Origin of the sequence: Pelistega sp. MC2, assembly GCF_900099475.1 — a bacterium.
GTDB classification, from domain to species: Bacteria; Pseudomonadota; Gammaproteobacteria; order Burkholderiales; family Burkholderiaceae_B; genus Taylorella; species Taylorella indica.
Genome location: NZ_LT628273.1, coordinates 57,672 through 142,231 on the forward strand (window position 1 = coordinate 57,672; position 84,560 = coordinate 142,231).

91 protein-coding genes, 1 tRNA gene and 3 pseudogenes are annotated in these 84,560 nt (G+C 41.3%); 72 read left to right on the forward strand and 23 right to left on the reverse strand.

Going from position 1 to position 84,560, the window contains the following annotated elements; translation table 11 throughout:
* Positions 1–324 precede the first annotated feature (324 nt).
* From rplN to rplQ, 18 genes are all read left to right on the forward strand, one after another.
* The gene (gene rplN / locus BQ4443_RS00310; RefSeq protein WP_023949378.1) at positions 325–693 is read left to right on the forward strand and encodes a 50S ribosomal protein L14; all 369 of its coding nucleotides are present in this window, start codon (positions 325–327) and stop codon (positions 691–693) included.
* A gap of 10 nt (positions 694–703) precedes the next feature.
* Positions 704–1,024, forward strand: coding sequence for a 50S ribosomal protein L24 (gene rplX / locus BQ4443_RS00315; RefSeq protein WP_023949376.1), 321 nt, complete (start codon positions 704–706; stop codon positions 1,022–1,024).
* Between the two features lie 14 nt (positions 1,025–1,038).
* Entirely contained in the window at positions 1,039–1,578 is a 540-nt protein-coding gene (rplE, locus tag BQ4443_RS00320) for a 50S ribosomal protein L5 (RefSeq protein ID WP_023949374.1), read from the forward strand.
* Positions 1,579–1,589: 11 nt separating this feature from the next.
* On the forward strand, positions 1,590–1,895 hold the full coding sequence (gene rpsN / locus BQ4443_RS00325; protein ID WP_023949373.1) for a 30S ribosomal protein S14: 306 nt from the start codon (positions 1,590–1,592) through the stop codon (positions 1,893–1,895).
* A gap of 10 nt (positions 1,896–1,905) precedes the next feature.
* The gene (rpsH, locus tag BQ4443_RS00330) at positions 1,906–2,301 is read left to right on the forward strand and encodes a 30S ribosomal protein S8 (protein WP_071057727.1); all 396 of its coding nucleotides are present in this window, start codon (positions 1,906–1,908) and stop codon (positions 2,299–2,301) included.
* An 11-nt stretch (positions 2,302–2,312) separates the two neighbouring features.
* Entirely contained in the window at positions 2,313–2,846 is a 534-nt protein-coding gene (gene rplF / locus BQ4443_RS00335; protein WP_023949368.1) for a 50S ribosomal protein L6, read from the forward strand.
* A gap of 21 nt (positions 2,847–2,867) precedes the next feature.
* Positions 2,868–3,233, forward strand: coding sequence for a 50S ribosomal protein L18 (gene rplR, locus BQ4443_RS00340; protein ID WP_023949366.1), 366 nt, complete (start codon positions 2,868–2,870; stop codon positions 3,231–3,233).
* A gap of 14 nt (positions 3,234–3,247) precedes the next feature.
* A complete protein-coding gene (gene rpsE / locus BQ4443_RS00345; protein ID WP_023949364.1) occupies positions 3,248–3,769 on the forward strand; it encodes a 30S ribosomal protein S5 in 522 nt (173 codons plus the stop codon).
* A 4-nt stretch (positions 3,770–3,773) separates the two neighbouring features.
* Entirely contained in the window at positions 3,774–3,959 is a 186-nt protein-coding gene (gene rpmD, locus BQ4443_RS00350) for a 50S ribosomal protein L30 (RefSeq protein ID WP_023949362.1), read from the forward strand.
* A 10-nt stretch (positions 3,960–3,969) separates the two neighbouring features.
* Positions 3,970–4,410 carry a 50S ribosomal protein L15 gene (gene rplO, locus BQ4443_RS00355; RefSeq protein WP_023949361.1) on the forward strand — a complete coding sequence of 147 codons (441 nt, stop codon included), beginning with the start codon at positions 3,970–3,972 and terminating at the stop codon, positions 4,408–4,410.
* Positions 4,411–4,425: 15 nt separating this feature from the next.
* On the forward strand, positions 4,426–5,769 hold the full coding sequence (gene secY / locus BQ4443_RS00360) for a preprotein translocase subunit SecY (protein ID WP_023949359.1): 1,344 nt from the start codon (positions 4,426–4,428) through the stop codon (positions 5,767–5,769).
* Positions 5,770–5,775: 6 nt separating this feature from the next.
* On the forward strand, positions 5,776–5,994 hold the full coding sequence (gene infA, locus BQ4443_RS00365; protein WP_023949357.1) for a translation initiation factor IF-1: 219 nt from the start codon (positions 5,776–5,778) through the stop codon (positions 5,992–5,994).
* A 24-nt stretch (positions 5,995–6,018) separates the two neighbouring features.
* Complete coding sequence (gene rpmJ, locus BQ4443_RS12075) at positions 6,019–6,132, forward strand: 50S ribosomal protein L36 (RefSeq protein ID WP_081710613.1); 114 nt, start codon at positions 6,019–6,021, stop codon at positions 6,130–6,132.
* Between the two features lie 32 nt (positions 6,133–6,164).
* On the forward strand, positions 6,165–6,530 hold the full coding sequence (gene rpsM / locus BQ4443_RS00370) for a 30S ribosomal protein S13 (protein WP_023949355.1): 366 nt from the start codon (positions 6,165–6,167) through the stop codon (positions 6,528–6,530).
* A gap of 15 nt (positions 6,531–6,545) precedes the next feature.
* Positions 6,546–6,944, forward strand: a complete 399-nt coding sequence (gene rpsK, locus BQ4443_RS00375; RefSeq protein ID WP_023949353.1) for a 30S ribosomal protein S11 — start codon at positions 6,546–6,548, stop codon at positions 6,942–6,944.
* Between the two features lie 20 nt (positions 6,945–6,964).
* Positions 6,965–7,588 (forward strand): 30S ribosomal protein S4, encoded by a 624-nt coding sequence (gene rpsD / locus BQ4443_RS00380; protein WP_023949351.1) that lies wholly within the window; start codon positions 6,965–6,967, stop codon positions 7,586–7,588.
* Positions 7,589–7,838: 250 nt separating this feature from the next.
* Positions 7,839–8,822 (forward strand): DNA-directed RNA polymerase subunit alpha, encoded by a 984-nt coding sequence (rpoA, locus tag BQ4443_RS00385; protein WP_023949349.1) that lies wholly within the window; start codon positions 7,839–7,841, stop codon positions 8,820–8,822.
* Between the two features lie 178 nt (positions 8,823–9,000).
* A complete protein-coding gene (gene rplQ, locus BQ4443_RS00390) occupies positions 9,001–9,384 on the forward strand; it encodes a 50S ribosomal protein L17 (protein ID WP_023949347.1) in 384 nt (127 codons plus the stop codon).
* 184 nt (positions 9,385–9,568) lie between these two features.
* Here rplQ and BQ4443_RS00395 read toward each other — a convergent pair.
* Positions 9,569–10,231: pseudogene (locus BQ4443_RS00395) on the reverse strand (IS66 family transposase); the annotation flags it as partial.
* Here BQ4443_RS00395 and BQ4443_RS00400 point away from each other — a divergent pair.
* The gene (locus BQ4443_RS00400) at positions 10,229–11,188 is read left to right on the forward strand and encodes a DMT family transporter (RefSeq protein ID WP_071057728.1); all 960 of its coding nucleotides are present in this window, start codon (positions 10,229–10,231) and stop codon (positions 11,186–11,188) included. The pseudogene BQ4443_RS00395 and the gene BQ4443_RS00400 overlap by 3 nt on opposite strands.
* A gap of 111 nt (positions 11,189–11,299) precedes the next feature.
* Here BQ4443_RS00400 and BQ4443_RS00405 read toward each other — a convergent pair whose 3' ends face one another.
* Genes BQ4443_RS00405 through BQ4443_RS00415 form a run of 3 tightly spaced genes read right to left on the reverse strand, consistent with a single transcriptional unit; the run spans position 11,300 to position 13,787 of the window.
* Positions 11,300–11,773, reverse strand: a complete 474-nt coding sequence (locus tag BQ4443_RS00405; RefSeq protein WP_071057729.1) for a RidA family protein — start codon at positions 11,771–11,773, stop codon at positions 11,300–11,302.
* Positions 11,774–11,791: 18 nt separating this feature from the next.
* The gene (locus BQ4443_RS00410; RefSeq protein WP_071057730.1) at positions 11,792–12,184 is read right to left on the reverse strand and encodes a c-type cytochrome; all 393 of its coding nucleotides are present in this window, start codon (positions 12,182–12,184) and stop codon (positions 11,792–11,794) included.
* A 10-nt stretch (positions 12,185–12,194) separates the two neighbouring features.
* Positions 12,195–13,787, reverse strand: a complete 1,593-nt coding sequence (locus BQ4443_RS00415) for a flavin monoamine oxidase family protein (RefSeq protein WP_023952982.1) — start codon at positions 13,785–13,787, stop codon at positions 12,195–12,197.
* 332 nt (positions 13,788–14,119) lie between these two features.
* On the opposite strand from BQ4443_RS00415, the gene BQ4443_RS00420 reads away from it, so the two are divergent.
* Positions 14,120–14,722 (forward strand): 2Fe-2S iron-sulfur cluster-binding protein, encoded by a 603-nt coding sequence (locus BQ4443_RS00420; protein WP_023952984.1) that lies wholly within the window; start codon positions 14,120–14,122, stop codon positions 14,720–14,722.
* 77 nt (positions 14,723–14,799) lie between these two features.
* Here BQ4443_RS00420 and BQ4443_RS00425 read toward each other — a convergent pair whose 3' ends face one another.
* The 4 genes from BQ4443_RS00425 to cutA all read right to left on the reverse strand — a co-directional run bounded on the left by BQ4443_RS00425 (position 14,800) and on the right by cutA (position 18,431).
* The gene (locus BQ4443_RS00425; RefSeq protein WP_023952986.1) at positions 14,800–15,144 is read right to left on the reverse strand and encodes a 4a-hydroxytetrahydrobiopterin dehydratase; all 345 of its coding nucleotides are present in this window, start codon (positions 15,142–15,144) and stop codon (positions 14,800–14,802) included.
* Positions 15,145–15,156: 12 nt separating this feature from the next.
* Positions 15,157–15,948 (reverse strand): phenylalanine 4-monooxygenase, encoded by a 792-nt coding sequence (gene phhA / locus BQ4443_RS00430; RefSeq protein ID WP_071057731.1) that lies wholly within the window; start codon positions 15,946–15,948, stop codon positions 15,157–15,159.
* A gap of 244 nt (positions 15,949–16,192) precedes the next feature.
* Positions 16,193–18,097, reverse strand: coding sequence for a protein-disulfide reductase DsbD (gene dsbD / locus BQ4443_RS00435; protein ID WP_071057732.1), 1,905 nt, complete (start codon positions 18,095–18,097; stop codon positions 16,193–16,195).
* Positions 18,098–18,104: 7 nt separating this feature from the next.
* Positions 18,105–18,431 carry a divalent-cation tolerance protein CutA gene (gene cutA / locus BQ4443_RS00440; protein WP_023953531.1) on the reverse strand — a complete coding sequence of 109 codons (327 nt, stop codon included), beginning with the start codon at positions 18,429–18,431 and terminating at the stop codon, positions 18,105–18,107.
* 269 nt (positions 18,432–18,700) lie between these two features.
* On the opposite strand from cutA, the pseudogene lipA reads away from it, so the two are divergent.
* The 3 genes and pseudogenes from lipA to rfbC all read left to right on the forward strand — a co-directional run.
* Positions 18,701–19,642, forward strand: a pseudogene (gene lipA, locus BQ4443_RS00445) (lipoyl synthase); the annotation flags it as partial.
* Entirely contained in the window at positions 19,642–20,664 is a 1,023-nt protein-coding gene (gene rfbB, locus BQ4443_RS00450) for a dTDP-glucose 4,6-dehydratase (protein ID WP_023953527.1), read from the forward strand. The pseudogene lipA and the gene rfbB, both read left to right, overlap by 1 nt.
* On the forward strand, positions 20,664–21,239 hold the full coding sequence (gene rfbC / locus BQ4443_RS00455) for a dTDP-4-dehydrorhamnose 3,5-epimerase (RefSeq protein ID WP_071057734.1): 576 nt from the start codon (positions 20,664–20,666) through the stop codon (positions 21,237–21,239). The genes rfbB and rfbC overlap by 1 nt, the downstream gene beginning before the upstream one ends.
* 28 nt (positions 21,240–21,267) lie before the next feature.
* On the opposite strand, the gene BQ4443_RS00460 is transcribed toward rfbC, so the two are convergent.
* From BQ4443_RS00460 to BQ4443_RS00475, 4 genes are all read right to left on the reverse strand, one after another.
* Positions 21,268–22,671, reverse strand: a complete 1,404-nt coding sequence (locus BQ4443_RS00460; RefSeq protein WP_023953525.1) for an MFS transporter — start codon at positions 22,669–22,671, stop codon at positions 21,268–21,270.
* A 76-nt stretch (positions 22,672–22,747) separates the two neighbouring features.
* Entirely contained in the window at positions 22,748–24,121 is a 1,374-nt protein-coding gene (gene glmU, locus BQ4443_RS00465) for a bifunctional UDP-N-acetylglucosamine diphosphorylase/glucosamine-1-phosphate N-acetyltransferase GlmU (protein ID WP_071057735.1), read from the reverse strand.
* Between the two features lie 38 nt (positions 24,122–24,159).
* On the reverse strand, positions 24,160–24,684 hold the full coding sequence (locus BQ4443_RS00470; RefSeq protein ID WP_071057736.1) for a PhaM family polyhydroxyalkanoate granule multifunctional regulatory protein: 525 nt from the start codon (positions 24,682–24,684) through the stop codon (positions 24,160–24,162).
* 36 nt (positions 24,685–24,720) lie between these two features.
* Entirely contained in the window at positions 24,721–25,527 is an 807-nt protein-coding gene (locus tag BQ4443_RS00475; RefSeq protein ID WP_143000514.1) for an NUDIX hydrolase, read from the reverse strand.
* A 62-nt stretch (positions 25,528–25,589) separates the two neighbouring features.
* Between BQ4443_RS00475 and BQ4443_RS00480 the strand changes: the two genes are divergently transcribed.
* Positions 25,590–26,171 (forward strand): SCO family protein, encoded by a 582-nt coding sequence (locus tag BQ4443_RS00480; protein WP_023953518.1) that lies wholly within the window; start codon positions 25,590–25,592, stop codon positions 26,169–26,171.
* Positions 26,172–26,340: 169 nt separating this feature from the next.
* Here BQ4443_RS00480 and rpoH read toward each other — a convergent pair whose 3' ends face one another.
* Positions 26,341–27,228, reverse strand: a complete 888-nt coding sequence (gene rpoH / locus BQ4443_RS00485; RefSeq protein WP_023953516.1) for an RNA polymerase sigma factor RpoH — start codon at positions 27,226–27,228, stop codon at positions 26,341–26,343.
* A gap of 221 nt (positions 27,229–27,449) precedes the next feature.
* Here rpoH and BQ4443_RS00490 point away from each other — a divergent pair, with 221 nt between their 5' ends.
* From BQ4443_RS00490 to BQ4443_RS00505, 4 genes are all read left to right on the forward strand, one after another.
* On the forward strand, positions 27,450–28,148 hold the full coding sequence (locus tag BQ4443_RS00490; protein WP_071057737.1) for a hypothetical protein: 699 nt from the start codon (positions 27,450–27,452) through the stop codon (positions 28,146–28,148).
* A 54-nt stretch (positions 28,149–28,202) separates the two neighbouring features.
* Positions 28,203–29,579 (forward strand): ATP-dependent RNA helicase DbpA, encoded by a 1,377-nt coding sequence (gene dbpA / locus BQ4443_RS00495; RefSeq protein WP_071057738.1) that lies wholly within the window; start codon positions 28,203–28,205, stop codon positions 29,577–29,579.
* A gap of 209 nt (positions 29,580–29,788) precedes the next feature.
* Positions 29,789–34,567 (forward strand): glutamate synthase-related protein, encoded by a 4,779-nt coding sequence (locus BQ4443_RS00500; protein ID WP_083331808.1) that lies wholly within the window; start codon positions 29,789–29,791, stop codon positions 34,565–34,567.
* A 17-nt stretch (positions 34,568–34,584) separates the two neighbouring features.
* Positions 34,585–36,051, forward strand: coding sequence for a glutamate synthase subunit beta (locus BQ4443_RS00505; RefSeq protein WP_071057739.1), 1,467 nt, complete (start codon positions 34,585–34,587; stop codon positions 36,049–36,051).
* 541 nt (positions 36,052–36,592) lie between these two features.
* Here BQ4443_RS00505 and putA read toward each other — a convergent pair.
* Complete coding sequence (gene putA, locus BQ4443_RS00510) at positions 36,593–40,408, reverse strand: trifunctional transcriptional regulator/proline dehydrogenase/L-glutamate gamma-semialdehyde dehydrogenase (protein WP_371128769.1); 3,816 nt, start codon at positions 40,406–40,408, stop codon at positions 36,593–36,595.
* A gap of 318 nt (positions 40,409–40,726) precedes the next feature.
* On the opposite strand from putA, the gene BQ4443_RS00515 reads away from it, so the two are divergent.
* From BQ4443_RS00515 to tatC, 20 genes are all read left to right on the forward strand, one after another.
* The gene (locus BQ4443_RS00515; protein ID WP_031274822.1) at positions 40,727–41,557 is read left to right on the forward strand and encodes an ABC transporter ATP-binding protein; all 831 of its coding nucleotides are present in this window, start codon (positions 40,727–40,729) and stop codon (positions 41,555–41,557) included.
* On the forward strand, positions 41,554–42,327 hold the full coding sequence (gene mlaE, locus BQ4443_RS00520; RefSeq protein ID WP_023952644.1) for a lipid asymmetry maintenance ABC transporter permease subunit MlaE: 774 nt from the start codon (positions 41,554–41,556) through the stop codon (positions 42,325–42,327). Before BQ4443_RS00515 ends, mlaE begins: the two co-directional genes overlap by 4 nt.
* A 23-nt stretch (positions 42,328–42,350) precedes the next feature.
* The gene (gene mlaD / locus BQ4443_RS00525; RefSeq protein WP_023952645.1) at positions 42,351–42,827 is read left to right on the forward strand and encodes an outer membrane lipid asymmetry maintenance protein MlaD; all 477 of its coding nucleotides are present in this window, start codon (positions 42,351–42,353) and stop codon (positions 42,825–42,827) included.
* Between the two features lie 5 nt (positions 42,828–42,832).
* Positions 42,833–43,729, forward strand: a complete 897-nt coding sequence (locus tag BQ4443_RS00530) for an MlaA family lipoprotein (protein ID WP_143000515.1) — start codon at positions 42,833–42,835, stop codon at positions 43,727–43,729.
* 112 nt (positions 43,730–43,841) lie between these two features.
* The gene (locus BQ4443_RS00535) at positions 43,842–44,447 is read left to right on the forward strand and encodes an MlaC/ttg2D family ABC transporter substrate-binding protein (protein WP_023952649.1); all 606 of its coding nucleotides are present in this window, start codon (positions 43,842–43,844) and stop codon (positions 44,445–44,447) included.
* Between the two features lie 168 nt (positions 44,448–44,615).
* Complete coding sequence (locus BQ4443_RS00540) at positions 44,616–45,389, forward strand: ABC transporter ATP-binding protein (RefSeq protein ID WP_023952651.1); 774 nt, start codon at positions 44,616–44,618, stop codon at positions 45,387–45,389.
* Positions 45,390–45,395: 6 nt separating this feature from the next.
* The gene (locus BQ4443_RS00545; protein WP_071057874.1) at positions 45,396–46,181 is read left to right on the forward strand and encodes an ABC transporter permease; all 786 of its coding nucleotides are present in this window, start codon (positions 45,396–45,398) and stop codon (positions 46,179–46,181) included.
* A 2-nt stretch (positions 46,182–46,183) separates the two neighbouring features.
* Positions 46,184–46,429 carry a BolA family protein gene (locus BQ4443_RS00550; protein WP_023952656.1) on the forward strand — a complete coding sequence of 82 codons (246 nt, stop codon included), beginning with the start codon at positions 46,184–46,186 and terminating at the stop codon, positions 46,427–46,429.
* On the forward strand, positions 46,422–47,678 hold the full coding sequence (murA, locus tag BQ4443_RS00555) for a UDP-N-acetylglucosamine 1-carboxyvinyltransferase (RefSeq protein ID WP_071057741.1): 1,257 nt from the start codon (positions 46,422–46,424) through the stop codon (positions 47,676–47,678). The genes BQ4443_RS00550 and murA overlap by 8 nt, the downstream gene beginning before the upstream one ends.
* 3 nt (positions 47,679–47,681) lie before the next feature.
* Complete coding sequence (hisG, locus tag BQ4443_RS00560; RefSeq protein ID WP_023949680.1) at positions 47,682–48,362, forward strand: ATP phosphoribosyltransferase; 681 nt, start codon at positions 47,682–47,684, stop codon at positions 48,360–48,362.
* Positions 48,355–49,671 (forward strand): histidinol dehydrogenase, encoded by a 1,317-nt coding sequence (gene hisD, locus BQ4443_RS00565; protein WP_023949678.1) that lies wholly within the window; start codon positions 48,355–48,357, stop codon positions 49,669–49,671. Before hisG ends, hisD begins: the two co-directional genes overlap by 8 nt.
* A gap of 1 nt (position 49,672) precedes the next feature.
* Positions 49,673–50,260 (forward strand): imidazoleglycerol-phosphate dehydratase HisB, encoded by a 588-nt coding sequence (hisB, locus tag BQ4443_RS00570; RefSeq protein ID WP_023949676.1) that lies wholly within the window; start codon positions 49,673–49,675, stop codon positions 50,258–50,260.
* Positions 50,260–50,919 (forward strand): imidazole glycerol phosphate synthase subunit HisH, encoded by a 660-nt coding sequence (gene hisH / locus BQ4443_RS00575; protein ID WP_071057742.1) that lies wholly within the window; start codon positions 50,260–50,262, stop codon positions 50,917–50,919. The genes hisB and hisH overlap by 1 nt, the downstream gene beginning before the upstream one ends.
* A 75-nt stretch (positions 50,920–50,994) precedes the next feature.
* Positions 50,995–51,735 carry a 1-(5-phosphoribosyl)-5-[(5-phosphoribosylamino)methylideneamino]imidazole-4-carboxamide isomerase gene (gene hisA, locus BQ4443_RS00580; RefSeq protein WP_023952065.1) on the forward strand — a complete coding sequence of 247 codons (741 nt, stop codon included), beginning with the start codon at positions 50,995–50,997 and terminating at the stop codon, positions 51,733–51,735.
* A gap of 5 nt (positions 51,736–51,740) precedes the next feature.
* On the forward strand, positions 51,741–52,538 hold the full coding sequence (gene hisF, locus BQ4443_RS00585) for an imidazole glycerol phosphate synthase subunit HisF (protein ID WP_023952063.1): 798 nt from the start codon (positions 51,741–51,743) through the stop codon (positions 52,536–52,538).
* On the forward strand, positions 52,539–52,952 hold the full coding sequence (gene hisI / locus BQ4443_RS00590; protein ID WP_023952061.1) for a phosphoribosyl-AMP cyclohydrolase: 414 nt from the start codon (positions 52,539–52,541) through the stop codon (positions 52,950–52,952).
* A 7-nt stretch (positions 52,953–52,959) separates the two neighbouring features.
* Positions 52,960–53,286: a phosphoribosyl-ATP diphosphatase gene (locus BQ4443_RS00595; RefSeq protein ID WP_371128770.1), complete on the forward strand. Its 327-nt coding sequence runs from the start codon at positions 52,960–52,962 to the stop codon at positions 53,284–53,286.
* Positions 53,287–53,362: 76 nt separating this feature from the next.
* Positions 53,363–53,584, forward strand: a complete 222-nt coding sequence (gene tatA / locus BQ4443_RS00600) for a Sec-independent protein translocase subunit TatA (RefSeq protein ID WP_023952057.1) — start codon at positions 53,363–53,365, stop codon at positions 53,582–53,584.
* Between the two features lie 18 nt (positions 53,585–53,602).
* A complete protein-coding gene (gene tatB, locus BQ4443_RS00605; protein ID WP_071057743.1) occupies positions 53,603–54,004 on the forward strand; it encodes a Sec-independent protein translocase protein TatB in 402 nt (133 codons plus the stop codon).
* Positions 54,001–54,795 (forward strand): twin-arginine translocase subunit TatC, encoded by a 795-nt coding sequence (gene tatC / locus BQ4443_RS00610; protein WP_023952055.1) that lies wholly within the window; start codon positions 54,001–54,003, stop codon positions 54,793–54,795. Before tatB ends, tatC begins: the two co-directional genes overlap by 4 nt.
* Here tatC and BQ4443_RS00615 read toward each other — a convergent pair.
* Positions 54,792–55,988, reverse strand: a complete 1,197-nt coding sequence (locus BQ4443_RS00615) for a S1C family serine protease (protein WP_071057744.1) — start codon at positions 55,986–55,988, stop codon at positions 54,792–54,794. The two genes, tatC and BQ4443_RS00615, sit on opposite strands and share 4 nt — an antisense overlap.
* Positions 55,989–56,011: 23 nt before the next feature.
* Here BQ4443_RS00615 and BQ4443_RS00620 point away from each other — a divergent pair, with 23 nt between their 5' ends.
* Positions 56,012–56,791 (forward strand): Nif3-like dinuclear metal center hexameric protein, encoded by a 780-nt coding sequence (locus BQ4443_RS00620; protein WP_071057745.1) that lies wholly within the window; start codon positions 56,012–56,014, stop codon positions 56,789–56,791.
* 86 nt (positions 56,792–56,877) lie between these two features.
* Here BQ4443_RS00620 and mscL read toward each other — a convergent pair whose 3' ends face one another.
* Complete coding sequence (mscL, locus tag BQ4443_RS00625) at positions 56,878–57,321, reverse strand: large conductance mechanosensitive channel protein MscL (protein WP_023952049.1); 444 nt, start codon at positions 57,319–57,321, stop codon at positions 56,878–56,880.
* Positions 57,322–57,446: 125 nt separating this feature from the next.
* Between mscL and petA the strand changes: the two genes are divergently transcribed.
* The 8 genes and pseudogenes from petA to BQ4443_RS00670 all read left to right on the forward strand — a co-directional run.
* The gene (gene petA, locus BQ4443_RS00630; protein ID WP_023952047.1) at positions 57,447–58,088 is read left to right on the forward strand and encodes a ubiquinol-cytochrome c reductase iron-sulfur subunit; all 642 of its coding nucleotides are present in this window, start codon (positions 57,447–57,449) and stop codon (positions 58,086–58,088) included.
* A gap of 29 nt (positions 58,089–58,117) precedes the next feature.
* Entirely contained in the window at positions 58,118–59,503 is a 1,386-nt protein-coding gene (locus tag BQ4443_RS00635; protein WP_023952045.1) for a cytochrome b, read from the forward strand.
* 17 nt (positions 59,504–59,520) lie between these two features.
* Complete coding sequence (locus tag BQ4443_RS00640) at positions 59,521–60,375, forward strand: cytochrome c1 (RefSeq protein WP_023952043.1); 855 nt, start codon at positions 59,521–59,523, stop codon at positions 60,373–60,375.
* A gap of 230 nt (positions 60,376–60,605) precedes the next feature.
* Positions 60,606–61,217 carry a glutathione S-transferase N-terminal domain-containing protein gene (locus BQ4443_RS00645; RefSeq protein ID WP_071057746.1) on the forward strand — a complete coding sequence of 204 codons (612 nt, stop codon included), beginning with the start codon at positions 60,606–60,608 and terminating at the stop codon, positions 61,215–61,217.
* A 35-nt stretch (positions 61,218–61,252) separates the two neighbouring features.
* The gene (locus tag BQ4443_RS00650; RefSeq protein ID WP_256330801.1) at positions 61,253–61,663 is read left to right on the forward strand and encodes a ClpXP protease specificity-enhancing factor; all 411 of its coding nucleotides are present in this window, start codon (positions 61,253–61,255) and stop codon (positions 61,661–61,663) included.
* A 68-nt stretch (positions 61,664–61,731) separates the two neighbouring features.
* Positions 61,732–61,807: transfer RNA gene (locus BQ4443_RS00655), tRNA-Thr, on the forward strand.
* Positions 61,808–62,035: 228 nt separating this feature from the next.
* Positions 62,036–63,114 (forward strand): IS3 family transposase gene (locus BQ4443_RS00665; protein WP_176752438.1). Its coding sequence is split into 2 segments (ribosomal slippage): positions 62,036–62,297 and positions 62,297–63,114, totalling 1,080 coding nucleotides; the frame shifts between segments, so codons are not numbered across the junction.
* Between the two features lie 135 nt (positions 63,115–63,249).
* Positions 63,250–63,528, forward strand: a pseudogene (locus BQ4443_RS00670) (class II fructose-bisphosphate aldolase); the annotation flags it as partial.
* 80 nt (positions 63,529–63,608) lie between these two features.
* Here BQ4443_RS00670 and BQ4443_RS00675 read toward each other — a convergent pair.
* Entirely contained in the window at positions 63,609–64,298 is a 690-nt protein-coding gene (locus BQ4443_RS00675; RefSeq protein ID WP_256330802.1) for an integron integrase, read from the reverse strand.
* Between the two features lie 19 nt (positions 64,299–64,317).
* On the reverse strand, positions 64,318–64,653 hold the full coding sequence (locus tag BQ4443_RS12570; protein ID WP_256330803.1) for a phage integrase N-terminal SAM-like domain-containing protein: 336 nt from the start codon (positions 64,651–64,653) through the stop codon (positions 64,318–64,320).
* A gap of 144 nt (positions 64,654–64,797) precedes the next feature.
* On the opposite strand from BQ4443_RS12570, the gene BQ4443_RS00680 reads away from it, so the two are divergent.
* From BQ4443_RS00680 to ltrA, 4 genes are all read left to right on the forward strand, one after another.
* Positions 64,798–65,502: a hypothetical protein gene (locus tag BQ4443_RS00680; protein ID WP_071057748.1), complete on the forward strand. Its 705-nt coding sequence runs from the start codon at positions 64,798–64,800 to the stop codon at positions 65,500–65,502.
* Positions 65,502–65,954, forward strand: a complete 453-nt coding sequence (locus BQ4443_RS00685; RefSeq protein ID WP_036561171.1) for a hypothetical protein — start codon at positions 65,502–65,504, stop codon at positions 65,952–65,954. The genes BQ4443_RS00680 and BQ4443_RS00685 overlap by 1 nt, the downstream gene beginning before the upstream one ends.
* A gap of 144 nt (positions 65,955–66,098) precedes the next feature.
* Positions 66,099–67,226 (forward strand): DUF3800 domain-containing protein, encoded by a 1,128-nt coding sequence (locus tag BQ4443_RS00690; protein ID WP_071057749.1) that lies wholly within the window; start codon positions 66,099–66,101, stop codon positions 67,224–67,226.
* A gap of 88 nt (positions 67,227–67,314) precedes the next feature.
* A complete protein-coding gene (ltrA, locus tag BQ4443_RS00695; RefSeq protein WP_083331810.1) occupies positions 67,315–68,520 on the forward strand; it encodes a group II intron reverse transcriptase/maturase in 1,206 nt (401 codons plus the stop codon).
* A 97-nt stretch (positions 68,521–68,617) separates the two neighbouring features.
* Here ltrA and BQ4443_RS00700 read toward each other — a convergent pair whose 3' ends face one another.
* Both BQ4443_RS00700 and BQ4443_RS12575 read right to left on the reverse strand, forming a co-directional pair.
* Positions 68,618–69,307, reverse strand: coding sequence for an integron integrase (locus tag BQ4443_RS00700; RefSeq protein ID WP_256330804.1), 690 nt, complete (start codon positions 69,305–69,307; stop codon positions 68,618–68,620).
* Between the two features lie 19 nt (positions 69,308–69,326).
* Positions 69,327–69,584, reverse strand: coding sequence for a phage integrase N-terminal SAM-like domain-containing protein (locus BQ4443_RS12575; protein WP_256330805.1), 258 nt, complete (start codon positions 69,582–69,584; stop codon positions 69,327–69,329).
* A 215-nt stretch (positions 69,585–69,799) separates the two neighbouring features.
* On the opposite strand from BQ4443_RS12575, the gene BQ4443_RS00705 reads away from it, so the two are divergent.
* The 6 genes from BQ4443_RS00705 to BQ4443_RS00745 all read left to right on the forward strand — a co-directional run bounded on the left by BQ4443_RS00705 (position 69,800) and on the right by BQ4443_RS00745 (position 74,970).
* Complete coding sequence (locus BQ4443_RS00705) at positions 69,800–70,321, forward strand: L,D-transpeptidase family protein (protein ID WP_071057750.1); 522 nt, start codon at positions 69,800–69,802, stop codon at positions 70,319–70,321.
* 138 nt (positions 70,322–70,459) lie between these two features.
* Positions 70,460–70,966 carry a type VI secretion system amidase effector protein Tae4 gene (locus BQ4443_RS00710; protein ID WP_071057751.1) on the forward strand — a complete coding sequence of 169 codons (507 nt, stop codon included), beginning with the start codon at positions 70,460–70,462 and terminating at the stop codon, positions 70,964–70,966.
* 287 nt (positions 70,967–71,253) lie between these two features.
* The gene (locus BQ4443_RS00720) at positions 71,254–71,550 is read left to right on the forward strand and encodes a hypothetical protein (RefSeq protein WP_071057752.1); all 297 of its coding nucleotides are present in this window, start codon (positions 71,254–71,256) and stop codon (positions 71,548–71,550) included.
* Between the two features lie 87 nt (positions 71,551–71,637).
* Positions 71,638–73,032 (forward strand): tetratricopeptide repeat protein, encoded by a 1,395-nt coding sequence (locus BQ4443_RS00725; protein WP_023949540.1) that lies wholly within the window; start codon positions 71,638–71,640, stop codon positions 73,030–73,032.
* Between the two features lie 431 nt (positions 73,033–73,463).
* A protein-coding gene (locus tag BQ4443_RS00740) for an IS3 family transposase (protein ID WP_176752439.1) occupies positions 73,464–74,542 on the forward strand; the annotation gives its coding sequence in 2 pieces (ribosomal slippage) (positions 73,464–73,719 and positions 73,719–74,542; 1,080 coding nt in all).
* Between the two features lie 113 nt (positions 74,543–74,655).
* Positions 74,656–74,970: a DUF4298 domain-containing protein gene (locus BQ4443_RS00745; protein WP_023951819.1), complete on the forward strand. Its 315-nt coding sequence runs from the start codon at positions 74,656–74,658 to the stop codon at positions 74,968–74,970.
* 152 nt (positions 74,971–75,122) lie between these two features.
* Here BQ4443_RS00745 and BQ4443_RS00750 read toward each other — a convergent pair whose 3' ends face one another.
* The 3 genes from BQ4443_RS00750 to gabT form a co-directional block, all read right to left on the reverse strand.
* A complete protein-coding gene (locus BQ4443_RS00750) occupies positions 75,123–75,821 on the reverse strand; it encodes a nitroreductase (protein WP_083331811.1) in 699 nt (232 codons plus the stop codon).
* A 73-nt stretch (positions 75,822–75,894) separates the two neighbouring features.
* On the reverse strand, positions 75,895–76,959 hold the full coding sequence (locus tag BQ4443_RS00755) for an extracellular catalytic domain type 1 short-chain-length polyhydroxyalkanoate depolymerase (protein ID WP_071057753.1): 1,065 nt from the start codon (positions 76,957–76,959) through the stop codon (positions 75,895–75,897).
* 168 nt (positions 76,960–77,127) lie between these two features.
* The gene (gene gabT / locus BQ4443_RS00760; protein WP_023951825.1) at positions 77,128–78,399 is read right to left on the reverse strand and encodes a 4-aminobutyrate--2-oxoglutarate transaminase; all 1,272 of its coding nucleotides are present in this window, start codon (positions 78,397–78,399) and stop codon (positions 77,128–77,130) included.
* A 172-nt stretch (positions 78,400–78,571) separates the two neighbouring features.
* Here gabT and BQ4443_RS00765 point away from each other — a divergent pair, with 172 nt between their 5' ends.
* From BQ4443_RS00765 to BQ4443_RS00785, 5 genes are all read left to right on the forward strand, one after another.
* Complete coding sequence (locus BQ4443_RS00765) at positions 78,572–80,059, forward strand: MocR-like pyridoxine biosynthesis transcription factor PdxR (protein WP_023951827.1); 1,488 nt, start codon at positions 78,572–78,574, stop codon at positions 80,057–80,059.
* A 159-nt stretch (positions 80,060–80,218) separates the two neighbouring features.
* Entirely contained in the window at positions 80,219–81,673 is a 1,455-nt protein-coding gene (gene gabD, locus BQ4443_RS00770) for an NADP-dependent succinate-semialdehyde dehydrogenase (protein ID WP_023951830.1), read from the forward strand.
* Positions 81,674–81,908: 235 nt separating this feature from the next.
* Positions 81,909–82,271, forward strand: a complete 363-nt coding sequence (gene tnpB, locus BQ4443_RS00775; protein ID WP_083331812.1) for an IS66 family insertion sequence element accessory protein TnpB — start codon at positions 81,909–81,911, stop codon at positions 82,269–82,271.
* 111 nt (positions 82,272–82,382) lie between these two features.
* Positions 82,383–83,120 carry an IS66 family transposase zinc-finger binding domain-containing protein gene (locus BQ4443_RS00780; RefSeq protein ID WP_256330806.1) on the forward strand — a complete coding sequence of 246 codons (738 nt, stop codon included), beginning with the start codon at positions 82,383–82,385 and terminating at the stop codon, positions 83,118–83,120.
* A gap of 221 nt (positions 83,121–83,341) precedes the next feature.
* Positions 83,342–84,478 (forward strand): iron-containing alcohol dehydrogenase, encoded by a 1,137-nt coding sequence (locus BQ4443_RS00785; protein ID WP_071057754.1) that lies wholly within the window; start codon positions 83,342–83,344, stop codon positions 84,476–84,478.
* Positions 84,479–84,560: the final 82 nt, after the last annotated feature.

Sequence of the window (84,560 nt, forward strand, 5' to 3'; positions counted from 1 at the left end):
TCTGTCCAGAAAATTCATACCAGTTCAGTAGTCGTTTTCGGCGTAGGATAAGCTCATTTAGCGTTAGGGAGATTGAACGGAACTTATGTTGCATTTTAAGTAAGTTCAGAATAAATAGTCTTTAAGTACTTGATTTATTACTTGAAAAAGGTTAATATTGAAGCCTTCCTTAGAAAAGGAAGGTAAATAAACAGAATCAATCCCAGAACGGAGCAACTAAATTTTTTAAGTACTACGTTCATACGGGCCCAAAACTGGTTATATGTAAAAGGGAATCATTCGGTTGAATGGTTGTAATGTAACTAAGTTGGAACAGGAATAATCATGATCCAAATGCAAAGCACGCTAGACGTGGCTGACAACACTGGTGCACGCCGAGTTATGTGCATCAAGGTGCTTGGTGGCTCAAAGCGCCGCTATGCTGCTATCGGTGATATTATTAAAGTGAGTATCAAAGATGCAGCTCCTCGCGGACGCGTCAAAAAAGGCGAAGTGTACAATGCAGTAGTCGTGCGTACTGCTAAAGGTGTTCGCCGTAAGGATGGCTCATTAATCCGCTTTGGTGGAAATGCAGCTGTATTGCTAAATGCTAAATTAGAGCCAATTGGTACTCGTATCTTCGGCCCAGTAACACGTGAATTACGTACTGAGCGCTTTATGAAGATTGTTTCATTGGCACCAGAAGTAATCTAAGGGGCAGGCAATGAATAAAATTCGTAAGGGTGACGAGGTTATCGTTATCGCTGGTCGCGACAAAAAGCGTCGTGGTGTTGTTTTAGCTCGTGTTGATGCTGACCACGTATTGGTGGAAGGTGTTAATGTTGCGAAAAAACATCAAAAACCGAATCCAATGACTGGTGCACAAGGCGGTGTTGTTGATAAAACTATGCCGATTCATGTTTCTAATGTGGCTATCTTTAATCCAGCGACAGGTAAAGCTGATCGTGTAGGCATTAAAGAAGTTGACGGTCATAAAGTTCGTGTTTATCGTTCCAACGGTGAAGTCGTTGGCGTTAAAGCTTAAGGAGCAACGTAACAATGGCTCGTTTACAAGATTTATACAACAACAAAATTGCTGGTCAAATTAAAGAGCAGTTTGGTTATAAAAGTGATATGGAAGTGCCTCGCATTACCAAAATCACTTTAAATATGGGTGTGTCAGAAGCTGTTGCTGATAAAAAAGTTATTGAGCACGCTGTATCAGACCTAACTAAAATTGCAGGTCAAAAACCAGTAATTACTAAAACTCGTAAAGCGATTGCGGGTTTTAAAATTCGTGAAAACTATCCTATCGGTTGTATGGTAACTCTACGCGGTCAACGCATGTATGAGTTCTTAGATCGTTTGGTTACTATTGCTTTACCACGTGTACGTGACTTCCGTGGTATTTCAGGTCGTGCTTTTGATGGCCGTGGTAACTACAATGTAGGGGTGAAAGAGCAAATCATTTTCCCTGAAATTGAATACGATAAAATTGATGCATTGCGTGGTCTAAACATCAGCATCACAACAACTGCTAAGACTGACGACGAAGCTAAAGCTTTATTAAAAGCATTTGGTTTCCCGTTTCGTAATTAAGGGGCGATGACGTGGCAAAATTATCACTCATCAATCGTGATATCAAACGTGCTAAATTAGTAGAAAAATTCTCTGCTAAACGTGCAGCACTAGTAGCGATTATCAACGATCAATCAAAATCAGATGAAGAGCGCTATCAAGCGCGCTTGAAGTTACAACAATTACCTCGCAATGCTAACCCAACGCGTGTTCGTAATCGTTGTGTAATCACTGGCCGTCCTCGTGGCGTTTTCAGCAAATTTGGCTTAACTAGACATAAACTACGCGAGATGGCTATGCGTGGTGAAGTGCCTGGTATGACAAAAGCAAGCTGGTAGGAGAAAGAATATGAGCATGAGCGATCCAATCGCAGACATGTTGACTCGTATCCGTAATGGTCAACAAGTTGAAAAAGCTTCAGTATCTATGCCATCCTCAAAGCTTAAAGTGGCTATTGCTACTGTGCTGAAAGAAGAAGGCTATATTGAAAACTTTGAAGTTAAAGGTGACAAGACTAAACCTGAACTTGAAATCGAACTTAAATACTATAAAAACCAACCTGTGATTGAGCGTATCGAGCGCGTATCACGTCCTGGTTTACGTATCTACAAAGGTCGTGCAAGCATTCCTCAGGTAATGAATGGTCTTGGTGTGGCAATTGTGTCTACCTCGCGTGGTGTAATGACTGATCGTAAAGCACGTTCAGTTGGCGTGGGTGGCGAAGTTCTATGCTATGTGGCATAAGGAGGAAGAATATGTCACGTATTGCTAAGAATCCAGTTGTGGTTCCAAGTGGTGTTGAAGTAAAAATTGCTTCAGATAACATCACTGTCAAAGGTCCATTAGGCGAATTAAATCAAGCTTTAACGGGCGATGTAAATGTTAAATTAGAAGACGGTAAAGTTAGTTTTGCTGTTGCTAATGAAACACGTCACGCTAAAGCAATGTCAGGCACTCTACGTGCTCTTGTTAACAACATGGTTGTTGGTGTGAGCAAAGGTTTTGAGCGCCGCTTGAACTTGATCGGTGTGGGTTTCCGTGCTGCAGTTCAGGGTGAGGCTGTTAAGTTAGACTTAGGTTTTTCACATGACATTATTCATGCACTTCCAAAAGGCGTAAAAGCTGAATGTCCAAGCCCAACAGAGATTGTTTTAAAAGGCTTTGATAAACAAGCAGTTGGCCAAGTAGCAGCTAAGATTCGTGCGTATCGTCCACCAGAGCCATACAAAGGCAAAGGTGTTCGTTACTCTGATGAGACTGTTATCATCAAAGAAGTTAAGAAAAAATAATAGCGCAGACAAGGAATTATCATGGACAAGAAATTATCTCGTTTGCGTCGTGCAGTGGCTACTCGCCGCAAGATTGCTCAATTACGTGTGCACCGTTTATCAGTACACCGTACCAATCAGCACATTTACGCGAACATTATTTCGCCTGAAGGCGATAAAGTATTGGTAGCTGCGTCTACTCTTGAAGCAGAAGTGCGCAAAGAGTTGGCTGATAGCAAAACGTCTGGTGGCAATGTTGCTGCTGCTACGATTGTAGGTAAACGTGTTGCTGAGAAAGCTAAAGCAGCTGGTATCGAATCGGTCGCATTTGACCGTTCGGGTTTCCGTTATCATGGCCGTGTTAAAGCGTTGGCAGAAGCTGCGCGTGAAGCCGGTCTACAGTTCTAAGGAAGGATTGTCAAATGGCAAAAGCACAAGCTAAACAAGCCCCTGAGCAAGAGCGCGATGACGGTTTTCGTGAAAAAATGATCGCGGTTAACCGCGTCAGCAAAACAGTAAAAGGTGGTCGCACTATGAGTTTTGCAGCGTTAACCGTGGTTGGCGATGGCGATGGTCGCATCGGCATGGGTAAAGGTAAAGCACGTGAAGTTCCTGTAGCTGTTCAAAAAGCTATGGAACAAGCTCGTCGTGGCATGAAGAAAATTGCTTTAAACAACGGTACTCTACATCACACTGTTGTTGGTAAGCATGGTGCATCAACTGTACTAATTTCTCCAGCGGCAGAAGGTACTGGTGTTATCGCCGGTGGTCCAATGCGTGCTATTTTTGAAGTAATGGGTGTACGTAATGTTGTGGCTAAGAGCTTAGGTTCTAGCAATCCATACAACTTGGTACGTGCTACTCTTAACGGTTTAAACGCTAGCATGACTCCTTCTGAAGTTGCTGCTAAACGCGGTAAAACTGTTGAAGAAATCCTAGGATAAGATCATGGCACAAAAACAAATTAAAGTAACTTTAGTTCGTTCTGTTATTGGTACTAAAAGTGACCATCGTGCAACTGTACGTGGTTTAGGTTTAGGTAAAGTTAATAGCAGCCGAGTGTTACTCGATACACCTGAAGTGCGCGGGATGATCCGTAAAGTGGATTATCTAGTGTCAGTTTCAGAAGCCTAAAGGAATAAAGATGTCTGAAATGCAACTCAACACTTTATCACCAGCTGCAGGTAGTAAGCATGCTAAACGTCGCGTTGGTCGCGGTATTGGTTCAGGCTTAGGTAAAACTGCAGGTCGTGGTCACAAAGGTCAAAAATCACGTTCAGGCGGCTTCCATAAAGTCGGCTTTGAGGGTGGTCAAATGCCTTTACATCGTCGTTTACCGAAACGTGGTTTCACACCTTTAAATCAACACTTATACGAACAAATTCGTTTGTCTGATTTAGAGCGTTTAACTGCTGACGAAATCGACGTTCAAGTATTAAAGCAATCTGGTTTGATCGGTCAAGCGGTTACATTCGTTAAAGTGATTAAATCAGGTGAGTTAACTCGCAAAGTAGCCTTAAAAGGCATTACTGCAACTGCGGGTGCACGTGCTGCGATTGAAGCGGCAGGTGGCTCTCTTGCTTAAAATTAAGGGGTAAATGTGGCTAAAGCGCAGACAACTAGTCAAGGTAGCAGTAAAAAATACGGCGACTTGAAACAGCGTTTAGTGTTCCTATTATTAGCATTGGTTGTGTACCGTTTTGGTACACACATCCCTGTACCGGGTATTAATCCAACAGTGATGGAGCAGTTATTCTCTTCTCAATCTGATGGTATAGTAGGCTTTTTTAATATGTTCTCTGGTGGTGCTTTACAGCGATTCTCAGTATTTGCATTGGGTATCATGCCGTATATTTCGGCATCGATTATTATGCAATTAATGACATCGGTAATTCCTTCATTAGAGGCTCTTAAGAAAGAGGGTGAATCGGGGCGTCGTAAGATTACTCAGTACACTCGTTACGGAACAGTTGTTTTAGCTTCATTGCAGGCCTTTGGTATCGCCTCTACGTTACAGGCGTACATGGCATCATATCCAGGACTAATTTATAGTCCTGGCCCGATGTTTATCTTTACCACAGTAGTTACTTTGGTAACAGGTACGATGTTTGTAATGTGGTTGGGCGAGCAAATTACAGAACGTGGTCTTGGTAATGGTATCTCAATCCTGATTTTTGCAGGTATTGTTGCTGGTTTACCAGCTGCCTTAGCAGGGATGTTCGAATTAGTAAGCCAAAATCAAATTGGTGCGTTTGCAGCGATTGTGATTCTAGCATTAGTAATCTTGGTAACAGCTTTAGTAGTTTTTGTAGAGCGTGGTCAACGCCGTATTACAGTGAACTATGCTAAACGCCAAGTGGGTAATAAGATTTATGGTGGACAAAGTTCTCATCTACCATTGAAGATCAATATGGCTGGTGTTATTCCTCCTATTTTTGCTTCTTCAATTATTTTATTCCCAGCAACTATTGCTAATTGGTTCTCTAAAGCAGGACAAGTTCGTTGGTTAAGTGATTTGTCAGCAGCATTGCAACCAGGTCAGCCGCTTTACATTGCTGTATTTGTAGCGTTAGTTGTGTTCTTCTGCTTCTTCTATACAGCTTTAGTATTTAATAGTCGTGAAACAGCGGACAATCTTAAGAAAAGTGGTGCATTTGTGCCTGGTATTCGTCCAGGTCAACAAACAGCCAAGTATATTGACAAGATTCTTATGCGTTTAACATTAGTTGGCGCAATCTATATCGCTTTAGTGTGCTTAGTACCAGAATTCTTGCGTATGCAATGGCAAAATGTTCCATTTTATTTTGGTGGTACATCACTATTAATTATTGTAGTGGTAACCATGGATTTTATGGCTCAAGTACAAGCGTATATGATGTCGAACCAATATGATTCTTTACTGAAGAAAGCTAATTTCCGCGGTAATAATCTTCCAGCGAGGTAATAGACAATGGCAAAGGACGACGTCATTCAGATGCAGGGGGAGGTTGTTGAAAACCTTCCAAACGCAACTTTTCGCGTAAAGTTAGAAAATGGTCATATCGTATTAGGTCATATCTCTGGCAAAATGCGTATGCACTATATTCGGATTCTTCCAGGAGATAAAGTTACTGTGGAATTAACCCCATATGACTTAAATCGTGCTAGAATCGTATTCCGCTCTAAATAAGCGGAGCTATTAGGAGTCAACCAAATGAAGGTAATGGCATCGGTTAAAAAGATCTGCCGTAATTGCAAGATCATTAAACGTCACGGAATTGTACGAGTAATTTGTACAGATCCGCGTCACAAGCAACGTCAAGGTTAATCCTTACGTTTTTTATATAACGAGGAACAGTCATGGCCCGTATCGCAGGCATTAACATTCCGCCGCATCAGCACGCTGAAATCGGTTTAACGGCAATTTATGGTATTGGACGTACTCGCTCTCGCTTAATTTGCGAAGCGGCTGGCGTACCATTCGATAAAAAAGTTAAAGATTTAACAGACGCAGAACTCGAAAAAATTCGTGAACAAGTAGGTTCGTTTACGGTTGAGGGTGATTTGCGACGTGAAGTACAACTTTCGATTAAACGCTTAATCGACTTGGGAACCTATCGTGGCATGCGCCACCGTCGTGGACTACCAGTTCGTGGTCAGCGCACTCGTACGAATGCGCGTACACGTAAGGGACCGCGTCGTGCAGCTCAATCATTGAAGAAATAATTGGAGTAGCTAAATATGGCGAAAGCTTCTAGCAGCGCAGCACGCGCACGCAAAAAAATTAGAAAGGTAGTAACGGACGGTATCGCACACGTTCACGCTTCTTTCAACAACACAATCATCACAATTACTGACCGTCAAGGCAATGCCTTGTCATGGGCGACGTCAGGTGGCGCGGGCTTCAAAGGCTCACGCAAATCGACGCCTTTTGCAGCTCAGGTTGCAGCCGAGTCAGCGGGACGTGTAGCATTAGAATATGGTATCAAAACATTAGACGTACGTGTAAAAGGTCCAGGCCCAGGCCGTGAATCTTCAATCCGTGCATTAAATGCTCTTGGTATCAAAATTACAAGTATTTCTGATATCACGCCAGTTCCGCATAACGGTTGCCGTCCTCCAAAACGCCGCCGCATCTAATTTTATAGGGAACATACATAATGGCACGATATACAGGTCCAAAATGTAAACTTTCACGTCGTGAAGGTATTGATTTATTTCTAAAGAGTGCTCGTCGCCCTTTAGACTCTAAATGTAAATTTGAACACAAACCAGGTCAGCATGGTCGCACTTCTGGTGCTCGTACTTCTGACTACGGTACTCAATTACGTGAGAAACAAAAGCTTAAACGTATGTACGGTGTGTTAGAAAAACAATTCCGTAAATACTTTGCCGAAGCTGAGCGTCGTCGTGGTAACACTGGCGAGACCCTGATTCAACTTTTGGAATCTCGTTTAGATAACGTAGTGTACCGTATGGGTTTTGGTTCAACACGCGCAGAAGCTCGCCAATTAGTGAGCCACGGTGCGATTGAATTAAACGGTCACAAAGCGGACATTCCATCAATGTTAGTTAAAGCTGGTGATATTGTTTCTGTACGTGAAAAATCTAAAGGTCAAGCTCGTATTAAAGAAGCAATGGAGTTAGCTACTAGCGTTGGTTTACCACAATGGGTTGAAGTTGACTCAGGTAAATTGACTGGTACGTTCAAACAAGCTCCAGATCGTTCAGATGTAGCACGCGACATCAATGAATCAATGATTGTGGAATTGTATTCTCGTTAATCTTGATTTATTTAGAAGAAACACAGCAAGTTTACTTGCTGTGTTTTCTCTATTGCTATACAGTGAAGTCCTATTAGGTATTTTAATAGGCTATTATTTGTTGAGGAATTTGTAGGTTTTTTACTCCTGAGAATTATGTTTTCAGCAGTAAAAGAGTTATAATATCTAGCTATTTCCTCTTAGGAAATTTTTTATTTATCCATCAGCCTTATCGGTGTAACGAGCCGAGGGTATTGAAAAGGAATTGAACATGTCACAAGCTTTTTTAAAGCCTCGCACAATTAATGTTGTGCCTATTACAGATAATCATGCCAAAGTTGTAATGGAACCATTCGAACGTGGTTTTGGTCATACACTAGGTAATGCTTTACGTCGTATTCTTTTATCATCAATGACTGGCTATGCTCCAACAGAAGTGCAAATTGCAGGTGTGGTGCATGAGTACTCTACGATTCCCGGCGTACAAGAAGACGTTGTAGATATTCTTTTAAACTTAAAAGGTGTAGTGTTTAAATTACACGGTCGTGAAGAAGTTAATCTTGTGCTAAATAAATCTGGCGAAGGTCCTGTATTAGCAAGTGATATTGAATTACCACATGATGTTGAAATTATTAATCCAAATCATGTTATTGCACATCTACAAGAAAATGGTAAAGTAGAAATGCAAATTAAAGTAGAGCAAGGTCGTGGTTATGTACCAGGTAACGTTCGTGCACTACGTGAAGATCGTCAGCATACTATCGGACGTATTATTTTGGATGCATCTTACAGCCCAATCCGTCGCGTTAGCTATGAAGTTGAAAATGCTCGTGTAGAACAACGCACAGACTTAGACAAATTAGTATTAGATATCGAAACAAACGGTGTTATTTCTCCAGAAGAAGCGGTGCGTCAATCAGCTCGTATTCTTATGGATCAAATCTCTGTATTTGCTGCTCTTGAAGGCGCAACAGAGTCTTATGAAGCACCTGCTCGTGGTACACCACAAATTGACCCAGTGCTATTACGCTCTGTCGATGATCTAGAATTAACAGTTCGCTCTGCAAATTGTTTGAAAGCTGAGAATGTTTACTATATTGGTGATCTTATCCAGAAAACTGAAAACGAATTGCTTAAAACACCTAACTTGGGCCGTAAGTCTCTTAATGAGATTAAAGACGTGCTTACAGCTCGTGGCTTGTCATTAGGTATGAAATTGGATAACTGGCCTCCAATCGGCTTAGAGCGTCCTTAATGATGTTTAAGGGATGAGTAGAACTTGCTGGTTTTATTCATTCAAGTAAAGAATTTGTAGAAGAGAGCGAAACTCTCTTCACAAATAACAATCGGACCGCCATTTTTAATGGATAGAAGAGCCGATTCACTGATAAGCAATCCTGCTTATCAATTATGTAGATTCAAAGGAAAATATTATGCGTCACCGTAACGGTCTTCGTAAATTAAATCGTACAAGTAGCCATCGTTTGGCTATGTTCCGCAACATGTCTGTATCTTTAATTCAGCATGAAGCAATCAAAACAACATTGCCAAAAGCTAAAGAATTACGTCGTGTAATTGAGCCATTAATCACTTTAGCAAAAGAGCCAACATTAGCTAACAAACGTTTAGCTTTTGCTCGCTTACGTGATCGTGATGCAGTGGTTAAATTATTCGAAGAAATCGGTCCTCGTTATAAAGCACGTAATGGTGGATACACTCGCGTGTTGAAAATGGGCTTCCGTCAAGGCGATAACGCACCTATGGCTTACATGGAATTAGTTGATCGTCCAGAAGTAACAGAAGCTGCTGCTGAATAATTTCAGTTTTTAGCAAGGTAGTTTTTAAACACGCTTAGTCTTTGTGCTAAGCGTGTTTTTTTATGCATAATAATAACTATAGATAAAAAGGGAGAGTTAGCTTGTTAGCGAGTAAGCGTCCGGTGAACTCCGATTGACTTCCGTTTTTAAACGTTCAATGCCCCGATTTTGTCGGGGCATTGTGTTAATTCTTGGTGTCGTTTGGCGCTTGCCAACGATGAGGCAGAAGCTCAGTAATGTCCTTCGCTTTCTGTGTCGGCAATCGTTCCAACACATCCTTAAGGTAAGCATAAGGGTCATGGCCATTGAGCTTAGCCGATTGAATTAACGACATCACCGCAGCCGCACGTCGACCCGCTTTCTCTGAACCTACAAAGAGCCAATTCTTGCGACCAATCGCGAGTGGACGTATCAAATTCTCTACCGCATTATTATCCATCGGCAGTTGAGCGTCTTCCAAGAGGCGCGTCAAGGCAAGCCAATTGTTCAGGCTGTAACGAATGGCTTTGGCGATCGCCGAGTTCGGCGGCACCAGCTCAAACTGACTACGCAACCACCTTTCTAATTGCTTAAGTGCCGGCTCCATGTGGCGTTGTCGATGGGCTAATCGCTCCGGTGGACTTAAGTTCCTGGCCTCGGCCTCGTAGTGATAAAGTCGTTGGATTTGTTGTAAGGCCTGTTCAGCCACTGAGCTGCCGTTGGCTTGGTAAATATCGTGGAATTTGCGACGCGCATGCGCCCAACATCCCCCCTCAATCACTTGCTCATCGGCAAAGAGGGCTTTATAACCGGCGTAATCATCACACATCAGACTACCGCGCCAATCGCCTAAGAATTCGCGGGCATGAGNTTAGCGATTGTATTAGGAATATTAATGGGGGTGGGTGTCTCCTTGCAAACGGTGATTAACTCACGTTTACGTGGCTATCTAATGTCCCCATTGTTAGCGAGTGTCGTCTCATTTACCGTAGGTAGTACTTTTTTGGCACTAATGCTTTTATTTAATAATGAACATGTTTTTCCTACAGAAGAGTTATTGCAAACTGCACCTAAGCATATTTGGATAGGTGGTTTTTTAGGTGCCATATGGATTACCGGTAATATCTTTTTATTTCAGCGTTTAGGGGCAGTACAAACAGCAATTTTTCCTATATTAGGCCAAATTATTAGTAGTGTGCTGATTGACCATTTTGGCTGGCTTGGAGTGAATATAAAAGAAATTACATCACTCAAAATTCTGGGGTTAACGTTAGTAGTAGCCGGTATTTTGGTCTCAATTACATTACCTTTTAATAAAGCAAAGTTAGTCACACCTACTCATGAGCAGTTAGATAAAAATGAGTCATCCTCTTGGACAATATGGTTATGGCGATTGTTTGGGATTAGTGGAGGGATAGTGATTGTTGTTCAAAGTCCAATCAATACGCAGCTTAGCCATTATTTAGGCTCACCAATACAAGCCTCGTTTACTTCATTTTTTATAGGGATGATAGTGTTGATGATTGTTTATCCTTTTACAGATAAAAAATTGACAGCTATTACACGCTTATATGAGCCTAATCGTCCTTGGTGGATATGGATGGGGGGCGTACTTGGTGGATGCTTTGTGATGCTAAGTGTAATTCTAGTACCATGGATTGGCGTCAGTCAGATGCTAGTGTTGGTATTGCTAGGACAGCTTTCTGGAAGTCTATGTGTGGATACGCTTGGGTGGTTTGGTGTGCCAAAGAAAAAAATTCTTATGCCACAGCTTATTGGTATTATGATGCTAGTAGTAGGTGTGGTGATTATTCGCTTAATCTAAGTTTTTATCACTATTAAAATAAAGGCTTTTCAGTAGTTGTAAATAAAACCAATACATCAAATAAGCTGTATTGGTTTTATTGATTTAAGGAGAGAATTAAATAGAGAAAAATTATTTTTCTATTTTAGCAGCACTAACTTCGATTTCAACAAGGTAGTCAGGATTTGCTAAAGCAGCAACTTGGAATGTAGATCTGACAGGCATATTAGGTTGCTCTGCTGTCCCAAAGAATTGTGTATAGCCTTCCATAAAGCCTTTGAAGTCCATTTTATTTTCTTTGTTTTTGTCAGCAACTAAGTAAACTTGCATTTTTACTACGTCACCCATTGTTAAGTTATATTCTTTTAGCTTCGCTTCGATTTTTTTAAGAACATTAATTGTTTGCTGTTTTGTGTCACCAAAAGATTCACCTTCTTTAGAAGGAACAGTGCCACTTAAGTAGTAATTTGTAGCAGCAGAAGGCACTACAACGACTGAAGAAATTGGGAAATTAGGAATTGGCTCGCGTTTAATCTCTGCTGCTTGAGTGATAGATAGAGGTAGTGCTAAAGCAGCCATTGTAAATACTGTAGATAATAATTTCATAAAAAGCTCCTAAAAAAATTAACGGAATTTAGCGACATCTTCAGCTGTCACTTTGTCGGTATAATGATTGCCAAAGTTAGAACGTACATAATTAATTGTTTCGGCAATTTGACTGTTGGTTAGTTGATCACGGAAAGGAGGCATTCCTTTTTGACCATTCATCACAACGAATTTCATATATTCAGGGGTCACAAGTTTGTGATTGCCCGCAAGTGCTGGGAAATGCCCTGCGCCTGTTGCTCCTTTTGCATCTTGCATATGGCACGCTGCACATACATGGTGGAAAATATCTTTACCTGTTGTATAAGGGTAAGGAGAAGAACTAAGATCAATCACGGCACTATCAGCAAAACTTTGAGAGCTTAGTAAGAGTGTAGTAGCGAATGAAAATAATAGTTTTGATAGCTTCATGAGATATTCCTTAAAGGGATTGAACTTTTTTATGCAAACGAGTGATAGCGTCAATAGCGGATGTCACTGCACCTTCTTGCCATGCTGGAATGTAAGAAGCATGTTCACCAGCTAAGACAATACGTCCATCAATTTGACATAGATTTTCATAATGTTGTTTGCGTTTTTCTTCTGTCCATGCGCCATAACAACCTAAGATCCAAGGTTGACGACTCCATGCCCAGCTAAACCCATTTTCAAATTCTTCTTTAATTTGAGGGTGAATTTGAGCACCTAACTCAATCGCTTTAGCTACACGTTCCTCGGGTTCCATTGCGGTAAATTCTAATGCTTTAGGTCCAAACATATAGGCATTTAGTAAAATGCCTTTACCTGAGGAGAAATAGCCATGATTAGGATAAGCAATTTGTGTAATTGGTAAGTTTGTATAAGAAATACCACCATAGATATGCTCATCTTCTTCCCAGAATCTACGCTTATATTGCCCAGCAATTTTGACTGAAGAAGCATAAGGAACACTGTTAATAGCGTCTTGCATAGGCTTACCTACATTCATTGGAATTTGTGAAAGCACAGAAAGAGGGGTAGTATTAACACACCATTCGGCTCGTTCTTGTTTAAGCTGACCACCTGCTTGATTGTCTTTATAGAAGATAGTGACGCCTGTATCGTCTTGTTTAATCTCTACTACTTGAGCATTGTATTGGATGATATTGCCAAGCTCCCGACCAAATGCCTCTCCAATTTTACCCATGCCTCCTTCTGGTTCAAACATAGTATGTTGGAACTCATCAAAGAAATGGATATTCATGTTTTTCCATAAATCACTTTTCACAATCTCATTGAGAGGAATAATTTCTGAAGCTTCAGGTAATGCACTTAAACCACCACCAGGATGTTTTTTATAACCACGATAAGCACTAGTTTCTAGGCTAGTTACATAGTCAAACTTATCGTTTAGGACACCGAAGCTTTTTAATGAGTCCAATAATTTTTCTTTGTCTTCTTTTGAAAAGTTCAAATCTAAAGCATTTTGATTAATAGATTTAGATAAGAGTTCAGAGAGCCCACCTTTATAATCATTAATAATTTCACGATAACGCTGAGGCTTTCCATTAAAAGCATTAGTATTATGTAAGTAGCTATTAAAGTTTAATTGAATAAATGGAATCATCTTGACGTTTAATCGTTTACAGTACTCCAAGATACCATAGTGGTTATAGGGGATACGCCAAGGACCAGGGTTAAAATAAAGACCTGAATCAAAACGGCATAATTGTTTAGTGCCATTGATTTCAGTATATTCCTTACCTCTATAAACACTGATATTACGACCACCAGAACGGTTTTGATATTCTAAGATTTTTACTTGATAACCAGCATTACGAAGCTCAAGTGCAGAGACCATACCTGCTATTCCCGCACCTAGAATAATAATCTTTTTCCCATTCCCATTACCTTCTAATTTAATAGGCCCAGTGTAGTGTGATTCAGCAGCAAAACCTAGACTAGTCATAGCTTGATACATGGCGGCACTACCAGCGGTATAACCAATCATAGCTAGCAATTTACGTCTAGAAATATTAGGGATTATGTTTGACATACTTTATGTACTCCTAAAAAACGGCGTTGTTATTTTTATAAATAAGCAAATAGCATGCCAATATTTAATATTTAATTTAAATTTAAAAAAACACCAATAAATCAGTTGTTTATTTAATTAATTCAAATTTAAATAAAAACTAGTGAAAATCTTTATGCACTAAAAAGAGCTGAATGCACAAGTTTTAAACATATGCTTGATGCTTTATGGTGCAGCACAGCAATATTAGTTTTTAATTCTGATGAAATTGTCATGGAGACTAATTTTTTGTCTAAGTTAAAAAGGAAAGTGAGTAAAATACTGTCAGATTAGATTTACAAAGAGGTTTGTTCATGTCTGAAAACCAATTAAGATGGATTGCTGCACGAGTGGATGATGTGAGAGAGGTTAATCCGCAACAGATGCAGATTGGGCTTTTTTTACCATCTTTTGCCCGGTTTATACAGCTTCCTGAGCAGTCAGTTATTGATGTTAAAACACCATCTGGATTGATACGTGAATATCCTATCGTCGCCATTGAGGCATCTACACAAACAATTACTATTGAGGTCATAAGGCAAATTAATGCAGCTGGAGAATCTACAAGTTTGCTTGATGGTATTGATCTAGACCAAATCATTGAAATTAGTGCACCTAGAGAGTCGCACAAATTAACGCAAGAAGATATTGATTTTTATGTTACCTTTGCACGTAAAGGTGTGACCATAGCCATTCCTAAGGAAATGAGTATTGCTGATGCGATGCGTGAGCATCATTTAACAGTTAATACATCCTGTGAATATGGTGTTTGTGGTACTTGTTATGCTACTGTGTTGAGTGGTGAGATTTTGCATGAAGACACTTATTTGACAGAAGAAGAAAAAAGCAAACAAGATTGTATGATGATATGTGTTTCAAGAGCAAAGCCAGGCACAACCATAGTATTGGATTTATAAGGATAAGCATAAAATAAGGGGAATAGCTAGCAATACGCCTCTTTCCCCTTATCGCCTAGCGTTAAAAGTGCTTTATTTTAGGCTTGATTGATCAACTCATCAGTTTTTGCTGCCATAATAAAGTCATTGCGGTGCAATCCTTTGATGCTATGGGACCACCAAGTAACAGTGACTTTCCCCCATTCTGTTAGAATGCCTGGGTGATGGCCTTCAGATTCAGCAAGCTCAGCTAATTGATTGGTAAATACCATCGCTTGTTTAAAATTCTTGAATTTGAATTCACGTTGTAATTGCATGATGTTATCGACCACTATGGCTCGCCATTCTGGAATCATTTTGATCAGTTCAGCAAGTTCTTCATCGCTTACTTTTGGTGCATTGGCTTGACATGCTTCACATGTTTGTTTGTTTAAGGGTTGCATAGTGTTTTTCTCCTATATGGTAAGACTAGGATGAGGAGAAAAAAGGCCTTTCTCCATCGCTATATGAATCTCTGACATTAAATCAGCTTGAGCAAGTTCAAATAATTGATCTAGATGATTTAGAACATAATAAATCGGTTGAATTCTATCAATACGATAGGGGGTTCGTAGTACGTCTTGAAGAGAAAATTCTCTATATTCAGGCTCACCACTTAAAGCGTATACCGTTTCTTGAGGAGAACTGAGAATACCACCACCATAAATGCGGCGTTGCGCATCGTTATTGCCGACCAGACCAAATTCAATAGTAAACCAATATAATCTGGCAAGAAAAGAACGTTCTTCTTTGCTAGCAATAAGACCTAATTTGCCATACGTTTCATTAAAGGCCGCAAAGGCCGGATGAGTTAAGAGGGGACAATGTCCCGCTACTTCATGGAAAATATCGGGTTCTTGGATATAGTCGAAGTCTTCTCGGCGACGAATAAACGTAGCAACAGGAAAGGATTTATTGGCTAGTAATTCGAAAAATCTTTTGAATGAAATTAATGCGGGTACTGCGGCTGTACGCCATCCAGTTGTAGAAAGTAATACGTCATCAATTTCTTTTAGTTGAGGAATAGTTTGTATTGGAAGATTTAATTTTTTAAGTCCTTCTAGGTACTCTGGGCAAGCTCTATTAGGAAGTGCTTGCTGTTGGCGGGTAATTAATTCACTCCAAATTTGATGCTCGTCAGCAGGATAACGAATAATGCCCTGTTCATCTGCCTGGCGAGCGACATATTCATGTTGCTCTGCAGTCATTATTTACTCTTGAATAAAAATTTAATCCTCCAATTTAACAAGAAAGAATTAGAAAAAATATAAGCGTAAATACTGATGCAAAAATATAAAAAGAGTTATCTAGAGAGGATGAAGTTAAAAGGTTGCTCGTAAAAAAAGTATAGATATATTGCCATAACTAAAGAGTAGTCATCTATCGTAATAATAGATGACTACTCTTTGTGTTGTAGGAGAAATGATATTAGCTAATGCCGTACTTAAGGATTTATTTAGAGCCTAGTGCTTTCTCTAAACTTTGTGTGAAGCGCTCAGCATTTTGGAAACCAATCACACGCACTTGAGTATTTTCTTGACCATTAGGGGTAAAGAAAATAATGCCTGGTGGTCCGAATAGTTGGAAAGCTTTTAGTAATTCTCTATCGTCCTTGGTATTCTTTGTGACATCCACTTGTAGTAAACGGAAATTTTTTAGTAATGTCTGAACATTAGCATTAGGGAAGGTGAATTTTTCCATTTCAACACATGAAACGCACCAATCTGCATAGAAGTCTAGTATGATGGGTTTGTCCGTACTAGCAAGTATTTGTTTCAGCTCAGATAGCGTATGAATACGTTCAAACTTGACATGAGAAAGCGTCGTTTCTTGAACCGCTAAGGGGTGTAAAACACTACGTGAACCTATACCAAAACCAATGACTAATAGAATAGCCCAGATAACTGCTAGCCATCCCACGAGTTTTAATAAGAGGGTCGTAAAATTTGGAAAGGGCTTATAGCCTCTAAAGGTGCCAATGACATAGGCAAACGCTATGGCTAAAGCCGCCCACAATAGCATAGGTAGCCAATTGGGTAGTAGTGGGGCTATCATCCATAAGGCGGCCGCAAACAATAATAAACCACATACCTTTTTGACACTATCCATCCATGCTCCTGCCTTTGGTAAGAGAGCGCCAGAACTTGATCCCAATAAAATGAGTGAAACGCCTTGCCCCCAGGCAAGTAGGAAGAGGATAAGTCCTCCTTTTACAATATCTCCCGTTTGAGATATAAAGAGTAAAACACCGGCTAATGGTGCAGCGACGCACGGCCCACAGATTAATGCAGAGATCATCCCCATTAATAATGCTGCCCCACCTTGTCCAGCAGGCAATTTATTCACAATATTATTAAGTTTTGTTTGTACGGAAGCAGGCATCTGCATGTTATATGCACCAAACATAGCAATGCCGAAAATAACGAGGAATAAGGCAAAGATACCTAACACCCAAGGATTCTGAATCCAATTGGCAAGGGCAGCACCAATGGAAGCGGCAATAATACCTAAGAGGGTGTATACGATGGATGTACCTAATACATATAACAATGTTAGGCGTAAGCTATGAAAGCGTGATTGTTGCTGTTTTTGGCTACCCACAACAAGAGATAAGAGGATAGGCAACATTGGTAATACGCACGGCGTAAAAGATAATGCCAAACCAAGTAAAAAAGCAACGGCTAACATATGCCATAGACTAGCATTATGCAACCATGATGCAATTTCTGTGTCCCCAGCATTAAGAAGATCTAAGGAGTTTTTTTCTGGTGCAGAATCTTTGAGAGTTGAATTGTTATCACTCGTAGACGTATTTAATTCACGTTGGGCTTCTTCACTGGAGATAAGGCTAAAATTATTTGCTTCTTTAGGAAGGGCAATGTCATAGCCTGTACTGGTAATAGTCACGGGCAAATAATAATACATTGGTGGGTAGCATAGACCAGCATCAGCACAACCTTGAGCCGTCACTTCTAAGGTAAATGATGGGGTGTCTGTAGGAATAGGTATAGTCACTAATGATTGGTGATGATAAACCTCCATTTCCTTATTAAAGGTGGGGTCAAATTTAATATCGCCTTTGGAGTAACTGATGCTTGTTGAATTAAGTAAATCGTGTTCTTTATTATCAATGATGGACCTAAATTCAAACCTTTCTTTATACATATAGTAGCCATCAGCAACTCCAAATTGAAGGTTGAGCTGATTTTCATGGCTAATATTTGCGTAGAGTTTAAAGGCTTGGTTAGGCTCCAAAAAATTTTCTTGTGCTTGTACGGGCTGAACAGAGACATTAAAAATAATACTTACTAATGCCAAAAGGAAAACGGTATAAAGACGATTTATTAAAGCTATCATTTTCTTGCTATTCTGTTGTTTGTTGGTTAATCCAAGTGAGGTATTCAGAGTCGCCTCCGATGATGGGTAAGCAAATAATCTCCGGTACTTCATAGGGGTGCAACTCTTTTATTTTAGCCATGCAAGCTTGTTGCTTAGCTGTAGAGGTTTTAATGGTAAGGATAATTTCCTCGCTACCTTCTAAATTATCTTGCCAGAGATACATGGATAGACCCATAGGAGAAAGATGCACACAGGCAGCATACTTATCCTCAACCAAAATATGAGCGAGACGTTTAGCAAATAATAAGTCTGGCACACTGGTTTGTATGAGTAAAGCGATGGGGCTTTCCATATAAACTCCATAAAATTAATATGATAAGCTGGATAGATAAAAATTATATTGATAAATGTTTACTTAACACAATCAAATACTTAACTGAAAAAGATTGTAATATATTAATCACTATCACTTAGTAAGGATAATTCTCATAGGGAAAATAGGTTTTTAGGATTTATCCTGCTATTCAGGGTTAAAATAACCCTTTGTAATTTTTTTGCCTTGCAAAGCAGACGTTAACTATGACAAATACGTTATCACATCCAGTCGATAAAGACACATCATATGATGCGACAAAAAAACAAAAATCGTTTGATAAAACCTCGCGGATTCCTATCAAAATTATTCCTGTTGAAAAATTAAAAAAACCAGAATGGATTAGAGTTAAAGCCGCCGCGCCTAATTCAAAGTTTAATGAGATTAAACAAATTCTGCGTGAAAATAAAATGGTAACTGTATGTGAGGAGGCGTCTTGCCCAAATATTGGTGAATGTTTTGGCCGTGGTACAGCTACCTTTATGATTATGGGTGATAAATGTACCCGTCGTTGTCCATTCTGTGATGTAGGACATGGTCGTCCTGATCCTTTAGATGTCAATGAACCAAGTAATCTGGCCAAATCCATTGCGGCAATGAAGTTACGTTATGTGGTGATTACCTCTGTAGATCGTGATGATTTGAGAGATGGGGGTGCGCAGCATTATGTGGATTGTATTAATGAAATTCGTGAACGCTCTCCACAGACAACGATAGAGGTGTTGGTACCTGATTTTAGAGGACGTTTAGAAAAAGCATTAGATATTTTTGCTAAAAGTTTGCCTGATGTTTTAAATCACAATTTGGAAACAGTGCCTCGTCTATATCGTCAAGCCCGTCCTGGTGCTGATTATATGCATTCATTGAAATTATTAAAAGACTTCAAGGCAATGTATCCCTCTATTCCGACTAAATCAGGTTTGATGGTTGGCTTGGGTGAAACTGATGAAGAGATTTTACAAGTCATGCGTGATATGCGGGAGCATGATATTGAGATGCTAACAATTGGTCAATATTTACAACCCTCTGACCACCATTTACCAGTATTGCGTTATGTACATCCAGATACCTTCAAAATGTATGAAGAAGAAGCGTATAAAATGGGCTTTTCGCATGCTGCAGTAGGGGCGATGGTACGCTCTTCTTATCATGCTGATCAACAAGCACATAATGCGGGTGTTGAGTCTTAGTGAATATTCTGGTAACGGGTGGCTGCGGATTTATCGGTGGTCATTTTATTAGAACAGCGTTTTCTGCAGAGGGATTATCGCAATTAGGCTTTAATCCCATCGCAGATGTTTTAATTAATCTGGATAACTTATCCTATGCAGCTAACCCGGAAGGGTTAGTAGAGCTTGATTCTTGTGCGTCTTATCATTTTATCCAAGAGGATATTTTGCATGAGCAAGCTATATTGAGTATTTTAGAAAAATTTCATATTGAAGCCATTGTGCATTTCGCGGCACAAACTCATGTGGATAGATCTATTCAACAGGTTGATCCTTTTGTGCAGACAAATGTCTTAGGTACACTATCGATATTGAAAGCGTGTCAGCATTATTTAACACATGCTAAGGATATAAAAAAACGCTTTAGGATGGTCTATGTGTCAACGGATGAGGTTTATGGTAGTTTGGCAAGCTCAGTAGCTCCGGTGACTGAAACAGCGCCTTTAAAGCCTAGTAATCCTTATTCGGCCAGTAAGGCAGCCGGGGAGCATTTTGTTCAGGCGTGGTGTAATACCTATCAGATACCTACCATCATTACTCGTTGTAGTAATAATTATGGTGTTGGACAATACCCCGAAAAGCTTATTCCTTTAATGTTGAAGCAAGCATTGAACGAACAGGCATTACCGATTTATGGGAATGGGTTACAAATTAGGGATTGGATTGCTGTAGAGGACCATTGTCGAGCCATTAATTGTGTACTGCGATCAGGTAGCGTTGGTGAAATTTATAATATCGGTGCTAATCAAGAAGTTAGTAATATTGCGTTAGTTAGCATATTATGTCGATTGCTGGATGAATATAAGCCTAGAACTAATCAACAGTCCTATACTGACTTAATTACGTATATTCAGGATAGACCAGGCCATGATCAACGTTATGCATTAAATACTCAAAAAATACGTCAAGAATTGGCATGGACACCAATAATATCCTTAGAGCAAGGGCTCAAGAATATCGTGTTAGCTACATTGGATGCATAATGAAAGTGAACGAAATACAGATATCAGGCGTAAAGATAATTACTCAGAATTGTTATCACGATTACCGAGGATATTTTGTAGAAAGTTATAATCAAGCTCAATTTGATGAGTATAGTAATCTCAAATCATCGTGGTTACAAGATAATTTATCGTATTCAAAACAAGGTACATTACGAGGATTACATTATCAATTTCCTCATGCACAAGCAAAATTGATACAAGTAGTCAAAGGTTATATTTGGGATGTTGTGCTAGATTTACGGCAAGACTCCCCAACATTTAAACAATGGCAAGGATTCTATTTACAAGATCCTCTGCTAAATCCCAATAAACAGCTCGAATTATTGTATATCCCAGAAGGTTGTGCACATGGTTTTTTAACCATTAGTGAGGACGCCATTGTTCACTATAAAGTAGCAGAGCGATATTATCCACAAGAAGAACAAACGTTGGTTTTCAACGATCCTGACATTGCGATAGAGTGGCCACTACATGCCTTACCTGTAGATATACCACTCATTTTATCTGAGAAGGATAGGCAAGGAAAAACCTTTAGCCAGTTGCCATTGTTTTGAACCTAGCCAGGATTCAAATATTTATGTCTTAAATAATGCTAGTATCTGTTTTTCGAATATAACGAGATAGATTAACTAGACTGGCTAAACCAATGACTATCGCCCCTAGCATAATACCATTGTAATGCCCATTCTCTGGGCTAATGGTAAAACATAGAGCCACTAATGCAGCCCCAGTACATTGTCCAAATAGACGAGCTGTTGATTGCATACCACCCGTTGCACTGGAACGATGGGGAGGTGCTGATAATAAAATTGCTTTGTTATTTGGTGTTTGGAAAAAGCCAAAGCCTAAGCCTGCACAGAAAAGGCATAATCCAAAATAAATTGGCGGTGAATCTTCCGGTAAGAATAATAAAATCACTAAGCCAAGACACATTATTAAACTACCTGAACCTGCTAGTACAGAGGCTGGATGTTTATTTGATAATCTTGCTGCAATAGGGGAGATTATTAAGCCCGCAATAGGCCAAGCACTGAATAATAAGCCAACCGTTTTAGTGGACATATGTAATTCGTGTTGGAAATAGAAGGGAGCTGAAATCATTGTTAATGATGCTGCTGCAAAGCTCATTGCGGATACAATAACGGCATCTCTAAAAGAGATATTTTGTAATAAATCAATGGGTACTAAAGGACTATGATCGGTTTGAGCTCTTTTATAGACAACGTAACCAGAAATAATAGATACAGCAAGTAAGCATAAGCTAATTACGGTATGGCTAAAGGCTAAATCTAAGAAGGCGATAAATCCTCCTAAAGCCAAAGCATTTAATACGGCGCTTAGGTAGTCAAAAGGCTTTTCGACACGTTTTACCCTTGGAACATAAAGGGTGAGAATCAGTGCTAATAAACATAATGGAATGGTAAATCCATAAATCCAATGCCAAGAAGCAATACCAATAATAAATGCTCCTAGTGATGGACTAATTAAAGCGGCGGCACCCACAACCATCGCATTTAGACTAATTCCTGTAGCGAGTAATCGACGAGGATAAATATTGCGTACTAAGCCTCCGAATAGCGACATGAAAGCAGAACATCCAATTCCTTGAATAATGCGTGTGACAATAAGGTGTTCAAGCGAGTTGGCAAACATACTTCCAATTGCACCAAGCATAAAGATAACAATACCAATGCGCAATAACCGTCTAAAACCTATCTGTTCAGCAAGTGCTGAAAAAGGTAGTAAAGTGGCAATAATGGTAATTGTGTAGGCGTTAATAATCCAAACAGTAGTAGCTGGTAATACGTTTAGATTCTTGCTGATCGTTGGAAGAGCAATATTAGTAATGCTACTATCAATAACACCGATAGCAATGACCACTAGTAATGCCATTGCAGCAAGATATCGTTGTGGAGTTGGTAAGCCATCTTGTGATGGTGTGCCTTCAGATGGAGAAGGACTTTTAAGGGTTTCTGAAATAGCCATATTAATTAAAAAAGCTACTCATAAGGGATAAAGCTTGGCTAGTTTTTCGGATATGAGTAGCTTGTTGTGTTATCAGTTATTTTTTAGTTGGTCTTTTCCAATTTGCTATGGTAAATTGTTGAACTCTTGAAATCGTTAATTGATTCGCAGGAGCGTCTTTCGTTAAGGTTGTGCCAGCGCCAAGGGTAGCATTAGCTCCTACTGTTACGGGGGCTACAAGTTGTGTATCTGAACCAATAAATGCCCCATCTTCAATGATGGTTTGGAACTTATTCACGCCATCATAGTTGCAAGTGATGGTGCCGGCGCCAATATTTACTTTTTCACCAATCGTAGCATCACCTAAATAGCTAAGGTGATTGGCTTTGCTATAGGCGCCCAAACGTGTTTTTTTAAGCTCAACAAAGTTGCCAACATGACTATGTGAGCCAAGTGAAGCACCTGGACGCAAACGAGCGTATGGACCAATTACAGCATGATCTTCTGCCTTTGCTTGTTCTAGGTGGCTAAAAGCATCTACATGTGTGTTTTGTCCAAGCTCTACATTACGTAGCACGCAGTTTGGACCGATTTTTACTCCGTCTGCTAATACGACTCGTCCCTCAAAAACACAGCCAGTATCAATGAAAACATCACGACCACAGATAAGCTCACCACGTAAGTTAAAGTTATTTGGGTCAGCGAGTGTTACCCCTTTTTCTAGTAAGCGACGCGCTTGCTCTGCTTGCCATAGACGTTCAAGTTGAGCCTGTTGGATACGACTATTAACACCAAGTGTTTCCCAGTTAGCACTTGGTTGAGCAGCATTGACAGCAACCCCGTCTTTTACGGCTAAACCAATAATATCGGTAAGATAATATTCACCTTGTGCATTATTATTATCAATACGAGTTAACCAGTTTTTAAGATGAGCGGTAGGGGCACAGAGAATGCCAGTATTAACTTCATTAATTTTTAATTCTTCTGGGGTAGCATCTTTATGCTCTACAATACGATGAACTTGACCATTCGCATCTCTGACGATACGCCCATAACCAGTCGGGTCAGCAAGCGTTTCCGTTAAAACGCTGACACCAGTACCTGCAGACTGAATAAGCTTGGTAAGAGTATCTGATTGCACAAGAGGTACATCACCGTATAAAACTAAGGTCATGTCATTGCTATCGTTGCCCCCAACTAATTGATCTACGGCTTGTTGTACAGCATGACCCGTACCATGTTGAGGCATTTGTAGTGCGAAACCTAAATCGTTTTCTTGCGCAAAATAATCTTTGACTGTATCAGCGCCATGACCAACTACCACAATAATTTTACTAGGATTGAGTTGGCGAGCACTATCAATAACATGAGAAAGCATAGGTTTACCAGCGATACTGTGTAAAACCTTAGGAAGATCTGACTGCATGCGTTTGCCCATGCCTGCAGCGAGAATAACGATATTAAGATGCATAGATAAATAATATAAATTTAGTTAATGTACGGATAATTCTACTCTTTTTTTTCAGTCGGTTTACGCCTGCTCTGCTTTACCGCTGTTTTTCTAGGCTTTGACGCATTAGTAGTGGCGACTTTTGATGTGGAATTATCTGTAGCAACAGTCTGTTGTGAGTCTGTTGTTGGTGTAGTCTGTTTGAGATTTGCCGTTTGTGCTTGTACTAATTGCGTCAATTGTTCTTGAAGACTTTGCCACCATTGTTGGCCTGCTGCTTGTAATGCCTCATTGCTGTTCAATATTTCTTTAAATGATGTTAGATTGCTTTTTTGTAATTCTAATCCTTGGATGGTGTTTTTAAGCATGGACAAATTTAGGCTTAACCAATTCTCAACATTTTTGAGTTCTTCTATCCGTTTATCAATTTCTACAATGGTTGCTTCTGGAGAGGAAAATGTTTGTTGGTTCTTTTCTAATGTGTGGTTCCACGCCTTATGGAAAGCATCAATATTTCCAAAAAAAGGTTGCTTAAAATAGTCGGGTGAAAATAATTGTTCAAATAAATTTTTATTATCACTCATTTGTTGTCCCCTCTAAAAAATTAATTACTATCACAGTTAGCGAATTGTTTTAAAAATATTATTCTCTATACTGTTAATTAAAACAACCATTGCTTCTGCGGTAACTTGATCATTACACATTAATTGAATCACTTCATCAATACTAAAAATACGTATTTCACTTACTTCACCGTCTTGGTTTTGTGGGTGAATATGAGGCTCTAGAATGCAGTCGCTCGTTAATATTTCCTCTACTTGATAACCTTCTGGTAAAGGGCGACGCACAGTATCAATAGAACGAATATCGGTACGTAAGGTTAGTTGAGATTCTCTTAAACCAGCCTCTTCAAAAGTTTCTCTAATGAGCCCTGACTCCAAGGTATCATGAGCGTTTAATAAGCCTCCTGAAAGAGTATCCCACTTATTAGGGTCAGTTTGTTTGGTGGGTGACCTAAGGGATAGAAAAATTTTTCCTTCAGGTGTCCAAGCATTCATATGAATGGCTTGAGTGAGTAAGCCTAAGGGGCGAGTAGCTGTTCGCTCAATATGAGCGAACGCACTTTGTTCACGCCAAACTACCACTTGTTCATCACGCCAGAAATGCAAGCAGGACTGTTCCAGTAGGTGATGAGCTAGTTGATTAAAAAAATCAGTTCTACCTTGAAAATCGTGTGATGTTAAATCAAGGTACGCATTCTCACCTTGTATGTTAAATCCTTGGTAATGTTCTATTGCTTTTAGTGCATTGGGGTGGATTATTCCCGTTAAAACCTTATTTACATATAATGGTAAAGAGCCTACTATGGGTTCTATATGTATGGTATTTTCTAAGCGAAGCTTAAGGTTATCAAGGGATAATGTCACGATAAACAATACAAGGTTAAATAAAAATTCTATTTTAGCCAGATTAAAGGGTAATTGAAAGAATGTATTTGAAACAAATTTTATTGGGACTTTGGCTAACCATTGCTAGCGTTACTTCGGTCTTTGCTGCCTGGAATGGGAGTTCAATAGAAGGCAGTAAATTAGGAACCCAATGGGAAGTGATTGATACTCAAGGTAATAGTCGTACAGCTCAAACTATCCAAGGGAAAGTGAGTTTATTTTTCTTCGGGTTTACCCAATGTCCTGATATTTGTCCGACGACACTTGCCACTATATCTCAGATTTTTTCCTTGTTGAATGAGTCACAACGAAAAGATGTGCAGATTATTATGGTGAGTGTTGATCCTGAACGGGATACAGTAGAGGTATTAAAACAGTATTTAAGTTATTTTCCTGGCAATATAATAGGGTTTACGGGCAGTGAGGAGCAAATTAAAACCATGCAAAAAAGCTTTAAAGTATTTTCCCGTAAAGTACCTATACAAGATGGGAAGAGCTACACGGTAGAGCACTCTAGTAATCTATATTTGTTTGATAAACAGGGTAAACCACGACTGTTTTATTATAGTGATGTCGCACCAGAAAAATTAGCTCAGGATGTAGAGGCTTTGTTGAATGAGTAGTATTTCGGCGTACTAGTTTTCAGCAGAAATAATAAGAATAAGAGATTTCTTGGAGAAAAATTTGACAGTTTGGGTGTGACCTTGCATAGAAAAGTCAACTTCAAGCTATCACACAAAAACAAGGCAACTCGTAGAGTTGCCTTGTTGTACTTCAATAATTAGTGAGTCATTAAGCGGCTTGTGCTTCTAACACTTGACGCATTTTTTTGATTGCCGCATTTTCAATTTGACGTACGCGTTCAGCTGAGACGCCGTATTGTGAGGCTAACTCTTGGAGTGTTTTGCCTTCGCCGTCATCTTGTAACCAACGAGATTCAATAATATCGCGAGAGCGATCATCAAGTTTATCTAAAGCTGCAGTAATTCCCTGAGTTTGTAAGTCATAACGATAACGTTGGGCAAGTACCTGACCTGGCTCGTGTTGCCCATCATCAGATAGGTAAGTGATAGGGGCAAAATCATCTTCATCGTCATTAGAAGACTCAAGTGCCATATCACGTCCAGAAAGACGGACTTCCATCTCAGCGACTTCTTCTGGTTTTACGTTAAGTTTTTCTGCAATACCTTGGATTTGGGATGGATCTAAGGTTTGTCCATCTGGACGCATACTACGTAAGTTAAAGAACAGTTTGCGTTGAGCTTTGGTCGTTGCTACTTTAACTAAACGCCAGTTACGAATAATGTATTCATTGATTTCTGCTTTAATCCAGTGGACAGCAAAGGAAACTAAACGCACGCCATGAGATAAGTCAAAGCGTTTTACGGCTTTCATCAAACCGATATTACCCTCTTGGATAAGGTCCGCATGAGCAATACCATAGCCTAAATATTGGCGAGAAATTGACACAACAAGGCGTAGGTGAGAAAGGATTAAAGATTTTGCCGCTTCTAAATCACCATTAGCTTGTAGGCGTTCTGCAAAGTCTCTTTCTTGTTCTGGAGTAAGCACAGGGATACGATTGACAGCGCTGATATAAGCTTCAATCGAACCCATGGCGCCAGGATTAGCTACCGCCATTGCTACATTATTTTGTAGTGCAAGTGATTGATTTGTCATGGTATTTTCCTATGAAAATGTTTATGTTAGGTATTATTTTAGCACTCTTGTGGTTAGAGTGCTAATATTTTCAATACCTCACAGGTCTTAATTGGTTTCAGTGTGTAACACCATTCACAGAGGAGCTAAATTACTATAAAAATCAAGTAAATAACATAAAAATCAAGCGGAAAATATAGAAAAAAGCGATAATGATGTCTTTGTAGGTAAAGTAAGGTTATATGGCCAGATTAGCACGTCTCTATGCTCCAAACACTTGTCAGCTAGTTCAAGCAAAACTACTCCCCCACATTGCTAGTTTATCCGATGAGTATCAATTAAAGCCTAAGTTATTAGCTTGGTTAGAGGAGCTAAGTGTACGGTATCAATTACCTATTCATGCATGGTCAATTACCAATGAGGGGATATATTTTTTAAGTACCCCTCCTAATGAGCGTACGATTTCTCAAGTTGTCCAGGCATTGGGACGCTATTTAGCTTCTAGTTTACGCTTAGGTGCTGTATTTGCATCAAGATATCGTTCTTGTTTGGTTGAAGAGGGTGATCATTATTTGGCTTGCATGATTTGGTTAGAGATGTATCTTCATCACAAAGAAGGCATAGAGCAACCGGATTTGCTTCCATGGACGTCTGCTGGTGTGCATACGGGACGCATAAATAAAGATTTAAAATGGTTAACTGATCATCATGATTATTGGGTACTAGGGAATACTTCTTTTGAGCGTCAGGCACGTTATAAAAGTCTTTGTGAAGAAGGATTAAGTCATTCTAGGATTTTGGATATAGAAGCTGCCATCCATGGGCAATGGGCATTGGGAAGCGATAGTTTTATTGAAAAAATAGCCCCGTTTGCTAGTCGTCGTGTGTTACCGAGTAAACGAGGCCGTCCACGAAAAGAAACATTGTTAAAGAATAATTAATACCTTAATCCTGAGGTGTTACTCTTAACGTATTCATTTAATTTGGAAAAAAATATGTCCACAGATTTTGCTTCATTGCCGCTAAGTGCTGCTCAATTACATAATTTAAAGGAGTTGGGTTATACCCAAATGCGTCCAATACAAGCTCAAAGCCTGCCTGCTATTTTGGAAGGTAAGGATGTGCGTGGGCAGGCGGAAACGGGTAGTGGAAAGACCCTTGCCTTTGGTTTAGGGATTGTTCAAAAAATTAACCCTGCTTTTTTTGGGGCTCAAGGAATTGTGCTGTGTCCAACACGAGAGTTGGCTGATCAAGTTGCACAACAAATTCGTAAATTGGCAAGAGCACTTAATAATATTAAAGTTTTAACCCTTTGTGGGGGAAGTGCCTTACGCCCACAAATTGAATCATTAAAACATGGTGCGCATATTATTGTTGGTACGCCGGGGCGAGTATTGGACTTGTTGCGTGGACAGCATTTAGATCTTAGTCATATCAACGTGTTTGTACTAGATGAGGCGGATAGGATGATGGATATGGGGTTCTTTGATGATATTGGTGAAATTTCTCAAGCAACACCATTACGTAAACAAACTTTGTTTTTTTCAGCCACATTCCCAGAGCATATCTTAAAAATCAGTGAAGGTTTTCAGCGTAATCCTATTACTGTCGAAATGAGTCCTGAGGCAGTTAATCATAATCTGGATCATTTATTTTTCGTGACTACGCCAGAGAATCGGTTTGCAGATTGTGCACGGTTGCTAAAACATTATCGACCTGTATCTACATTGGCTTTTTGTAATACAAAAGTCCAGTGTGAAGAATTGGCTGATTACCTTAACCATCAAGGGATTGTGAGTTTAGTGCTGCACGGTGATATGGATCAGCGTGATCGAGAAGATGTATTAGTTCAGTTTATCAATCGTTCATGTTCAGTATTGGTGGCTACTGATGTTGCCGCTAGAGGCTTAGATATTGATACGTTGGATGCCATCATCAATGTAGAATTAACACCTAATGTGGCTACACATATTCATCGTATTGGCAGAACAGGTCGAAAAGAAGCAAAGGGTTTGGCACTTAATTTAGTGACAGATAAAGAAAAATATAGAGCTGAGAGGATAGAGAAAAATATCGATTTGCCTGTTACTTGGTTGGATTTGCCTGCTCAAGGAAAGCAAAAACCGCTTAATCCGCCGATGCGCACGATTTGTATTAGAGGTGGAAAAAAAGAGAAATTACGCCCGGGTGATATTTTGGGCACATTGACTAAAGATTTAGGTTTGCCGGGTAGTGTTGTTGGCAAAATCAATATTTATGATTTTGTGAGCTTTGTCGCTATTGAAAGAAAACTTGCTGAGGAAACGATTGAAAAACTCCGTAAAACCAATATTAAAGGCAAGCAATGGATGATGCGTTTTATGGATACTTAATTTCGCAACTATCATTTTATTAATGTTTTTTGTGATTCAAAAAGTACTTAAGCTTTTTCCCCTTGTTTTGGTGTGTCCCTAATTTAATTGTCTGTGTTGCTGTTTTATTATAAATAGGGAGCGTCCCTATTTATTTATCTTGCACTGTAGCAAAAATCCACTTATTCTTAGTAGGTTATCCATTCTTGCCGTTTTTTTAGGACGTAATTATGAGCAAGCCAGTGCAATTATTAAAAGAAATCGTTATTGATGCTTCTGCTATTGGGCATCATACTTCCTGTGCGCCACAGACAAAACCCGTGATTCATCGCCAACCAGAATCACAAGGTCTTTATGATAAAGAAAATGAACATGATGCCTGTGGCGTTGGTTTTGTGGCCAATATTAAGGGTAAAAAAAGTCATACCATTATTCAGCAAGGCTTAAAAATCCTGGAAAACCTCGATCATCGAGGTGCCGTAGGTGCTGACAAATTGATGGGGGATGGTGCTGGTATTCTTATTCAGATTCCTGATACCTTATATCGTGAAGAAATGGCAAAACAAGGTGTAACCTTACCACCAGAGGGTGAGTATGGTGTAGTGATGGTGTTTTTGCCTAAAGAAATGGCGTCTCGTCTAGCCTGTGAGAGAGAGCTTGAACGTTCTGTCCGTGATGAAGGGCAAGTACTATTAGGTTGGCGTGATGTACCCGTCAATAAAGAGATGGAAATGTCGCCTGCTGTGAGAGAAGTAGAGCCAGTTATTCGTCAGTTATTTATTGGTCGTGGTCCAGATGTGATGGTACCAGATGCGTTAGAGCGCAAATTATACGTCATCCGTAAAACAGCTAGCCATGCGATTCAACATATGAATCTAGCACATAGTAAAGAATACTATGTACCATCAGCGTCTGTGCGTACCGTTGTGTATAAAGGTTTATTGCTTGCTGACCAAGTGGGTCAGTATTATCGCGACTTAGAAGATCCTCGTGCTGTTTCTGCGTTAGCGTTAGTGCATCAACGTTTCTCTACAAATACATTCCCTGCATGGCCATTGGCTCACCCTTATCGTTTAATTGCACATAATGGAGAGATCAACACAGTCAAAGGAAACTTTAACTGGTTGCGTGCACGGGAAGGTATGATGGAATCGCCAGTATTAGGGGATGATTTACCTAAGCTTTACCCAATCGTCTATGAAGGACAATCAGATACGGCGACATTTGATAACTGTTTAGAACTAATGGTAAATGCCGGTTATTCACTTGCTCACGCGATGATGATGATGATTCCAGAAGCATGGGAACAACATACATTTATGGATGAGAATCGTCGTGCATTCTATGAATATAATGCAGCTAAACTTGAACCATGGGATGGACCAGCTGCTGTAGCGTTTACAGATGGACGTCAAATTGGCGCGACATTAGACCGTAATGGTTTGCGCCCAGCTCGTTATGTTGTGACTGATGATGATATGGTCATTCTTGCATCAGAAGCCGGTACATTAACTGTTCCAGAAAATCGTATTGTTAAAAAATGGCGTTTACAGCCAGGCAAAATGTTGCTAATTGATTTAGACCAAGGTCGTATTATTAGTGATGAAGAGATTAAAAACCAATTAGCCAATAGTCGCCCATATAGTCAATGGTTAAAACGATTAAGTGTTAAGTTAGAAGATCTAAAAGCACCTGTTGATAATACTCAGCCTATGCCAGCGTATACGTCTAGCGCTTCGTTGCTAGATCGTCAACAAGCGTTTGGTTGGACACAAGAAGATATTAAATTTATTCTTCAGCCAATGATTCAAAATGGTGAGGAAGCGATTGGCTCAATGGGTAATGATGCGCCTGTAGCTGTTCTTTCTAATAAAAATAAGCCATTTTATAACTATTTCCGTCAGCTATTTGCTCAAGTCACTAACCCACCGATTGACCCAATTCGTGAACAATTGGTGATGTCTTTAGTGTCATTTATTGGCCCTAAACCAAACCTATTAGATATTAATAACGTTAATCCACCACAACGTATCGAAGTTAATCAGCCAATTCTTGATGTAGAAGGGATGACACGTTTACGCGAAATTGAGCGCTATACGGATCATAAATTCCGTAGTTTTGAGCTTGATTTGACCTATCCAATTAGTTGGGGGGCTGAGGGTATTGAAGCAAGTGTAGCGTCATTATGCGCTCGTGCGGTAGATGCAGTTAAAAGTGGCAACAATATTCTTATCTTAACAGACCGTAAAGTAGATGCTGAACATGTGGCTATTCCAGCACTATTAGCGACATCAGCTATTCATCAGCATTTAATTCGTTCAGGATTGCGCACTAATACGGGTTTAGTAGTGGAAACAGGCTCTGCACGTGAGGTACACCATTTTGCTTTATTAGCAGGCTATGGTGCAGAAGCGATTCACCCTTACTTAGTATTTGAAACAATTGATCATTTGCCATCAGTGACAGACAAAGCGAAAGCCGTTTATAACTTTACTAAAGCAATTGGTAAGGGCTTAAATAAAGTTATGTCAAAAATGGGTATTTCAACTTATATGTCTTATACTGGTGCACAAATTTTTGAGGCAGTTGGCTTACAAAAAGCATTAGTGAAGAAATACTTCACTGGTACACCAAGCAATATTGAAGGGTTGGGTATTTTTGAAGTAGCGGAAGAAGCTATTCGCTCTCATAAAGCAGCGTTTGGTAGAGACCCTGTTCTAGCTAATGACTTAGATGCAGGCGGTGATTATGCTTTCCGTATTCGTGGTGAGCAACATATGTGGACGCCTGACTCGATTGCAAAATTACAGCACTCAACTCGTTCAAATAATTACAGTACCTACAAAGAATATGCGCAGTTGATCAATGATCAATCAAAACGCCATATGACACTACGAGGTTTATTTGAATTCAAAGTGGATCCAAGCAAAGCAATTCCACTAGATCAAGTTGAACCGGCTAAAGAAATTGTTAAGCGTTTTGCAACAGGTGCTATGTCATTGGGTTCTATTTCGACTGAGGCACATACTGTTCTTGCCGTAGCGATGAATCGTATTGGTGGTAAATCTAATACAGGTGAGGGTGGCGAGGATGAGCTTCGTTACCGTAAAGAAATTCGTACTGGATCTAGCGATATTAAAAAAGGTGATAGTGTTGCCTCTGTGCTTGGTTCAGATAGAATTGTGGCAGATATTCCCCTAGAAAATGGTGACTCATTACGCTCAAAAATTAAGCAAGTAGCATCTGGACGTTTTGGTGTGAGTGCTGAGTACTTAAGCAGTGCAGACCAAATTCAAATCAAAATGGCTCAAGGGGCAAAACCAGGTGAGGGTGGTCAATTACCAGGCCATAAAGTGTCAGAGTATATTGCAAAATTACGTTACTCTGTGCCAGGTGTGGGATTGATTTCTCCCCCTCCTCACCACGATATTTACTCTATTGAGGATTTGGCACAATTAATTCATGACTTGAAAAACGTTAATCCTCGTGCATCAATTTCTACAAAATTAGTATCAGAAGTGGGTGTAGGTACGGTTGCTGCTGGTGTAGCAAAAGCAAAATCAGACCATATTGTGATTGCTGGTCATGACGGTGGTACTGGTGCATCGCCTATTTCTTCGATTAAACATGCAGGTACTCCGTGGGAATTAGGTCTATCAGAAGCACAACAAACATTAGTATTAAATCGTTTACGTAGCCGTGTTCGATTGCAAGCAGATGGACAAATGAAAACTGGTCGTGATGTAGCGATTGGTGCATTACTTGGTGCGGATGAGTTTGGCTTTGCGACTGCTCCACTAGTTGTAGAAGGTTGTATCATGATGCGCAAGTGTCACTTAAATACTTGTCCAGTTGGTGTGGCTACTCAGGATCCTGTACTTCGCGCTAAGTTTACTGGTAAGCCAGAACATGTAGTGAATTATTTCTTCTTTATTGCGGAAGAAGTACGTGAAATTATGGCTCAATTAGGTATCAGTAAATTTGATGATATGATTGGTCGCACTGATTTACTAGATATGAAAGCTGGTATTGAGCATTGGAAAGCCAAAGGATTGGATTTCAGCCGAGTATTCCACTCTCCAGATGTTGATACTGGACGTTATCATACAGAGGGTCAAGATCATGGTCTAGATAATGCCTTAGATAATCAGTTAATTGAACGTAGTAAAGCCGCTATTGAGCGTGGTGAAAAAGTTTCTTTCATTATCCCAGTGCGTAATCGAAATCGTACTATTGGTGCTATGTTGTCTGGTGTGGTTGCGCATAAGTATGGTCATGAGGGGCTTCCAGACGATACTATCCATATTCAATGTAATGGTACCGCAGGTCAGAGTTATGGTGCTTTCTTGGCTCATGGTATTACGTTTGAGCTTGTCGGTGAAGGAAATGACTATGTAGGTAAGGGTTTATCTGGTGGTCGTATTTCTGTTCGCCCTCCTAATGATTTCCGTGGTTATGGTCCAGATCATATTATTGCTGGTAATACTGTTCTTTATGGGGCTCTTTCAGGGGAAGCTTATTTCAACGGTGTGGTGGGTGAACGTTTTGCTGTACGTAATTCGGGCGCATCTGCTGTGGTTGAAGGAACAGGCGATCACGGTTGTGAGTATATGACAGGTGGAACGGTTGTCGTTTTAGGTAAGACTGGTCGAAACTTTGCTGCAGGTATGTCAGGTGGTGTCGCTTATGTTTGGGATCCAGAAGGTCAATTTGAGAAACGTTGTAATACATCAATGGTTTCTTTAGAGTCTGTTTTATCTCATGATGAACAAACGAAATTAAATAATATGCAAGAGTGGCATTCGGTTGAACGTGGTGGTGATAGAGAAACTGATGATAGTATTTTACGTCGTCTAATCGAAAATCATTATCGTTATACAGGTAGTTTTAGGGCTCGAGATTTATTGGACAATTGGGATAAATCACGTAAGCAATTTGTGAAAGTGATTCCTACTGACTATCGTCGCGCTTTAACTGAGTTATGGCAAGCGAAAAACTCTGCTCAATAATGCTTAAGGAATTTATCATGGGAAAAATTACTGGTTTTTTAGAATTTGAACGTGTGTCAGAAACATACGAAGCACCTGCAGAGCGTCTTAAGCACTATAAAGAGTTTGTCTTGACGTTAGATGATAAACAGGCGCAACAGCAAGGTGCTCGTTGTATGGATTGTGGTATTCCATTTTGTAATAATGGTTGTCCTGTCAATAATATTATTCCTGATTGGAATGATTTAGTGTATAAGCAAAACTGGGAAAAAGCACTTGAGGTATTGCACTCAACAAATAATTTTCCTGAGTTTACCGGACGAATTTGCCCTGCTCCTTGTGAGGCAGCCTGTACATTAAATATTAATAACGACCCTGTCGGAATTAAATCAATTGAGCATGCGATTATTGATAAAGGTTGGGCTAAGGGTTGGGTTGTGCCGCAAGTACCTAGTAAGCGTACTGGAAAAAAAGTCGCTGTTATTGGCTCTGGCCCTGCAGGTTTAGCCACTTCTCAACAATTGGCTCGTGCTGGTCATCAGGTTACTTTGTTTGAAAAAAATAATCGTATTGGTGGTTTGTTGCGATATGGTATTCCTGATTTCAAATTAGATAAAAGTTTAATTGATCGTCGTATGCTTCAAATGGAAGCTGAAGGTGTTGAATTTCGTCCTTCAACTTATGTAGGTAAGAAAGGAGATAAGGTTGAAGATGGACTGGATGTGATAACTTTTGAAGAGTTAGATAAAGAGTTTGATGCGATCGTATTGTCAGGTGGCTCAGAAGTACCACGTGATTTACCTATTCCTGGCCGTGACTTGGATGGTGTTCATTTCGCTATGAATTTTTTAACTCAACAAAATCGTCAGAATGCAGGTGATCGTTTAAAAGATCAAATTAATGCTGCAGGTAAGCATGTTGTTGTGATTGGTGGTGGTGATACTGGTTCTGATTGTGTAGGAACAAGTAATCGTCAAGGTGCTGCTTCGGTGATACAGATTGAGTTAATGCCTAAGTTACCTGAGCAAGAAAATAAAGCCTTAACTTGGCCGTATTGGCCTGCCAAATTACGTACGTCTTCTTCTCATGAAGAGGGTTGTGAGCGTGATTGGGCAATTGTGACGAAATCGTTTGAGGGTAAGAAAGGTAAGTTAAGCAAAATCATTGCTGCACGTGTTGAGTGGATTCGTGATGATGTCACTGGTCAGATGAAGATGCAGGAAATTGAAGGCTCTGAATTTGAAATTAAAGCGGACTTGGTCTTTTTAGCAATGGGTTTTGTGCATCCTGTAGCGGCTGTGCTTGAGGCGGCTGGTGTGGATAAAGATGTTCGTGGTAATGTGAAAGCAAATACTGAGAATTATCAAACATCTGTGCCAAAAGTATTTGCGGCGGGTGATATGCGTCGTGGGCAATCGTTGGTTGTATGGGCTATCCGTGAAGGACGTCAATGTGCAAGAGCTGTTGATGAATTTTTGATGGGGGAAACTGTCTTACCACGTTAGAGGAGATAGGATGGTTATCCTGCCGTCAGGAGAGTAGTTTGGTAGTCGCTCGGACAGTACAGTGCTTATGCCTGTACGAACTCGCTTGGTACTCAAACTCTCTCTGACTGGCGTTGAATCCTACGCTATCTGATTTTTTTAACGTTGGTAGAGGAGTGCTATTCTCTTAGCACGTTAGAGGAGATAGGGTGATTATCCTGCCGTCAGGAGAGTAGTTTGGTAGTCGATCGGACAGTACAGTGCTTACGCCTGTACGAACTCGCTTGGTACTCAAATTCTCTCTGACTGGTGTTGAATCATGCGCTATTCTGAACTTTTTCGATGTGAGTAAGTGCTATCCTCTTACCACGTTAGAGGTGATAGGGTGATTATCCTGCCGTCAGGAGAGTAGTTTGGTAGTCGCTCGGACAGTACAGTGCTTACGCCTGTACGAACTCGCTTGTTACTCAAACTCTCTCTGACTGGCGTTGAATTATGCACTATTATATGTAAAAGCCACTGAAAGAAATTCTCTCAGTGGCTTGTTTTTGTCTAGTAGTAACTAGGCAATGGTCATTAGGCTTGCATTACCACCAGCCGCTGCTGTGTTAGTGCTGATGGATTGTTCGTGAACTAATCCAAGTTCAGCGTAACTTGCACCGTCACGGAGCTGATGACTAGTCAAACCTTGGGCGATGACGATTGGACCTTTTCGTTTACTTAGGCGTTTATTAAGTTCACGTAAAGAATCACCATCACCTTCAAAAAGGGCTGCATCAAATTTTGCTGTATCTAGTTCTTCCTCTTTAATGAAATGAATGCGATTTTTGAGTTGTGTATCAATCGTTTTTAACCATTCTCTTACGTCAGGTGTATCGACCAAGATGGATTGGTTACCACTTTGACGAATTTGCGTAAGTTGAGTGACTAGACCCAATGCTGTAGAAGGAATAGCGAGTACAGAACCTCGAGCAATTACGCGATAAATATTGCTCTCACCAGTTGGGCCTGGGAGTACTTTGTACAGGCTATTACTATCTTTTAAGTTAAAGTCTTTAGGTAGGTTTTGGTTACCTGTACTTAATAAGCGGAATAAGTATAGTGGACCGCCTGCTTTAGGACCTGTACCAGATAGACCTTGTCCACCAAATGGTTGTACTCCTACGACAGCACCTACGATATTACGATTTACATAGATATTACCTGCGTGAATATTGTTTGTCACATGCTCAATCGTTTCATCAATACGGGAATGGATACCAAAGGTTAATCCGTAACCAGTTTGGTTAATTTCATTAATGAGTTGGTCGAGGTTTTCACGTTGGTAACGTAACACATGAAGAACTGGGCCAAAGACTTCTCGTTGTAATTGTTTAATTGAATCAATTTCAATTAGTGTAGGCGGAATAAAGGTACCATTCTTTGCACTTGGCAATAGATTAATTTGTTTTATATTTAAACCATTATCACGCATCTTATCAATATGCTTTTGAATGATATCTTTTGCTTGTGTGTCGATTACTGGGCCAATATCAGTAGATAAAACATTAGGGTTGCCTACTCGTAATTCATCCATGGCTCCTTTGATCATATTAATCACATGGTCAGCGACATCCTCTTGTACGCAAAGAACACGCAGAGCTGAGCAACGTTGGCCTGCTGAGTCAAACGCAGAGTTCAGAACATCAAATACAACTTGTTCTGCTAAAGCAGATGAGTCAACAATCATGGCATTTTGTCCGCCTGTTTCTGCAATCAGAGGGATTGGGTGTCCATTTTTATCTAAACGATTGGCCAGTGTAGAAGCGAGTAATCTAGCTACTTCTGTAGAGCCTGTAAACATAACACCACCGACTTTATCGCTAGAAATTAGCTGCTGACCAACGGTTTCGCCTTGGCCTGGAAGTAACTGTATGGCATCCGCAGGAATACCTGCTGCATGTAAAATTGCCACGGCTTGTGCAGCAATTAGTGGTGTTTGTTCAGCGGGTTTTGCTAGAACTGTATTGCCAGCGGCTAAAGCGGCAGCCACTTGACCCATAAAAATGGCAAGAGGGAAATTCCATGGGCTGATACATACGACAACACCTAAAGGTCGTTGTTGTTCAATATCAAAATTTTCTTCAATTTGATCGGCGTAATAGCGTAGGAAATCAACGGCTTCACGTACTTCAGCAATGCCGTTATTGAAAGATTTACCAGCTTCTCGGGTAATAAGTCCGAGTAAGTTTTGTAGATTATCTTCTAATAAGTCACCAGCTTTACGTAATAGTTCTGCACGCTCATGGATAGGCGTAGATTGCCAAATCAATGACATGCTTTGTGCTTTATCAATTGCTTGATTAACTTCGTTTGCCTCGGCTTCAATGACTTCCCCAACTTTATCTTGGTGGTCGGCTGGGTTCATAATGCTGATGACACGAGTAGTATCCCACTGCGCCAGAGTACTTGGCTTGGCTTGCCATGTATTGGTGCCACCATTTAATAGCGAGGCTGCTAATGAACCTAAACGATGTTCATTGCTAAGGTCTAGACCACTAGAGTTTAAACGCTTACTATTGGCTGTTTTATACAGATTTTTTGGTAAAGGAATTTTATCGTGAGGCGCACCAAGAGGAGAGATTTTTTGTGCCATTTCGATGGGGCTTTGCACTAAGGTATTTAAATCTACATTTTCATTGGCGATTTGATTGACAAACGATGTATTGGCACCATTTTCAAGTAAACGACGAACTAGGTAGGCTAATAAAGTTTCATGAGTACCAACAGGAGCATAAATACGGCAGGGCCTATTTAATTTGTTTGTCCCAACGACTTCCTCATATAAAGGCTCACCCATGCCATGTAAACATTGAAATTCATATTGACCACGATAATAATTATTACCTGCTAGGTGGTAAATTGATGATAGTGTTTGTGCATTATGTGTGGCAAATTGTGGATAAATTGCTTCTGGAGCACTGAGTAGTTTTTTGGCGCAAGCAAGATAAGAAACGTCTGTATAAACTTTGCGTGTGTAAACCGGATAGCCTTCTAAGCCATCTACTTGCGCACGTTTAATTTCGCTATCCCAATAGGCACCTTTAACTAGACGTACCATGATGCGGTGGTGTGTGCGGCGTGCTAAATCAATAACAAAATCAATTACATAAGGAGCTCGTTTTTGATAGGCTTGAATAACAAAACCAATGCCATTCCAGCCTTGTAATGTTGGCTCTTGGCAGAGTCCCTCTAATAAATCTAGAGAAATTTCTAAGCGATCGGCTTCTTCCGCATCAATGTTCAACCCTATATCGTATTGGCGACATAGTTTAGTTAAGGCGATAACACGAGGAAGTAGTTCGTTGATCACTCTATCTCGTTGGGCTCTTGAGTAACGAGGATGTAGGGCAGATAGTTTGATAGAAATGCCAGGTCCTTCGTAAATGCCACGACCTGCTGATGCTTTGCCTATTGCATGAATGGCTTGCTCATAGTCACGATAATAGCGCTCTGCATCTGCTTCAGTAGTTGCAGCCTCACCTAGCATATCATAGCTATATCTAAAGCCTTGCGCTTCAAATTTTTTACTATTGGCTAATGCATCAGCGATTGTTTCACCAGTAACAAATTGCTCGCCCATCATGCGCATAGCCATATCAACGCCTTTGCGGATTAATGGTTCTCCACCTTTGGCAATTAAGCGAGTAATGGCGCTAGAGAGATTTTGTTCACTATTGACGGCGACTAGCTTGCCTGTAATCATAAGTCCCCATGTGGCAGCATTGACAAACATGGAAGGAGATTCGCCCATATGTGATTTCCAGTCACCATGACTAATTTTGTCGCGAATTAAGGCATCACGTGTCGCACGATCGGGAATACGTAATAGTGCCTCTGCTAAGCACATTAATGCGACACCTTCTTGACTAGAAAGGGCAAATTCTTGAATTAAGCTTTCTACGCCACCAGAAGGTGTTTTTTGTTTTAGTGCCGTTACTAATTTAAGAGCTAGCGTTTTTGTTTGTTCTGGATTAGCAATAGTAGCTTGTTGCAGTAAAACTGGGGCGCACTCTGTTTCTGGGCGACGATAAGCAGAAGTGATAGCCGAGCGAAGAACGGATTGTGATTGTATATCTTGCCCAAACTCAAAAAATGGAGGGTAGGCATTGCTATTGTCGGGGTGATGAGTTTCTAACTCTGTTGTTAGAGCATTGGGAGCTTGTGTTAAGTGGAGTAATTCTTTTGGTATATTGCCACTTGAGATTTGATCTAAATAAGCGGTTAATGCTTGTTTATGCAACCAGTGTGGTGTGCAATTAAGTTGTTGAGCAATTTCTTGTAAACGCTCTTTGGTGGCATTATCAACTTTTATGCCTAGTGTTGTATAGTCAGTCATCATGAATGTTCCTTACAGAAAGATGGAATTAGCGTATTATTTTTCTATAAGTAAATAAATTAGGGTTTACCCTTAACTAAATTAGTTAACCTTTTGTTTTTAAGTGTTATTTTTAATGATTTTTGATATAGTGCACCTTGTTGGCAATATATTGATGAGTCCTAGGATATTTTTGATTATAATGGGGGCTTAATTGTTACTTGCTTAAGCTAAAAATGACTAGTCAAGTATTTATATGAAAAATGATTTCTCTTTCTTGCTTTTTACGGTAATAAGAAATTGCTACAATAATCAATTATTCTTTTTATTCAATAATTCATTGTGTTAAAACCAGATCACGAAACAATTCTTCTTTTAGAAAATGTGTCCTTAGGCTACGGGGAGCGCACTATTTTGGCTGACTTAAATGTGCGAGTTCGTCAGGGTGAGGTCGTTGCACTAATTGGTGGTTCAGGCTCAGGGAAAACCACGTTATTACGAGGGGCGACAGGGCAAATAAGACCACAAAAAGGAAAAATATCTTTATATGGTCAAGATGTGAGTTTAGTGACATCTCAGCAATTGCAACAATTACGTCAAAGAATGGGAGTACTCTTTCAACAGGGAGCATTGTTTACTGATCTGGATGTATTTGATAATGTTGCCTTTCCTTTAAGAGAGTTAACTAATAATACAGAAAAGGTCATTTTTGAGAAGGTTTTGGATAAGCTGGATGCTGTTGGGTTACGATCTGCAGCACATTTAAAGCTATCTGAAGTTTCTGGAGGAATGGCTCGTAGGGTGGCATTAGCAAGAACAATTGTGCTTGAGCCGGATTTGATTTTGTATGATGAGCCGTTTGCTGGCTTAGACCCTATTTCACTAGGGATGACAGCGCAATTAATTCGAGATACAGCAAACCGATTAAAATGTGGTGCTTTGCTGATTACCCATGATATCGAGGAGTCGTTTAAAATAGTGGATTATGTCTATATGCTGGGACAAGGTAAAATTATTATGGAAGGTACTCCAAACGATTTTAGACATTCGGATAATCCTTATGTACAGCAGTTCTTACAAGCGAGTCCCACTGGTCCTGTCGTTTTTGAGTATCCAGAGACGTCTAACTTTCAGCAGTGGTATGCTAAACGCAAGGAGCAACTAAAGTGATTAATGCTATTGCGAGTTTAGGTGGATGGGTCGCGAATGCGATTAGTGGATGGGGACGCATATTTTGTTTGTTACTGACATTATTAAAGCAATCATTCATTATTTTTCAGCGTCCACGTTTAGTTATTGAGCAAATACATTTCATAGGCAATTATTCTTTAATTATTATTGCCGTGTCTGGCTTATTTGTCGGCTTTGTATTAGGTTTGCAGGGTTACAATACCTTATCTTCTTATGGATCTGAAGAAGCGTTAGGTATGTTGGTAGCATTGAGTCTCATCCGTGAATTAGGTCCAGCGGTGACAGCATTATTATTTGCTGGTCGTGCAGGAACTTCATTAACAGCAGAGATTGGTTTAATGAAGTCTGGTGAGCAAATCAATGCAATCGATGTGATGGGCATTAATCCAATACGTAGAATTTTAGTTCCTAGATTGTGGGGGGGGATAATTGCGATGCCTATATTGGCGGCAATTTTCTCTGCTGTAGGAATTATGGGTGGATGGTTTGTTGGTGTAGGATTGATTAGTATTGATACGGGGGCTTTTTGGTCTCAAATGCAGGCAGGTGTCGATGTTTTTCATGACGTATTAAATGGCGTAGTGAAAAGTATCGTGTTTGGTGTGGCTGTTATGTTAGTCGCTCTATATGAGGGATGGTATTGTGATCCAACTCCTGAAGGTGTCGCCAAAGCAACCACGCGAACTGTTGTTCATGCGTCTTTATTGGTGTTAGGTCTAGATTTCATCATGACTGCACTAATGTTTTAAAAATAATTTTAGGTTTGTAAAATATGCAAAGTAAAAAAACCGATTTTCTTGTAGGCTTATTTGTATTGCTTGGCTTTTTAGCATTATTGTTTTTAGCATTAAAGGCCGGTAATTTAAGTACTTTTTCGTTTGATCACACTTATAAAGTGATTGCAAAATTTGATAATGTAGGTTCGTTAAAAATTCGTGCCCCTATTAAAAGTAATGGGGTTGTTGTTGGTCGTGTCGCAGCAGTTAATTTTGATAATAAAGAATTTAGAGCGATTGTGACGTTTAATATAGAAGAGAAATATAAATTTCCTAAGGATACTTCGGCATCTATTCAAACAGCAGGGCTAATAGGGGAGCAATATATTGGTCTTTCAGCTGGTGCTGAGGAAGAAGATTTAAAAGATGGTAGTCAAATCCTTTATACGCAAAGTGCGGTCGTTTTGGAAGATTTGATTAGTAAATTCTTATTTTCAACGGCTGAAAAAGAAGGTCGTGACGAGAGTAAATAGGACTGATGATGATTAATATAAAACAGAGCTTTAAGTTATCTAGTAGTGTATTGCTAGGCTTATTATTAGGTGCTTGTGTCACGGTTGAAAAGCCTGCAGAGGGCGATCCTTTGGAAAGCTATAATCGTACAATGTTTAAGGTGAATGAAGGGCTTGATAAAGCCATTTTACGTCCTGTCGCCAAAGGTTATGAAGCCGTTGTTCCTCAGCCAGCACGTAGTTGCGTTAGTAATATGTTTAGTAATGTGGGTGATGTTTGGTCGGGGGTAAATAGTTTTGCTCAGGGGCGTGGCGTGGATTTTTTTAATTCACTAGGGCGCTTCTTAATGAACTCTACTCTTGGTCTAGGTGGCTGTTATGATGTGGCGAGTGAAAAAGGTGCCAAAAAAATTGAAAATGATTTTGGTACAACATTAGGTGTATGGGGATTGGGAGATGGTCCATATGTCGTGCTACCTTTATTTGGCTCTAGCTCGTTGCGTGATACAGCTGGTTTAGTGGGTGATTCAGTAGGTGGTACAGTAACGTATACAACCCCTTGGGCAATTGATAATATTCCTGTACGTAATAGTATAGTCGGTGTTCAGGTCGTTAATAAACGAGCAAATTTATTAGCAGCAGATGATATCGCAACAGATGTGTCTTTGGATAAGTATGCTTTCGTGCGTGATGCCTATAAGCAAAATCGACAAGCTTTATTGCGCTCTAAATTAGAAGATGAGATTGTTTCTGGCCCTCCATCTACAGCACATTTGGCTGAGGATATCACTGAAAGTGGTAATGTCATTCCGGGTCAAGAAAGAAGAAATCAATATAGACTTGAGTTGAGAGAGAAACGGCATAAAAGAGTTGAGGCGTTGGGAACAGAGAATGTTCCGGCTTATGATGATCCAGGTGAGTAATTATCTGTAACTTTCTTGACAATGCTTTAATTATTTTGGGATAAAAATCCTTTATGATTGGAAGTAACGGAGTTGTTTACTACTCTTCCCATTTTATAGGAGTGCTTAAGAAATGAGCCAAACAATTTTTGCTACACCGAAAAAAATTCTATTTAGTAGTGTGCTAGGTTTAGGATTGAGTTTATCTGTGCAGGCAGCACAAGATCCTAATCAGTTTATTGAGAAGATTGCTAATGATACTTTAGATGCGATTAAATCAAATGGTGCAGCTAAAAGTGGCAATATTGCAGAAATCAATAAAATTGTTAATGATTATTTATTGCCTCATGCAAATTTAGAGAAAACTACTCGACTAGCTACGGGTGCGCCTTGGCGTCAGGCTAGTGCAGACCAAAAACAGCAGTTAGTGTCTGCCTTTAAGCAAACCCTAGTTCGTACATATAGTGGTGCCTTTAAAAATGTGAATGATACAGCTAAGATTACGTTGCAACCTTTTAGAGGTAATGCGGATGCTAATGATGTTGTTGTTCGTTCTGTAATTACTGCAGCAAATGGCCCTGTCGCTGTGGATTATCGCCTTGAAAAAGCGGGTGATTCATGGAAAGTCTATGACTTCAGCGTTGAAAATATTTGGTTAGTTCAAAACTATAAAAACCAATTTGCTGGAGAAATCTCAAAAGGCGGTATTGATGGTTTAATTAAAAGTCTTCAAAAATAATAGATAACAGGACTTATTTGTTAAGTAACTCCATGGCATTCTTTTGATTGTCGTGGAGTTTTTATTTAGAGGTATTTTTCTTTAAGATAATTCATTGATGGGTAAGTGTTATAGCAAGGAATAAAAAGCTATAATAAATCACTTAACTATTTCCATTTACTCAAGCGAATGTCAGCAGTCACTATACAAAATCTCAGTAAGATTTATGCCAAGAATAATAGCCTATGGGGCTGTCTTATCGGCAAAGCAAATGAAACGGGTTTTCAGGCGCTAAATAATATTAATTTGACTATTAATGAAGGCGAGTTTTTTGGGCTATTAGGTCCAAATGGTGCTGGAAAAACCTCATTGATTTCCATATTGGCAGGTTTATCAAAGCCAACAACAGGTTCGGCTACCATTTATGGTTTTGATGTTCAGAAAGACTATAAACAGGCAAGACAGTCATTAGGTGTGGTACCACAAGAGCTAGTTTATGACCCTTTTTTTACCGTGAGGGAAACGTTACGCAATCAATCAGGTTATTTTGGGTTACGACATAATGATGATTGGATTGACGAAATTGTGTTCAATCTAGGGTTATCAGATAAAGTAGAAAGTAATATGCGTGATTTATCTGGTGGAATGAAAAGAAGGGTGTTGGTGGCTCAAGCATTGGTACATAAACCTCCAGTTATTATTCTGGATGAACCAACAGCAGGAGTAGATGTTGATTTACGAAAAAGCCTATGGAAATTTATCTCTTCACTAAATAAAAAAGGGCATACTATTATTTTGACGACGCATTATTTAGAAGAGGCTCAGGAGCTTTGTGAGCGTATTGCTTTTTTGCGTAAGGGTAATTTAGTTGCTTTGGATACGACTAGCGCCATATTAGAGAATACAGGTAGAAAAGGCTTAGAGTATGCCTTTTTACACTATACGCATGAGGAAAATAATTAAATGACAATGAATTCGTTACAAAATGATTTGAAGTTTGGTTCAGGTTTTCCCGCATTATTTTATAAAGAGTTATTGCGTTTTTACAGAGTTGCTTTTCAAACTATTGCTGCACCAGTGATTACTTCGGCTTTGTATTTGTTAGTTTTTGCGCATGTGCTGGAAAGTAGGGTTCAGGTTTATGGGCAAATATCATATATCAGTTTTTTAATCCCCGGGTTGATGTTGATGAGCATGATGCAAAACTCATTTGCTAATTCATCTTCTTCTCTTATGCAAAGTCGCTTAACGGGGAATTTAATTTTTATCTTGCTTCCTCCATTATCGCCTTATGAAATTTTTGCTGCCTTTGTTGGTGCAAGTATTGTACGTGGCGTGGCAGTCGGTCTGGCACTATGGTTAATCAGTTTATTTTTTACCGTAGCTATTCCACTACATTCTCTATGGGTGATAGCCTTTGCTGTGATGTCCTGTGCAGTAATGTCCTGTTTAGGATTGGTGGCTAGTTTATGGTCAGAAAAGTATGATCAGTTAGCCTCATTTCAAAACTTTATTATCATGCCAATGACATTTTTATCGGGTGTTTTTTATTCAATCCATAGCTTGCCTACATTTTGGCAAAAAGTATCATTTTTTAACCCTGTTTTTTATATGATTGATGGGTTTCGTTATGGGTTTTTCGGAATATCTGATGTTTCACCCTGGACAAGCTTTTTTGTGGTATTTTTGACGTTTATAATAGTAACTTTGATTGCCTTGAGAATTTTGGCAAGTGGATACAAACTACGGACTTAAGAATGAATTTACCGACACCAGAACAAATTAGACAATATATTGTGGACCATTTGCCTTGTGAGCACTGTGAAGTAGAGGGTGATGGTGCCCATTTTCAAGCCTTAATTGTTAGTTCAGCATTTGAGGGAAAACGGTTAATAGCGCGACATCAATTGGTTTACTCTGCATTGGGCGATCGTATGCGAGCTGAAATTCATGCCCTTTCTATGAGTACACTAACCCCAGCAGAGTACAAACAAAATGGATAAATTAAAAATAATAGGGGGTACTCCTCTTCATGGAGAGATTACTATATCAGGTGCTAAAAATGCAGCCTTACCAATACTGTGTGCAGTGTTGTTAACGGATGAGCCTATTATTTTGCGCAATGTCCCTGATTTAAATGATGTTAAAACAACGATTCGTGTTTTGGAGCAATTAGGCGTTAAGGTTGAATGGTTAGAGCCAGAGGTAGTGCGCTTACAGGCAGATAACATTATTTCTTATGAAGCACCTTACGAGTTAGTTAAAACAATGCGCGCATCTATCCTAGTGCTTGGCCCATTATTAACACGTTTTGGGCAAGCAAAAGTTAGTTTGCCTGGTGGGTGTGCTATTGGGCAAAGACCTGTAGATCAACACATCAAGGGATTAGAAGCTCTGTCGGCTGATATCAAGGTTGAGCATGGTTTTGTTGTCGCTAAAGCGGAGCGTTTACAAGGTGCATCCATCCGTACTGATATGGTCACTGTTGGTGGAACAGAACAATTCCTGATGTCGGCAGCCTTAGCCAAAGGAACCACGATTTTAGAAAATGCAGCAAGAGAGCCAGAAGTTGTCGATTTGGCGGAGTTGTTGATTGCTATGGGAGCCAAAATTACTGGCCATGGTAGCGACCGTATTATTATTGAAGGTGTAGATAAATTACATGGTACAGATTATACGGTTGTTGCTGATCGCATTGAGGCAGGAACTTTCTTGTGTGCTGTGGGAGCGGCAGGTGGTGATATTACCTTACGTAAAGCGGCTCCACATACAATGGGTGCGACGTTAGATAAGCTAATTGAAGCTGGATTAACAATTGAAACAGGTGCTGATTGGATACGTGCTCGTATGGATAAGCGTCCCAAGGCAGTGAGTATTAAAACTCATGAGCATCCGGGCTTTGCGACTGATATGCAAGCTCAGATGATGGCACTCAATACGATTTCAGATGGTACGTCAGTAATTGTTGAAAATATTTTTGAAAATCGTTATATGCATGTACCTGAACTAATTCGTTTAGGGGCAGATATTACGTTAGATGGTCATACCGCAGTGGTCAATGGCGTTGAGAAATTATATGGAGCCAAAGTGATGGCAACAGACTTGCGTGCATCAGCAAGTCTAGTGATTGCTGCATTAGCTGCGGAAGGCGAAACTATTATTGATCGTATCTATCATTTGGATCGTGGCTATGCCAAGATGGAAGAGAAACTTCGTATGGTAGGTGCTAATATAGAACGTATTAAAGGGTAGAAAATGAGTTCAATAGAACAACCGCTGATTACGCTAGCATTATCAAAGGGTCGCATATTTGAGGATACTGTACCCTTGTTGGAGGCAGCGGGTATTCAAGTTCCTGAAAATCCCGAAAGCTCACGTAAGCTAATCTTAGCGACCAGTAATCCTTATTTGAGATTACTAGTAGTACGAGCTTCAGATGTACCAACTTATGTTCAATATGGTGCAGCAGATATTGGTATTGCTGGTAAGGATATTCTTTATGAGCATAGCAAGGAGCACCCAGGAGGACTTTATCAGCCGATTGATCTAGATATCGCTAAATGCCGACTCTCTGTCGCTGTACGTAAAGGGTTTGATTATGAGGGCGCTGTTAAAAAAGGAGCTCGCCTGAGAGTAGCAACCAAATATGTGAATGTTGCTCGTGAACACTTTGCACGCAAAGGCGTTTATGTGGATATTATCAAACTTTATGGCTCTATGGAGCTTGCTCCATTAGTTGGCTTAGCTGATGCGATTGTTGATGTTGTTTCAACAGGAGGTACATTAAGAGCCAATGATTTGGTTGAGGTGGAGGATGTGTGGCCTGTGTCTTCGCGGTTGATAGTTAATCAAGCCTCCCTAAAGACTAAAGGGCAATATTTGCAGCCGTTGATTGATGCCTTTGCAAAAGCTAGTCAAGGAAATAGTCATGAGTAAGTCTGTTATTAATCGTTTAAATTCAAAAGATATTGCATTTAAAGATAATTTAAAGTCATTGTTGGCATTTGAGTCAGAGCAAGATGATGCAATTGAAAATGCTGTAAATAGCATTTTGAAAGATGTTAAACAAAATGGCGATAAGGCTGTTTTGAAGTATTCACAACAGTTTGATAAGGTCACAGCAACGTCAATGGCTGAGTTAGAGGTTTCGCTAGCTGAGTGCCAAGTGGTCTTAGAGAGTTTGCCACAAGAACAGCGACAAGCCTTGGAAGCTGCAGCAGAACGAGTGCGTACATATCATGAGCGTCAGAAAACACCTTCTTGGTCATATCAAGAATCTGACGGTACGATATTGGGCCAGAAGATTACCCCTATGGATAGAGTCGGTTTATACGTGCCAGGAGGTAAGGCAGCTTACCCTTCATCCGTATTAATGAACGCTATTCCGGCTAAAGTGGCGGGTGTTAAAGAGGTGGTTATGGTCACACCCACACCGAATGGGCAGCGTAATCCATTGGTATTAGCTGCAGCTGCTGTAGCGGGCGTTGATCGTATTATTACCATTGGTGGTGCACAAGCTGTGGCCGCACTAGCGTATGGTACAGAAACGATTTCTCAAGTGGATAAAATCGTTGGTCCTGGAAATGCCTTTGTTGCATCAGCTAAACGCCATGTGTTTGGTACTGTGGGTATTGATATGGTAGCTGGGCCTAGTGAGATTTTAATTATTGCAGATGGTAAAACACCTGTGGATTGGATTGCTATGGACTTGTTTTCTCAAGCTGAGCACGATGAACTAGCTCAGGCAATTTTATTATCACCAGACGAAAATTATCTGAATAAAGTCGAAGAATCAATTATTAAACAACTTGAAGCAATGCCGCGTAAGGATATTATTGCAACAAGTCTAAAAAATCGTGGTGCTTTAATCAAAGTAGATAGCCTAGATGAGGCATGTGAGATTGCGAATTTTATTGCACCAGAACACTTAGAAATTTCTACTGAAAATGCACAGGTGTGGGCAGATAAAATCCGTCATGCTGGTGCTATTTTTATGGGTCCTTTTAGCTCTGAGTCATTGGGTGATTATTGTGCTGGACCTAATCATGTATTACCTACATCACGAACAGCACGTTTTTCATCACCGTTGGGTGTATATGATTTTCAAAAACGTTCGAGCCTGATTCAAGTATCTAAGCAAGGAGCGCAAACACTTGGCAGAATTGCTAAGGAGTTAGCTTACGGTGAGGGCTTGCAATCTCATGCACGTAGTGCAGAATATCGATTAGTATCTGAGGAAAAATAAAATGCGTACAGCAGAAATTATTCGTAATACCAATGAAACTAAAATTAGGGTTTCAATTAACTTAGATGGAACTGGTAAGCAATCGATTAATACAGGTGTGCCTTTTTTAGATCATATGATTGATCAGATTGCTCGACATGGCTTAATTGATATTGAGATTGAGTGTGATGGGGATGTACATATTGATGACCACCATACTGTTGAAGATATCGGCATTAGTCTAGGTATGGCAGTGGCTAAAGCGGTGGGTGACAAAAAAGGTCTTACTCGTTATGGACATTCTTATGTACCATTAGATGAGGCGTTATCACGTGTTGTCATGGATTTTTCTGGACGACCTGGTCTTGATTATCATGTCCCCTTTACACGCGCATTGGTGGGGCGATTTGATGTTGATTTAATCCGTGAATTTTTCCAAGGATTTGTTAACCATGCTTTAGTGACATTGCACATTGATAATCTGAAAGGGATTAATTCGCACCATCAGGCAGAGACTGTATTTAAAGCTTTTGGTCGTGCTTTACGTATGGCCGTAACACCAGACCCTCGTTCTGAGGGGGTTATTCCTTCTACCAAAGGTGTATTGTAATGGGCTCCAATGTCAATATAGCGATTGTGGATTATGGAATGGGAAATATCCATTCTGTACAAAGAGCTTTGCGTTATGCTGCTCCAGAGGCGAATGTTTATTTAGCCAATACTGTTCAGTTGCTAGATCAAGCAGATAAAGTTGTTTTACCTGGACAAGGGGCAATGAAGGATTGTATGCTCAATCTAGAACGTTCAGGTTTAAAAGAATCGTTGTTGATAGCCGCTAAAAATAAACCATTATTGGGTGTTTGCGTAGGCGAGCAAATGCTTTTTGAACGTAGTGATGAAGGCAATGCAGAATGCTTGGGGTTATTTCCGGGATATGTCGCCAAATTTGAAGGCGAGGTGTTTGCAAAACCCCATTTAAATGACCACCGTGAGCATCTTAAAGTGCCACATATGGGTTGGTCTCAAGTCAAACAAGAACGTAGTCATCCTATCTGGAATGGTATTCCAGATAACAGTTTTTTTTATTTTGTGCATAGTTATTACGTTGTTCCTAGTGAACCATCATTAACTGTGGGCAGTAGTTTGTATGGATATCCATTCACGTGCGCAGTGGCTAAAGACAATATTTTTGCGGCGCAATTTCATCCTGAGAAAAGTGCTGAATATGGTCTAAAACTCTATCGTAATTTTGTTGAGTGGAAAATTTAATAAAATCTATACAAAAATAGGGTATAAATACATTTTTGGATAATTTTTAATCATTTTTGTTTTTTGTGAACTGATATGTTGTTAATTCCTGCAATTGATCTTAAAGATGGGCGTTGTGTACGTCTTCGTCAGGGTGAGCTAAATGATGCTACTGTATTTTCCGATGATCCGGGTGCAATGGCTAAGCAATGGCTAGATAAAGGAGCTAATCGCTTACATCTAGTTGATTTAAATGGTGCATTTGCGGGAAAACCCAAGAATGCTGAAGCTATAAAAAGTATTTTAGCTGCTGTGGATGATGAAATTCCAGTACAAATTGGTGGGGGTATTCGTGATATGGATACCATCGAAGCTTATCTAGACATGGGACTAGAATATGTGATTATTGGTACTGCGGCTGTTAAGGATCCATTATTTTTACAAGATGCTTGCTCTGTCTTCCAAGGTCATATTATTGTAGGGTTAGATGCCAAAGACGGTAAAATTGCGACCGATGGTTGGAGCAAAATTACTAAGCATGATGTGATTACGACGGCTAAACGTTATCAGGACTTTGGTGTTGAATCAATTATTTATACCGATATTGGTCGTGATGGTATGTTAACAGGAGTGAATATTGAGGCGACATTAGCCTTGGCTCGTGCTGTAAATATTCCTATTATTGCTTCTGGTGGCGTTCACAATATGGATGATATTAAGGCATTAGTTCCATTAACAGATGAGGGTGTTGAAGGCGTTATCTTAGGCAGAAGTATCTACGAAGGAACACTTGATTTTGAAGAAGCTCAACGCTACGTTGATGAATTAGAGGATTAATAAAAGTGAATGCCATAACTCCAGTTTCTACCTTAACAAAACGCATTATTCCTTGTCTTGATGTCACTGCAGGCAGGGTGGTAAAAGGTGTGAATTTTGTTGAATTGCGTGATGCTGGTGATCCAGTGGAAATTGCTCGTCGCTACAACGAACAAGGTGCAGATGAATTAACCTTCTTGGATATTACAGCAACGAGTGATGGTAGAGATTTAATACTTCCCATTATTGAGCAAGTGGCCTCGCAAGTATTCATCCCTTTGACTGTTGGTGGAGGTGTACGAGAGGTCAGTGATGTGCAACGCTTATTAAATGCGGGTGCTGACAAGGTTTCTATAAACAGTGCAGCAGTAGCTCGTCCAGAACTGGTATTAGAAGCTAGTCAATATTATGGCTCACAATGTATAGTGGTAGCTGTTGATGCACGCAAAGTTAGTAAAGAAGGAGAGCCTAATCGTTGGGAAGTTTATACTCATGGAGGGCGTAAACCAACTGGGATTGATGCTCTAGAATGGGTTATTAAGATGGCTGATTATGGGGCTGGAGAAATTCTACTAACGAGTATGGATAAGGACGGTACAAAATCAGGCTTCGATTTAGAGTTAACTCGAGAAGTATCGGATGCTATTGCTATACCAGTCATAGCTTCTGGTGGTGTTGGTAATTTACAGCATTTAGCAGATGGTGTGACAAAGGGTAGGGCTAATGCTGTTTTAGCTGCTAGTATTTTTCACTATGGTGAATATACGATTGCAGAATGTAAAGAATATATGAGCAAACAAGGTATTGCTGTAAGAGGTGTTTAAATGTCTGCTTGGTTAAAACAAGTACAATTCGATGATAATGGCTTGATTCCAGCAATTGCACAAGATTATAGGACTGGGCGTATTCTTATGGTGGCATGGATGAATCATGAAGCACTATTAGAAACAGTTAAAACGAGAGTGGCTGTCTATTGGTCTCGTTCTCGTAAAAAACTGTGGCGTAAAGGAGAAGAGTCTGGGCATGTTCAAAAAGTACATGAAATACGTTTAGATTGTGATCAAGATGTTATTTTGTTAAAAGTAGAGCAAGCACATGGCGTGGCGTGTCATACAGGGCGTGAAAGTTGTTTTTATTTGAAACTAGAGCAAGACCCAGCAACAGATGAACTATCATGGCAGGCAGTTGATCCTGTCCTTAAAGATCCAAAAGAAATTTATAAAGAAACACATGAATGATTTAAATATGCAGGATTTTTTACATGATTTGAGTAAAACACTTGAGTCACGTTTACCTCAGAATGGTGGGGACGAACAGACTTCATATGTGGCGAAACTCTTTAGCAAAGGGCCTGATGGTTTTTTAAAAAAAATTGGTGAAGAAGCAACAGAATTAGTAATGGCTTGTAAAGATGAGCAGAAACAAAGGATTGTTGCGGAAACGGCTGATTTGTGGTTCCATAGCATGGTGGCATTAACCTACTATGGTTTAACACCAGAAGATGTGATACAAGAACTTAAACGCCGTGAAGGTGTTTCGGGTTTAGAGGAAAAAGCATCACGGAGATCATAATGAAGATGAAAGAGTTTTGTCATCACATTATAAAAGTTTAATTTTAAAATATCTGATTGATTTTAGGAGTATCAGAATGGGTGGTTTAAGTATTTGGCATTGGTTAATTGTATTACTAGTTGTTGTGCTTGTATTTGGCACTAAGAAATTACGTAATGTTGGAGAAGACTTAGGCGGGGCCGTAAAAGGTTTCAAAAAGGGCATGAAAGAGGGTGAGGGTGAGCCGTCATCTATCACAAACCAACAGTCAGAAGATGTAAATACTGTTGATGTAAAAGCGAAAGAAAAAGCTGAGTAATTTTTTGAGTTGCCTCTTATGTTTGGTTTAAGCTTTAGTGAACTCTTTATTATTGGTATTGTGGCACTCATTGTATTAGGGCCAGAGAGACTGCCAAAGGTAGCTCGTACAATAGGACACCTTACAGGGCGTGCCCAGCGCTACATGAGTGATATCAAAAATGATATTCAGCGAGAAATGGATATAGAAGAGCTCAGTAAGATTAAGGCTGATGTTCAAGAGGCAACTACACAGATGCGAAATAATTTTGAGAAGGCAGTATCTGATATCAAAGATCCATTAGCTAGTGTTAAAAAAGAAATGGGTGATACAGCACAACAATTAAAACAAGATATTAAACAGGAGTTGCCTGATATATCTTCCTTAAAGCCGACTAATAAAATTGCAGAGACATCATCTACAGATAAAACAGAGTCATGAATCAATTAGAAAATCATTCTGAAGAGCCTAGCCAAAAAGACGAAAGTCTAATATCCCATCTAGTTGAATTACGCTCACGGTTATTATACGCTGTAGTGGGGGTATTAGTTGTATTCGCTATTCTATGTATCTATCCTGGCAACAAAGAGCTTTATGACTTTCTAGCAAAACCTATGGTATCAACGTTACCAGCTGGCGATAAAATGATTGCCTATGGTGTGATTACCCCATTTCTGGTTCCTCTAAAGGTAACACTAATGATTGCGTTTGTAGTGGCATTACCTTTTGTGTTGTATCAGGCATGGGCATTTGTAGCTCCTGGTTTGTATAAGCATGAAAAACGGTTAGTCGTACCTCTAGTGATTTCTAGCTATATCTTATTTTTTGTAGGTATCGCCTTTTGTTATTTCTTTGTTTTCAAGACGGTTTTTCATTTTATCGCTGCGGTATCCCCCGAAAGTATTACATTTGCACCTGACATTGAAGCCTATTTGGATTTTGTGATGACTATGTTTTTGGCCTTTGGATTGACATTTGAAGTGCCTGTAGTGGTATTGGTGTTGGTAAGTACAGGAATTGCTAGTGTAGAAAAATTAAAGAACATTCGACCTTATGTGGTTGTATGTGCTTTTATTATTGCCGCTGTATTAACACCACCCGATGTCATTAGTCAGTTTATGATGGCTGTACCACTTATTTGTCTTTATGAGCTAGGGATCATTGGTGCAAAACTGATTAAAGCTAAACCTAGCTCTACTACAAATTCAAATACCAATGACTTTAATGCTTAGTAGATAAGCGTTTTTTTCTCGGGTTTTGTTCCTAATACAATAACTACAGGGATGGATTTATTGGCTCGTAAGATAGTTGCTTTAAGCTCTGTCCCCGGTTTGAGTAATCCAATCTCATTCATCATTTGATTGACTGAAGTCACTGGCTTACCATCTAATTCGGTAACAATATCACCAACAGCAAGCTTAGCATTAGCGGCAGGACCATTAGGAACAAGAGAAGCGATAATCACGCCTTTGGTTTCTTTTAGGTTAAAGGCTTTGGCAAGGTCTGCCGTAACTTCTTGAAGCTCTAGGCCCAACCAACCACGAGTTACACGACCTGTTTGGATAATTTCTTGCATGATTTTTAGGGCTGTATCTGCTGGTGTGGCAAAACCAATACCTAAAGCACCGCTGCTAGAGTCTTTTTCAGCATAGATAGCTGTATTAATACCGATAAGATCGCCATTGACGTTGATCAATGCTCCTCCAGAATTACCTGGGTTAATGGCAGCATCAGTTTGAATAAAGTTTTCATAGGTATTAATACCTAAACCTGAGCGGCCTAATGCAGAAATAATTCCCATTGTTGTAGTTTGACCGACCCCAAAGGGGTTGCCGATGGCAAGTACGACATCTCCGACATTTAGTTTAGCATTTGCATTATAGGGAATAGGAGTGAGATTATTCGCCTCAATTTTAATGACGGCTAAATCGGTATCTGGATCTGCCCCTATGAATTGACCACTAAACTTTCGACTGTCATGCAATGCTACTTCAATAGAGTCTGCAGCTTCTACCACGTGGTAATTGGTTAAAATATACCCATCTGGAGTAGCAATAACGCCTGACCCTAAGTCTGTAGGGCGAGTAATATCCTCTCGAGAATTAGGGGTATTTAAGAATGGGCGTAAGGAAGGAATATCGGGTAGATTTTTAAAAGGTGAGGCAATTTTCTTAGTTGAATAAATATTCACTACAGAAGGGACAGCCAGTTTCACTGCATCAGCATATGAGGTGACAATTGTTGTTGTCATGCTTGGTGTTGCTTCCGTGGTGTTTTGAATTTTAACCGTTGCTGTTGGTTTGGTGCTAAGAGGTGTGTTTAGCAGAAAGGTGTTTACCCATGCAGGTCGTAATGTTGCTAGAATAAAAATAATAGCAAGAATAATAGCGACAGTTTGAGAGAAAATAGACCATATGCGTTGCATGATTAAACCACAAAGGAAATAAAATGAATCTAGTTAGTCGAGCAGAATTACAACAATGGCTTAATCAATCATTAAGCCCCGATGCTTTTAAAGATTATGCCCCAAATGGATTACAGTTGCAGGGAAAACCTTTCATAAAAAAAATAGTTTTAGGTGTAACTGCTTCAAAAGCATTATTAGAAAAAGCAGCTCAAGCCAAAGCAGATACGGTAATTGTTCACCATGGTTGGTTTTGGAGAAATGAGGATTCCTGCATAGTGAATCAAAAATATGAACGTATCGCTTATGCTATTAAACAGGAATTAAATGTTTTTGGCTATCATTTACCCCTAGATGCGCACCCAGAATGGGGGAATAACACACAATTAGGTGTTGTGTTAGAGCTACAAATTTTGATGCAGGACGGTAAACCAGTAAGTTGTGGAGAACAAAAACTAGTATGGTTAGGAGAGCCTCCGTTAGGGAAAGAACGCTTAGGTGATTTTGTCTCACATATTGAAGAAAAGTTAGGGCGGCAAGTGTTGTTTATTGGAGACAAAAATAAGAGAGTTAAAAAAGTCGCTTGGTGTACTGGTGGTGCACAAGGCTTTTTTGATGTGGCTATTAATGCAGGGGCTGATGTTTTTATCACTGGTGAGGCTTCTGAGCAGGTGTATCACATGGCTCAAGAGAGTGGTGTGGCTTATATTGCTGCAGGGCATCATGCGACGGAGCGCTATGGTATTCAGGCATTAGGAAGGGCGATAAAACAGCAATTTCCTAGTATTGAGGTGGATTATATAGAAATATATAATCCTATATAACTATTTGATTTTAAAGAAAAAAGCCATTATTAGGTTAATAATGGCTTCAGTCAAATCTCTTTTTATTGAAGAATTTCTTTATCAACTTATTTTTTTAGCGAATCACGAATTTCACGTAATAGAACGATATCTTCTGGATCTGGCTCTGCTGCTTTTTCTGCTTCAAAACGAGCACGTGCTTTAGCAATAGCTTTAACAAGTAAAAATACAACAAAAGCTAATAAGATGAAGTTAATTAAGATCGTGATAAAGTTACCATAAGCGAAAATGTTAGCGCCAGCCTCTCTTAATGCATCTAATGTTTGAGGGCCAGTATAACCCTCTGGTTGTGATAACACAATGAATTTACTACTAAAATCAACATCACCACCTAGGATAAAGTTGATAAAAGGCATAATGATATCTTTTACAAGAGAATCAATAATTTTGCCAAATGCAGCACCGATGATGACACCAACTGCTAGGTCAACCATGTTGCCTTTTACTGCGAACTCTTGGAATTCTTTAATAAAACCCCGTGCTTTGCTCATAATTTGTTTCCTTTTTTGCGTTGAAAATGTTTACACGGTATATAATAGCAAGATAAGTTTAAATAAATCTATTTAAATAACGTTAATTTTTTTTTACACCTTGGCAGTATCAATAAGGATCGATAATGAGTCAGGATATACATTTACATCAAAATGAAGGGCAGGCTTCTCCAGATGTCTTACCTCAAGACCCTTCTCGCCGTTTTTGGCTAGGCACAGCCTGTGCTGTGGGTGGTGTAGCTGGTGTAGCAACGGCAGTTCCGTTTGTTGCATCAATGAACCCGTCAGAACGTGCAAAAGCAGCTGGTGCGCCAGTTGTGGTTAATTTAAGTGCTATTCCTGCAGGCACAATGGTGACTGCAGAGTGGCAAGGTAAGCCAGTTTGGATTTTACATCGCACACCAGAAATGATTGCTGGCTTGAAAAAAATGGATGACTTCTTAGCAGATCCTAACTCTGATCGTCCTGGATTTACGCCAGAATTTGCTAAAAATCCATATCGCTCACGCAAAGAGCAATGGTTAATTTGTGTTGGTATTTGTACACATTTAGGATGTTCACCTTCACCTCGTTTTGCCGTTGGTGGTGCTGAAGGTATGCCTGCGAATTGGGGGGGTGGTTTTTTATGCCCTTGCCATGGTTCGCAATTTGACTTGGCTGGTCGTGTACTTAAAAACCAACCAGCTCCAGATAATCTATTGGTTCCACCATATTATTTTGTTGATGACAATACAGTTATGGTTGGTTTAGAACAAGCAGCAGGCTAGTTTTGCCTCATTAATTTAAGGAGCCTAAAATGGCCGGCGATAAAGTTGTAGAAACAACGGGATTATTAGGTTGGATTGACCACCGATTCCCAGCAAGCAAGCTTTGGAAAGAGCATCTTAGTGAGTACTATGCCCCTAAGAATTTTAACTTCTGGTATTTCTTTGGGTCACTTGCTTTATTAGTGTTAGTGATTCAAATCGTGACTGGTATTTTCATGGTAATGCACTATAAACCTGATTCAGACCTAGCGTTTGCTTCAGTTGAGTACATTATGCGTGAAGTGCCTTATGGTTGGATTATCCGTTATATGCACTCAACGGGTGCTTCAATGTTCTTCGTGGTTGTGTATTTACATATGCTACGTGGGATGTTCTATGGTTCATACCGCAAGCCACGTGAGTTAGTGTGGATTTTCGGGGTAGCTATTTTCTTGTGTTTAATGGCTGAGGCATTCTTCGGTTATCTATTACCTTGGGGACAAATGTCTTTCTGGGGTGCGCAAGTAATTGTTAACTTATTCTCTGCTATTCCATTTGTGGGTGAAAGCTTATCTGTATGGATTCGTGGTGATTTCGTTGTATCTGATGCAACACTTAACCGTTTCTTTGCTTTCCACGTGATTGCTATTCCATTAGTATTAATTGGTTTAGTAGTTGCTCACATTATTGCCTTACATGAAGTGGGTTCTAATAACCCTGACGGTGTAGAAATCAAGGCTAAGAAAGATGCAAATGGTCGTCCATTAGATGGTATTCCTTTCCATCCTTATTATTCAGTACACGACTTGGTTGGTGTTGCTGGTTTCTTAATCGTTTTCGCAGCGATTATGTTCTTCGCTCCAACAATGGGTGGTTATTTCTTAGAGTCTAATAACTTCTTACCTGCAGACCCATTTAAAACTCCTCCGCACATTGCACCAGTTTGGTATTTCACACCATTCTATTCAATGTTACGTGCAACAACTGACGAGTTTACATGGGCATTGGTAGCGTTTGCTGTATTATTTGCTATCGGTATTTTATTGAGTAAAAATGTTCGCTCACCATGGAAATTCATCTGGGCAATTGTATTAATTGCTGTAGCATTTGCCTTACGTATTTTTGATGCAAAATTCTGGGGTGTTGTTGTGATGGGTGGTACAGTAGTGATTCTTGGTTTCTTGCCATGGTTAGATCAATCACCTGTTAAATCTATTCGCTACCGTCCGGGTTGGCATAAGCTTGTTTATGCGATTTTTATCATTGACTTCGTGATTTTGGGTATTATTGGTACAAAAGCACCGTCACCAATGTTAAATATCATTTCGCAAGTAGGTACAGTTGTATATTTGGCATTCTTCTTCTTTATGCCAATTTGGAGTCGTTTAGGTACATTTAAACAAGTTCCTGAGCGTGTGACTTACCGCCCTCACTAAGATTTTTAGGAAAGAACATGATTAAAAAGATTTTAGGTTCATTACTCATGGTGGTATCAATCGGCAGTGGTGTGGCAATGGCTTCAGAAGCTGGTCACCCTTGGGACGTAGCACCTGACAAAATTAACGATAAAGCTGCATTGCAAAACGGTGCAAAGCTATTTATCAACTACTGTATGAACTGTCATGGCGCAAGCTTATTGCGTTATAACAACTTAACTCAACTTGGTCTAACAGAGGACCAAATCGTTAATAACTTACTTTTCACTGGCAAAAAAGTTGGTGATAAGATGACTATTGCGATGAGTCCTAAGGATGCCAAGTTATGGTTTGGTGCAACACCACCAGATTTATCATTAATGGCTCGTGCAAAAGCCGAAAACTTGGGTCAACCAGGTACAGATTATATCTATACTTACTTACGTACATTCTATCGTGATAAGTCTCGCCCAACGGGTTGGAATAATCTTGTATTCCCAAACGCAGGTATGCCTAATCCATTATGGCAACATCAAGGTCCAGTTGAGGTAACTTTCACCGATACGCATGAGGTTGAGAAAGATGGTGCTAAGCAATGGCATGAGACAGTCACTAAAGTGGATGCTGATGGCTATAAAACACAAGTTAGTGATAAGGTGTTAGCTGATTACAAAGGTCATGCGTCAAGCCATGCTGAAATTACGTACCAAGACAAAGAAAAACAAGCCCAATATGATAAAGATGTGGCTGATTTGACAGCGTTTATGGGCTGGATGGCTGAGCCTCAGCAAGAGTTCCGCAAGACATTAGGTATGTGGGTATTGTTATTCCTAGCTATCTTGTTTGCGGTTGTATGGCAATTAAATAAAGCGTACTGGAAACACGTTAAATAAGTTTACGTCGCTTTAATATGTGTGGGGTAAGCCTCTTCTCTTTGGGCTTACCCTTTTTGTTTTGAAATTAGGGATTATCACGTATTAATGCGTAATGAGTGGTAATCAACTAGTCGTTTCTTGTAGAATAGATGAGTTAAGCGTAGGATTGAAACAAAACAGCAAACTTATCTATTAGCCTATCATCCTACATAGTTAATCTATAAAAATTTTAAAGGAGTCGCCCAATTATGATGGTGCTTTACTCTGGCACAACTTGCCCTTTCTCTCAACGCTGCCGTTTTGTGTTATATGAAAAAGGCATGGATTTTGAAATTAAAGATATTGATTTGTTCAATAAGCCAGAAGATATTTCAGTGATGAATCCTTATGGCACAGTGCCTATTCTGGTTGAGCGTGATTTGATTCTATATGAATCAAACATTATCAATGAATATATTGATGAACGTTTTCCTCACCCACAATTGATGCCTGCAGATCCAATTATGCGTGCTCGTACACGTTTATTCTTACATAATTTTGAAAAAGAACTATTTGTACATGTGTCTGTTTTAGAAGATCGTAGCAAACGTGCTGATGAAGCTTTATTAACAAAAACTCGTAACATTATCCGTGATCGTTTATCACAAATTGCACCAGTGATGGTTAAAAACCGTTTTATGCTAGGTGATGAGTTTTCTATGTTAGATGTAACGATGGCTCCATTATTGTGGCGTTTAGACTACTATGGCATTGAGTTACCGAAATCAGCAGCACCATTGCAGAAATATGCTGAGCGTATTTTCTCTCGTCCTGCTTTTATTGAGGCATTAACGCCTTCTGAGAAAGTCATGCGTCGTTAATTAGGCTGTTACGCCCATTAATTAATAAAGGAAAAATGATGTTACCAGCTAGTGCAAAACCTTATTTATTAAGAGCGCTTTATGAGTGGTGTATAGAAGAAGGTTATACACCGCATGTAGTTGTACAAGTGGATGAGCATTGCCATGTCCCAATGGCCTATGTTCGCGATGGTAGCATCACCTTAAATGTAGGACCTTTAGCGACTAAAGACTTTTTTATTGATAATGAATGGGTTAGTTTTTCTGCTCGATTTAATGGTGTTTCACAAATGGTGAGTTTTCCAATTACAGCTGTAGCTGCGATATTTACACGAGAGACTCAGGAGGGTATGGGCTTCGAAGTGACAAAATATCAGGGTAAAGAACCATTAGAACAAGGTATAAATTCAAATCAGACAGAAGATAAAAGTGGGCAAAAAACAACAGGTTTTAAATTGGTGGAATAAGATTACTGTTTAAATCAAAAAAAACTTGCTAAGAAAACGAAACATCCATATAATTATATTTCTAGGCCGCCGGCTTAGCTCAGCAGGTAGAGCAGCTGATTTGTAATCAGAAGGTCACGAGTTCGATTCTTGTAGCCGGCACCACTAAAGCCTTTGTTTGCTAATATATTCAAGGGTCTTAAGATAATTAACCTTGTAACACGATTGTGTGCAAGGTTTTTTTATTTTTGTCACTAAACTGGTATGGAAATTTTGGATACCAAGGAGTCCAAAAAATATGAAGATATCGGTATGGTAATACTCCTCTAAAATCGAAACACCGATGAGTGGAAAATTTCGTTAAACTATTTGTTAAATTTAAAGGAATTTTTCATGCGTAGAAAACAATTTACCGAGCGACAAATCTTATCTATTCTTAAACAGCATGAGAGCGGCGTGAGCGTTGCTGATTTGTGTCGTGAGCACGGCATGAGCCAATCTGCTTTTTACAAATGGCGTAGCAAATATGCCGGCATGGACTCGTCAATGCTCAATGAGCTAAAACGCCTACAGGAAGAGAATGCGAAGCTTAAGAAGCTTTACGCTGAGGAGCGGCTAGTTTCCGAGGCGCGAAAGGAGCTACTTGAGGGAAAGTGGTAAAGCCATCGCTACGAAAAGCGATGACAAGAACACTTGTATCACGTCAAGGCTTTGCTGTCAGGTTAGCTTGCCGAACGGTGGGTATTAGCACATCAAGTTATTACTATCAAAGTAAAGGAAAGGCTGAGGACGAGCAGATTGCCGATTGCTTGATTAAACTTACCCAAGCCAATAAGCGTTGGGGCTTTAAACTATGCTTTTTCTATCTCAGAAATGTCCAAGGCGTTGTTTGGAATCATAAGCGTGTTTACCGCATCTACAAGGAGTTAGCATTGAACTTACGTATTAAACCTCGCCTACGCCTTCAACGAAAGCAGCCAGTGCCACTGGCTGTGCCCACAGCTGCTAATCAGGTATGGTCAATGGATTTTATGAGTGATGCACTAGCCGATGGCCGTAGACTACGTTTATTGAACGTCATTGATGATTTCAACCGAGAAGCGTTAGCCATGGATGTTGCCTTATCTATTCCGAGCGAGCAGGTGATTCGATACCTAGAGCGCACAATTGAGCAGCGTGGAAAGCCTAAAGAGATACGAGTTGACAATGGTCCTGAGTATATCTCAGAACGACTGATCTCATGGACTGAAAGTCAAGGCATTCGTCTGAACTACATTCAGCCAGGCAAGCCCTATCAAAATGCCTATATTGAGCGATTTAACCGAACTGTCAGGGAGGAGCTTTTAAATATGTATATCTTTGACTCATTGGAGCAAGCTGAGTTGCTAGTCACCCAATGGCAATGGCAGTATAATAACGTACGGCCTAACATGGCTATAGGAGGTGTACCCCCGCGACTTAAAGCGGCTTAAAATCCATATCATTCCACTAAAAGGTGTTCCTAAAAATGGGGGTCATACAAAGATATTCTCTTAGTAGTGGTTTAATTTGATGCGTTTAATCTAAATACCGTTATAGATATTAGTAAGTATTGATTTACTCTATTNGAAGAAATTGTTGAGGGCATCAAGCACGGCGTGCGCAAGGTCAACATTGACACCGACCTGCGTCTGGCCGCCACCGGTGCGATTCGCCGCTGCTATATGGCGAAGAACCCAGCCGAGTTCGACCCGCGCAAGTACCTGGCAGAAACCACCAAGGCCATGCGTGATATCGCCATTGCCCGTTACGAAGCCTTTGGCGCTGCGGGACAGGCCGGCAAAATCAAGCCGCTGTCACTGGAAGCCATGTTCCAGCGTTATGAAAGTGGTGAGCTGTACAAGTAACTATTGTTAGTTGCTGTTACCAATAAAAAGGCTGTGCAGTGATGCATGGCCTTTTTTATTGCCAGCCTGCAAGATATCGCTCAATCCAGCGGACTGCGTACTCCGGCAAAGTCTTGCCCTAACACATGGGTATAAATTTTTGTGGTGTTTAAATCAGTATGTCCAAGCAGCTCTTGTGCAGTACGGATATCGGTGCCTTGGCGTAGCAGCTGGGTTGCAAACGTGTGACGAAAACTGTGGCAGGAGGCAGCCTTGTGTATGCCAGCTGCCGCAATAGATTTTTTCACTGCTTTTTGTACTGCAGAAATATGCAAATGATGGCGTACCCAACGGCCGTCGTCGTCTTGGCATAGACTCTCAGAAGGAAACAGCCATTGCCAAGCCAGTGCGCAGCCTGCATTGGGATATTTACGGGCCAGCGCATAAGGCAACGTAACAGGTGCTGGCATGCCGGACTGGCTGGCATGTTGGTGAGTCCGTTGCGCTATCAGCTCTTCAAGCTCTGTAAACAGCGTCTGGGGCAGCAAGGTCGTGCGATCTTTACCACCCTTGCTGCTGCGTATCACCAGCCTGTGCAGATTAAAATCCACATCCTTGATGCGTAAACGGCAGGCTTCGCTGACACGCAGACCGGCCCCATACATGAGCGAAGCAATCAGCCGATGCGGGGGAGGCAGCTGGGCAATGACGGATATGGCTTCCTCATGGGACAGCACCACGGGCAGCTTGCGTGGCTTTTTAGCACGGGCAATGCCGTCGATATGCTGCAAAGGCTGTTGTAAAACGTGTTTATAAAGAAATACCAGCGCATTGAGCGGCCTGGTTTTGGGTGGCCGCCGCCACGTTCTTGTGTGTCGCCAGCCAGGTCAGAAACTGAGCGACTTCTGCTTCGGCCATGTCGCGGGGGTGGCGGAGTCGATGAAAGCGTATGAAATAGCGTATCCAGTACCAGTAGGTTTTTTCAGTACGCAGGCTGTAATGTTTGGTACGAATGATTGCATGCAGCTGATCGCGTAGCTTGGGTGCAGGCTTGGGTGTCTGGGCATAGCAATTTCCTTTTGCTGTATGGATAAACAGTATCTTGCTGGTGAAGACAAGGCGGGTCAAGCGAAAATAATCTACCAAAAAGTATGGTCTTGTAACGGGTTGATCCCTATAGTATAATCGGGCAATTAAAATTTAGTCGCATCGGGTTATACCGCCTTCACGATGATTGGCTTATGTGGAAGGCGATCTAATACATGTTAGGACTACAAGAGGATCAATTGAATGAGTCAGGTTTATGATAGAAGTTTATTGGAAGGTTCCTTATCTCAAATGGAGTCAGTCGCCATGAATTTTGCCCATAGGTTTATAAATGATGGCAAGGTCAGGATGAGTTACATCAACCAAACCAGAAAATTGGCTCAAGAATACCGCGCAAAAGTTAGTTCTGGAGCAATAACGGCAGAAGAAGCAGCAAAGCAGGTTCAAGGGATACGAAACCAAATTCTTGAAGCGCAACGTTTACGAACAAGTGATGTAGGCAAAGCGATAGCGGTAAAATTAAAGAAGACGGGATTAACACTATCAGAATTGACTGATAAATATGCAAAGAGCATGTTTGGTAAATCGTTTTTGAATTTATCCGCCGAAAATCAAAATAGGGTATATCTCGAGATTATAGAAAGCTCTGGTAGACCAAGACCATCTATGAATGCTGAGGCCAGTAAATATAGTAAGCTGGGCCGAGGACTGTTGGTTGTTACTATCGGCGTTGCCGTTTACAACATCGCTGTTGCAGAAGATAAGGTAACTGCTACGGCGAGAGAGGGAGTCATAATTGGTGGAGGTTTCGCCGGAGGTGCTGCTGGCGGTGCGGTGGCAGGACTCGCCTGTGGGCCGGGTGCTCCTGTTTGTGTCACTATCGGGGTGTTTGTAGGTGGTGCATTGGGTGCGCTAGGTGCTGATTTCACTTTTGGGTGGTTTTTCTGATGCCCATAAAGGAAATAAAGGAATTTCATATAATAGATACGATAGAAAAACCTAATGAAACGCCAAGAGTATTGCTTGAAAACAAAAGTTTAAAAAAACAAATTGAGGTTTCAGGAAAGGTGCTGGAAGCGCAGTATCGAATTGGAGAAAGTTTCCTTGTTCTGGTCACGGAAGGAAACCCTTTCGAAGAGGCGCTATACGTATACTATTTTAGCAATAGTTTGCATCTCATGGATTCACTGGAGCTTTCTGCAATGTATTCGGAAGGGATGCTCAGAAATGTTTCTCTTTCTGATTCAGGAGATATTATGTTTTCGTTTTTTGATAACGATGAACAGTGGGTTTTGAAAGTATATTCACAGCCTAAGTACGATTTTTTCAATAACAAATACCCGGTTAAAAGAAAAATGCCGGTTTTTCATAAAAATTGGCTGAGCTTAAAGAAGTCCTAACAAATTGCTGCACACGGACACATACTGCTAGGCTCGTTTTGTGTCTGTCGCTGCGCTCCATTATCACACAAAACGCTCTCCGCAGCATGTGCCGGTGAGCACGGCGTTATATTCACAGGCCGGCATGGTCACATAGGGGTAGATATGAGCAAAGGTAAAGAAGGTGCTTTCATATATGCCGATGAGTCAGGACACTCAGGAAAAGAGATTTTTATTGAAAATTCACCTTTTTATTATCAAGGCGCAGTAATATCCGTTGGTGAAATTGAAACCAAAGTTGCACCAATAATTCAAAGATATTGCACTGATAACGGGTTGGAAAGATTGCATGGTTACGAGCTTGGAGAAGAGAAAGTAAATAGCCTTTGCTTAGAGTTGTTGGAGGCTTTAGACGGTACTCAATGGAGATTTCATTACACAACACTTCAAAAAAGGTATATAGCACCTACAAAATTTGTTGATACTGTCTTTGATTGTTGGGATAACCCCGCCGTCCATCCTTTCTGGTACACAACTGAACTATTCAGACACACATTATGTATATTAATAGATGACATGATGGAAGACGATCTAGACGTTGAGTTTTGGAACTGTTATTTAAAAGACGATTTGGATGGTCTAATCAATATATGCAAAGCCTTGCTGGAAAAAGCTCTATATATTTACGACAAAAGAGCATGTGAAGTCGTCACTGCAGGGCTAAGCTACGCGATAGATAACCCTGATATTTTCACTCTAATATCAGCTAAAGGTAAAAGCGCATATAAAAAACAGACGCCGAATATTATAGCTTTTTCTAGCTTATTAACTGCCACGCATAGGTTTTGCAAAGAGTATGGCGTATCAGTTTCTGAGCTTATTCATGATCAGAGCGATGAATTCAAAGGATCGATGCGGGAGTATCACCGCATGTTTTTTGGTGTCGATTTTGAAGAAGATAAATTCGGTGGTATCCCTCAATTTAAAGAGGTCGAATACGACTTGGGAGAATTCAAATTAGAATCTTCAAAAATATCGTATGGATTACAAGTAGCTGATCTTTTCCTATGGCTAATTCAAAGAGATGTTAAAAATAATAGCCTTGAAGAAACCAAGGCTAAGATATTAGACAACTCTGATGATTTCGTTATTTCAAGATCAATGTCTTTAGCAATTATCCAAGCTAGGCACTATCAATTAATGCAGCAAGAACTAACGCCTGAGATGATAAAAGCAGGCAAAGAGCTAAATAAAAAAATTAAAGCCAACCAAAAAGCAGCAATGGATAAGTGAATATAACAAGCGCATATTGGCGGACTAGTTTTTTGCTGCGCTCCAAACCAGCCGCAAATGCGGGCGTTAGCCAGATGGAAATACTGTAATGAAAGACACGGACATGACATACAACGAGCTTTCTGAGGCGGTGGTTGGCTTGGGCTATAGAGACAAATTCAGATTGGCGCAATTACTTAATGAACTCAAAACGAAACAATACCGAGCGCTGCCAGTTAAGCGGGTAGAGATACCGAAAGCAGATGGCGGAGTTAGGTTGCTTGGCATACCAAGTGTTCGTGACAGAGTAGTGCAACAAGCGGTCAATGAATTGCTGACCCCGATATTTGAGGAGCAATTTCACCCATCAAGCTTTGGCTACAGACCGAATCGAAGTTGTCATGATGCTATTAGCAAAGCAACGATGTTTATAAGACGCTACGGACTTAAGCACGTAGTGGATATGGACTTATCGAAATGCTTTGACCGCCTTGACCATGAACTGATTATCCAACAAGTCAAAAAGCGTGTCACAGACAGCAGCGTGTTGGAATTGATACGTCAATTCCTGCAAAGCGGCGTTATGATTGACGGCAAATTGGCGTCCACGGATATAGGCAGTCCACAAGGCGGCGTCATTAGTCCGTTATTAGCTAACATTTATCTCGATGCCTTCGACCAAGCAATGCGGGACAGAGGACATCGGATTGTTCGCTATGCAGACGACATCTTAATTCTATGTCGAAGTGCTAAAGGAGCGCAACGAGCCCTTGAGGTGGCTACTAAACTACTTGAGCAGGACCTTAAGCTACAGGTGAACGGTGAGAAGACTCACATCACACAGAGCTGGCGAGGAGTTAACTTCTTAGGGGTAGTGATTTACAGTCACTACACAAAGATACAGCCTAAGAAGCTGTCGCTGTTTAAGCAAAAGGTTAAGGCGATGACGAAGCGAAATAGTGGGCGACCGCTAGCGAGCGTTATTAAGCAACTTAACCCCCTGCTTAGGGGATTTGCTCAGTATTTTAGGATTGCCGACACGAAAAGTACCTTTAAAGAGCTGGCGCAGTGGGTGCGAAGACGGCTTCGCAGCATACAACTTAAGCTATGGAAAAAGCCTAAACGGCTACATAGACGACTTAAACAATTAGGCTATAAACCACCGTTTGAGTCGATAGCGATGTGGCGCTGGAGAAACTCAGCCAGTCCATTAGCTCACTATGCTATGCCGAATAAGTGGTTAGATAGTTTAACGTTGTATGATATGGGGAAAGTTGAGACTGGCTACGTGTTTAGCGCATATGCTAAATGGTAATGTGCATGAGCCGTATACGAGGTCCGTACGTACGGTTCTGTGAGAGGGATGAGGTGCAAACCTCACCCTACTCGATTGCCAGCCTGCAAGATATCGCTCAACCCAGCGGACTGCGTACTCCGGCAAAGTCTTGCCCTAACACATGGGTATAAATTTTTGTGGTGTTTAAATCAGTATGTCCAAGCAGCTCTTGTACAGTACGGATATCGGTGCCTTGGCGTAGCAGCTGGGTTGCAAACGTGTGACGAAAACTGTGGCAGGAGGCAGCCTTGTGTATGCCAGCTGCCGCAATAGATTTTTTCACTGCTTTTTGTACTGCAGAAATATGCAAATGATGGCGTACCCAACGGCCGTCGTCGTCTTGGCATAGACTCTCAGAAGGAAACAGCCATTGCCAAGCCAGTGCGCAGCCTGCATTGGGATATTTACGGGCCAGCGCATAAAGCAACGTAACAGGTGCTGGCATGCCGGACTGGCTGGCATGTTGGTGAGTCCGTTGCGCTATCAGCTCTTCAAGCTCTGTAAACAGCGTCTGGGGCAGCAAGGTCGTGCGATCTTTACCACCCTTGCTGCTGCGTATCACCAGCCTGTGCAGATTAAAATCCACATCCTTGATGCGTAAACGGCAGGCTTCGCTGACACGCAGACCGGCCCCATACATGAGCGAAGCAATCAGCCGATGCGGGGGAGGCAGCTGGGCAATGACGGATATGGCTTCCTCATGGGACAGCACCACGGGCAGCTTGCGTGGCTTTTTAGCACGGGCAATGCCGTCGATATGCTGCAAAGGCTGTTGTAAAACGTGTTTATAAAGAAATACCAGCGCATTGAGCGCCCTGGTTTTGGGTGGCCGCCGCCACGTTCTTGTGTGTCGCCAGCCAGGTCAGAAACTGAGCGACTTCTGCTTCGGCCATGTCGCGGGGGTGGCGGAGTCGATGAAAGCGTATGAAATAGCGTATCCAGTACCAGTAGGTTTTTTCAGTACGCAGGCTGTAATGTTTGGTACGAATGATTGCATGCAGCTGATCGCGTAGCTTGGGTGCAGGCTTGGGTGTCTGGGGCATAGCAATTTCCTTTTGCTGTATGGATAAACAGTATCTTACTGGTGAAGACAAGGCGGGTCAAGCGAAAATAATCTACCAAAAAGTATGGTCTTGTAACGGGTTGATCCCTATAGTATAATCGGGCAATCAAAATTTAGTCGCATCGGGTTATACCGCCTTCACGATGATTGGCTTATGTGGAAGGCGATTTAATACATGTTAGGCACGGAACCAAAATGAAGCGTTGGCTCATCATCGCAGCTTTAGTGGCGTCGACAATCGTTGGCGCTCTCGCGTGGGCGAATCACCATGAGAACCCACTGCCTGCCAATGTCGCGGCTGACCTTGTGGTCGTGGAGAAGGCCAAGCGTCAGCTCCTGCTCTATTCGCAGGGGCAGTTGCTAAAGAGCTATGCGGTTTCGCTGGGCCGGGTTCCGGTCGGCGCTAAGGAGCGCGAGGGCGACAAGAAGACTCCCGAGGGCCGGTACCTCATCGATTATCGCAAAGCCGATAGCGCCTATTTTCGTGCGTTGCACATCTCCTATCCCAGCGTGGCGGATACCGAAGCAGCTAAGATCAAGGGCGTCTCACCCGGGAGCGCCATCATGATCCACGGCATCCGCAATGGGTTAGGTTGGGTCGGTAGGCTTCATCGCCTTGCTGACTGGACGCTTGGATGTATTGCGGTCACTAATCACGAGATGGCAGAACTCTGGCGGGCGGTTCCGGATGGCACGCCGATCGAGCTTAGGCCGTAGAGAGCATGCACCTGAAGGCGCATGTAATTGAATAAGAAAGAAAAAAGCCTAACAACTGCGTGGAGCCGACGCCGCTAAAGCGGCGCGACTCACGCTTTTCGTTAAATGCAACAACTTCAAACCACAAGGAGATACTAAGTGATTAAGTTTCAACAGCTATGGGATTCATATCCGACCATCCAAGGAGATAAAACCCCATGTACAACAAATGGAAAGACGAATTTTGATGATCAATGTGCAATTAGGCTTGGATCTGCACTAGCAAAAAATGGTGTAAAGACCACCAATTTAGTTCCAAAAGGTCGCCACTGCTGGCAGCATGATATATCAGAAGGACACGTATTGGCTGCTGAAGAACTAGCGAATGGCTTGGCTAGGTTTCATATAGGCGGTATCCAGAAAAAAATAGAGATAAATCCTAGCACTTTTCAAAAAGACCTTATTGGGAAGAAGGGAATAATCTTTTTCAAAGACTTTTGGACAAGAAACGGCGAGTCTTTTCGGAACCGAAGCGGTGATCATATTGACCTTTGGAATGGTAGTCCGCTAACAGACTGGAGGACTTGGTTTCTAATGTCTGCAACATTTAATACTGGTGGAACATATAGCAGGTCTAAGGAAATATGGTTTTGGAGGGTATTGTGAAATACCTAACAGCGACCATCATTCTATTGTTTTCCTTGGCTCTAGGTTGGCTTGTTTCTGCTAAATATTTAGAACCTGTAATTCTAAAAGCGTTTAATCCAGAGACGCATGAAAAATATCTGGATATCTGGTTTACAGTTTTCGTGCTAATAGAGTTGGCAATCCTATCAGGATACACGCTTTATATATATAGGGTGTATATGTCCAACAAGCATTTAACAAAAAGCTCCAGCGGACGCTCCTGACGTCGCGCCGCTGAGCTTGGCGTTAGGCCTTAGGAGAACCATATGGATGATCAAACCCTTGAAGAAAGAGCGACAAGAAACATAAAGCTTTTGAGGTGGTCTTTTAAATGGATACCATTACTATGGGTTTTGTTGTTTGGGTCGATAGTAACTGTTTTAATTTCAGCTATATTCTTTAGCGAGACGCTAATAAAAATAATACTGGAGCACCCTGCTGCAATCATCGGCATACCAATTTCTGCATTGGTTTCCCTCTCATTAGTTCTCCCCCTTGAGCAAGTGGGTGGTCCGATTGTTTTCAAAATGCCTAGGGTCGAGTTTAAGGGAGCTTCTGGCTAAGTAGTTTTATGGCGATTGTGATCTCAATCAAGATGCTGTGGTAAGTGGTTTATTAATATATCGATGTGTTAGGGAGGTTTTCCGGAAATGAGAGTAAAGTTTTATGTGGTATTTCTTTGTTTTGCTTTCGCTTCAGCTGTTAGCGCTGCTGAAGTGGTAACATTTGATGAAGGAGTGCAGTTATATAATGATGAAAAGTATGCTGACGCGCTAAGAGTATTTACCTCCTTGGAGGCGAGGGGTGAGGTTAGGGCTGCTTATGCTCTTGGAGTGATGTATGAAAATGGCCAAGGGGTGGAAGCAAATATACAAAAAGCATCAAATTACTACATGAAGGCCGCTAAACAGGGGCATTCAGATGCGCAGAATAATCTTGGAATAATGCTTCTGACGGGAAAAGGTGGAAAAAAAGACTTCGAGCAAGCCTATCAGTTATTCGAACAGTCAGCTTCTCAAAACAATAAATACGGTGCTTGGAATGCTGCTTCATTCGTATTGGAGGCTGATGCGTCGCACTTTACCGAAAATTTGTTGAAAAAGGCGCTCGTCTATGCGGAAAGGGCTAAAAGCCTAGGGCACAAACAGGCAGGCTCCCTGGTTGGAACTCTGCAATGTGTTCTTAATGACAATGCATCAGTAAAAAATGATGTTTTTACAAGAGAGTCACTCGCTCATTATGAGGGCAAAGGAAGTGTTCGAGTTTTGGATCATGACGAAGGGTGGAAGGAACACAATATATATTATTTTGGCAAAGGCGGGCATTTGGTTAGGACTGTTTTTAAGAACACAAATCAAGAGCATCGCTACACGTATGATAAAAACTGTCACCTATTGAAATGGGAAGCAAGAAATTATTCTGATGACGCAAGCGGAAATTATAAAGTAGTAAATGTAGAAGATTTCACATATTTGCAGGGCAGAATTTCATCTTATACGACGCCGTCTTTTGGTGGTAGAGATTTCAAATACTATTATTACCCACAAAGTGACGGCGGCCTTTTTGAAGTTCAAAGAGAAATCGCAGCAGAATATCCCACAAATACGTACAAAAAATATAACTCCGCTGGGCTTCTTGAATGGTCTAACGGTGGTGTGCCGGCAAAGCCTTCGGAATTTTGGGCAATAACTCCAGGATCTGGCATTGGGTATTCCCGCGTATTTAATGAGGGTACGTCAAGAATGAGGTTCCAAGGTGGGCAGCAATACTTGTTCACCAATGGCGGGGCGTTGCGGAAAATTATAGATAACAATGCGCAGGACGGATCATACCAGTCAAGTGTAGAGTATTCATATGGTAGTGATGGGTGGATAAGAGAAGAAATATTCCATAGTACATCCAATAGAAACTCACCTATTAAGCACGTAAAGTATAGCAATTACAAACTGGATAATCACGGAAACTGGGTATCAAGAAAACAAAGTTATATGCATAACGATACTGACATGTCAGGTCTGCAACGAAGAATTATTAGTTACTATTGATGGCCTAACAAACACATTCACTCGGACAGCAAAAAGCGCTGCTCGTTCCTCGCTTTGCTTTTTTGCCGCCGGTGATGTGAGGCGTTAGCCAGATGGAAATACTGTAATGAAAGACACGGACATGACATACAACGAGCTTTCTGAGGCGGTGGTTGGCTTGAGCTATAGAGACAAATTCAGATTGGCGCAATTACTTATCCAGCTCGCCCGAAAAGAGGAAGAGGAGCAGTATCCACAGAAGCGAGCACCTGTTGCGTCAAATGTGGGGACCCCATCCGAGCTTACGTTGTATGTCGCAGAACGTATTAAAAAGCTGCGCCCCGCAAAAAAGTCGACGCTTCTAAATTCAATCGGTAATACTCCCCTAAAATCGAAACACCGATGAGTGGAAAATTTCGTTAAACTATTTGTTAAATTTAAAGGAATTTTCCATGCGTAGAAAACAATTTACCGAGCGACAAATCTTATCTATTCTTAAACAGCATGAGAGCGGCGTGAGCGTTGCTGATTTGTGTCGTGAGCACGGCATGAGCCAATCTGCTTTTTACAAATGGCGTAGCAAATATGCCGGCATGGACTCGTCAATGCTCAATGAGCTAAAACGCCTACAGGAAGAGAATGCGAAGCTTAAGAAGCTTTATGCTGAGGAGCGGCTAGTTTCCGAGGCACGAAAGGAGCTACTTGAGGGAAAGTGGTAAAGCCATCGCTACGAAAAGCGATGACAAGAACACTTGTATCACGTCAAGGCTTTGCTGTCAGGTTAGCTTGCCGAACGGTGGGTATTAGCACATCAAGTTATTACTATCAAAGTAAAGGAAAGGCTGAGGACGAGCAGATTGCCGATTGCTTGATTAAACTTACCCAAGCCAATAAGCGTTGGGGCTTTAAACTATGCTTTTTCTATCTCAGAAATGTCCAAGGCGTTGTTTGGAATCATAAGCGTGTTTACCGCATCTACAAGGAGTTAGCATTGAACTTACGTATTAAACCTCGCCTACGCCTTCAACGAAAGCAGCCAGTGCCACTGGCTGTGCCCACAGCTGCTAATCAGGTATGGTCAATGGATTTTATGAGTGATGCACTAGCCGATGGTCGTAGACTACGTTTATTGAACGTCATTGATGATTTCAACCGAGAAGCGTTAGCCATGGATGTTGCCTTATCTATTCCGAGCGAGCAGGTGATTCGATACCTAGAGCGCACAATTGAGCAGCGTGGAAAGCCTAAAGAGATACGAGTTGACAATGGTCCTGAGTATATCTCAGAACGACTGATCTCATGGACTGAAAGTCAAGGCATTCGTCTGAACTACATTCAGCCAGGCAAGCCCTATCAAAATGCCTATATTGAGCGATTTAACCGAACTGTCAGGGAGGAGCTTTTAAATATGTATATCTTTGACTCATTGGAGCAAGCTGAGTTGCTAGTCACCCAATGGCAATGGCAGTATAATAACGTACGGCCTAACATGGCTATAGGAGGTATACCCCCGCAATTTAAAGCGGCTTAAAATCCATATCATTCCACTAAAAGGTGTTCCTAAAAATGGGGGTCATACACTGAGTGTTTAAATAGACTTTTTGAGGGTGGCGTAGATAGATAATTAATTAAAGGTCATACAGCATGAATGAAAGTAAAGAAAAAAGTTTAGAGCAATTACGTAAGATATTTAGCGAGATGGACGCTCGCACGGTTCAAGCGGAACAAGATGTTAAAGAAATGCAGGCGTTTATTGAGCGCTTTGCGGCGATAGAAGAAAATCGCAAGCAGCTTGAAGCGTATTATTTTGGCGATTGGATGAAGGATGTTGCGGCCTATGAAGCTTTGGGGCTTGAGGAGAGTTTTTACAGCATCTGTGAGGATCCGATTTGGAATGCAACGGGCTGCTTACAATCAGAGAGAATCAGGCTTTTAAAGCTGTTAGCCGACTCGCTCTAGCGCAGCTAATGCAGACCTAATCTGCTCTGACTCCCTCATCATTAAGTGACCGCCTTTTCAAGCTTTACAAAAGACCGCGCCAGTTCTCGCATAGTCCGCCCTGTCAATGACTGAGGCCCTCCCCGCGTAAGCGGCGGAGGAGGACCTCAAGCTTATTCATCCCAATGAAAGGTGGTGAATTCATCTAGCTCAATACGTGGCGTTCTGAAGGTGTTGACGATGTGATTTTTATCTTCGTAGCCAATCGGAATGGCGCAAACGATCTTCAGATTCTCAGGATAGTCTAAATGCTTACGTACGATACTAGGGTAATGCATTAATGCACCTTGTGGGCAGGTGCTTAGTCCGAGTGATTTTGCCGCAAGTAAAATATTCTGTATAAAGGTACCGGTATCAATCCAGCTACCTAATTCCATTTCTTTATCAATTAAGATAAAGAGGGCGACGGGGGCGCCAAAGAAGTTAAAGTTTTGCACTTGCTGCGCTTTCATTGCGGCTAAGTCGCCTTTTTGAATGCCTAAGGTACCATAGAGTCCCCAACCGTTTTCGCGGCGACGCGTAAGATACGGCTCACTCAAGCGTCTAGGATAGTATTTATATTCAGCTTCTTCACGGTGCTTGTTATTAAAGGCTTGCATCATGTCCGCAGCCAGTGCCTCACGTTTTGCACCGCTAACGACTTGTACATGCCAAGGCTGAATGTTACTGCCGCTAGGGGCTGAACTGGCCGCTTTGAGGATAGTCTTGATATCGTCCTGTGAAACGGGATCAGCTAAAAATTGACGCACGCTTTTGCGTTCGACCATGGTTTTTAAAACAGGGTTTAACTCCAATTCAGTCATTTTGTTCATAAGGTATTGTCTGTTGCATTGTGAATGTTGACAGCACTATAACATATCGTTTAACGATAGTTTGAGCAGACAATCAAAGATATCGTTTAAAAAATTGCCAGATTAATTGACTTGCATGGGGCCCATGCTGGGAGTTAAAGGGGAGTCGATAATCGCCTCCAGCCCACGCATGGTCCAGGTGTTTAATGCGAATTAACTCGATGATTCGCTTGCGTCCATCGTAATAAAGCGATTGATTATATTCTTTTGTTGTCCCTTGAAAAAACTCAGTGCTTTTAGCAAGACTGTTCATTGGTAGCTGATTAAAGTGAAGCAACTGTTTGACTAGCTCAGTGGCATGACGTGGATGAACGATTTTATCCTTTTCCCCCTGCAGGATGATGGTCGGCAGTTGCAACTTTTGGGGTGGTGCAAAGCCATCCATAGCCGCTGCTAAGGTGCTATCAGAAACTACCTGCGGATCGCGCATGATGCTAACCGCACTCTGCGCATCATAAGCGCGACCTAGCACGGGGCCGCTGTGCATGGCTAAGCCAGCGAATTGCGCAGGAAAGTTTGCCGCCAATATGCCAGCCATTGCGGCGCCAGCAGATAAGCCAACCACAAATACTTTGTTAGGGTTCAGGCGATGCATCATAATGGTGCTTTGAATGATACTCATGATGCTATGGGCTTCAGCCATGCCCTGATGATGCTTGTTTGTGTCGTACCAATGCCAACAGTTAGTGAGATGGTAGCGACGGCTTTGCTGGGGATAAAGCACCACAAAACCATTGCGTTGAGCAACCACGTTCATTTGTGAGCCTTGAGCAAATAAAGCGCTGTCTTGTTGGCAACCATGCAACATGACCACTAAAGGCATACCCTCAGTGCTTGGATGGCGGACGCTTGCTGAGGGTTCAAAAATATAGTAATCAAGCTGTGGCACTAGGGCTACCTTAGAAAAGGCTGGTGCGATAAAGCGATGCTTTTTCCAGATGCCACGTTCTTGAGGATCAGGTCGTGTTAGTAATACATTCATTGCCTTGAGTTGCTCTGGCAATTTCCTTTTTACCTGTTTTGTCAGTTGCTGTTGGAGTTTGAGTAGTTGTTTAGTGGTTTTAATAATGGGCTTTTTCAAGCGCGTGCGTTTTGCCATTGTGAGTAACCAGTGAATAGGGCTTAGGTCCGAGTCAGTGCTTAAATCACTTTTAGCATAACAAGACCATTACTTTGATGACAAGCGAATACCACTGTAGCAAGCGTTGCCATAAAAAAACGGGATGATGTCCATATCATCCCGTGGTTACACTCAGGTGGTCTAGCCCTACTGATTAGCTAATAAGGCATCACGTAAAATGCCTAGCGCCTCATCAAATAGCTCCTCACCAATGGTGAGTGGGAATAAGAAGCGAATAACATTGGCATCTGGTCCGCAGCTAAGTAAAATCAAGCCCTTAGCCAGTGCATCTTGTTGTACCTTTTTGACAAAATCACTTTGTGGGACACCGGTTTTAGGGCAACGGAATTCAACCGCAACCATAGCACCTAGACCGCGCACATCGGAGATAACAGGCACCTCAGCGCGTAGCTCATTAAGCATGGCTTGGAGTTTATCACCTAATTTGTTGCCTTTTTCTAATAGATTTTCCTCTTGCACCACCTCAATGACGGCAAGCGCTGAAGCCGTGGCCAAGGGGTGACCAGCATAGGTGCCGCCAAGCCCACCAGGTAGTGGTGCGTCTAGGATGTCTGAACGACCGCAGATGCCAGATAACGGCATGCCGCCAGCCAGACTTTTTGCCATGGTGGTGATATCGGCTGCCACCCCATAATGTTCCATCGCAAATAGCTTGCCAGTGCGGCCAAAACCAGTTTGAACCTCGTCTGCAATGAGTAAAATACCGTGTTCATCGCATAGTTCACGTAAGAAGGTCATGAACTCTGGTGGGCATACGTTAAAACCACCTTCACCTTGAACAGGCTCAATAATAATCGCCGCTACTTGTTGTGGATCCACGCTGACGGCAAGTAATGATTTGAGTTGACGCTTGGCATCATCCAGGCTGACACCTTGTTGCTCATTTGGGAATGGTGAATGGTAAACATTAGGCGCTAAAGGACCAAAGCCTTTTTTATAAGGGTTTATTTTGGCGGTTAAGGTGATGCCTAAAAGCGTACGACCATGGAATGCATGGTTAAATGAAATAATATGAGGACGCTGGGTCGCATAACGCGCAATTTTAATTGCGTTTTCAACGGCTTCTACCCCGGTGGTAAAGAAAGCGGTTTTTTTAGGAAAATCACCCGGTACGAGGGCGTTAATTTTTTCCGCTAATTCAACATAGGACTCGTAGGGTACGACTTGATACGCAGTGTGAATAAAACGTGCTAATTGCTCTTCAATCGCCGCCACTAAACGTGGGTGACGATGCCCAGTATTACATACCGCAATACCGCTAGCAAAATCGATGTAACGCTTGCCTTCAATATCCCAAATTTCAGCGTTTTCTGCGCGGTCAGCATAAAACTCACACATCACACCGACACCACGTGGTGTGGCAGCGTTTTTGCGTTCAACTAAGGTTGCGTTTTTCATTCAAAATGTCTCCTCACAAAGTTATATCTATCAAGTGTTGAATGACGCTGTGTTTTGTCGCATCGAGAGCTGACCAAAACAATCCATGTAATTTTCTTAGCTTATCCTTAATTTGGTACCATGCAAAGAGCCATTTATGCAAAAATAAGTGGAGCTACTTAGGGAGGGAAGAATGCATATTGATGCATTACAAGAGCATATTTTGCAGCGCTTGGAGCGCGATGGTGAGATACCGTTAGCGCGCCAGATTTACATTATATTAAGTGATTTAATTTTAAGTGGTGAACTCAGTGCCGGAGTGAAGTTGCCCGCCAGTCGTAGTTTAGCAACAGATTGTGGTGTCTCAAGAAATACCATTATGTTTGCCTATGAGCAATTGCTCGCAGAGGGCTATGTGATTTCGCAGACCGGCAGTGGCACTTTTGTCTCTGATACGGTGCCAGTGGCAGATTGGTCGCATGAGGAGTCAGCGCTCAAAGAGAAATCGCCAATGACTGAGCATCAACGCTATTTATCCAAGCGTGGTTCTGAGCTGGTGAGTTCAGCTCAGGCTTCAGCCGAGCAATGGCAGCCATTTGTTTCTGGTGTACCAGATATTTCCTTATTTCCCAAGGATATTTGGCTACGTTTATTGCGTAAGCATTGGCAACAAGCAACACCAGCGATGCTTAGTTATGCGCATGGCGCAGGTTATTTGCCACTACGTCAAGCCTTAATCGAGCGCTTGCGTTTGGCCCGTTCGGTTAATGGCACGGCTGACCAAGTATTGATGATTTCCGGCTTGCACAATGCCATTAGTTTAATTGCCCAGTTGCTGATTGACCCGGGTATGACCGTTTGGATGGAAAATCCAGGTTATTGGGGAGCCGCCACCGTGTTGAAAATGGCAGGTGCTAATATTGTCCCCATCGCTATTGACGAAGAGGGTTTGGCACCCACGCCTGAGCAGATAGCGCAACCCCCTAAGCTTATTTTTGTGACGCCATCACATCAATATCCACTCGGACATGTGATGAGCTTAGCCCGACGCCGCATGTTGTTAGACTATGCCAATGCGCATGATGCATGGATTATCGAGGATGATTACGATAGTGAATTCCGTTTTGCCGGTTTACCTATTGCTTCATTACAAGGTTTAGACTCCTATCAAAAAGTGATTTATTTGGGTACCTTTTCTAAAACCCTATTCCCCGGTATGCGCTTAGGCTATATGGTATTACCAGAAAATTTAGTGGATTATTTTGCCATTGGTTTGTCGGAAAAATATCGCGATGGCCGCTTGCTTGAACAAGCTGTATTAGCGGATTTTATGGTTGAGGGGCATTATGCTGCACATGTGAGAAGGTCGCGTTTACGCTATGCCAAACGTTCTGTATTATTGCGTGAGGCTATTAATGAGCAGTTAGGGCCGGATTGGGTTTCCTCAAATGTTGAAGCTGGATTGCATTTGGTGATACATCTACCAGCGGGTACGGATGATGTGGCCATTGCGCGAGCGGCAAAAGCGGCAGGCATTATGGTCAGACCGTTGAGTAGGTATTATCTGGGTGAGCCGTCTAGGGCGGGTGTGTTGTTGGGTTATGCCAACGTTCCCGATGAGCTGATTAAACCGAGATTCGCACAATTAGCGAGAATTATCCGCAGTGAATTAAGGGCTTAGGCGATTCGAAATTCATAAATTCGCTGTAAAAGCATTGCAAAAGATAAATGGCTTAGATAATATGCCTTAAAGTCGCTTTATTAGGGTGCCATTTGCAATTACTGCTTTGCTTGGCAACAATGACAAGGAAATATGCGCATTATTTTTTAGGAGGAGTGTATGCAGGACTTATCACGTAAGGATTTATTTAAACAACAGGCTTATATTGATGGGCAGTGGGTGGATGCAGACAGTGGTGAGACACTGGAAGTGATTAACCCAGCCACGGGAGAGGTTTTAGGTACCGTGCCTAAGATGGGCCAGGCTGAAACCCGCCGCGCCATTGAAGCGGCCGAGCGAGCGCAAAAGCAATGGCGTGCTAAAAGTGCTAAAGAGCGTGCGGTTGTATTACGCAAATGGTTTGATCTGGTGATGCAGCATCAGGATGATTTGGCACGTATCATGACGCTTGAGCAGGGTAAGCCATTAGCCGAAGCAAAGGGTGAGATTGCTTATGGTGCAGCGTATCTTGAGTGGTATGCGGAAGAGGGTAAGCGCGCTTATGGGGATATTATCCCGGGTCCAGCGTCGGATCGCCGTATTGTCGTGACCAAAGAGCCGGTGGGAGTGTGTGCCGCCATCACGCCTTGGAACTTCCCGTCCTCAATGATTACTCGCAAGGTCGGTGCTGCCCTAGGCGCTGGGTGTTCGATGGTGATTAAACCGGCCGCCCAAACCCCTTACTCGGCCTTCGCATTGTGCGTATTAGCAGAGGAAGCTGGCGTGCCAGCAGGTCTCGTGTCGGTGGTGACTGGTTCAGCATCAGAAATCGGTAAAGAAATGACGGCCAATCCCATTGTGCGTAAATTTAGCTTTACGGGCTCCACCGAAATTGGTCGTTTATTGATGTCACAGTGCTCCGATCAGATCAAGAAAGTCTCATTAGAACTGGGTGGTAACGCACCATTTATCGTATTTGATGACGCTGATTTAGATGCGGCGGTTGAGGGGGCGTTGATTTCTAAATACCGCAATGCGGGGCAAACATGTGTTTGTGCAAACCGCATTTATGTTCAAGATGATATTTATGATGCCTTTGTCGAAAAATTTGTAGCTGCCGTCAACAAAATTAAGGTGGGCGCTGGTACTGAGGCCAATGTAACGCAGGGACCGTTGATTGATAAAGCTGCCGTGGACAAGGTGCAAGAGCATATTGACGATGCTGTTAGCAAGGGCGCTAAGGTCGCCGCTGGCGGTAAGCAGCATGATTTAGGTGGTTTATTCTTTGAGCCCACTGTGTTAACCGAAGTGACCTCGTCGATGAAAGTTGCTAAGGAGGAAACCTTTGGTCCTTTAGCCCCATTATTCCGCTTCAAAACCGAAGAAGATGTGGTGCAAATGGCGAATGACACCGAATACGGTTTAGCGGCGTATTTTTATAGCCGTGACTTAGGTCGCGTGTGGCGCGTTGCAGAAGCTTTGGAATATGGCATGGTAGCCATCAACACAGGTATTCTTTCTAATGAAGCGGCACCTTTTGGCGGCATTAAGCAATCAGGTCTTGGTCGCGAAGGCGCTAAATACGGTTTGGATGATTACTTAGAAACGAAATATATGCTAATGGGTGGCATTTAATCCTAAGCAGGTGTTTTGTATTTAAAGTAAGCGATTACCGTTAATCTAGAGCCCGTCATGTAGATGTTTTTCTATCTGGCGGGCTTTTTATTTGAGCTGAATCAAGGAGATTGCTGAGCAGATACAGGGATAATCCCTAAATAAGAGCTTTTATGAGTAAGCGTCCGGTGAACACATGTATTCATTCCTGCTAAATTGCGCGACACTATGGTTTTGTGTATGTTAGGAGAAATCAATGCCGTCTTTAATGCGTATCGAGACCGCCCAACGAGTGGGAATTCAAGAGCAAGCGTCTAGCCTACTGGCACTAGATAAAATCATCCTGGTGAGTGAGGCGACAGATTTACGAGCGGGGATGGATACCTTGCGCACTAAGGCAATTCAGCGCTTTGGTCAGGTGGCACCTCACGAAGCCTATGTGTTTATGAATCGCACGCACACGCTTCTTAAATTACTCATGCACGATGCGATGGGGTCGTGGCTATGTGTTCGTCGACTACATGAAGGACGCTTTCACGGTGCAGGCTCACGGATGAATCCTGTCAGCAGAACAACTGCAGGCCTTAGCCTTGGGGCTGCCTTGGCATCGTTTAGGTGAAGCCGGTATCTATCGTTATTGTTAGTTTGATCGTGAGCTAAGTGGGGCGATCTTGTCAATTAGGTATTCTCGGTATCGCTTATTTTATCGGCATAAGGCATACTACGTCTTATGCCGAATTCTTTTGCTTTTCTTTCCTCTGATTTGTCCCAGTTAACTGCTGAGCAGTTGCGCGAACTCGTGCTGCAACAACAAGCCTTAATTGCTCAACAAGACGCATTGATTGTAAAAAAAGCAGCACAGGTGGAAGAAAAGGATCTGGCCTATCGTCGTGTTCTGAGCGCTTACGAACAAGTGAAGATGGAGTTGGCGATCTTAAGACGTATCAACTTTGCTAAACGTAGCGAACAGCTCCCTGACCTACAAGCGAAACTTTTTGAAGATGACGCCCATGAGGATTTGGCTGAGCTAGAAACGATGTTAGACAACATCGGTCAGCAATTAACGTCCATGAGTGGTCAAGAGCACACACCTCGCACACCGGCTCGTATGCGTTTACCGGCGGAATTGCCCTCGGTGGATATTCATTATACGTTGGAAAGCACGACCTGTGGTTGTGGTGCTGAGATGCGTCATCTTGGGGATGACGTGAGTCAGAAACTGGACTATGTGCCCGGTACTTTTAGCGTGGAGAATCACATTCGTCCGAAATACGTGTGTGATTGTTGCAAGACCCTCAATCAAGCGCCGGTACCTCCTCACATCATTGATAAGGGGTTGGCAACGACCGGACTGCTGGCGACAGTACTGATCATGAAGTATGCTGACCATCTGCCGTTGCACCGTCAAGAAGCCATCTTTGAGCGCAGCGGCAAATGCATTTACCTTCATTATTTTTTTCCTCAGTGATTAAATTCTTCGTATTGTAACTGTATATGAAAATTAAGGTCTAGCAGCCAATGAGGGCGAGGCGATTTGATCGCATTGCTTTGATCCAAATCGACTTAATGCTAGTAGAAACTCTTATTATATTTATGCATGAGTTAGTTATAATTTAATAAGATAGTAATGCACATTGTGTATAATACAGTAAGCTCATTTGTCACAACGTTTATACAAAGGAAGATAGTATGGCAGCACAATTTTTTATGCCTAGCAATAATGTGATTGGTGCGGGCGCACTTGATTCAGCGGTGGATATTATCGCCTCTTTATGTTTTAAAAAGGCCTTAATCGTTACCGATAAGCCTTTAAGCGATTTGGGTTTTGCGGCTCAAGTGGCGGATCGTTTAAAGGCTAAAGGCGTTGAAAGTGACATCTTTGATGAGGTTCAGCCTAATCCTACGGTAAAAAATGTTAACGACGGTTTGGCTAAGCTGAAGGCCGCTGGCGCAGACTGTGTGGTGTCACTGGGTGGCGGCTCACCACATGACTGTGCTAAGGGTATCGCCCTTGTAGCCAGTAATGGTGGCAAAATCGAGGACTATGAGGGTTTGGATAAATCCGCTAAGCCGCAATTACCGCTAATTTCTATCAACACCACGGCCGGTACTGCGTCTGAAATGACGCGCTTTACCATCATCACCGATGAAAGCCGTCATGTAAAAATGGCGATTGTCGATAAGCACGTGACGCCAATCTTATCGGTTAATGATCCGAAGTTGATGGAAAATATGCCTGCTTCATTAACGGCCGCAACGGGTATGGATGCGCTAACCCATGCGGTTGAGGCCTATGTATCAACGGCAGCCAATCCGCTCACGGATGCATGTGCGGTTAAGGCTATTGAGTTAATTGCGAGCTATTTACCAACCGCCGTTAAAGAGCCTAAAAATGCGGAGGCGCGCGAGCAGATGGCTTATGCGCAGTTCTTGGCTGGTATGGCATTTAATAACGCCTCGCTCGGTTATGTGCATGCGATGGCGCACCAGTTAGGTGGTTTTTACGATTTGCCACACGGCGTTTGTAATGCGCTATTACTACCTCACGTTGAGGAATTTAATATGCGTGCGGCTAAAGCGCGTTTAGATGAAGTGGGCGCGATTCTATCCGCGAACAACCAGGAGCTTGAGGGTTTAGGCGTGATTGATGCCATTAAAAAGTTGGCAGGCATCGTAGGTATTCCAAAATCACTACGTGAGCTAGGTGTCAAAGAAGAAGACTTTAAAGTCCTCGCTGAAAATGGGATGAAGGACGTGTGTGGTTTAACTAACCCGGTTCAGCCTACACTTGATGAAGTGATTGCTATCTTTAAAGCAGCGTATTGAGCTTAACTCGTTTAAGTTTTAATTAAATAAACCCGCCACTGAAGCGTGATATTGCTCAAGTGGCGGGGTTTTTTTTAAAATG

What these genes read in the sequence shown, in the direction of transcription:
- petA (WP_023952047.1), top strand. Translation starts at nt 57,447, where the DNA reads ATGAGTCAGGATATACATTTACATCAAAATGAAGGGCAGGCTTCTCCA.
- BQ4443_RS00780 (WP_256330806.1), top strand. Translation starts at nt 82,383, where the DNA reads ATGCCGAATTCTTTTGCTTTTCTTTCCTCTGATTTGTCCCAGTTAACT.
- infA (WP_023949357.1), top strand. Translation starts at nt 5,776, where the DNA reads ATGGCAAAGGACGACGTCATTCAGATGCAGGGGGAGGTTGTTGAAAAC.
- tatA (WP_023952057.1), top strand. Translation starts at nt 53,363, where the DNA reads ATGGGTGGTTTAAGTATTTGGCATTGGTTAATTGTATTACTAGTTGTT.
- gabD (WP_023951830.1), top strand. Translation starts at nt 80,219, where the DNA reads ATGCAGGACTTATCACGTAAGGATTTATTTAAACAACAGGCTTATATT.
- BQ4443_RS00680 (WP_071057748.1), top strand. Translation starts at nt 64,798, where the DNA reads ATGAGTCAGGTTTATGATAGAAGTTTATTGGAAGGTTCCTTATCTCAA.
- BQ4443_RS00490 (WP_071057737.1), top strand. Translation starts at nt 27,450, where the DNA reads ATGGCCAGATTAGCACGTCTCTATGCTCCAAACACTTGTCAGCTAGTT.
- BQ4443_RS00785 (WP_071057754.1), top strand. Translation starts at nt 83,342, where the DNA reads ATGGCAGCACAATTTTTTATGCCTAGCAATAATGTGATTGGTGCGGGC.
- rplX (WP_023949376.1), top strand. Translation starts at nt 704, where the DNA reads ATGAATAAAATTCGTAAGGGTGACGAGGTTATCGTTATCGCTGGTCGC.
- BQ4443_RS00535 (WP_023952649.1), top strand. Translation starts at nt 43,842, where the DNA reads ATGAGCCAAACAATTTTTGCTACACCGAAAAAAATTCTATTTAGTAGT.
- BQ4443_RS00550 (WP_023952656.1), top strand. Translation starts at nt 46,184, where the DNA reads ATGAATTTACCGACACCAGAACAAATTAGACAATATATTGTGGACCAT.
- rpoH (WP_023953516.1), bottom strand. Translation starts at nt 27,228, where the DNA reads ATGACAAATCAATCACTTGCACTACAAAATAATGTAGCAATGGCGGTA.
- BQ4443_RS00750 (WP_083331811.1), bottom strand. Translation starts at nt 75,821, where the DNA reads ATGAACAAAATGACTGAATTGGAGTTAAACCCTGTTTTAAAAACCATG.
- hisA (WP_023952065.1), top strand. Translation starts at nt 50,995, where the DNA reads ATGTTGTTAATTCCTGCAATTGATCTTAAAGATGGGCGTTGTGTACGT.
- rplN (WP_023949378.1), top strand. Translation starts at nt 325, where the DNA reads ATGATCCAAATGCAAAGCACGCTAGACGTGGCTGACAACACTGGTGCA.
- BQ4443_RS00640 (WP_023952043.1), top strand. Translation starts at nt 59,521, where the DNA reads ATGATTAAAAAGATTTTAGGTTCATTACTCATGGTGGTATCAATCGGC.
- mlaD (WP_023952645.1), top strand. Translation starts at nt 42,351, where the DNA reads ATGCAAAGTAAAAAAACCGATTTTCTTGTAGGCTTATTTGTATTGCTT.
- BQ4443_RS00685 (WP_036561171.1), top strand. Translation starts at nt 65,502, where the DNA reads ATGCCCATAAAGGAAATAAAGGAATTTCATATAATAGATACGATAGAA.
- BQ4443_RS00420 (WP_023952984.1), top strand. Translation starts at nt 14,120, where the DNA reads ATGTCTGAAAACCAATTAAGATGGATTGCTGCACGAGTGGATGATGTG.
- putA (WP_371128769.1), bottom strand. Translation starts at nt 40,408, where the DNA reads ATGACTGACTATACAACACTAGGCATAAAAGTTGATAATGCCACCAAA.
- BQ4443_RS00755 (WP_071057753.1), bottom strand. Translation starts at nt 76,959, where the DNA reads ATGGCAAAACGCACGCGCTTGAAAAAGCCCATTATTAAAACCACTAAA.
- tatB (WP_071057743.1), top strand. Translation starts at nt 53,603, where the DNA reads ATGTTTGGTTTAAGCTTTAGTGAACTCTTTATTATTGGTATTGTGGCA.
- rpsE (WP_023949364.1), top strand. Translation starts at nt 3,248, where the DNA reads ATGGCAAAAGCACAAGCTAAACAAGCCCCTGAGCAAGAGCGCGATGAC.
- BQ4443_RS00620 (WP_071057745.1), top strand. Translation starts at nt 56,012, where the DNA reads ATGAATCTAGTTAGTCGAGCAGAATTACAACAATGGCTTAATCAATCA.
- BQ4443_RS00470 (WP_071057736.1), bottom strand. Translation starts at nt 24,684, where the DNA reads ATGAGTGATAATAAAAATTTATTTGAACAATTATTTTCACCCGACTAT.
- rpmD (WP_023949362.1), top strand. Translation starts at nt 3,774, where the DNA reads ATGGCACAAAAACAAATTAAAGTAACTTTAGTTCGTTCTGTTATTGGT.
- dbpA (WP_071057738.1), top strand. Translation starts at nt 28,203, where the DNA reads ATGTCCACAGATTTTGCTTCATTGCCGCTAAGTGCTGCTCAATTACAT.
- hisD (WP_023949678.1), top strand. Translation starts at nt 48,355, where the DNA reads ATGAGTAAGTCTGTTATTAATCGTTTAAATTCAAAAGATATTGCATTT.
- rfbC (WP_071057734.1), top strand. Translation starts at nt 20,664, where the DNA reads ATGAAAGTGAACGAAATACAGATATCAGGCGTAAAGATAATTACTCAG.
- tatC (WP_023952055.1), top strand. Translation starts at nt 54,001, where the DNA reads ATGAATCAATTAGAAAATCATTCTGAAGAGCCTAGCCAAAAAGACGAA.
- rpsM (WP_023949355.1), top strand. Translation starts at nt 6,165, where the DNA reads ATGGCCCGTATCGCAGGCATTAACATTCCGCCGCATCAGCACGCTGAA.
- hisG (WP_023949680.1), top strand. Translation starts at nt 47,682, where the DNA reads ATGAGTTCAATAGAACAACCGCTGATTACGCTAGCATTATCAAAGGGT.
- hisI (WP_023952061.1), top strand. Translation starts at nt 52,539, where the DNA reads ATGTCTGCTTGGTTAAAACAAGTACAATTCGATGATAATGGCTTGATT.
- BQ4443_RS00500 (WP_083331808.1), top strand. Translation starts at nt 29,789, where the DNA reads ATGAGCAAGCCAGTGCAATTATTAAAAGAAATCGTTATTGATGCTTCT.
- BQ4443_RS12575 (WP_256330805.1), bottom strand. Translation starts at nt 69,584, where the DNA reads ATGCCCCAGACACCCAAGCCTGCACCCAAGCTACGCGATCAGCTGCAT.
- murA (WP_071057741.1), top strand. Translation starts at nt 46,422, where the DNA reads ATGGATAAATTAAAAATAATAGGGGGTACTCCTCTTCATGGAGAGATT.
- ltrA (WP_083331810.1), top strand. Translation starts at nt 67,315, where the DNA reads ATGAAAGACACGGACATGACATACAACGAGCTTTCTGAGGCGGTGGTT.
- tnpB (WP_083331812.1), top strand. Translation starts at nt 81,909, where the DNA reads ATGCCGTCTTTAATGCGTATCGAGACCGCCCAACGAGTGGGAATTCAA.
- gabT (WP_023951825.1), bottom strand. Translation starts at nt 78,399, where the DNA reads ATGAAAAACGCAACCTTAGTTGAACGCAAAAACGCTGCCACACCACGT.
- rplQ (WP_023949347.1), top strand. Translation starts at nt 9,001, where the DNA reads ATGCGTCACCGTAACGGTCTTCGTAAATTAAATCGTACAAGTAGCCAT.
- rplE (WP_023949374.1), top strand. Translation starts at nt 1,039, where the DNA reads ATGGCTCGTTTACAAGATTTATACAACAACAAAATTGCTGGTCAAATT.
- BQ4443_RS00650 (WP_256330801.1), top strand. Translation starts at nt 61,253, where the DNA reads ATGATGTTACCAGCTAGTGCAAAACCTTATTTATTAAGAGCGCTTTAT.
- hisH (WP_071057742.1), top strand. Translation starts at nt 50,260, where the DNA reads ATGGGCTCCAATGTCAATATAGCGATTGTGGATTATGGAATGGGAAAT.
- cutA (WP_023953531.1), bottom strand. Translation starts at nt 18,431, where the DNA reads ATGGAAAGCCCCATCGCTTTACTCATACAAACCAGTGTGCCAGACTTA.
- BQ4443_RS00410 (WP_071057730.1), bottom strand. Translation starts at nt 12,184, where the DNA reads ATGAAGCTATCAAAACTATTATTTTCATTCGCTACTACACTCTTACTA.
- phhA (WP_071057731.1), bottom strand. Translation starts at nt 15,948, where the DNA reads ATGACTGCAGAGCAACATGAATATGTCGCTCGCCAGGCAGATGAACAG.
- BQ4443_RS00690 (WP_071057749.1), top strand. Translation starts at nt 66,099, where the DNA reads ATGAGCAAAGGTAAAGAAGGTGCTTTCATATATGCCGATGAGTCAGGA.
- BQ4443_RS00725 (WP_023949540.1), top strand. Translation starts at nt 71,638, where the DNA reads ATGAGAGTAAAGTTTTATGTGGTATTTCTTTGTTTTGCTTTCGCTTCA.
- rplF (WP_023949368.1), top strand. Translation starts at nt 2,313, where the DNA reads ATGTCACGTATTGCTAAGAATCCAGTTGTGGTTCCAAGTGGTGTTGAA.
- mscL (WP_023952049.1), bottom strand. Translation starts at nt 57,321, where the DNA reads ATGAGCAAAGCACGGGGTTTTATTAAAGAATTCCAAGAGTTCGCAGTA.
- BQ4443_RS00530 (WP_143000515.1), top strand. Translation starts at nt 42,833, where the DNA reads ATGATGATTAATATAAAACAGAGCTTTAAGTTATCTAGTAGTGTATTG.
- BQ4443_RS00635 (WP_023952045.1), top strand. Translation starts at nt 58,118, where the DNA reads ATGGCCGGCGATAAAGTTGTAGAAACAACGGGATTATTAGGTTGGATT.
- BQ4443_RS00645 (WP_071057746.1), top strand. Translation starts at nt 60,606, where the DNA reads ATGATGGTGCTTTACTCTGGCACAACTTGCCCTTTCTCTCAACGCTGC.
- BQ4443_RS00745 (WP_023951819.1), top strand. Translation starts at nt 74,656, where the DNA reads ATGAATGAAAGTAAAGAAAAAAGTTTAGAGCAATTACGTAAGATATTT.
- rpsD (WP_023949351.1), top strand. Translation starts at nt 6,965, where the DNA reads ATGGCACGATATACAGGTCCAAAATGTAAACTTTCACGTCGTGAAGGT.
- rplO (WP_023949361.1), top strand. Translation starts at nt 3,970, where the DNA reads ATGTCTGAAATGCAACTCAACACTTTATCACCAGCTGCAGGTAGTAAG.
- BQ4443_RS00480 (WP_023953518.1), top strand. Translation starts at nt 25,590, where the DNA reads ATGTATTTGAAACAAATTTTATTGGGACTTTGGCTAACCATTGCTAGC.
- glmU (WP_071057735.1), bottom strand. Translation starts at nt 24,121, where the DNA reads ATGCATCTTAATATCGTTATTCTCGCTGCAGGCATGGGCAAACGCATG.
- rpsH (WP_071057727.1), top strand. Translation starts at nt 1,906, where the DNA reads ATGAGCATGAGCGATCCAATCGCAGACATGTTGACTCGTATCCGTAAT.
- BQ4443_RS00595 (WP_371128770.1), top strand. Translation starts at nt 52,960, where the DNA reads ATGCAGGATTTTTTACATGATTTGAGTAAAACACTTGAGTCACGTTTA.
- dsbD (WP_071057732.1), bottom strand. Translation starts at nt 18,097, where the DNA reads ATGATAGCTTTAATAAATCGTCTTTATACCGTTTTCCTTTTGGCATTA.
- BQ4443_RS00540 (WP_023952651.1), top strand. Translation starts at nt 44,616, where the DNA reads ATGTCAGCAGTCACTATACAAAATCTCAGTAAGATTTATGCCAAGAAT.
- BQ4443_RS00720 (WP_071057752.1), top strand. Translation starts at nt 71,254, where the DNA reads ATGGATGATCAAACCCTTGAAGAAAGAGCGACAAGAAACATAAAGCTT.
- BQ4443_RS00425 (WP_023952986.1), bottom strand. Translation starts at nt 15,144, where the DNA reads ATGCAACCCTTAAACAAACAAACATGTGAAGCATGTCAAGCCAATGCA.
- BQ4443_RS00415 (WP_023952982.1), bottom strand. Translation starts at nt 13,787, where the DNA reads ATGTCAAACATAATCCCTAATATTTCTAGACGTAAATTGCTAGCTATG.
- hisB (WP_023949676.1), top strand. Translation starts at nt 49,673, where the DNA reads ATGCGTACAGCAGAAATTATTCGTAATACCAATGAAACTAAAATTAGG.
- BQ4443_RS00460 (WP_023953525.1), bottom strand. Translation starts at nt 22,671, where the DNA reads ATGGCTATTTCAGAAACCCTTAAAAGTCCTTCTCCATCTGAAGGCACA.
- BQ4443_RS00505 (WP_071057739.1), top strand. Translation starts at nt 34,585, where the DNA reads ATGGGAAAAATTACTGGTTTTTTAGAATTTGAACGTGTGTCAGAAACA.
- rpmJ (WP_081710613.1), top strand. Translation starts at nt 6,019, where the DNA reads ATGAAGGTAATGGCATCGGTTAAAAAGATCTGCCGTAATTGCAAGATC.
- BQ4443_RS00615 (WP_071057744.1), bottom strand. Translation starts at nt 55,988, where the DNA reads ATGCAACGCATATGGTCTATTTTCTCTCAAACTGTCGCTATTATTCTT.
- BQ4443_RS00405 (WP_071057729.1), bottom strand. Translation starts at nt 11,773, where the DNA reads ATGAAATTATTATCTACAGTATTTACAATGGCTGCTTTAGCACTACCT.
- rpoA (WP_023949349.1), top strand. Translation starts at nt 7,839, where the DNA reads ATGTCACAAGCTTTTTTAAAGCCTCGCACAATTAATGTTGTGCCTATT.
- rplR (WP_023949366.1), top strand. Translation starts at nt 2,868, where the DNA reads ATGGACAAGAAATTATCTCGTTTGCGTCGTGCAGTGGCTACTCGCCGC.
- rpsK (WP_023949353.1), top strand. Translation starts at nt 6,546, where the DNA reads ATGGCGAAAGCTTCTAGCAGCGCAGCACGCGCACGCAAAAAAATTAGA.
- BQ4443_RS00545 (WP_071057874.1), top strand. Translation starts at nt 45,396, where the DNA reads ATGAATTCGTTACAAAATGATTTGAAGTTTGGTTCAGGTTTTCCCGCA.
- BQ4443_RS00705 (WP_071057750.1), top strand. Translation starts at nt 69,800, where the DNA reads ATGAAGCGTTGGCTCATCATCGCAGCTTTAGTGGCGTCGACAATCGTT.
- BQ4443_RS00765 (WP_023951827.1), top strand. Translation starts at nt 78,572, where the DNA reads ATGCATATTGATGCATTACAAGAGCATATTTTGCAGCGCTTGGAGCGC.